The sequence below is a fragment of the Bacillus sp. FSL K6-2861 genome (assembly GCF_038630725.1).
Taxonomy (GTDB): Bacteria; Bacillota; Bacilli; order Bacillales; family Bacillaceae; genus Bacillus; species Bacillus velezensis.
Map to the genome: position 1 here is coordinate 737,843 of NZ_CP152037.1, position 115,343 is coordinate 853,185.

A 115,343-nucleotide genomic window follows, 5' to 3' on the forward strand; every position below is an offset into this window, starting at 1 on the left:
TAAGCTTATGATCAGGACGAAGCGCCAATTTCATCATGACATTCAGGCGATGTTTTCGTTAGTAGACAGTATTATCGCAGAGCGCCGGTCAGGCGGCCGGGATGAAAAGGATCTGCTGGCCAGAATGCTGAATGTGGAAGACCCGGAAACGGGCGAAAAACTTGATGATGAAAATATCAGGTTTCAAATCATCACGTTTTTAATTGCCGGCCACGAAACGACCAGCGGCCTGCTTTCCTTTGCCATCTATTTTCTGCTGAAACATCCCCGTGTTTTGGAAAAAGCCTATGAAGAAGCCGATCGGGTATTGACCGATCCCGTTCCTTCATATAAACAAGTACTGGAGCTTAGTTATATCCGAATGATTTTGCAGGAGTCATTGCGCTTATGGCCGACCGCCCCTGCGTTCAGCCTTTATGCGAAAGAGGATACGGTGATCGGCGGGAAATATCCGATCACGCCGAAAGACAGAATTTCCGTCTTAATTCCCCAGCTTCACCGTGATAAAGACGCGTGGGGAGACAATGCGGAGGAATTTTATCCGGAGCGGTTTGAACATCCTGATCAAGTGCCTCACCATGCGTATAAGCCGTTCGGAAACGGTCAGAGGGCGTGTATCGGTATGCAGTTCGCCCTGCATGAAGCAACTCTTGTTCTGGGGATGATTCTGCAGCATTTTACCTTTATCGATCACACCGATTATGAGCTCGATATTAAACAGACACTGACGATCAAGCCCGGCGACTTTCATATCCGGGTGCGGCCGAGAAATAAAGAAGCCGTTGCGGCTGCTCTCCCGGCGGCTGAAAAAGCGGCGGAAGACGTCGAAAAAGAAAAACGGGAAACAAAAGGCGCATCCATTATCGGGCTTGATAACCGACCGCTTCTGATTCTGTACGGATCAGATACGGGAACCGCAGAAGGCGTGGCGCGGGAGCTTGCCGATACTGCCGGGATGCACGGCGTCCGGACTGAAACGGCGCCTTTAAATGACCGGATCGGAAAACTGCCGAAAGAAGGAGCTCTCTTGATCATTACGTCCTCTTATAACGGAAAGCCTCCGAGCAACGCGGGACAATTCGTTCAATGGCTTGAAGAAGTCAAACCCGGGGAGCTGGAAGGCGTCCGGTATGCCGTCTTCGGCTGCGGTGATCATAACTGGGCGGCGACATATCAGGCTGTACCGAGGCTTATTGATGAGAAGCTTGCCGAAAAAGGGGCGGAACGCTTTTCCTCCCGAGGCGAGGGGGACGTCAGCGGCGATTTTGAAGGAAAGCTTGATGAATGGAAAAAAAGCATGTGGACGGACGCCATGAAGGCATTCGGTCTCAAGCTGAATGAAAATGCCGAAAAAGAGCGAAGTGCGCTGGGCCTTCAATTTGTCAGCGGGCTTGGCGGGTCTCCTTTGGCACAGACGTATGAAGCGGTTTACGCATCCGTTGCGGAAAACAGGGAACTTCAGGCGCCGGAAAGCGGCCGGAGCACAAGGCATATCGAAATTACTCTGCCGAAAGAGGCTGCCTATCATGAAGGGGATCATCTCGGCGTGCTGCCGGTAAACAGCAAAGAGCAGGTCAGCCGTGTTCTCCGCCGGTTCAATCTGAACGGGAATGATCAAGTGCTGCTGACGGCCAGCGGACAGAGCGCGGCTCATCTCCCGCTCGATCGGCCGGTCAGGCTGCATGATCTTCTGAGCAGCTGTGTCGAATTGCAGGAAGCGGCATCAAGGGCTCAAATCCGGGAAATGGCTGCTTATACGGTCTGCCCGCCGCACAAACGGGAATTGGAAGATTTTCTTGAGGAGGGGTTCTATCAGGAGCAAATCTTAACATCGCGCGTCTCGATGCTCGATCTCCTTGAAAAATATGAAGCGTGTGAACTTCCGTTTGAGCGATTTCTGGAGCTTTTGCGCCCGTTGAAGCCGCGGTATTATTCGATTTCAAGTTCGCCCCGGAAACATCCCGGGCAGGCTTCAATTACCGTCGGCGTCGTTCGCGGCCCCGCCCGGAGCGGTTTGGGGGAGTATCGCGGTGTCGCTTCGAATTATTTAGCGGACCGCGGCCCTGAGGATGGAATCGTGATGTTTGTCCGCACTCCGGAAACACGATTCCGGCTGCCGGAAGATCCGGAAAAACCGATTATTATGGTCGGTCCCGGCACAGGAGTCGCCCCGTTCCGCGGATTTCTGCAGGCCCGGGCGGCGTTAAAAAAAGAAGGAAAAGAGCTGGGGGAGGCTCATCTGTATTTCGGATGCAGAAACGATCATGATTTTATTTACCGTGACGAGCTTGAAGCTTATGAAAAAGACGGAATCGTGACGCTTCATACGGCTTTCTCCCGAAAAGAAGGCGTACCGAAAACGTATGTGCAGCACTTAATGGCGAAAGACGCCGGCGCTTTAATTTCCATCCTCGGCCGGGGAGGGCACCTCTACGTATGCGGTGACGGCAGCAAAATGGCGCCCGATGTAGAGGCAACGCTGCAAAAAGCGTATCAGTCGGTCCACGAAACAGACGAACGGCAAGCGCAAGAATGGCTTTTGAACCTCCAGACAAAAGGCATTTACGCAAAAGATGTTTGGGCGGGGATTTGACCGATTTGATGAAAAGGACTGGATGACTCCAGTCCTTTTTTTACATCAGCAAAAAAACCTTCAAGTTTTTCAGCCCCTTTGCATACAATAACTTCAGCCCGCCTGTTGGGCGGCTGTCTTTGATATTCATTTTTCGTTTTTAGAAGTTTGTGTTATTCTTATATTTGGTATCTCCTATTTTCAGACCGGGTCTGATACGGTACCTTTTAATGCCAGAAAAAAATGTGAAACGAAGAACGGATATCCTGCGTCTAATGGCTGGCGGGATAAGATGTTCAATGGGCATGACACGAATGATAAATATATCGTTTTTTTAAATGGTGTGTTTATGGGGCTGTGTGATGCTTTCGTTTTGCTCGGAAAGCAGGAATTGAAGCAAAAAGTAAGAATACAGATTTAAAGTGTTTAGGAAAGTAGAGGTTGCCATGAAGAAATTATTTTCTTACAGACTTAGTTTTTTTGTACTGGCTATTATTTTGTTTTGGGCCAAAACGTATTTAGCCTATCATGCTGAATTCAACCTTGGGGTGAAGGGTCCGACGCAGCAGTTTCTGCTTGTGATCAATCCGTTCTCAAGCGCCATTTTCTTTTTAGGACTGGCATTGTTTGCGAAAGGCCGCAAATCAGCGATTATCATGGTGATTATTGATTTCATCATGACGTTTATTTTGTATGCAAATATCCTATTCTATCGATTCTTCGATGATTTCTTGACATTCCCGAACTTAAAGCAATCCGGTAATGTGGGAAATATGGGAGACGGCATCTTCAGCATTATGTCCGGCCATGATATTTTATACTTTGTTGATATTATTATTTTAATCGCACTTCTGGTGTGGAGACGTGAGCTGAAGGAATTCAAGCTGAAAAAACGATATACGTCATTAATTATCGTGACGGGTATTGTTTTGTTCTTCGTGAACCTGGCGATTGCCGAAGAGGACCGCCCGGAGCTGCTGACAAGAACGTTTGACCGCAATTACATTGTAAAATACTTAGGCCTTTATAATTACACGATTTATGACGGCGTACAGACGGCGCAGACGGAATCCCAGCGGGCATATGCCAGCAGCGATGACCTGACGAGCGTTGAAAACTACACATCGTCGCATTATGCGAAGCCGAACGCCGAGTATTTCGGCAAGGCCAAAGGCAAAAACATTATTAAGATTCACTTGGAAAGTTTCCAATCGTTTTTGATCAACTACAAACTTGACGGAAAAGAAGTCACGCCGTTCCTGAATAAACTCGCCCGCGGCGGAGAGGACATGACGTACTTTGATAACTTTTTCCACCAAACGGGCCAAGGTAAAACATCTGACGCCGAGCTGATGATGGATAACAGCCTGTTCGGACTGCCTGAAGGGTCAGCCTTCGTGACAAAAGGGGAAAACACGTATCAATCGCTTCCTGCCATCCTTGACCAAAGTGAGGGCTATACAAGCGCCGTTTTACACGGTGACTACAAATCATTCTGGAACCGTGACCAGATTTACAAACATATCGGCTACGATAAATTCTTTGACGCCAGCACATACGATATGTCTGATGACAACCTTGTCAATATGGGACTGAAGGATAAACCATTCTTCAAAGAATCCATTCCGAAGCTTCAATCGCTGAAACAGCCGTTCTACGCGCATTTGCTCACGCTGACGAACCATTATCCGTTTACGCTTGATGAAAAAGACGCAACGATCGAAAAAGCGAAAACGGGCGACGCGACTGTGGATGACTATTTCCAGACGGCGCGTTATCTCGACGAGGCGCTTGAACAGTTCTTTAAAGATCTGAAGTCATCCGGTTTATATGACAACTCGGTGATTATGCTTTACGGAGACCACTACGGAATCTCTGAAAACCATAACCGCGCGATGAAAGAAATTCTCGGCAAAGAAATTACGCCTTATCAAAACGCGCAGAATCAGCGTGTGCCGCTTATGCTTCGCATCCCCGGCAAAAAAGGCGGGGTGAACCATACGTACGGCGGTGAAATGGACGTTGTGCCGACGATCCTTCACTTGGAAGGCATCGATTCTAAGAAATATATTAATTTCGGCACCGATCTCTTCTCGAAAGACCATGATGATACGGTGACGTTCCGTAACGGAGATTACGTCACGCCGAAATATACTTCCATTTCCAATGTCGTATACGATACGAAGACAGGAAAAGAACTGAAAGGCAATCAGGAAACGAAAAACCTGAAAGCCAGAGTCACAGAGCAGCTGAAGCTGTCTGACAGCGTGATGTACAAAGACTTGCTCAGATTCCACAAATTGAGCGACTTTACGCCGGTTGATCCGTCTAAATATCATTACGGCAAAGAAAAGCTGAATCAGGATAATAAATAATAGAAAGAGCCTTACGGAATTTCCGTGAGGCTCTTTTTTTGTGTGTATCTTCACCAATCTGAAAAAAGAGAGAGCTTTTGGTCACAAAGGGCGCCAATCTCTCATATCTTACAGTAGATTTTGAAACCGGTGATAGAGAATCGGACAAATTATCGGGATGGTTTCTCTTATACGGGCGGTTTCGAATCCAATATTCACAGAGAAGAGGGGTAGAGATGAAAGCAGTCATTCTCTGCGGCGGAAAAGGAACGAGAATGAGCGAAATCACCAATGAACGTCCCAAACCGCTCGCCATGATAGGCGGCAAACCGATTCTATGGCATATTATGAAACTCTATCAATACTATGGCGTGAACGAATTTATCCTGCTTCTTGGTTTCAAAGGAGAGATGATTAAGGAATATTTCTTAGATTATGACTGGAAGAATCACAGCATGACGCTGGACAGCTCTACCGGAGAAGTACGGATATTGGGAAAATCCGAGCCGTGGAAAATCACTTTTTTAGACACGGGGGAACACACGCAGACAGCGGGGCGGCTTTTACAGGCAAAGGACATCATCGGTGATGAAACCTTTCTTATGACGTACGGGGACGGACTGGCCAACATCAACCTGTTTCATCTGATCAGCTATCATCAATCAAAAGGGGCAGCGGTGACCGTCACCGGTATAGAAAAGTCCTCGCAATTCGGAACGTTGACGGTTGAAGACGGCATGGCGAAAAGCTTTTCTGAAAAAACCTCGAGTGACGGCATCATCAACGGCGGATTTTTCGTACTCAGCCCGAAGGTATTTGATTATCTGCCGAAAGACAGGGATGTCATGTTTGAAGAAGAACCGCTGAAAGAGCTGGCGAAAGACGGCGAATTGGCGGTATACCGGCATTACGGTTTCTGGACGGCGATCGATACGTATAAAAACCTGCTGGAAATCAACAAGATGTGGGACCGGGGACAACATGTATGGAAGGTATGGTGATCAAGTTTGAGTTTCTGGAAAAATAAAAATGTGTTTGTGACGGGATGTACAGGTCTTTTAGGAAGCTGCTTGGTGAAGGAACTGATCGATCAGGGGGCCAATGTGACGGGACTTGTCCGTGACACTGTGCCCAAGTCGAACCTGTATCAGGGAGAACAAGTGAAGCAAATGAATATCGTGCAGGGTGCGCTTGAAGATCTGGATGTGATTGAGCGGGCGCTGGGCGAATATGAAATTGACACGGTCTTTCATTTAGCCGCTCAGGCGATCGTCGGCGTCGCAAACCGCAATCCGATTTCCACATTTGAAGCCAATATTCTCGGCACATGGAACATCCTTGAAGCGTGCCGCAGGCATCCGCTCATCAAGCGGGTGATCGTCGCGTCCAGTGATAAAGCGTACGGCGACCAGCCGACACTGCCGTACGATGAAAACATGCCTCTTCAGGGCAAACATCCGTATGACGTATCAAAAAGCTGTGCCGATTTGTTAAGCCACACATATTTTAATACGTACGGACTTCCGGTCTGTATTACGCGCTGCGGCAACTTGTACGGCGGCGGAGATTTGAACTTTAACCGGATTATTCCGCAGACGATTCAGCTCGTGCTGAACGGTGAAGCGCCGGAAATCCGCAGCGACGGCACATTTATCCGTGATTATTTTTACATCGAGGATGCGGTCGAGGCATACCTTTTGCTGGCGGAAAAGATGGAGGAGCTCAATCTTGCGGGAGAAGCGTTCAACTTCAGCAATGAGATTCAGCTGACGGTGCTGGAGCTTGTAGAAAAAATTCTTAAGGCCATGGACAGTGACCTCAAGCCGAAAGTGCTCAACCAGGGAAGCCATGAAATCAAGCACCAATATTTATCGGCGGAAAAGGCGAGGAAGCTTCTGAATTGGACGCCCGCGCATACCATTGATGAAGGATTGGAAAAAACGATCGAATGGTATAAAGCCTTTTTTCAAAAGTAACAGAAACAGAGGTGAGAGAAAGACGTGACAAGCGCATATTGCACAGTTTTATCAAAAGGAAGGCTGTATCAGGCTATCGCTTTGTTCGGCTCATTGAAAGCGGTTCAGGCGGACGCCCCCATTTTTACTTTGTGTATGGACCAAGACACCTATGACGTGCTTCAGGCAATGCGGCAGGATAATGTCACCTTGATTCAGGTGTCCGCACTGGAAAATGAGGAGCTCCTTGAACTGAAGCGGACGAGGGATCAGAGCGAATACTGCTGGACGGTGAAGCCGGTATTTCTCGAATTCGTGCTGGACGGACATCCGGAATTAGAGCGTGTCACGTACATTGATGCCGATTTGTTTTTCTTCGCTGATCCGCGCGCGATTTTTGACAATCAGCCGGATTGTTCGGTGCTTCTGTCACGGGGCGATATCGTCATTCCCTCATTTGGAAAACAGGAAATCGACATGCTGCAGCGTCTTTTAGGCCGGTATAATTCCGGTTTTCTCAGCTTCAAAACCGACAGTGCCGGTACAGATTGTCTCAGATGGTGGAAAGAACGCTGCCTGGAAGAATGCAAAAATGCGCCGGGCGAAGGAAAATTCGGAGATCAAGGCTACTTGGATTACATGTCCGGCCTGTTCCCGAATGTGTGTGACATCACCACGCCCGGCGTGAATATCGGCCATTGGAATTACGGCCGCCACACGTTTTCATGGAAGGACGGGCGTCTTGTGCTCGAAGACGGAAGTCCGCTGATTTTCTATCATTTCAGCGGATACCGGATCGTTACAGCCGGCGACATTCGGCAGATTCATGAGACGGACCGGACCGACCTGCCGTTTGTCCATCAGCTTTATCAGGATATTCTGAAGCGGGTGATCGGGACGGTCAGCGCCGTCTGCCCGGAGTTCAGCGGCTTTGCATCTGAGGATGATAACAAATAAATGATCATATACAGGAAGTGAACGAAAAGTGAAGGCAAGCGTCATTGTTCCCGCATATAATTCCAAGGAGCGGCTTTATAACAGCCTGCTGTCCCTGAATGAACAGGAATGCACAGAGCCGTTCGAAGTGATTGTGGCTGACAACGGTTCGGAAGACGGAACCTTATCCATGCTTGAATCATTCAGCGCGAATTTTCCGCTGATTTTTGTGAGAATTAAAGAAAACAGAGGGATCGCTTACGGACGGAATCAGGCGGTCCGCAATGCCAGAGGCGATATTTTGATCTTCCATGACAGCGACATGCTTGCCGAAAAGGATTTGGTGGCGAAGCATATCAAGGCTCATGAGAACCGGGACGATTTAGTCGTATGCGGTATGTTCTGGAAGCGGATTTACAGCTTTTATTATGACCGTTTTGAAAAAGAGCATAAAGAGAAACTCGCCGAACTGTATGAAGAGCTGCCGGGCGATAAAGAGCCGCTCCTTGATGAAAGTGACATCAGAGACGGAAGTTTTCTTGACCAATGCTTTGATTTAGATACCGACTTTATCCGTGTGCTGAAAAGCATTTTGGAAAAATACGGAGATGATTTGAAAGGCTACCGTCTGCCGTGGCGTTTTTTCATTACGAACAATTCGTCAGTCAAGAGACAGCACGTGGCAGATCTCGGGCTGTTTGATGAAGGCATTGTCAGATACGGCTTTGAAGATTATGATCTCGGCATCAGGCTTCATCAGTCGGGAATGAGATTTCAGCTGCGGCGCGATATCATGAGCGTCCATCAGGAGCATCCGAGCAACTGCGCTTCCGTTGATGATATCAGGGCGAATATCGCGTACATGTGCGACAAGTACAATGACATTCGTTCGCTTGACGTGCACCTCGCGTTTAACGGCCCGTTTGACGCGGAGTTAACCAACAGCATGATGGCAGACATCGAAGTGCTGCTTGATTATGAGAAATATGAAAGCCTGCTGCACATTTTTCTCGAGCTGCTGCACGCGGTTAAAGACCGCAACCTCGACCCGGACTGGAAGACGAAAAGCCCGCGGATCACGGCGAACAGCTTCAATCTGCCGGAGGTCGGAAAGCTTTTGGCAAAAGCGGAAAAAAAGCTGGGCGTCACGCACTTTGCAAGGGCGTTCAAAGCGCTGGCTGCTGATTTACTGCATGTGGATCTTAAATAAATTGGATGTGATATGGTGAGTAAATATCATTTTTCAACCATTGTTTCCAGAACGCATATCTTTAAACTGATGCCGATGATTCATTCTCTCCATGAGCATTGCCGGGATTTTCATCTGTATGTGCTGTGTGTCGACCAGAAAGCGTACGAACTGCTTCAGCAGGTGCCGTGGGAACATGTCACGGCGGTTCAGCTCCATGAAATGGAGGACCCGGAGCTGCTTGAAGCAAAGGGCGGACGGACGTTTCATGAATATTGCTGGACGCTGAAACCGGCATTTCTGTTCCATGTGATGACGGAGTATGATGGAGCCGAATATTTTGCCCACTTGGACACCGATCTCTTTTTCTTCTCAGATGCGGGCGAGCTGTTTGCGGAAAAGCCGGATGCTTCCCTTTTTCTGACGGATCACCGCAATTCAGAACGGTTTGCGTCTTATTACAAGCTGACGGGGCAGTACAACACCGGGTTTGTCGGCGCGCGGAATACCGGGGAAGCGTATCGGGCGGTCTGGCAGTGGAGACAGGATTGCATCTCCTATTGTACGGTGGAGATGAATGAAGAAAAAAAGACATACGGTGACCAAAGGTATGTTGAAAAGTGGCCCGCGCAGTTTGAAGACGTTCATGTCACGGAGTCGATCGGCGCGAATGCGGCGCTGTGGAATATTGAGCAATATGATGTCAGCCTGCGCGGCGGGGCTGTATATGTCAATAACACCCCGCTGATTTTTTATCATTTTTCAGGCTTTACGCTCGTCACGGAGAACGAATTCAATCTGTGCTGGTACTATCACATTGATGACGAGGCGACAGTCAATATGATTTACGTGCCGTACATCAAAAACGTAAAAAAATGGATTGATGAAATTCAAAAAGCGTTTCCTGATTTCAGAGACGGGTTTATTCCGAAATACGCGGTTCCTGATACTCATTTTTATACGGTTGAAACATAAAATCCCTGCCTTTTCGGCAGGGATTGTTTTTATGAATGCCATTCTTTTAATGTTTTGTCGCTCGGCAGGACAAAGGCGAGCAGACCTAAAACGGGCAGAAAGGCGACGGCTGTCATGGTCGGCGTCAATCCCGCTGAATCAATAAGAGCTCCGAGCGCAACGGCTCCGATCGCGCCCATTCCGAAGGCGAGCCCGACCGTAAGCCCTGACATCGTTCCGATTTTGCCTGGAACAAGCTCCTGCGCGTAGACAACAGTCACGGAGAAGCTGGACATCAGAACAACACCGATCAGCGCCAGTACGCCATAGGCGATGACAGGTCCCGCAAACGGAAGGAAAATCGTCAATGGAGCCGATGCTATCATCGAAACGATGATGACGTTCCGCTTTCCGAAACGGTCTGCAAGCGGCCCGCCGAGAAACGTTCCGACAGCTCCGAAAAATAAAAAGACGAAGATGTAGCTCTGTGCCTGCTGAATGCTGACATGATAGGCATTCATCGCATAGAACGTATAAAAGTTGCCGATCGCGCTCACATACCAGGAGCGCGCGAAAATTAAGAAGATAATCATGATAAGGGCGAGAATAATCGGTTTTGTAATCACGGTCTGCACAGCGGAGGCCGGTGATTTTTTACTTACGGCCCGCAAATGAATAAGGCGGCCTTTATACCATTTGGCGATATAAATGAGAAACAGAACAGCGATTGCGGCGACTAGCGTAAACCAGACAGAGCCGAATTGACCGAGCGGAACGAGAATCAGCGCGGTAATCAAGGGCGCCATCGCCTGGCCGGTATTCCCTCCGACTTGGTAAATCGATTGCGCCAAGCCGCGCTTTTCGCCGGCGGCCATGTAGGCGACACGCGATCCTTCAGGATGAAAGACGGCGGAGCCAAGGCCGATAAAAAAGACACAGCATAAAATCGTCAGAAAAGACGGGGCGAACGCGAGACCTAAAATGCCGAGCATGCTTGCGGTGAGTCCGAGCGGCAAGGCATACGGCATCGGGCGTTTATCCGTATACCAGCCGATGACGGGCTGCATCACGGAAGACACCATATTCAGCGTAAAGGCGATAATTCCGAGCTGCGTAAATGTAAGATTCATGGAACGTTCCAATATCGGAAACATCGCCGGAATCACCGCTTGCAGTGAATCGTTCAGCAGATGACAGATCCCGATAATGAACAAAATAGAATACATGGTTGTCTCGGGACGATGGACAGGTTTTTCTTTAAGCGGGGCGGCAATTGCCAAAGTGATTCTCCTCCTTTTTATGTAAACGAAGCATACACCATATTATTCATATGGTGAATGAATTATCAAGTGCAAAAAAGGCTCTTCTTTCTCAAACAGAAAAAAGAGCCTCCCTTTTTATTTATTTAACAAACTGTGTTTTCTCGAATACATCATATAAACGACGATCCCGGCGGCGATCCAGATGACAAAGGCGAGCCATGTCACGCCCGGCAGGCTGCTTGCGAGATACAGGCATAAGCATGCGCTGATGATCGGCACAAAAGGCACGAAAGGAACACGGAAGGAAGATTTGATCTCCGGATGTTTCTTTCTTAAAACGATGACGGCGATCGCAATGACCGTAAAGGCCGCCAAGGTTCCCATGTTGACGAGATGCGCCAAGGTTCCCAGATCAATAAAACCCGCGATCCCGGCGGCAGCGATCCCCGTCACCCATGTGTTTTGAAACGGTGTTTTAAAACGCGGGTGAACCTTGGAAAACATGCGGGGCAAAAGGCCGTCTCTGCTCATCGCAAATGTAAGGCGCACCTGAGCGTAAAGCAGAGCGAGCATGACCGTTGTAATCCCGATAATCGCGCCGACGGAAATAATGCCTGCTATCTTGTTCTGGCCGACAAATTGGAGCGCGAAAGATACCGGATCCCCGACATTCAGCTTAGTGTACGAAAGCATTCCCGTCAGGACGAGCGATACCGTAATGTAAAGGACGGTGCAGATGGCGAGCGCGCCGATGATTCCGACCGGCATTGATTTCTGCGGGTTTTTCACTTCTTCCGACGCGTTTGACACGGCATCAAATCCGAGATACGCGAAGAAAACGGTCGCGGCGCTCGTGATGACGCCTTTCATTCCGAACGGCATAAACGGCGACCAGTTTTCCGGTTTCACGTAGCCGAAACCGACGATGATAAACAGCAGAATGATCGCAATTTTCATCAATACAATGACATTGTTAAAGCGGGTGCTTTCTTTCACGCCCCTTGAAACAATCGCGGTAATGACCAAAATAATGATAACGGCCGGCAGGTTGAACACGGCACCCGTTTTGCTGCCGGGTGCGGCGGTCAGCGCCTCCGGAAGATGCAGCCCGAAGCCCGCAAGAAGCGACTGGAAATAGGATGACCAGCCGGTTGCGACGGCGGCGAGCGCGATGACATATTCAAGCATTAAGTCCCATCCGATTAAAAACGCGAGACACTCCCCGAGAGTGACATATGAATACGTATATACGCTGCCTGAAATCGGAATGGATGAAGAAAATTCCGCATAACAAAACGCGGCGAGCGCGCAGGCAAGGCCCGCGAGCACAAACGACAGAATCAAAGCCGGTCCTGCGCCTGTCGCGGCCACAGTCCCGGTAATCACAAAAATCCCCGTGCCGACAACACAGCCGATTCCGAGCAAAACCAAGTCAAAAGCGCTTAACGAGCGGGACAGGCTGGTCTGTTTGCTCTGGGCCTTTAAGTCGGCCAGCGGCTTTTTCCGAAATAGTAAAGACATATGGGTCCTCCTGAAAATTCATAATATTCTTATCATTATATACACTGACGTTTGTATTATATTGTCGAAATTTCTCGCAGTCAATTAAAGAATTTTCCACTTTAAAAGGACAAAGCTAAAAAGCGTCGATGCACGGAAGGAACGGGAATTTTATTGTGAAATAGTTCAATTTTCTCACCTTAAGACCGATACAAAAGATGACTCATCAACTAATTTCAAGTTTCGGTGAAAGGGAGATGTTTTACATGTTTCAATATGAAGAACTAAATAAGCAGTTTATCGGCGGCCGATGGAGGGATGGGAGCAGCCGGAACGTATTGGAAAACAGAAATCCTTATACTCAAAAAGTCATCACCTCATTCCAAAAAGCGACGTCTGATGACGTGGATGCGGCATATCGCGCCGCGGCTCTTGCGAAACAAGAATGGGACAAAGTAAACCCTTTTAAAAAGCGGGCCATTTTGGAAAAAGCCGTTTCTTTCATTGAAGAGCACGAAGAAGCGATTATTTACTTAATCATGGAGGAGCTTGGCGGAACACGGCTGAAGGCTGAGTTTGAAATCGGACTTGTCAAAAATATGATAAAAGAAGCCGCAACATTTCCGGTGCGGATGGAAGGGAAAATTCTCCCGTCCACGATTGACGGAAAAGAAAACAGGCTGTACAGAATACCCGCAGGAGTCGTGGGGGTGATCAGCCCGTTTAATTTCCCGTTTTTCCTTTCGATGAAATCTGTTGCGCCGGCACTCGGCGCGGGGAACGGCGTCGTGCTGAAGCCTCATGAAGAAACACCGATCTGCGGCGGAACGCTTATCGCGAAAATTTTTGAAGCGGCCGGCGTACCGGACGGGCTGCTGAATGTTATCGTGACGGATATCGGGGAGATCGGCGACAGCTTTGTTGAGCATCCCGTCCCGCGGATAATCTCATTTACAGGCTCAACCGGAGTGGGCAGCTATATCGGACAGCTTGCGGTCAAACACTTTAAAAAACCGCTGTTGGAGCTTGGCGGAAACAGCGCGCTGATCGTGCTAGAGGATGCTGATCTTGAATACGCCGTCAATGCGGCCGTATTCAGCCGGTTTACGCATCAAGGCCAGATCTGTATGTCGGCGAACCGCGTGCTCGTTCACACATCTGTATATGACAAATTTACAGAGCTTTACGAAGCGAAAGTGTCATCGCTGAAAGTCGGCGATCCGATGGACCCTGATACGGTTATCGGCCCTTTAATCAATGAGAGACAGGCGGAAGGTCTGAGACGGTCTGTCGAAAAAGCGATAGAAGAGGGAGCGGTTCCGGTGCTGTCCGGCCGATTCAGCGGAACGGTCGCTGAGCCCGTCATTTTAAAAGATGTGAAGCCTGAGATGAGCATTGCGAAGGAGGAGCTGTTCGGACCGGCCGTCTGCATCATGCCGTTTGAAACGGAGGATGAAGCGGTAAGCATCGCAAACGCGACACCGTTCGGTTTAAGCGGAGCCGTGCATACGGCAAACGTTGAGCGCGGCGTTGAGTTTGCTAAGCGGATCGAAACCGGCATGATTCACGTCAACGATACGACCATTAATGATGAACCGAACGTCGCGTTCGGCGGCGAGAAGCAATCAGGTCTCGGCAGGCTGAACGGCGAATGGAGCCTAGAAGAATTCACCACGCTGAAATGGATTTCGGTTCAGCATGAAAAACGGCAATTCCCATATTAAGAAGGAGTGAAAGAAATGAGTATACAGACGGAGCAGCAAACGCACAGCCTGCTTGACGCATTTGTCAAAGTTGCGCCTTTTTTAAACAGCCTGATCCAAGATGACATCACCATCGGAATTTATGATACAGAAAAATTAATCGTGAATATTCCGGCTAAAACGTTTTCTCTTAACGTAAAGCCGGGAGACCCGCTGCAAAAAGGGGACATCATTACAGACGCGATCCGCATGAATCAGAAGAAGACAAGCATGGTGCCGAAAGAGCTCTTCGGATTTCCGCTGATCGCCAGAGCGATTCCGCTTCATGATGAAAACGGAAAAGTCATCGGCGGCGTCGGTCTCGGCACGAGCCTTGAAAAATCAGCCAAGCTTCATGATGTCGCTGAAAGCCTGTCCGCCGTCGTGGAACAGACCGCTTCGGCCATCGCGGATATCTCAGAATCCATCAGCGGTTTCTCAGCACAGATGACCGGAATTTCCGCTCAGGCGAAACAAGTCAGTGAAAGCGCGGGAGAAATCGCCGACATTTCCGTCACTGTCAAGGGCATCTCGGATCAAAGCAATCTGCTCGGTTTGAATGCGGCCATTGAAGCCGCGAGAGCAGGAGAATCCGGCAAGGGCTTTTCCGTGGTGGCGGATGAGATCCGCAAGCTTGCCACTCATTCAAAAGACAACGTCGGCCAAATTGACCAGATTACGAAAAAAATCCACAGCCTGCTGAAAGGGCTGGAGGACTCAATTGAATCCATCAACCAGAATACAAACGGCCAAGCGGCGGCGGTTGAACAAATTTCTGCCACGATGCAGGAAATTTCGGGAAGCGCCCAGCATTTAGCGAAAATGGCTGAAAACGTACTCGGAGAGTCATAAAAAAAGGGAGCTTACGGGCTCCTTTTTTGTTTTTCCTTTATCAATCTGAAACTGCACTTACACGTTTGATCCGTCATGCTAAAGGGGTACACATACGAATACATCACCAATGATAAAGGAGAGTCTTGTATGTCTGATGCAAATCTGCACAACCCGCTGACGAAATATGATCATGATGAATTTCCAAAACAATATCAAGAACCGCCCGGTTTGCAGAAAGAGATGAAGCCTGTGCCGGACTGCGGTGAAACGAGCTATAAAGGAGCCGGCAAGCTGAAGGGAAGAAAAGCCCTCGTCACCGGCGGCGATTCAGGTATCGGCCGGGCCGCCGCGATTGCTTATGCCCGGGAAGGGGCGGATGTGGCGATTAACTATCTGCCTGAGGAACAGCCGGATGCCGAAGAAGTGAAAGCGTTAATTGAAAAAGAGGGAAGAAAAGCCGTTCTGCTGCCGGGAGATTTAAGCGATGAAGCGTTTTGCGGAGAATTGGCGGAAAAAGCGTATCAAGAGCTTGGCGGTCTTGACACGCTCGCTCTTGTCGCCGGCAAACAGCAGGCAGTGGATGATATCAGCGATCTTGCCACAGAACAAATCTATCAAACATTTGAAGTCAACGTATTCTCGCTGTATTGGCTCGTCAAAGCCGCGCTTCTGTATCTGCCGGAAGGCGCGTCTATTATCACGACAACGTCCGTAGAAGGTTATAATCCAAGCCCGATGCTGTTGGATTATGCCGCGACGAAACATGCCATTATCGGTTTTACCGTCGGCTTAGGAAAACAGCTGGCGAATAAAGGAATCAGAGTCAACTCGGTAGCGCCGGGGCCGATCTGGACGCCTCTGCAGATTTCGGGAGGACAGCCCGGTGAAAACATTCCGAAATTCGGCAAGGAAACACCGGCCGTTCCATTAAAGCGCGCCGGACAGCCGGCGGAGCTAGCAGGGATTTATGTCTTTTTGGCCTCAGAAGAATCGAGCTATGTGACATCCCAGATTTACAGTGTAAGCGGAGGAATTCCGACAGCGTAATGAATAAGGAGCTGCCCTTCATACGGGGCAGCTCTTTTTTTCGATGTTATGTGCCGAGCACGTTTTGATTATACAGGACACTCGGATGTGACGGATGATAGGAGGCGGCTTTGTCGTTATGAATCTTCGCTTTTTCTCTGTCGCCGAGCTGCCAGTGGCAGACGCAGAGCTGCAGATGGGGATACCAGGTGGAATATTCGAGCTGGGTAAAGCCTGCATCACTGCTTTTGGCGGATAGGGCGAGCTCATACCAAAACACACCCTGCCGGTATTGCCGTTTCTCCGCAAAATAGTCGCCGAGCCTGCAGCAGAACTCCGGCCGCGGACAATCGATCAGAAATGATTTTAAGAGAGACGTCATGGCGGCCTCTTCATGGCCGACCGCCCTGTAGCAATCGGATAGATATTGGCACGTTCTGATCTCGTCTTCGATCCAGCACTGTTTTGTGGAAAGAAAATGGTGATAATACGTGATGGCGCGCTGATACTGGCCGTGATCCTTTAATTCATTCGCGAAGTAAAACAAATCGCGCGGTGTCATCGTTTCACTGTTTTCCGCCATTTTCTCATAAATCTTCAAGTTGCGGTCTGAGGGAGGCGAGTGCTTTTTCTCGGATTTCCGGTGTGTGACGGCAATATCGGTTTCTATGATGTTTCCGTATACTTCAAGATACTCATGCACGGCTCCGATCCAGCGGAACCCTTTTTCACGCTTGACGAGTCGGTTGCGGCGGTATCTGAAGCTGACCTCTCCCCGTGCATCAAAGCCGACGTGATAATACATGGATACCGCGTCCACCTCTTTTGAAAGCGACGCCTTCAGTTCAATCAGCTTTTCACGGTCCTTTTCCGTCAATATATCGTCGGCGTCCAGCCACAGAATATAATCCATTTCCGCTTTCGAAAACACAAAGTTACGGGCGGCCGCAAAGTGATCGATCCATTCAAAATCATAAATCTTATCCGTATAACGGGCCGCGATTTCTTTCGTCCGGTCGGTCGAGCCCGTATCAGCAATCACAATTTCATCCGCAATGTCTTTGACGGAATCAAGACAGCCCGCAAGCACTTCCTCTTCATTTTTCACGATAACGCACAAACTGACGCTGATCATGTCATCACCTCTTCACCTCCAGTGTATAAAAGGAGAGGCGGAAACATTCTTCGGACAAAATGATCTCTTCCAAGAAATTTGTCTGTCCTTTTACTAGTTTTATTCCAGCGCCTGATTTAAAATGAACACATGAACTTACGTGAGGATTGATAGGGACCATGAGCATCATAAAAGCGGAAAACCTTTATAAAACATACGGAGATAAGACATTATTCGACCATATCTCCTTTCATATTGAAGAGAATGAAAGAATCGGTTTAATCGGCCCGAACGGAACGGGGAAGTCTACGCTTCTGAAAACCATTGCCGGCCTTGAATCAACGGAGGAAGGCGAGATTACGGCCTCAGGAAACGTGCATATTGAGTTTTTGCATCAGGACCCTGATCTTCCGGCCGGACAAACCGTTCTTGAACATATTTATTCCGGCGGATCAGCCGTCATGAGAACGATGAGAGAATACGAAAAAGCGCTTCAGGCGCTGAATGAAGAACCGGAAAATGACCAGCGCCAGAAACAGCTGCTTGATGCGCAGGCCCGAATGGATGCGAATGATGCGTGGGAGGCGAATACGTTAGCCAAAACGGTTTTAACCAAACTTGGCGTCACCGATCTGATGAAGGATGTCAGCGAGCTGTCCGGCGGCCAGAGAAAGCGCGTCGCGATTGCGAAAAACGTCATCCAGCCGGCTGACCTGCTCATTTTGGATGAACCGACAAACCACTTGGACAATGAAACGATTGAATGGCTGGAAGGCTACTTATCGCAATATCCGGGCGCCGTTATGCTTGTCACGCACGACAGATATTTTCTGAACAGGGTGACGAACAGAATTTACGAGCTTGAGAGAGGCAGCCTTTATACGTATAAAGGAAACTATGAAGTATTCCTGGAAAAACGGGCCGAACGGGAAGCGCTGGCGGAGCAGAAAGAAACAAAACGTCAAAACCTCCTGCGCCGCGAATTGGCGTGGCTCAGAAGAGGGGCGAAAGCGCGCTCGACGAAACAAAAAGCGAGAGTGGACAGAGCGGAGGCGCTCAAAGAGCAAAAAGGGCCGGCAGTCTCCGGATCACTCGATTTCGCGATCGGTTCCCACCGTCTCGGAAAACAGGTGATCGAAGCCGATAACGTCGCCATTACCTATAACGGCCAAGCGCTGATCAGCCGGTTTAATGAGCTTGTCATCCCGGGGGAACGAATCGGCATCATCGGGCCGAACGGAATCGGGAAAACGACACTTTTAAACAGCCTCGCCGGCAGAATTCAGCCTGACAGCGGCAGTATCACCATCGGGCAGACGGTCCGGATCGGCTACTACACCCAGGACCACAGCGAAATGAACGGTGATATGAAAGTCATTGAATATATAAAAGAGACGGCTGAAATCGTCAAAACGGCGGAAGGCGATGTCATCACCGCGGAACAAATGCTTGAGCGTTTTCTGTTCCCGCGTCCGATGCAGCAGACATATATCAGAAAGCTGTCGGGCGGGGAAAAGCGCCGTCTGTACTTGCTGAATGTACTGATGCAGGAACCGAATGTGCTGTTTTTAGATGAGCCGACCAATGATCTGGACACAGAAACATTAAGCGTGCTCGAGGATTATATCGAACAGTTCCCAGGCGTCGTCATCACCGTATCCCATGACCGCTATTTCCTTGACCGCGTCATTGACCGCCTGATCGTATTTGAAGGACAAGGCGTCATTTCCCGTTTCCAAGGTTCGTACAGTGAATACATGGAATACGCAAAAGCGAAGAAGACGGCGGTAAAACAGCCGGCCGAAGAGAAAAAGGCGGAGGAAGAGCCGAAGAAAAAGCGCAAAAAGCTTTCATATAAGGATCAGATCGAATGGGACGGCATCGAAGACAAAATCGCCGGCCTTGAAGAAAAGCATCAGCGTCTGGAAGCGGAAATCGCTGAAGCGGGAAGTGATTTCGGAAAGATTCAAGAACTGATGGCCGAACAGGCAAAAACGGCTGAAGAGCTTGAAGCGGCGATGGAGCGCTGGACCGAATTGTCACTGATGATTGAAGAACTTGAGAATTAAGAAAAGCCGGTACGGCCCCCGAGAAAGATGGCGGGTCATTCCGGCTTTTTTTATCTTACACAGATGTCTCCCGGCGCTTTAAAGACAAACGTTTTGTCCAAGCAAAGTTTATCAGGCATAAAAAGTTAACGTTTACGTTAAGGTTCAAATGGTGTATAATAGAAACAGATACGACAAGAGGGGGATTCACCTTGGAATGGATGAAGATTGATCAAGTTGCCAAGCGAAGCGGATTGACAAAACGAACCATTCGTTTTTACGAGGAGATTGGTTTGATTCCTGCTCCTAAACGGACAGAAGGCGGCGTCCGGCTTTACTCTGAAGATGATATGGAGGAGCTCGAAAAAGTCACCAGCACAAAAGAAGTGCTCGGTTTTTCCCTTCAGGAGCTTCAGCAGTTTATGGAGATGAGCCGTCAGCTGGAATTAAACAAAGAGGGGTACTTGTTGTCACTGGATCTGAAGGAACGGAAAGAAAAGCTGGAAGAGATTCAGCACGCTTTGAACCACCAGCTTGAGATGATTGATGAGAAGATCAGCACATTTCAGCATTTTAAAACGCGCCTTAACGGAATGAAAGAAAAAGCTGACCGCGCCATTCAATCAATCGAATGATTTTGCTGTAAACGCTATGGATATAGCGTTTCTTTTAATGGATGAAACAGGAGGTCTGGTCAAATGGATACATCATCACAACAGAAAACAGGCTTATTCAGCCAGCCGAAAGCCGTTTGGGCGGTTGCGTTTGCCTGTGTTATTTCCTTTATGGGAATCGGTCTTGTCGATCCGATTCTTCCGGCGATCGCCGCACAATTACATGCTTCACCTAGTGAAGTATCTCTGTTATTTACAAGTTATTTGCTCGTTACCGGTTTTATGATGTTTTTCTCCGGCGCGATTTCCAGCCGGATCGGCGCAAAATGGACGCTGCTTCTCGGACTTATTTTTATCATCGTGTTTGCCGCTCTCGGCGGAAGCTCAAGTTCAATCGCTCAGCTTGTCGGCTATCGCGGCGGCTGGGGGCTTGGGAATGCTCTCTTTATTTCAACCGCGCTTGCCGTCATTGTCGGGGTATCAGTCGGCGGCAGCGCCAAAGCCATTATTCTGTATGAGGCTGCGCTCGGTTTGGGGATTTCCGTCGGGCCGCTTGCCGGCGGAGAGCTTGGCAGCATCTCATGGCGCGCTCCGTTCTTCGGAGTATCTGTCCTTATGTTCATAGCGCTTTGCGCGATTTCACTCATGCTGCCGAAGCTGCCGAAACCGGCGAAACGCGTCGGTGTGTTTGATGCGATGAAGGCGCTCAAATATAAAGGCCTTTTGACAATGGCAGTATCTGCATTCTTATACAACTTTGGATTTTTTATTTTGCTTGCTTATTCTCCGTTCGTGCTGGATTTAGATGAACACGGCCTTGGATATGTCTTCTTCGGCTGGGGGTTATTGCTGGCAATTACGTCAGTCTTTACGGCGCCGCTCGTGCACAAAGCGCTGAGAACAGTGGGTTCGCTCGTCGTTCTCTTTATCGCCTTTGCGGTCATTCTCATCGTCATGGGGATCTGGACTGACCATCAGACGTTGATCATTACATGTATCGTTGTCGCCGGTGCTGTTCTCGGTATGGTGAATACGATCATGACAACCGCTGTGATGGGTTCTGCGCCGGTTGAACGTTCAATCGCGTCTTCAGCCTACAGCTCAGTCCGTTTTATCGGCGGTGCGCTCGCTCCGTGGATTGCGGGGATGCTGTCAGAACACTTCACCGCAAGCACTCCATATACAGTAGGCGGGATCGTCGTTTTTGTCGGCATGCTTGTCCTTCTCATGGGACGCAAACATCTCGCCGGAATAAAAGCCGGACATTAAGAAAAAAAGGAACTTCCGCACAGGCGGGAGTTCCTTTTTGTGTTTACAGCACTTTCGTCGTCCAAGATTCACAATTCCATGTTTCCGTCGCGATATCCATGTAGAACTCGGGTTCGTGGGAAATCAGCAGAATGGAGCCTTTGTATTCTTTCAGCGCGCGTTTCAGCTCTTCTTTCGCATCGACATCCAGGTGGTTTGTCGGTTCGTCAAGCACGAGCAGGTTTGTTTCTGAATTGATCAGCTTGCACAGTCTGACCTTCGCTTTTTCTCCTCCGCTGAGAACGGAGACGCGGCTTTCAATGTGTTTGGTCGTCAGGCCGCATTTGGCGAGGGCGGCGCGGATTTCGTACTGGGTAAAGGAAGGAAATTCGCTCCACACTTCTTCGATGCACGTATTGTTATTGGTTTCTTTCACTTCCTGCTCGAAATAGCCCGTGTATTGATGCTCGCCCCGTTCCACCGTGCCTTCCAGCGGCTGGATTTCACCGAGCAGGCTCTTTAACAGCGTCGTCTTCCCGATGCCGTTTGCGCCGTACAGGGCGACTTTCTGTCCGCGCTCCATTCTGAGATTGAGCGGGCGTGACAGCGGAGTATCGTAGCCGATGACTAAGTCCTTCGTTTCAAAAATGAGCTTGCCTGACGTTCTCGCAGGCTTGAAATGGAATTCCGGTTTCGGTTTTTCGGCCGCCAGTTCAATCATATCCATCTTATCAAGCTTTTTCTGGCGGGACATCGCCATATTTCTCGTGCTGACCCGCGCTTTGTTGCGGGCGACGAAATCTTTCAGCTCAGCCACTTCCTGCTGCTGTTTTTTATAGGCGGCTTCGAGCTGCTGCTTTTTCACTTCGTAGACTTCCATAAACTGATGGTAGTCGCCGACATAACGAGTCAGCTCCTGATTTTCCACATGATAAATCAAATTGATCACGCTGTTTAAAAACGGAATGTCGTGAGAAATTAAGATGAACGCATTTTCATATTCCTGCAAATAGCGTTTCAGCCATTCAATATGCTGCTCATCAAGGTAGTTGGTCGGTTCGTCCAACAGAAGAATTTCCGGTTTTTCTAAAAGCAGTTTGGCGAGCAGCACTTTCGTCCGCTGTCCGCCGCTTAAATCAGTGACGTCGCGGTCAAGTCCGACATCCTGCAGGCCGAGGCCGCGGGCGATTTCTTCAACTTTGCTGTCAATCACATAGAAATCATTGTTTGTCAGGGCATCTTGAATGACACCGACATCTTCAAGCAGCTGCTCAAGCTCATCAGGGTCCGCTTCGCCCATTTTGTTGTAAATCTCATTCATTTCCTCTTCCATCGCAAATAAGTAATGGAACGCATCTTTCAGCACGTCGCGGATCGTTTTTCCTTTTTCAAGCACGGTATGCTGATCGAGGTAGCCGACACGCACGTTTTTCGCCCATTCAACCTTACCCTCATCAGGCTCAAGTTTTCCGGTAATAATATTCATAAACGTTGATTTACCTTCGCCGTTTGCTCCGATTAAGCCGACGTGCTCCCCTTTTAAAAGACGGAACGATACATTGTTAAAAAGCGCACGGTCACCAAAGCCGTGGCTTAAATCTTTTACGGATAAAATACTCATCATTACACCTCTATCGTTATCAGACACGCTTTATTTATCATGTGTCTTTCTCATTTATGATTATAAAGGAGGAGACCGTTTGTTAAAAGGCTTGGAAGGAAAAAGAAAATTGCGTTTGGCGCTTGCATTTGAGATACTATGGAGTAGATTTTAAGAATTGAGGAGAACGACATGACCCAAACATGGCCATTTTTACAGCAGACACAACCATTTATCGCCGAAAACTGGGAGGCGTCAGGTTTTCAGGAGCCGACCGTCATTCAGGAAAAAGCCGCTCAGGTGATTATGGAAGGGAAAGACGTCATCGCCGAATCCCCGACGGGAACGGGAAAAACATTGGCGTACACGCTTCCGGTTCTGGAGCGGATCAACCTGGAACAGAAACATCCGCAAGTGATCATTTTAGCGCCGTCCCGCGAGCTGGTGATGCAGATTTTCCAAGTGATTCAGGAATGGAAAAAAGGCTCTGATCTTCGCGCTTTGTCTTTGATCGGCGGAGCAAACGTGAAAAAGCAGGTGGAAAAGCTCAAAAATAAACCGCATATCATTGCGGGCACACCGGGCAGGGTGCTCGAATTGATTCAGGCGAAAAAGCTGAAAATGCATGAAGTCAAGACGATCGTTCTTGATGAAGCTGATCAGCTCGTGACAAAGGAACACCGCGAAACGATGAAAAAAATCATTAAAACGACGCTGAAAGACCGACAGCTTTTAAGCTTTTCCGCTACGCTGCAGCCGGAAACAGAACAGGTGCTGAATACCATCGCACACGAACCGGCCGTTTTGAAAGTGGAGCGGAATACGGCGGAAAAAGCACGGGTCACGCATCAATATCTCGTCTGTGATCAGCGGGATAAAGTGAAGCTATTGCAAAAGCTGTCACGGCTGAACGGCATGCAGGCGCTCGTGTTCGTCAGAGATATCGGAAATTTAAGCGTCTATGCGGAAAAACTCGCCTATCACCACGTGGATCTCGGCATCCTGCACGGAGAAGCGAAAAAAATGGAGCGGGCAAAGATATTATCAGCGTTTGAACGGGGAGAATTTCCGCTGCTTCTGGCGACTGACATTGCGGCGCGCGGACTCGATATCGATGATCTTCCGTACGTCATTCACGCGGACATCCCGAATGAAGACGGGTACATTCACAGATCAGGCCGGACGGGGCGGGCCGGTAAAGAAGGAACCGTACTCAGCCTTGTCACGCCGATGGAAGAATCCAAATTGAAAAAAATGGCCAAATCACTCGGAATTGCGCTGAAAGAGGCCGTTTATTCAGGCGGAAAATTATCTGAGAAATAAGAAACGGAGGGCGGGAAGCCCTTCGTTTTTTTTGTTGTAAAATAATAGAAAAGGTTCAGGCGGGGGCGGGAAGATGGTTTCAATAGACAGATTTCAAATATTGAAGGAACGTGAGCTGAAAATACTTGAACACTGGTTTAAGAACGATAATATCAGACGGAGAATGGATGCGATGCTGCCATTAGACGCGTGGTATGCACGATTGAATAAAGATGAAGACGATACTGTCATTATGGCATATGACGGGGAGTGTCCGGCAGGCATGGTCTCTATGGAGTTTGTGGAGGAGCGGGCGTATATCGGATTGATCGTCAATCCTTTGTACCAGCTTCAAGGGTACGGAAAACAGATCTTGCAAAAACTGCTGACTGACCCAGGGTTTACCAGCGTGCGGGAATGGGCGGCAAACATCGAAAAAGACAATCAAATCAGTTTAGCCTGCTTTCAAGCAGCGGGATTCACTTTGGAAGATACGGAGCCGGATGAAGACGGCTTTCTTACTTTGATTCTTCGCGGCTGATCCGAAAAAAAGAAAAGGAGGGGACAAAGCCCTCCTTTTTTTTATCATCATGTTAACTTAGATCACTGACTTTGATGATCTGTTTGCCTTTGTTTTCTCCTTTAAACAGGCCGAGGAACGCGTCAGGAATATGGCTGAATCCTTCCGTAATCGTTTCTTCATAATGAAGCTTTCCGTCCTTAAGCCATTCGGCCAATTGTTTCGCACCTTCGGAAAAGCGGTCAGCATAATCACTGACGATGAATCCCTGCATCAGCGCTTTTGTTTTGATCAGCTTCGGCTGGACGCGGGGGCCCATGTTTTCTTCTTCACTTTCGGTATTGTACGATGAGATCGCTCCGCATACCGGAATGCGGGCGAATTCATTCAGCAGGTTTATCACCGCATCTGAAATCGGTCCGCCGACATTGTCAAAATAGACATCGACGCCGTCAGGACATGCCTGTTCCAGCGCTTTTTGAATATCATCCGCCGTTTTGTAATTAATGGCTTCATCAAATTGAAGCTCCTCTTTCAAATACGCGATTTTTTCATCAGATCCGGCGATGCCGACAACCCGCGCGCCTTTGATTTTGGCAATCTGTCCGACTGTTGAGCCGACGGCGCCCGCCGCGCCTGAAACGACGACGGTTTCGCCTTTTTTCGGACGGCCGATATCGAGCAGCCCGAAGTAAGCGGTCAGTCCGGTCATCCCTAAAATGCCGAGATACGCCTGGGCGGGTGCGATATCCGTATCCAACTTGCGGAGGGCGGACTCATTGACGGCTGAATATTCCTGCCATGCGAGATTTCCGATCACAACATCTCCTTTTTTCAGCTTATCGCCGTCTGTCAGAACCTCGGCAATCACTCCGCCTGTTATGGCTTCATCTAAAGCGAACGGCTCTACATATGATTTTGTATCCTGCATCCGTCCGCGCATGTACGGATCAACGGACACATAACTTGTTTTCACAAGCACTTCGCCGTCTTTCGGTTCGGGCACGGCAATCGTTTCAAAGCGGAAATCGTCATGGGCGGGAACGCCTTTGGGGCGTCTTGCCAATTGAATTTGCTGCTGATGATTCGGCATACTGAATCCTCCTTCAAGATAAGTGGTTGTTCCAAATGTAACACGAACCATTTCCCGATTACAAAATCAAACCGTCAGCGGCCATAAAAAAAGAAGGGCCAGGGCCCTTCTTTCCTTATATGCATATTTAATAGAATAACCGGTACACATCGGTGTTTTTCTCATGTTCCAAATATTCATAGGCATTCGTTTTTGAAGAATGAAGCATGTCAGCGGTAATCACGGGCTGAAGCGCGGTCAGGTAAGAACCCAGCTTATTTTCAATTTCTGTCGGCAGAACGGATTCGATATCACCGATATTGATAATCATAGAGAAAACGAAATCGATATTAATATGAAAAGTATCTTCAGCAAAGGCCGTAAGCTCTTTTATTCCATCCGGGCAGCGGGTTTGCCGGCGGAATACCTGCTTCACTAAATCACTGACAACCCAAGCGTTAAATCGCTGTTCCGGTGAAAAGTAATGGATAGGAACCACCTCCCTGCTTGATCGGCTCATGAAGATTTTTATTTTTCTGATAGAAGTAGCTTTCCCTACTGTAACATGTCCCGCCAGAAAATATCCACCGACAATCTGCCCGATTTTTCACGGAACTCTCCTTCTTTTGTTTGATCCTTGATTGAGCGGGTAAACATCCAATATACAAAACAAAAGGGAGGACTTATCAATGAAACCGGTAGTAAGAGAATATACAAATGATCAAAAACTGATGCAGGACGTAAAAGAGCTTCAGCAGCTGGGTGTCGCAAAAGAAGATGTATATGTGCTTTCTCATGATGACGACAGAACGGACCGCCTGGCCGATAATACTGATGTCAATACCATCGGAGCGAAAGAAACGGGCATTAAACACGCAGTCGGCAATATGTTTAATAAAAAAGGCGACGAGCTCCGCAACAAAATTCACGAAATCGGCTTTTCAGAAGAGGAAGCATCACAATTTGAAAAGCGCTTAGATGAAGGAAAAGTTCTTCTGTTTGTCACGGATAACGAAAAAGTGAAATCATGGGCGTAAGCTGAACAGATCCCAAGGGGTTTTCGGTCCCTTGGGATTTTTTTGCGGTTTCCGCAATAAAACCGAAAGGCGCATTCTGTACATTTTCGGTGCTGTTTCTCAACTGATTTGATACAATTCAATTGTAATAAATTGGAACAAAGAATCAGGAGGAGCACAATTCATGGAAAAATTGTTATTTATGCTGGCGATTTGTTTGTGTATGATCCCTGCGGACGTCTATGCCGCTGATCTGGGACGGCAGACGTTAGGAACAAATGACGGCTGGGGAGCCGCTTCCGGCGGGACAACCGGCGGCGCGAAAGCCTCTTCATCGAATGTATACACCGTATCAAACAGACAGCAGCTCGTTTCTGCATTAGGGGGAAGCGCCAACAGCACGCCGAAGATTATTTACATACAAGGCACAATCAATATGAATACGGACGACCGCAATAAAACGCTCGGCTTTCATGATTATAAAGATCCGGCATATGATCTCAACGCCTATCTGAAGGCGTACGACCCGGACAAATGGGGAAAAAAAGCGCCGTCAGGCACCCAGGAAGACGCTAGACAGCGATCGCAAAAAAACCAGAAGGCACGGGTCGTGGTTGACATTCCTTCAAATACGACGATCATCGGCTCGGGTTCAAATGCCAAAGTGACAGGCGGAAGTTTTAATATAAAGAACGGCATCGACAATGTCATCATCCGCAACATTGAATTTCAAGACGCTTACGACTATTTTCCGCAATGGGACCCGACGGACGGCAGCAGCGGCAACTGGAACTCGGAATATGACAATATCACCATTAACGGCGCGACGCACATCTGGATCGATCATTGCACCTTTAATGACGGATCGAATCCCGACAGCGGTTTTCCCTACTATTACGGGAGAAAATATCAGCACCATGACGGCCAGACGGATATAGCCAACGGGGCGAATTATATTACATTGTCCTATAATAAATATCATGACCATGACAAAGGCTCCGTCATCGGAAACAGCGACAGCAAGACGTCGGATGAAGGAAAACTGAAGGTGACCATTCACCATAACTATTACCAGAACATCGTCCAGCGCGCACCGCGGGTCCGGTACGGGCAGGTTCATATTTATAATAATTTTTACGCAGGCTCTAAAAGCGCCGCATACCCGTTCAGCTATGCGTGGGGCGCAGGACATGCGTCAAAAATATATGCCCAGAATAATGTCTTTGAAGTGCCGGGGCTGGCTGCTGATAAAGTCATCAGCGTCTTCAGCGGCGGAAAAGCGCTTCATGAAGACGGCACTCTTTTAAACGGCGCCTCAATTAACGCGTCAGCCGCCAACGGATTAAGTCAGTCCGTCGGCTGGACACCGTCATTGCACGTTTCCATCGGCTCATCATCAAATGTAAAATCAGATGTTATATCTAAATCCGGGTCGGGCATATTAAAATAAGAAACAAGAAACACAAAGGAAAATATTCCTTTGTGTTTTTTAATTAACAAAAACGTTTATTAACTTAGTTAAGTAGTAAAATGGGATAGGGGATGGAAGACAACAAAATAGGAGGAGACCTGTAATGGCTTCAGAAAAAGACGCAAAAAAACAGCAGGCAGTAAAAATCATTCCTTTGCTTATTACTGTTGCTGTGGGATTAATCATTTGGTTTATTCCCGCGCCGTCCGGACTTGAACCTAAAGCATGGCATTTGTTCGCTATTTTTGTCGCAACAATTATCGGCTTTATCTCCAAGCCCTTGCCAATGGGCGCAATTGCAATTTTTGCATTGGCAGTCACCGCGTTAACGGGAACGCTATCTATTGAAAATACGTTAAGCGGATTTGGAAACAAGACAATCTGGCTGATTGTCATCGCCTTTTTTATTTCCCGGGGTTTCATCAAAACCGGGCTCGGCGCCAGGATTTCTTACGTATTCGTACAACGGTTCGGGAAGAAAACACTCGGCCTTTCTTATTCACTGCTTTTCAGTGATTTAATTTTATCACCTGCCATTCCGAGCAACACGGCACGGGCGGGCGGCATTATTTTTCCTATTATCAGATCATTATCCGAAACTTTCGGATCAACGCCGGCAGACGGAACAGAGCGGAAAATCGGCGCTTTCTTATTAAAAACCGGTTTTCAAGGAAACTTGATTACGTCTGCGATGTTTTTGACGGCAATGGCGGCGAACCCGCTGATCGCCAAGCTGGCCCACGATGTCGCAGGGGTGGACATCACATGGACAAGCTGGGCAATCGCAGCCATTGTACCGGGATTGGCGAGCTTAATCATTACGCCGCTCGTCATTTATAAGCTGTATCCGCCGGAAATTAAAGAAACACCGGATGCGGCTAAAATCGCAACGGAAAAATTGAAAGAAATGGGTCCGTTTAAAAAATCCGAACTCTCCATGGTCATTGTCTTTTTATTGGTGCTTGCGCTGTGGATTTTCGGAGGAAGCTTAAATATTGACGCAACGACGACGGCCCTGATCGGATTATCCGTTTTGCTTTTGTCACAGGTATTAACATGGGAGGACATCAAAAAGGAACAAGGTGCATGGGATACGCTGACTTGGTTCGCGGCGCTTGTGATGCTGGCGAATTTCCTGAATGAGCTCGGCATGGTGTCTTGGTTCAGCAATATGATGAAATCTTCTGTTTCCGGTTTTTCATGGATTGTGGCATTTATGATTCTGATTGTCGTGTATTATTACACGCATTACTTCTTTGCGAGCGCAACCGCGCATATCAGCGCCATGTATGCGGCATTTCTCGCCGTCATCGTGGCGGCAGGCGCTCCGCCGCTGTTGGCGGCGCTCAGCCTGGCGTTTTTCAGCAACCTTTTCGGTTCGACGACGCATTACGGCTCAGGAGCGGCTCCGGTCTTTTTCGGAGCGGGCTATATATCGCAAAGCAAATGGTGGTCCATCGGCTTTATCCTGTCAATCGTCCATATTGTGACATGGCTTGTGATCGGCGGATTATGGTGGAAAGTATTAGGGTTATGGTAGAAGAAAAAAGGCAGACTCAGGTCTGCCTTTTTTTTATTTCTGTAAGGAAGGGGAAGGGCCTGCACATGATGACTCCAGTGCGAATAGAATATGGCCGGGGTGATAATATGAGCAGCGGCCGTAATCAATACATGATATTGAAACAGAAACCTTACAAATATATGAGCAGACATATGAAACGCCGGTATGAACAATTACCATGTGAACATGAAAGACCGGAAACAGGGACGGAAAAACGGTTTCCGTCTTCAGATGAAAATCGATCTGCCTTGTGCGTACCCGGGCTGCGAGGTCCCGAAGGTAAAAGAGGACCCGCCGGCTCCCGCGGTCCGCAAGGGGAGGCGGGTCCGCCCGGTCCCCCGGGGCCTGAGGGGCCGCCGGGAGCGGTTCCTGCGGTAGCTTTTCAAAATACAGCAGACCAGATGATGATTCCGTTAGAAGGAACACCGATAAACGTGTTAAGCGCAGTGATAGCCGCGCCGACAGATCAATTGGTGAAAACGGATGCCGTCATACAAGTAAATGTGGAATTAGATCCGCTCGCGTCTCATTTCTCATTGGTCTTAGCTCTCGAGCTGCAAAGAAATGGCGTATCGATACAAACACAGAGACAAGAGCGGAACCTCTTTTCTTCAGGCGGGCAAATCATAGGAATTCCTTTTACGTACATCGACGAAATGAAGGCGGATGAAACAGCCGCGTATCAGCTCTATTTATCCGTCCTTTCTTCGAATTACGTAACACAAGTCGCAGCGGCAAACCGCTCCCTCATTGCGACGGGATTCCCCATTCAAGGATCGGATTAAGGTGATGAAAAGAAATCACCTTTTTTATTTAGATTGTCAAAACACAGCCCGTATTAATATGCTGTCTTAATAAGTAAGACGGTCAACAACGGGAAGGAGAGGGAAAAAGATTGAATGAATAATCCGATTATAAACGGAAGCTTTGAAACCGGCACATTAGCGGGGTGGAGTTCGGCAAATACCCAGATTAACAGTTTGTTTGCACATTCAGGGAGATATTCTGCGCAATTTATTGGAGCTCAGCCATATGCTTACCTCAGTCAAATCGTTCCAATTTCAGCCAAGTCAGTGACTCTATTCGTATCACTCGCAACGCTCGGAAATGAGCCAAGTCCCCAAGTCACTCTCCAGATCATCTATGTCAGCGCAGCAGGTGAACAAATCAGTTCCATTCAAGAAAATATTACACCCGGAAATTTGCCGAACGTTCTCTTTCACACATGGTCTGAAATCTATAAAACAAGTACTGTGCCTTCTGGCGCGGCCTTTGCCGTCATTGTAGTAAGTAAAGTTTCTTCCGGAACGGTTTTAATAGACGATGTTTCATTGGCGCAAACCGGGGGTGAACCTGGCGTAACGGGAATTACAGGTCCCACAGGAGTGACGGGCCCCACAGGAGTGACCGGAGCAAGAGGAGCGACAGGAGTAACTGGTGCAACGGGAGCAACCGGAACTACGGGCTCAACCGGAGTGACTGGAGCAAGAGGAGCGACTGGGTCGACTGGAATGACTGGATCAACCGGAGTAACAGGGGCAACTGGAGTAACAGGTCCCACAGGAGTAACCGGCTCAATCGGGTCGACAGGATCAACGGGTGTAACCGGCCCAACCGGAGTGACTGGTCCGACAGGAGTAACAGGGACGACGGGAGTAACTGGAGCTACCGGCTCGACTGGTGTAACTGGAGCAAGAGGAGCAACCGGAACCACTGGCTCAACCGGAGTAACTGGAGCAAGAGGAGCGACCGGAGTAACTGGTGCAACGGGAGCAACCGGAACTACGGGCTCAACCGGAGTAACTGGAGTAAGAGGAGCGACAGGAGTAACTGGTGCAACGGGCCCAACCGGCTTGACCGGTCCAACAGGAGCGACTGGTGTAACTGGTCCAAACGGAGTAAGCGGGTCAACAGGAATAACAGGCGCAACGGGATCAACAGGCCCCACCGGAGTAACGGGTCCAACTGGATCGACAGGAGCGACTGGGGTAACGGGTGTAACCGGGGGAACGGGAACAACCGGACCGACAGGCGCAACCGGCTCAACTGGTGCGACGGGATTAACTGGAGAAACAGGCGCAACCGGGGGAACAGGTCCAACGGGTGTAACAGGAGAAACCGGTGCGACGGGGATAACAGGAGCGACTGGGGTAACGGGTGTAACCGGATCAACCGGCCCAACGGGAGAGGCCGGTCCAACGGGATCAACAGGCTCAACCGGAATAACAGGAGCAACAGGATCGACAGGAGAAACCGGAGTAACGGGATCAACAGGTGCAACTGGAGTGACTGGGGCAACCGGAGTAACAGGCTCGACCGGGGATACCGGAGCTACTGGCTCAACCGGAGTGACTGGAGCAACAGGAGAAACCGGTGCGACGGGAGTAACCGGCCCAGCAGGAGTAACGGGATCGACAGGATCGACTGGGGTCACGGGTGTAACCGGGAGAACGGGAACAACAGGAGCGACCGGAATAACAGGCTCGACCGGTCCAACGGGGGAGACTGGACCAACGGGAGTGACAGGTACAACCGGAATAACAGGGGAAACTGGGGCGACAGGTATAACTGGAGAAACCGGCCCAACCGGCCCAACAGGTGTAACTGGGGAAACAGGTCCAACGGGATCAACTGGTATAACTGGAATAACCGGCTCAACAGGCGCAACAGGTGGAACCGGAGTAACCGGAACGACTGGTGCAACGGGCTCAACAGGATCAACGGGGGTAACTGGAGCAACCGGCTCAACAGGCGCAACTGGTGTAACCGGTTCAACCGGAGCGACTGGCGCAACGGGATCAACTGGAGTAACAGGAGTAACAGGCCCAACCGGTGCAACGGGTGTGACTGGAGCAACGGGAGTAACTGGGGCGACCGGAGAAACCGGAGCAACAGGAATAACAGGCCCAACCGGATCGACCGGAGCAACGGGAGCAAGAGGAGTAACCGGAGTAACGGGAGTAACTGGCCCAACAGGAGTAACTGGGGCAACGGGAGAAACCGGCCCAGCAGGAGTAACGGGATCCACAGGAGTAACAGGTTCAACCGGCGCGACTGGCTCAACTGGCTCAACGGGAGAAACCGGCTCAACCGGAGTAACGGGTCCAACTGGTGTAACGGGCTCAACAGGTGTAACCGGTGCAACGGGAGAAACTGGCCCAACCGGCGCAACAGGGCCAACAGGAGAAACCGGAACCACGGGATCAACAGGCCCAACAGGGGCAACGGGTGTAACTGGAGAAATCGGCCCGACGGGAGAGACCGGTCCAACCGGAGCAACAGGTTCAATCGGAGAAACCGGCCCAACAGGAGTAACGGGATCAACAGGCCCAACAGGCTCAACCGGTGCAACAGGATCGACAGGTCCAACCGGCGCAACAGGGCCAACAGGAGAAACCGGAACCACGGGCTCAACCGGAGCGACCGGCGCAACAGGCCCAACCGGATCGACCGGAGCAACGGGAACAACAGGAGCGACTGGGGTAACGGGTGTAACCGGATCAACCGGCCCAACGGGAGAGGCCGGTCCAACGGGATCAACAGGCTCAACCGGAATAACAGGAGCAACAGGATCGACAGGAGAAACCGGAGTAACGGGATCAACAGGTGCAACTGGAGCAACAGGTGCAACAGGCCCAACTGGCTCAACCGGTGCAACTGGAGCGACTGGCGCAACCGGTACAACCGGAATAACAGGCCCAACGGGATCGACAGGCACAACCGGTTCAACCGGCCCAACAGGAGTAACAGGGCCAACCGGTCCAACGGGTGTGACTGGAGCAACGGGTGTGACTGGGGCGACAGGAGAAACCGGAGCAACGGGATCGACAGGCTCAACCGGCACAACCGGCGTAACGGGAGAAACCGGCTCAACCGGAGCAACGGGTCCAACTGGTGTAACGGGGATAACTGGTGTAACGGGATCAACTGGAGTAACAGGTTCAACCGGAGTAACCGGCCCAACTGGTGTAACTGGATCGACAGGCCCAACCGGCCCAACCGGTGTAACGGGAGAAACCGGCGCAACCGGAGCAACGGGTCCAACTGGTGTAACGGGGATAACTGGTGTAACGGGATCAACTGGCCCAACCGGAGCAACTGGCACGATTGGCTCAACGGGCTCAACTGGAGTAACAGGGGCGACTGGAGTAACAGGTGCAACGGGATCACCTGGAGCAACAGGCCCAACTGGTTCAACAGGAGCAACAGGCTCAACCGGTGCAACTGGAGTGACTGGGTCAACGGGGATAACAGGAGCGACTGGCGCAACCGGAGCAACTGGGGTCACGGGCTCAACCGGGATAACAGGTGCAACTGGAGCGACAGGAGCAACAGGCTCAACCGGAGAAACTGGTGTGACTGGCCCGATTGGGGTCACGGGAGCAACAGGAGCAACCGGGGCGACGGGGATAACCGGCTCAACTGGAGTTACTGGCGCAACCGGAGAAACTGGCTCAACAGGAGTGACTGGGGTAACGGGTCCAACAGGATCAACAGGTTCAACGGGAGAGGCCGGTCCAACGGGATCAACAGGCTCAACCGGAATAACAGGAGCAACAGGATCGACAGGAGAAACCGGAGTAACGGGATCAACAGGTGCAACTGGAGAAACTGGCTCAACAGGAGAAACCGGCTCAACCGGAGCAACGGGAGAAACCGGAGCAACAGGAATAACAGGCCCAACCGGAATCACGGGTCCAACAGGATCAACCGGCCCAACCGGTGTAACAGGAGAAACCGGAGCAACTGGAGTGACTGGAGAAACGGGGATAACAGGAGCAACAGGCTCAACCGGTGCAACAGGAGCGACCGGAATAACGGGATCAACCGGAGCAACAGGCGCAACTGGTGTAACCGGGCTAACTGGAATAACAGGCGCGACGGGCCCAACAGGTGTGACTGGCCCAACAGGGGTTACTGGCTCAACAGGAGAAACCGGTGCAACTGGAGCGACTGGCGCAACCGGTACAACCGGAATAACAGGCCCAACGGGATCGACAGGCACAACCGGTTCAACCGGCCCAACAGGAGTAACAGGGCCAACCGGTCCAACGGGTGTGACTGGGGCGACAGGAGAAACCGGAGCAACAGGAATAACAGGCCCAACCGGAATAACAGGCCCAACCGGAATCACGGGAACAACCGGAATCACGGGAACAACCGGAGTAACCGGGGCGACAGGAGAAACCGGAGAAACGGGATCGACAGGCCCAACCGGCCCAACCGGTGTAACGGGAGAAACCGGCGCAACCGGAGCAACGGGTCCAACTGGTGTAACGGGGATAACTGGTGTAACGGGGATAACCGGTGTAACGGGGATAACTGGTGTAACGGGGATAACTGGTGTAACGGGGGTAACTGGTGTAACGGGATCAACTGGAGTAACAGGTTCAACCGGAGAAACCGGCCCAACTGGTGTAACTGGATCGACAGGCCCAACCGGCTCAACGGGCTCAACGGGAGCAACCGGATCAACAGGTGCAACTGGTGTGACTGGGTCAACGGGGATAACAGGTTCAACCGGAGCAACTGGCTCGACCGGGGATACCGGAGCTACTGGAGAAACCGGCGCAACCGGAGTAACGGGATCAACTGGCCCAACAGGGGCGACTGGAGTAACAGGTGCAACGGGATCACCTGGAGCAACTGGTTCAACAGGAGCAACAGGCTCAACCGGTGCAACTGGAGTGACTGGGTCAACGGGGATAACAGGAGCGACTGGCGCAACCGGAGCAACTGGGGTCACGGGCTCAACCGGTGCAACTGGAGTGACTGGGTCAACGGGGATAACAGGAGCGACTGGCGCAACCGGAGCAACTGGGGTCACGGGCTCAACCGGGCTAACAGGTGCAACTGGAGCGACAGGAGCAATTGGTTCAACCGGACCGACTGGCTCAACAGGAGAAACCGGCCCAACAGGAGTAACAGGTGCAACCGGTTCAACAGGAGCGACAGGGTCAACGGGGATAACCGGAGCGACTGGGGCGACGGGGATAACCGGCTCAACTGGAGTTACTGGCGCAACCGGAGAAACTGGCTCAACAGGAGTGACTGGGGTAACGGGTCCAACAGGATCAACAGGTTCAACGGGAGTGACTGGTTCAACCGGACCGACTGGTTTAACGGGAGAAACCGGCCCAACCGGAGTAACGGGAACAACCGGTGTAACAGGGTCAACAGGAGAAACCGGAGCGACTGGTGTAACAGGGTCAACAGGAATAACCGGTGCAATGGGAGAAACTGGCCCAACAGGTGTAACAGGTTCAACCGGAGCGACAGGCGCAACAGGGGTAACAGGTTCAACCGGAGCAACTGGTCCAACTGGAGTAACGGGAATAACTGGTGTAACAGGACCAACTGGAGCAACGGGAGCAACAGGTTCAACCGGAGAAACCGGCGCAACCGGCGCAACAGGATCAACCGGAGAAACCGGAACCACGGGCTCAACCGGCCCAACAGGTGTAACAGGAGAAACCGGAGCAACTGGAGCAACGGGTGTGACTGGAGCAACGGGGATAACAGGAGCAACAGGCGCAACTGGAGTAACAGGGCTAACTGGAATAACAGGCGCGACGGGCCCAACCGGTGTGACTGGAGCCACGGGAGTAACAGGAGCAACTGGAGTGACTGGAGCAACGGGTATAACAGGTGCAACCGGAGCGACCGGAATAACGGGCGCAACAGGCGCAACTGGAGTAACAGGGCTAACTGGAATAACAGGCGCGACAGGCCCAACCGGCTTAACAGGAGAAACCGGTTCAACGGGATCGACAGGCCCAACCGGTTCAACGGGTGTGACTGGAGCCACCGGAGTAACGGGAGTAACAGGAGCAACTGGAGTGACTGGGGCAACAGGGGTAACAGGTTCAACCGGAGCAACTGGTCCAACTGGTGTAACGGGAATAACTGGTGTAACAGGACTAACCGGAGCCACAGGAGTGACGGGATCAACAGGAGCAACTGGAGTGACTGGGGCAACGGGGATAACCGGAGCGACTGGCGCAACAGGTGTAACAGGTTCAACCGGAGCAACTGGTCCAACTGGAGTAACGGGAATAACTGGAGTAACAGGACTAACTGGAGCAACCGGGCTCACCGGAGCCACCGGAGCGACCGGTTCAACTGGAGCGACCGGACCAACCGGTGCAACAGGGCCAACAGGCTCAACCGGATCGACCGGAGTAACCGGAATAACGGGCCCAACCGGATCGACAGGCATAACCGGCTTGACTGGAGCCACGGGAGTAACAGGAGCCACGGGAGTAACTGGAGTAACGGGAGCAACCGGGCTCACCGGCGCCACAGGATCGACCGGGGCAACAGGGCCAACCGGAGCAACTGGCCCAACCGGAGTAACAGGAGCAACCGGGTCAACAGGAGCCACAGGAGCAACGGGCCCAACCGGACCAACCGGCGCCACAGGCAGTACACCAACCTTGCTCTTCACAAGAACCAACGGGCCGCTCACTGTTTATCCGCCGTTAAATACAGAAGTTCCCGTTGCTACGCTGGCAGTCCCAGTTAATGCTTTGCAGAATGTAAAGCTGGATTATGCACTCAGTGTCGCGTTAACAACTGCAGCCAATTCAAACTTTGTTTTTGAAGTGAGATTATATAGGGGAGCAGTGCAAATTCATACAAGAACTCTGTCGCGAACCAGTACTCTCGCAGCTACGGATAGTTTTTCGATTGCTGATACAACAGTGGATACTGCGCCGACCGCAGGAACGAACACTTACCAGCTCAGGGTTATTTTCACAACTGCTAATAATTTAACGACAGCAACTGCTCTCAATATCGATTTTAACAGCATAAGTTTCCCGACAACCTCATGAAAATAGCAGTCTGATATTTTAAAGATGAAAGACCTGACTTATGCACAGTTAGGTCTTTTTTCTGTAAATGCTGCATGATGCAACCTTAACGAACATTTGAAAATTTGCCCAATAGAAGTGGGATTTTGCCACACCTTTTTTTCTCGTGGAAATATTATGCAAATAGAGGTGGTGTAATGAGAAAAGGAGATACTTGGTATAACAGATACGACTCTTGGGATTACGACTGCCGGAATTGCAATGATTGTTGCTGTCATTTTCAACATAAAAGAAGAAATCAAAGGCGCAGTTATCAAAATCGGGCCCATTGCTGTGAAGAATTCTGTTGCAAAACTTCTTGCTGTCATGAAAGATGGTGTCCATGCTGTCATCCAAATCATTTTCATGTAAGAGGATTCACCGGAGCAACGGGGCTGACCGGAGCAACGGGGCTGACCGGAGCAACAGGGCTGACTGGAGCAACGGGGTTCACTGGAGCAACGGGGTTTACTGGAGCAACGGGATTCACTGGAGCAACGGGCTCGACCGGGAATACCGGAGCGACTGGGGTAACCGGCGTCACTGGAGATCCCGGCGCGACTGGAGCAACCGGCGCCACCGGAGCAACGGGAGTAACGGGCTCGACCGGAGCAACCGGTGCGACTGGAATAACCGGTGCCACCGGAGTAACGGGAGCAACGGGAGTAACCGGCGCAACCGGAGTAACAGGCTCGACTGGAATAACCGGCGCCACCGGGATAACGGGAGCCACTGGAGTAACGGGATCAACTGGGATAACGGGAGCCACCGGAGTAACCGGATCAACTGGGATAACGGGAGCCACTGGAGTAACCGGCGCAACTGGAATAACGGGAGCCATCGGAGTAACGGGAACAACCGGGGTAACGGGAGCCACCGGAGTAACAGGCTCGACCGGGGTAACGGGAGTAACCGGGGATACTGGAGCAACAGGAATAACCGGCGCCACCGGGGTAACGGGAGCCACTGGAGTAACGGGATCAACTGGGATAACGGGAGCCACCGGAGTAACCGGATCAACTGGGATAACGGGAGCAACGGGAGTAACCGGCGCAACTGGAATAACGGGAGCCATCGGAGTAACGGGAACAACCGGAGTAACAGGCTCGACCGGGGTAACGGGAGTAACCGGGGATACTGGAGCAACAGGAATAACCGGCGCCACCGGGGTAACGGGATCAACTGGAGTAACCGGAGCGACCGGAGTAACTGGGATAACGGGAGCCACTGGAGTAACGGGATCAACTGGGATAACGGGAGCCACCGGAGTAACAGGCTCGACCGGGGTAACGGGAGCCACTGGAGTAACGGGAGCGACCGGAGTAACAGGTGCAACTGGGGTAACGGGAGTAACCGGAGCAACAGGAGCTACTGGGATAACAGGCTCGACCGGGGCAACAGGAGTAACCGGAGCAGGCGCGATCATTCCCTATGCTTCAGGTCTTCCAACTGCCGTGACGACCATTGCCGGCGGATTAATCGGAACGGTGAGCCTTGTCGGCTTCGGCAATTCTGTGACGGGCGTCAATGTCGGAGGGGGAGGTGCAATTGATCTTACCGGGGCTGGAGGAACTCTGCTGAACTTTGCTTTTTCTGCTCCGAGAAGCGGAACCATTACATCAATTGCCGCCTATTTCAGTACAACCGCAGCATTGTCGCTTGTCGGCTCGACTGTTACGATAACCGCACAATTATACAGTTCCACAGTGCCGAACAATACGTTCACGCCGATCCCCGGAGCATCCGTCACTTTAGCTCCTCCCCTCACCGGCATATTGTCAATCGGCAGCATCAGCAACGGAATCACGACAGGGCTGAACATTGCGGTAACTCCTCAAACCCGGCTGTTAATGGTATTCTCCGCCACTGCGACAGGCCTTTCGCTTATTAATACAGTGGCGGGATATGCAAGCGCGGGAGTTACGATTTCTTAAGTGAAAACGGCCAGACTGGTGCGGATCATCTAAGCTTGGAGAAGATATCACTTTTTCTTCAAGCTTTTTTGTTTTTGCGTCTTTTTGGGTAAATAAAGGCTGACGGGAATTTCCCGACAGCCGGCAGAAGTATTTACATGCCTTTTGAAGTTAATCAGTATCTTAATGAAGACGTTTTTAGTGAGATCAAATCATCCGTTGGGCCGGGAGTGTGAATCATCATCGAAACAGCGGTGCCCTCATCCGGGGTGCTGGTGATCGTCAATTCGCTTCCGCAAAAATGCTTCAGCCGCCGATTGATATTTTTCAGGCCGACACTGCGATTAACATCAGAAGACAAAATATCTTTCTGTATGTCCGGCATGATGCCGGTTCCATTATCCTCCACTTTGATAAAATACGTGTTTTCGCCTTGTTTTTTCGCTGTCAGCTTTATCCGTCCGCCGCCTCTTTTCTTACTGATCCCGTGATGAACGGCGTTTTCCACCAATGGCTGTATCATTAAAGGCGGAAGGGGGAAGTCAATGTCCTGTTCAATATCAAAAAGGATATCAATCCGTTTGCCGAAGCGTGTTTTTTCTATAGAAAGATATGACGTAATGATAGAAAGTTCGTTTCTGAATGAGCTGATGTCCGAAGTGTTTTGAAAATCAAAACTCATCCTTAAATAGTTTGTAAATGCAGCAGTCGTTTCCCGTGCTTTTTCAATATCCAAATGGCTGAGCGCGATGATCGTATTTAATACATTGTATAGAAAATGAGGCTTAATCTGCGACTGAAGAAATGCCATTTCTAAATTTGTGGCTTGGTGAGCTGTATGCTTCATCAAAATTAAATTTTTAATACGCGCGGTGAATTCAGAGTAATGATAAGGCTTCTGTAAGATGTCGTTTGCTCCGGCATGAAACGCCTTGTATTTGTCATGGCTGATAATGGCTGCCGTAACGATAAGAACCGGCAGATCGACCATGCTGAATCTTTCGCGGATGATTGTGCAGACTTCAAAACCCGTCATGTCGGGCATCATCAAGTCTAATATGACCAAGTCAAGCTTCGAGGAAGAGACAGCTTGAAGCGCCTCTTTTCCGCTTTTTACTGCGATTACGTTATAAGGAACACCTTCCAGCATATCAGTTAAAATTTTCAAACTCTCGATGTTATCGTCGACGATCAGAATCGTCGGAGCATCGATTTTTTCTGAGTGATAAGGCGTGACCAGCGAAATATCCGACACTCTCTGCCCGGGATGTGATTTAGGAAGTTCGGTCTTTGCTTCCGGTAAAGAATCAATTTGAGCGGCGGGTAACGTAAAATGAAAGGCTGATCCTTGCGCCGCCGCTGACTCCGCCCAGATGTCCCCGTTTTGGAGCTTGACGAGCTGTTTCACAATACTTAAACCTAAACCCGTTCCATCTTCTTCCGTCCCTCCCGCTTGCTGAAAAGAATCAAAAATGGTTTCAAGATCAGCCTCAGGAATGCCGCTGCCGGTATCGGTCACCGTGATTTGAATCATTTTGTCATTCAGGCTTTCAGCAGAAAGAATAATGTTCCCCTCGGATGTGTACTTGATTGCGTTTTCAACAAGATTGGTTAAGATTTGCCGGAATCGGTTTTCATCTGCAAGCACCAAAGGGAGACCGTCCGGCACATGATTAAGAATGGCAAGTTTTTTATGTTTGGATAAAAGCCGGTAGAAGTTCATCTCACTGCATATGACGGCACGCACATCGACGGGAACCGGACGAATCTGCAGCATACCCTGCTTCATTTTTTCCAAGTCAAGAATATCATTTACGAGATCAGAAAGTCTGTAGCCCATACGGATGATCAGCTGCATATTTTCTTTCTCTTCCTCTATCGTCTTCTTTTTTCTGCCGGCTACAAGGGTTTGGCATATATTAATAATGCTGTTCAGCGGCGTCTTGAATTCGTGTGAAGTTTTGGCGATAAATTCATCTTTCAGTTGGTCGATTTTGACTAATTTCCGTGAGAGGACTTCATTGTCCCGGAAAGCTCCGGCGAATTGCTGCGCCATCAGAAGAACCACCGCCAATAAAGCGATGACTGTCGGCAATGAATAGATCGAATTAAAAGAAAAAGCCGTTTTGCCGCTGTAAGCTGAAATGGTCGTAAGAATCACAAAAGCGCTCATCGAGACGGATGCGAGTGTAAGGTACGTGCTTCCTTTTATTTTTCTTATGGCGGCAATCGTAAAAATATATGTAATATAAAACAGAGTCGTAACGGCAAGCACAGAATGTAAAATGTATGAGAGGTGGTCAATGAAACTTCCGGACATAAAATCAGTGATCAAGATGATCCCGGATAAAGCGGTTAAAATGGTGATCGTCGTTTTTGAAACAATTTCTCTGTATGCATAAAAGAGATAAAGAAAAACCGCCATGCTGACAAGCACGGTTGAGATGATACGCAAGGAATTCAGCAATGAAAATGAAATAGACGGAAAGAGGAGAAAGATAATTCTTTCTTTCCCGATCATAAGAATAATGGCTGAAAAAAGCAGACACATCACGGAAAAGAACAATAAATGTTTATCCTTTGTCCGTTGCAGAAAAAAGCCGAGAAAATATAAACCGGTAATGAAAAAAGCCGTAATCATAATGGAATCATTGAAAAAGGAAATTTGATTCTCGCGTATAATTTGTTCTTGAGTCCCAAACGTTATCGGTTTTGCGATCCCCCAGCCGGGAACTTTTCCGAAATTCGAAAAATGCAGGACAAGTTCATTGTCACCCTTGTGAAGCCTGAAAAAGCTGCTGTACGGTTTGTTCTGCGCCTTAAAATCAGCTTTTTCTGTAGGATTGCCGCTCTGTCCGATTAATTTCCCATTAAGATAAAGGCGGTTTGAACTGTAGATATAAGATGTGCTGATCCCCAAAACCTGATTGTCTTCATTTGATCGGATTGTCAGTTTGTACGTCCCGTAATCCACATCGGCCGTTTTTCCGAACAGCTTCACATTGACGGGGACATCAACGAGTACGGGGTTTTTTCCTTTTGCTGAATGAAGCGCCTGCGGTGACAGCATCTGATTTGGATATAGAATCCATTTCCCGTTCAGCTGGACATTTCCATCCTTTTGAAAATCCCACTTTTCCAGATTAATCACGCCCTGTTCCGCTTGAGGGAGGGATGATCCTGAAAAATGATTCAGGACCATAAAAATCATAAAGAAAGCAGCGTAGCCGCAAATAATCGAAATCGAAATAAATTTTTCTTTCACATCATTACTCCTTTATCCCATTCAGGGGCATTCTATTATCTTATGTAATGTATAAATATTGTAATCACAAACGTTATAATACAACAAGAGAAAGAAAAAGAATCCAACTATATAGGGCGTTGGACATGGTATAATTGAAATTATTTTCAGATATATCTATATTGACGGGTGGGATGCGGTTTGAAAGCGTTAATTGTGGATGATGAGGAACTGGCATTGCTTCATTTTAATCGTATGCTTGAGCGGACAAACGCCTTTCAATCTATTATAACGTTTCAAGATCCGGCAGAAGTTCTGGAGCATTCGGAGCTTTCAGCAGCTGATGCGGTGTTTCTTGACATTGAAATGCCCGGGATAAACGGTATTGAGCTTGCTGAATCGATTCAGGAGGTCAATGAACATATTCAAGTTATTTTTATCACCGCTTATAATGAATTCGCGATCAAAGCGTTTGAATTAAATGCTGTCGATTATCTTTTAAAACCGGTTGACAATGCCCGGCTGCTGACAACTGTTGAGCGGATCCGAATGAATAAAAAACTCAGGACGGCAGAAGAGAATACCGGGACGGATTATGTTATACAATGTTTTGGGAACCTGGACTTTTATCAATCGGTAAATGGTGTCAAAACATACATAACAGTCAAGTGGAGAACATCCAAAGCCCGTGAACTGTATGCATTTTTACTTCTTAATCAAGGGCGCACGGTCAGTAAAGACATGCTGATGGAGATGTTTTGGCCTGCTTATGATGTATCAAAAGCAAGCACCCAGCTCTACTCGACAATATATCAGATACGGAAATTAATCGGTCAGCTGCCTTTCAGCCAATCAATAGAAAATACTGATATAGGATACATTCTCCGGCTTTCCGGGGTAAAGGTTGATACAGTTGAATGGGAAAAAACATTAAAAGAGGCTCCCCCGCTCAGCGCAGCTGCACTAACCCGGCACATGGACATTGTCATGTCATATGAAAACCATTATCTCATGGAGAATGGCTATCTGTGGGCGGAGCCGGAAAAAGCGCGTCTGGCCCATCTGTGGCTCAGCAAAGCGTACGAACTGATTGGTTTTCTCATCCAAGAGAAGAACGATCATCAAGCGATGGACGTTTGCCTGCAGGTTGAGAAAATAGAGCCCGGTGACGATAAAATTATACAATACAAACTGCAGTTATTTAATAAACTGGGAAAGGTAGAAGAGGCGATAAAGGAATACGAACGCTATAAACAATTGAAGGATAAAATCAATTGACGATTGAATGACCGGACCGGCTGATGCCGGTCTTTTTTTGTGCGTTATTTCTGAAATAATCCCATGTACAGAATTTGTATAGGCCGATTTCATACAATGTAGTTTGGTTCGGATAAGGAGAATCCCATGCTTACCGGCTTGTTCGAACGTAAGTCTATATAAAAGGGGAGGAATAAGACATTGGGAGTGAGGAACTTTTCGTTCAGCCCGAAAAAAAGCAAAAGGCTGAGGGCGGCATTAATTTCATGCTTTACGCTGTTTTTCATCTTCAGCCAAGTTGTCAGCTTTACTCCGATCGCAGCCGCTTCCGGATCACAACAAAGCGAGAGCGGGTTCTTTGATTCAGTTGCAGTCAAAGACGGCAGACAGCAGACTGTTGACGGGTCAAAAGGGAGTGAGCCCGCTTTAGCACCGGGAGATAAAGTGACACTGACATACGAATGGTCGCTAAAAAACAAGGAAGATGCAAGTGACCGGAATATCACCTTAAAGATTCCGGAAAGTTTTACATTAGATAACGATGCCGAAGGTGAGCTGACATCAGCTGATCGGGTGATCGGTATATATAAAGCTGAAGCAGACAGCAGCACGCTGGAAGTGAAAGTGAACGATGCTGAAGCAGATGCCGGGGATGCCAAAGGCTCCATTACACTGTCGGCGAAGTTTACTCCCGACATAACAGATGAGACGAAAATGGCAAAAGCTCTTTTTCAACTGGATGCCGGCAAGACCCAGCAGGTGTTAATACCTGTGAAGAAAGACGGAACAACGGATTCCGAAACAGAAAAAAACACCTCTTCAACACCTGCTGAACCTCAGGAAAAGACAGAGAAAAAATCAGCATCTGCGGACGGCGGTGATAAAGCAGAACAGAAAACGAAATCAAAACCTTCTGCTAAACGCAGTCAATCAAAAATGGCGGTTTCAAGCAAATCTGCCGCTAAAAGCCTTCAATCAGGCGGAAGCCGGATTACGCAAAATATTTTAACTGATGTGAAATTGACGGATGAAAAAGGAAAACCATATGACAAAAACAACCCTGCGAATACGAACTCTCCGGCAAATATCACCATTCAATGGGCGATTCCGAATGAGCTGGGGAAAACAATAAACGACGGTGATCGATATGAATTTGATCTGCCTAAAGAATTTATCATGCATAATGACATTACGAACCAGCCATTGACCGACGGCGATAGTACGTACGGAACTTTTTCCATTAATACGAGCGGCCATGTCATCATGACGTTTAACGGCGAGGTAAAAGAAGATACTAACGTCAAGGGGTCATTGTATGTAAACACCCAATTCAATCAGAAAGAAATAAAAGGATCAACCACACAAAAGATTAAGTTTCCGGTTAACTCTGATACGCCGGACGTAACGGTTTATTTTAAACCGAATGTCAATAAAACCATTGAGAAATCAGGGTCATTGGATAAAGGTATTAATCCCGGAAAGGTAACGTGGACGGTTGATCTTAATAAAAAGGAAGAAGAAGTTAAAAATGCGAAATTGACTGAAAGCCTTCCGGACGAATTGACTTTCCGCTCTGTGAAAGTGTATGAACTTGATGTGAATATTGACGGCTCGGTGAGTCAGGGAAATGAGATAACTTCAGGTTATACCGTTGGCGAAAACGGTAATGTCACCTTCGCCGGGACGATCGATTCAGCCTACCGGCTCATATATGACACGGAAATTAAAGATGAGGCAAAGCCGGGTAAAGGCGGAAACATCACGCTGACAAACAAGGCGGCATTCAGCGGAGACAATGCGGAGCCAATTTCTGCGGAAGCTTCCGTAACAGCGGGTTACGGAAAAATGATAGAAAAATCTTCGACAGGTTATAAAGGAGAATCCCAAACGTTCAGCTGGGCTGTTATGTACAACTACGGTGAGAAAAAGATTGATCAATCCAAAGCCGGCATCAAGGATACGTTCGGATCAGACGATCTGCATCTTGTTCCCGGTTCATTGAAAGTCCTTCCGATTACATTCAGCCAGAACGGCAGCGAACAAGAGGGCGCCCCATTAAAAGAGGGTGAGGATTATACGCTGACTGATAACGGGAACGGCTTTGAAATAAAATTCAAGCAAACTGTCACAGGAGCATATAAGATCATTTATCAATCTCAAGTCAACGATGGGGTCATTATTGACAGTCCTGTCAAATACACCAATACAGCAATGACAGATACAGGGGAATCAAAGGAAACTCCGGGAACCGCCATTCAGCAGAATCTGATCAAAAATTATTCAAATGCAGACTATGAGAAGAAGACGGTTGATTGGACAATCACAGTTAATAAAAACGGTTACACAATGAAAGACTGGACGCTGGATGATCAATTCACCAGCGGAGGCCTGGCGCTCATTGACGATTCATTTCACATGCAAGACACGACTGATAACAAAACGCTGAAAGAAGGAACAGACTATATATTAACAAAAAAACCCGGAAATCAAGGCTTTACAATAGCATTGATCGGGGATTATGCAGAAACAAACAGTCAGTTTAAGATCACGTATAAGACAAAATTCAACGCTGACTTTTCAAACGAACCCATTAAGAATACGGCTGAGTCGACATGGACGGATAAAAACGGCGGCAAACGCACAAATAAGGAATCGAGCGGCTTCACACCGAACAATCAGACGTCCCATAACGGATTCAAAAACGGCTCATACAACGCCGTTTCAAAAGAAATCACATGGAAAGTCGGCATCAATTATAATGGCGAACCTTCAAAAAATCCTTATATAAAAGATACGATCACAGATGGTCAGCAATTTTTGCATGGATCGGTTGCTGTTAAAACGTATACCATCAGCAAAAACGGCTCCATCACTGAAGGAGAGGCGCTGGATCCTTCAAAATATGAAATAGAAGAGCCGTCAGACGGCAACAAAAATACGTTAATCGTACGTCTCAAAACAGATGACGCTTTACCATACCTGATTGAATTTAAAACGTCATTAAAAGGCCAGGTCATTAAACAGAGTCAATACACAAACAAAGCAGAGTACTTTAATAATGACCATGCAGACCGAACGCTGACGGGTTCAGTTTCCATCGCAAACGGAGGAAACCTGATTTCTAAAGGCGGCAAACAGAACGGAAACTATATCGATTGGAACATCAATGTCAATGCCAGCCAATCGACACTGGATGACGTAAAAGTCAAAGACACCCCGGATGAGAATCAAATAATAGATGAAGATTCTTTTAAAGTATATCAAGCAAAATATAATGAGAGCGGCGTTATGAAAGACAGCAGCGGAAATCTTATTCCGGGTGATGTGAAGCTTGAAAAAGATAAGGACTATAAATTAGATATAAAAACTGACAATGCCACCGGTGAACAATCATTTGTCCTCACCTTTACAGGCAGCTATAAACAAATCGACCGTGCGTATGTCATACAATATCGTTCTCTCATTAATATTTCCGGCAGCAGCGGTCAGGTCAGCAACAAAGTGTCGATATCAGGGACAAATGTTGAGGAGCAGACCCAAGAGAACAACAGCTCAGTGTTTGTCGCCATTTCAAGCGGCGGCGGCTCAGGATCAGGAGAGAAGGGAAGCCTGACGATATCTAAAACAGGATCAGACGGAACATCTCTTTCAGGAGCCGACTTTCAATTATGGTCTAAAGACGGCAAGCAGCTGCTTCGTACGGGCACAACAGACGATGCCGGTAAACTTGCGTTTGGGAATATCCGTTACGGAACCTATGTACTGAAAGAAATAAAAGCTCCGGACGGCTACACCATCAGCGACGCCTATGTAAACGGGGTCTCCGTTACGATTGACGGTAAATCCTCCGCAGCAGGAGCACTCTATAAAGTCATAAATCAAAAAAATAAGGTGACGCTTATCAAAAAAGACGAAAACAATAATCCTTTGGCCGGTGCTGTATTTAAGCTTGAGAAAAAATCAAGCGACGGTACCTATACTCTGATAAAAAATAATATTGAAAGCGATAAAAATGGGAAAGTTGAGATAAACGGTTTGCCCGCCGGATACTATCGGCTGATGGAGACGAAAGCCCCATCAGGGTTTATCGTAAACACAAAAGCTATTCACTTCTCAATCGCAAAGAACGAAAAGAATCAAGTACCTGATGTTGAATTGGGATCAATGGTGAATTATAAAGGAAAAGCCGCTTTAACGAAGAAAGATGCAGACGGCGGGAATCTTGAAGGCGCAGTTTTCAAAATCGTCGACCAGGATGGTAAAACGGTTCAGAAAGATCTGGTTTCAGATAAGGACGGAAAAATAGAAACATCCGGCCTTGCACCCGGTCACTACGCCTTCATCGAAACGAAAGCGCCCGACGGTTATGTGTTAAATACGGAGAAAGTGGAGTTTACCATCTCAGAAACAGCGGAAGGAAAACCGGAGTCAACTGACGCGGGAACGGCCGTCAACTATAAAGGCTCTGTCCGGCTGACGAAGGAAGGTGCGGAAGGCCGAAACCTTGAAGGTGCAGTTTTCAAAATCATCGACAGTGATGGTAAAACGGTTAAAGAAGATCTGGTTTCAGATAAGGACGGAAAAGTAAAAACATCCGGCCTTGCACCCGGTCATTACGCCTTCATCGAAACGAAAGCGCCCAACGGTTATGTGTTAAATACGGAGAAAGTGGAGTTTACCATCTCAGAATCGGCGGAAGGAAAGCCGGAGTCAACTGACGCAGGAACGGCCGTCAACTATAAAGGCTCTGTCCGGCTGACGAAGGAAGATGCGGAAGGCAAGAAGCTTGAAGGTGCAGTCTTCAAAATCGTCGACCGTGATGGAAAAACGGTTAAAGAAGATCTGGTTTCAGATAAGGACGGAAAAGTAGAAACATCCGGTCTTGCACCGGGTCATTACGCCTTCATTGAAACGAAAGCACCCGACGGTTATGTGTTAAATACGGAGAAAAAAGAGTTTACCATCTCAGAAACAGCGGAAGGAAAGCCGGAGTCAACTGACGCAGGAACGGCAGTCAACTATAAAGGCTCTGTCCAGCTGATCAAGAAGGATCAAGACGGAAACGTTTTAGACGGTGCAGAATTTAAAATCATTGACAGTGATGGAAAAACCGTAAGAGACGATCTGATGACAAAAGAAGGCGGCAAAATTGACGCCGGCGGTTTGGCGCCCGGAAACTATCAATTTGTTGAAACAAAAGCGCCGGATGGTTATCTGCTGTCAACAACCCCTGTGCCGTTTACGATTAAGACTGAGAACAGCGGAAAACCGGATCAGGCTTCCCTGACTGCAGTTAACATCAAGAACAGTGTTGTTCTCACAAAATCGGATCAAGGTGACAAACGGAAAGTCCTGCAAGGTGCGAAGTTTAATCTGACAGATGCAAACGGCAAAGTACTGACAGAGGGTCTGACGACAGATGAGCACGGACAAATTAATGTACGGGGACTCAAAGCAGGCGAATATCAATTTATCGAAACAAAAGCGCCTGAACTTTACAGTTTGGATCAAACGCCAATATCATTCAAGATCACAAATACCGACATAAAACCAGTCGAAATCAGTGCGGAGAATACACTGACGCCTGGTGATGTCACACTGACAAAAGTGGATCATGACGATAAAAATAAGGTGCTGGAAGGTGCTGAATTCAAGATCACGGATTCTGCCGGACGTCCGGTAAACACCGGCGGCAGCAAAGAACGGCCGGCGGTATGGAAGACGGATCAAAAGGGCCGGTTTACGGTGAAAGGATTAGCGCCCGGGCAGTATCGATTTATCGAAACAAAAGCGCCTGACGGCTATCAGCTGAACGAAAAACCAATTGAATTCACAATTGAAAAAGGACAGTCAAAAGCCGTTGAGGTCGTCGTTTCTAATAAGAAATTAAAAAATCCCGCACCTGGGAAAGACACACCGAATCATCAAACGAATCAAGGCGGGCATCACCCTGATACCAATGGTAAAACCAATCACTCGGATACAGGCAAAAACCTGCCGAAAACCGGTGATACGGACGGTATGATGCCGGTCACGGCCGGTATTCTGCTGCTATTAGCCGGCGGAGCCGCGGCTGTTGTATCAAGAAAGAAGAAAGCAAGGAATAGATAGACGTTATCGCACCTGATCATGTAAGAATCGATCAGGTGCTTTTTTAAAAAGAGAATCATTTCTCACCAAATACTCACCGCATGACGTACAAGAAAGGAATTTTCTTCATGGTTAAAAAAATGATCATTGCCGTTCTTATTTTGTCCGGGCTGCTTCTCATTTCCTCACCTCTCATGAAAGGCTGTTTGATCGCGTACCTCAGTAAAAGCCAAATTGAATCGGAATTAACCGCAGAACAAGCGCGGAAAAATAACATGAAAAAAGCGGACTATGATTTTGAATCCATTCATCCGCCCGGTTTCAGGGAAACAGTTCAGTCAAGTTTTAATCGCAAACCAAAACCGATAATCGGACGGATAACCATCAGCAGCATCGATTTAGACCTTCCGATTTTAAAAGGCACAACCAATGAAAACCTGCTGATCGGCGCGGCAACTATGCGTCCGGATCAGAAAATGGGCGAGGGAAACTACCCGTTGGCAGGCCACCATCTGAAGCAGGAGAACCTATTGTTCGGCCCTCTTTTACACATAAAAAAAGGCGCGCAAATCGTGATGACCGACTTTAGAAAAGACTATATTTATTCTGTAACATCAAAAACCATGATTTCAGAAATAGAAGCAAACGCAATTCAGGAGACAAAAGATAAAGAGATTACATTAATCACATGCGACAAGGCGGTAAGAACCGAAGGACGCCTGGCCGTCAAAGGAAAATTGATTGATATTTCAGGTCATTCAAATGTATCTCGGCCATCATAGAGAAACACTTTGTCAACTGAATATACGTCCGTTGTGAAACATCCCGAGACTGGCTTCTGTCAGTCTTTTTTTGCGCAGCGATTATAAAAAGTTATCCTTCTTATCTCTCTTGAGGGAAATTATACCAGACTGCACTTTTTAAAAGAAATGACAAGAGAAAAAGATCACGAAAATTCTCAAAAATGAGAAATAAAGATTTAAAAAATGGTATGATTTTAGGAGGAAAGGACGGCTGGTGCTGTGTTGGAAGCGAAGCGGTTTTATGTCTCTCTGCAAATGAAAATCGCCGGATTAATTGCGGCTTTATTAATACTTGTCATCGGAACGCTCACAGTTATATTTGCCTTTCAGCAATTAAAGGAAGGCCAGAAGCAGGCTGAACAGCTGGCGGTGCAAATGGCAAAAACCATTTCATATATGCCTCCCGTAAAAGAGGCGTTCCGGCTTGCGGATCAAGAGGCTTTTACAAAGTTAGACGTCATTGAACAAATGAAAGAACAGGCAGGCGCGCACGCCGTCTACATCACTGATCAAAAAGGGCATGTTGCATTTCATTCGGCCCGAAGCAGTATTCCGAAAGAAAATCAAAATTTGCAAAATAAAACCGTCATGTTCGGCGGGTCACCGGTTTCCGACGGAATGAAGGCTGTCCGGGGGAGCGCCCCGGTTATTTTGGAGGAAAAAAATCATAACGAAGTCGTCGGAACGGTGACAGTCGAGTTTTTACAAGATGAGATAGAAAAAGATATGAAAGCGCATCTGCGGCATTTAGGCTATTTTGCATGTTTGGTGTTTCTTATCGGCATCGGGGGAGCGGCGGCGCTCGCAAAAAGCATCCGTAAAGATACACTCGGCCTTGAACCGCATGAAATTGCAGCACTGTACAGGGAGCGCAATGCGATGCTCCTTGCGATTAAAGAAGGGATTATCGCCGTAAACAAAGAAGGCGCGGTAACCATGATGAATTTATCTGCGGCTGATATGCTGAATCTTCCGGAACCGATGATCGGAAGGCATATAAAAGAAATCATGCCGGGCGCAAATCTCATGCCGGTGTTGGCAGGGGGAGAATTACCGCCGAACGTGGAGGTGCGTGCCGGAGATAAAGTATTTATCTTAAACGTGAAAGAAATGAAGCAGACCGGACAAGTATACGGAGCGGTGATCAGCTTCCGGGAGAAAACAGAGCTCAAGAAACTGATTAACAAGCTGACTGAAATGAAAAAATACTCAGAGGATCTTCGGGCGCAAACGCATGAATTCTCGAATAAGCTTTACGCGATCCTCGGTCTGTTAGAGCTGGGAGAATATAATGAAGCCATTGAACTGATAAAAGAAGAGTACGCCATCCAGAATGAACAGCATGAAATCCTCTTTCAAAACATTCATTCACAGCGGGTTCAGGCCATACTATTAGGAAAAATGGGAAAGGCGTCTGAGAAGAAAGTGAAGCTTTCAATAGATGAAAACAGCTTTTTAGAATCGCTGCCGGAGCATGTGGGCTCATCCCAGCTCATTACAATCATCGGAAATCTTATTGATAACGCTTTCGAAGCCGTCGCCGAAAAAGAGAAAAAAGAGGTCGTCTTTTTTATGACCGATATCGGCAGGGATATCGTCATCGAAGTGGCGGATTCAGGAGACGGCGTGCCTCAGGAAAAAACAGAAACCATATTTGAAAAGGGCTACTCTTCAAAGGGGACGAGGAGAGGATACGGCTTAGCCAATCTAAAAGAAGCCGTCAGTGAATTGCAGGGATCGATAGAGATTTCGCAGCAAAAGAGCGGCGGTGCCGTATTTACGGTGTTTATACCGAAAGAAACGCCAAAGGGGGAATCGGTGTGATTAACATCGCGATTGCAGAGGACGACTTTCGAATAGCGCAAATTCACGAAAAATTTATCGAACATCTTGATGGATTCAATGTCATCGGTAAAGCAATCAATGCCAAAGACACCATATCGCTGCTTGAGAAACGGCAGCCTGATCTGCTGCTTTTGGATATTTATATGCCGGATGAGCTGGGGACAGATCTGCTTCCCCTCATCCGTGGCCGTTTTCCTTCCGTTGATATCATCATTATTACAGCTTCTGCCGAAACAAGACTGCTGCAGGAAGCGCTCAGATCAGGCGTTTCCCACTATGTCATAAAGCCGGTGTCGGCACATAAATTTACAGAAGTGCTTTTGCAGTACCGTGAAAAAAGAGAATGGCTGCACTCACAGCCGGAGCTGAGCCAGTCCGTTATCGACATGTTTTTCGGAAGCGGTCAGAAAGAACAAAAACAGCTCAATGATCTGCCGACCGGGATTAATTCGATTACACTTCAAAAAATCAAAAACGCGCTCAGGGCAGCCCAAAAAGGGATGACGGCCGAAGAACTGGGCGAAAAAATGGGCGCCTCCAGAACAACGGCGCGGCGCTACGCCGAGTTTCTCGTTTCTCAGGAAGAAGCGCTCGCTGAATTAGAGTACGGCATTATCGGCAGGCCGGAACGGAAATATTATTTAGCACATGAATAAGGGATGGGAGAAATGAAGCGGTTGGGAGTGCTTCTTGTCATGCTGGCGGCGCTGGTTTCTTTTGACGGACGGCAGATGGCGGGCATCCGTTCAGCCGAAGGGCCGGTTGAAATTGTCGTCCCGGCAGCGCCTCAAGGGGGCTGGGACGTAACGGCAAAAGCTTTGCAATCGGTAATAGAGCGGAAGCAAATATTAGGCCGGCCCGTAAAGATCGTCTATAAACCCGGCGGAGGCGGAGACAGCGGCTGGAAATATGTAAACGAACGAAAAACGGATGTCATCAGTATGAATTCAAGCCTGCTGTTAAGCAATGAAATTTTGGGACAAAGCCGGCTGAAGGCAGCTGATTTTACGCCTTTGGCCATTATCGCAAAAGAGTGGCAGACCGTCGCTCTTCCGAAGGATTCAAAGATAAAAAGCGGAAAGCGGCTGCTCGGCGATATTAAAGCACATCCGGGCGGCATAAAAATCGGATTTGCGCCCGGCCTCGGAAATGATGACCAGCTCTCCTTTGCGAGAGCGGCGGAAATGGCCGGAATTTCTCCGTTTGATATCCGCTTTTTTCAATACGGGAGCAGCAATGAAGTCATTGAAGCTCTTATCAGCCACGAGATAGACGCCGCCTCAATGACCATTTCAGAAGCGAGAGACGCCTATTGGAAAGGGAAAATCACATTGGCGGCCGTTACGTCGGACAAAAGGCTCTCCGGCTTCAGCGATGTGCCGACATGGAAAGAGCAGGGGGTGCCGTTTGTCTTTGCGCACTGGAGAGGCATCATGGGGCCGAAAGACATGACCGAAGGCGAGATCGCCTATTGGGATCAGGCTTTGAAACAGATTACCTCATCCGCGGAGTGGAAGCAAATGTTGAAAAAACGGGATTGGGAGAGCTTTTATAAAAACAGCAGCGGCGCAAAACGCTTTTTAGAAGAGCAGACCGAGTTTTATGAAGAGATGATGAGCAGCGAAAAATAAGCCTTCCGCATATTTGCGGGAGGCTTTTTATTTATAAATGAACAAAATGAACGAAAAGGTTATAAAAAATTAAAAATCTTTAAAATCCAAAATATTTACTTCAATATCCAATTCTCATAAGATAGCAAAAAGGCGGATAAAGGGGATCGGGCCTTTAAAATGTAAGCGTATTCATAATAAGGGGGACATACTGTGTTAGCAATCTTAGGCTTTCTTATGATGCTTGTTTTTATGGTGCTGATTATGACAAAACGGCTTTCAGTGTTAACGGCGCTCGTATTAACGCCGATCGTGTTTGCGCTGTTTGCCGGGTTTTCTTTTAACCGGGTCGGCGAGATGATGATTTCCGGGATTGAACAGGTGGCGCCGATTGCAGTCATGATTATGTTCGCGATTCTTTATTTCGGCATTATGATTGATACCGGTTTATTTGATCCGATGGTGTCGCGTATTTTAAAGCTGGTTAAAGGCGACCCGCTCAAAATTGTAGTCGGAACAGCCGTTTTGACCATGCTTGTCGCACTGGACGGAGACGGCTCGACGACGTATATGATTACGACAAGCGCAATGCTGCCTTTGTATATCATGCTCGGAATCCGTCCGATTATTTTAGCGGGAATCGCCGGTGTCGGCATGGGTATCATGAACACGATACCATGGGGCGGCGCGACGCCGCGTGCGGCGAGTGCGCTCGGCGTTGACCCGGCAGAGCTGACGGGGCCGATGCTGCCTGTCATTGCCAGCGGAATGGTGTGTATGATTGTGGTCGCTTATGTACTCGGAAGGATGGAAAGGAAACGGCTCGGGGTGATCGAATTAAAGCAGCCGTCCCATACAAATGAAACGGCTGCGGCTGCGGAAGATGAATGGAGGCGGCCGAAACTGTGGTGGTTCAATTTACTGTTAACGCTTTCTTTAGTGGGATTTTTAGTGTCAGGAAAAGTGAATTTAACCGTGCTGTTCATCATTGCGTTTTGTATCGCGCTGATTGTCAACTATCCGAAGCTTAACGATCAAAGGGAGCGTATTTCAGCCCATTCGAGCAATGTGCTTGCGATCGGTTCGATGATTTTTGCCGCAGGCGTGTTTACCGGAATTTTAACGGGGACGAAGATGGTTGATGAGATGGCCATTTCCCTCGTATCGCTTATTCCGGAACAGATGGGGGGATTTATTCCGGCGATTGTTGCCTTAACGAGCGGTATCTTTACGTTTCTGATGCCCAATGACGCCTATTTTTACGGCGTGCTGCCCATTTTGTCCGAGACCGCCGTGGCGTACGGTGTAGATAAGGTGGAAATCGCCCGCGCTTCGATCATCGGCCAGCCGATTCATATGTTAAGCCCGCTCGTGCCGTCGACGCATTTATTAGTCGGGCTTGCCGGGGTCACCATTGATGAACACCAGAAGTTTGCGATGAAATGGGCGGTTCTTGCCGTTATCGTCATGACGGCCTTTGCGCTCATCATCGGCGCAATCACGATTTTTTAACATAAAACACCCGGTTCGTCGCACACTAAAGGCATCAGAGGAGGTGCCATGATGAGTGATCCGTTTATGCCGCTTTTTTCAGTGAGAAGCGGCGCCGGTTTTAAAGCGGCGGACGGCGTTTACGGACTGACCGTGCAGATTGCGAATGTTTACTTTATCGAAAATCCCTCAGCTCCGCGGGAAATCATTCTGGTTGACGCGGGAATGCCGCAATCGGCAGAGATGATAACAGAAGAAATGAAACGCCGATTCAAAGAGGGGTATCAGCTGAAGGCGGTCATTTTGACACACGGTCATTTTGATCATGTCGGTGCGATTGAAGAGCTGCTTGAGCTTTGGGATGTGCCGGTTTACATTCATGAAAAGGAGCTCCCGTACGTCACAGGGAAAGCGGATTATCCGCCTGCCAGGCCCGATGCGAAAAAAGGGCTTGTCGCAAAGCTGTCACCGCTGTTTCCGCGCCATTCGATCCGCATTCCGTCCGTTCAGGCACTGCCTTCAGACGGTACCGTTCCGTTTCTTGAAGAATGGAAATGGGTGCATACGCCCGGTCACACACCCGGCCATATTTCATTATTCCGGGATAAAGACCGCGTTCTGCTTGCCGGTGATGCCGTGATCACTGTTGAACAGGAATCGCTTGCGGACGTTGTCATTCAAAAGCAAGAGCTTCACGGGCCGCCCGCTTATTTTACAGCGGATACGCAGACGGCGGCCGCATCCGTTCAGAAACTGGCCGAACTGGAGCCGGAAGCGCTTTTGACGGGTCACGGAATTCCGATGACGGGAAAAAACTACCGTGAGGATTTGCTTACACTGGCTGAAAAACTGCATTCCGTTTTGTAAAACACCTGCGAACATCACAGGTGTTTTTTCTTTGCAGTTTCCAGTATGATACAAAAAAACCATTGTGTTCACTCCTAAAAACGATACAATGGGAAACAGATGTAAATTGAAGGAGAGAGTTTTTTGAAACATACGGAAATACTTTGGGATGAGGCGAAGGATTTTATTGATGTCTGCTATCAGGAACTCGGAATGGAATCGCAAATCAACGCGCGTCTACACGCGATAAAAGATGAGATAGATCGGACAGGAAGTTACGTTCATACGGCGGAAGAGCTTGAACACGGGGCGAAAATGGCGTGGCGCAACAGCAACCGCTGTATCGGGCGTCTGTTCTGGCAATCGCTGAACGTCATTGACCGGCGCGGTGTGAACACGAAAGAAGAGGTGCGCGACGCATTATTTGAACATATCAAAATCGCCACGAACGGCGGAAAAATTAAACCGACGATTACGATTTTCCCTCCTGAGAAGAATGGGGAAAAACAAGTGGAGATCTGGAATCACCAGCTCATCCGCTATGCGGGATATGAGACTGAAAAAGGAAGAGTCGGTGATCCGGCATCATATGAGCTGACGGCTGTCTGCGAAAAACTCGGCTGGCGCGGGAAGCGGACCGATTTTGATATTCTGCCGCTGCTTTTCCGGATGAAAGGGGACGGGCAGCCGGTCTGGTATGACCTGCCTCAGACGCTCGTGAAAGAAGTGCCGATCACCCATCCGGATATTGAAGAGTTTGCCGATTTAAATCTCAGATGGTACGGGGTTCCGATTATCGCCGATATGAGGCTTGAAATCGGCGGGCTGTCGTACAACGCGGCGCCTTTTAACGGATGGTATATGGGAACCGAAATCGGCGCAAGGAACCTTGCTGACGAAAAACGGTATGATATGCTCAAAAAAGCCGCTGCGGTCATGGGGATTTCCGCCAGCCTGAATACCGACCTGTGGAAAGATCAGGTGCTGGTGGAACTGAATAAAGCAGTGCTCTATTCATACAAAAAACACGGTGTCAGCATTGTCGATCACCATACGGCGGCGAATCAATTTAAACGCTTTGAAGAACAGGAACAAGACGCGGGCAGAAAGCTGACGGGCGACTGGACCTGGCTGATTCCGCCGATCTCGCCGGCTTCCACCCACATTTTCCATAAATCATATGACAATACGATTGTGAAGCCGAATTATTATTATCAGGACAAGCCTTATCAGTAACTGATGGTAAAAGTGCGGTACCCTTTCAGACGGTGTGATTCTTCGATGGTTACGCCTGTGACATTTGAGAAGGGGCTGCCTTTTCTGACTGCTTCGGCAAATTGTTTTAACGACTCTTCAGGACCTTCGGCAAGGATTTCCACCCGGCCGTCATCACGGTTTTTTACCCAGCCGGCTACCTTATGTCTGTCGGCTTCCATCTGGACGAAGTAGCGAAAACCTACGCCCTGAACCCGGCCGTCTGCAATCATATGATATTGAAGCATGGAAAAACCACCTTTTTCTTACTATGATAAAGGAAAGATATGAGATTTCGCAAAGGATGTGAACGAGGTGACGCAAGACTATTCTGTCTTATCTATCAATCTCGGAAAGCCCGCAATTCATGAATTTGCCGGCAGACAAATCAATTCCGGCATCATAAAGCGGCCCGCAGATTCTCCCGTCATGCTGTATAAAACCCATTTTGACGGGGACGGGCAGGCTGATCTGAAGCATCACGGAGGTCCCGATAAAGCGGTGTGCGTGTATCCCGCCGAGCATTATTCATATTGGGAAACAACGCTCGCAAGAAAACTTCCCGCCGCCGCGTTCGGGGAGAATGTAACGGTCAAAGGACTGGCCGAACAAGACGTGTGGATCGGAGACGTCTTTCAGCTGGGGGAAGCCGTCGTTCAAGTAAGCCAGCCGCGCCAGCCCTGCGTCAAACTCGCGCTCAAATATGGCATCAAAGATATGGTGCTCCGTGTACAGCAGACGGGATTTACCGGCTTTTATTTCAGGGTGCTTGAAGAAGGATATGTCGATCCGCGTCCCGTCCTCAAGCGTCTGTCGAGAGGAAAAGAAAGCATTTCCGTCTGGTATGCGAATGAAGTGAAATATCGTGATTCCGGCAATCTGTCAGCGATTGAAGAAATACTGCGGGAAGAAGCGCTGTCAGAAAGCTGGAGGGAGTCCTTCCTTAAAAAAAGAGACAGGCTCACTAATGTATAGAAAAAAAGCCGTGCTGCACTGACAGCACGGCTGATTTACGTTATGCTTGTTTTTTTGTTTCCAGCAGATTGGCAAGGAAGTACTTTTTGAAGCTTTGAAGCTTTCTTCCTTCATAGTGGGTAATTCCTTTTTTCTTTAACTCTTCTACATACCAGCCTTTACTGCCATAATGCATGTCAGAAAACTCCTTTCTCCGTTCTCCCGCTGGGGAGGTTTCTTCAGCTTTTGCCAAACTTTTGGCATTGTAACATCTATAAAAAGACGCTGAAAAGGGATAATGCAAAAACTGAGACTTTCGATTCAGAGATGTAAAGCTTTCTTACATATATATGTAAAGGGCGGTCTTTTCATGCTTAATGGCCGGTTAATTTTAACAGCACCGTTCCGAGTGTCATGATTCCGAAAACGACGCCGAAATAAATCAGCATCCCCTTCTTTTTCTTCACTCCGTAAACGGTGAGAATGATGCTTTCAATAAAGAAAATAAACCCGAAGATAATAAACCACATGTTGAAAAATGGCTCCTTTCACAGACATATGTCCAGTGTAGCACAACTCTTATAACGGAGCATAAAAAAGCCGGGCACTGTATCAGTGTCCGGCAAGTTTGACGAGAAGCTGGGCCAAATGCTGTTTTTCATTGTCATCCGCAATGTCCCACAGTTCTTGTAAGAGTTTTTCTTCCGCATTGCGGGGCTCCTCGTGTTTGGCGAGATAGTCCCCGAGGATGGCGGCGCTTTTGATGATTTTGCTGTCATCCAGACCCAGTTTTTTTCCGGCGGAAATTTTCTGATGAAGGTACGCCTTAAATTCCTCGAAATCCTCTAAAATCTGCTGTTTCGTTACGCCGTGCATGGCGTGTATTTCGTTTTCGATTTTGATTTTTTCTTTATCTTTTTTCATGCGTCTCCCTCCTTCGGGTTAGTTGTTGTATACCTGTTTGGAAGGGAGATGAAACATTACAATGCAGTTAAAATAATCGGTTTGTCTTTTGTGATCACGATGGTGTGTTCCACTTGGGCGACAAGGCTTTTATCCGGCGTTTTAAACGTCCAGCCGTCTCCCGCTTCAACAATCGTTTCCGCTTTCGTGGAAATAAACGGCTCAAGCGCGATCACGGTTCCGTTTTTAAACAGCGCGTTATCAAACGGATCGTAGTAATTCATGATGTGGTTCGGCGCTTCATGGAGGTTTCTGCCGATTCCGTGGCCCGTCAGCGTTTTAATAACGGTAAATCCGTTGGAGCGGGCTTCATGGTAGACGGCTCTGCCGATCTGGTTTTGGCGTTTGCCGGCTTTTGCCTGATCCAATCCTTTCTGAAATGCGGATGCTGCGCAGTTACAAAGCTTTTGCAGACGTTCATCGCCTTCTCCGAGCACAAATGAAATTCCCGTATCGGAATAAAAACCGCCGAACTCCGCCGAAATATCGATATTTACAAGATCCCCGGCTTTTAAGATTTTAGAGGCGCTCGGAATGCCGTGAGCGACTTCGTCATTTACGCTGATGCATGTCACGCCCGGGAAATCGTATTCCTTCTCCGGAGCGGAAGCGGCTCCGTGCTCGTCAAGCACAGCCTTTCCGATCAGGTCAAGATCTTTCGTGCTCATGCCGGGCTCGGCTTTTTTCTTCATTTCTTCACGCGCCAGCGCGACGATTCTGCCGATTTTTTTAAGGCCTTCTAATTCTTGATCGTTCGTTACAATCATTGTCATTCCCGCTTTCTATTTTTAATCATCTGATTCAAGCTTACCACAACTGGTTTATAAATAGAAAACCAACAAGCCTTATGTGAATAAATGAAGGAAAATTGGTATAGATCACTAGATAACTTATGTGGTATATTTAAGAAAAAAGAAGGGGGATGGGTAAAATGCTTCAATTTTTGCAAAAACTCGGAAAATCATTTATGCTTCCGATTGCCGTTCTGCCCGCCGTTGGTATTATTTTGGCCATCGGCAGAGAGGACTTATTAAATATTCCGTTCATTTACGCGGCGGGGACCGCGGTATTTGATCATCTGCCGCTGATTTTCGCGATCGGAATCGCGATCGGGATTTCGAAAGACAGCAACGGGGCCGCCGCTCTGTCGGGAGCAATTTCTTATATCATGCTGGACGCGGCTGTAAAATCAATCAATTCGACAAATAATATGGCCGTTTTCGGAGGGATTATCGCCGGGTTAATTGCGGGATACACGTATAATCGCTTTAAGGATACGAAGCTGCCCGAATATCTCGGGTTTTTCAGCGGGCGCAGGCTCGTTCCGATTGTAACGGCGCTGATTACCATTATTTTGGCGGGGATCTTCGGATTTGTGTGGCCGCCGATTCAGTCGGTGATTACGTCTTTCGGGGAATGGATGATCGGGCTTGGCGGAATCGGCGCCGGGATTTACGGGATTTTTAACAGGCTTTTGATTCCATTCGGTCTTCATCATGTGCTGAATAATATTTTTTGGTTCCAGTTTGGCGATTTTCACGGAAAAACGGGAGATCTGGCCCGCTTCTTTGCGAAGGATCCGACGGCGGGAACTTATATGACGGGATTCTTCCCGATTATGATGTTCGGGCTTCCGGCCGCATGTCTGGCAATGATTGCCACGGCTAAGCCAAGTAAGCGCAAAGCGACGGCCGGAATGATGATCGGTCTCGCGCTGACGGCATTTATTACCGGAATTACAGAGCCGATTGAATTTGCATTTATGTTTTTATCACCGCTTTTGTACGGGGTTCATGCTATATTAACCGGGTTCTCTTTATTTATCGTGAATGTTCTCGGAATCAGGTCAGGTTTTTCATTCTCGGCGGGGGCGATCGATTATCTCCTCAGCTACGGCATTGCCGAAAAACCGCTATTGCTGCTCGTTGTCGGGCTTTGTTATGCGGTGATCTATTTTGTCGTCTTCTATATGCTCATCAAAACGTTAAACTTGAAAACGCCGGGACGGGAAGATGATGAGGAAGAGGAAGAAGTGCTTAGTGAAGATACGGCCGGTTCCGTCGAAGAACATGCCATGCTCAAGGGGCTCGGCGGCAGGCAAAACCTCGAAACGATTGATCACTGTGCGACCCGCCTCAGGCTGACCGTGCAGGATACGTCTCTCATTAATGAGGCGGCGCTTAAAAAAGCGGGAGCAAAAGGGGTTATCAAAACGGGGAATAAAACGGCGCAGGTCATTATCGGGCCGAACGTCGAATTTGTCGCGGAAGAGCTGAGAGAAGCCGTCCGCCGTGACGACCAGAAGCAGACTTGAAAAATCCGGATCACCTAGGTGATCCGGATTTTTTTTGAACATATATCAAGTTTCACATAATGTACAAAAAACAACGTTTTCTTCTATGTTAAGATTCATGTAGAACAAGTATGGAGATGATGTAAGGTGACATGGATTGCAGTTGTTTCAATTGTTGTCATAAGCCTGATTAAGATTGTGCTGACATGCCTTCCTACCGGAGCGGTGGAATGGATCCTCCGCAAGTTTGAAACCCATTCAAAGCTCAGTGACGCGTCCGCTGCCGTTTCCCTCGGCGGAAAACGTCTGGAAGGCGAAGACAAACGCGGGGTGATTGATGATTTTAACGAAGCCGTGTTTATCGAACGGCATTATATATACCCAGGGGATGAAGAGCGTTATCTTCATCCGCAAAACGGAGCCGATCCGCTTGTCATTAAGACGAGAAAAGGAAAAAAAGATGTGACGGTGTTTGTATACAGCTACGGAGATCATGTAGATGTCGTCAAACAGCAGAAAAAGAAAGTCGTCGCTTATTCAGTTCTTTCCGACAGCCTGCAAAAGCGCTCTATGGCCGCCGCCGGGAGCTGAACATAAAAAGCCAGATCATTGATATGATCTGGCTTTTGTTTATTCTTTTTGATCGTCTGCTGAGGAATCTTCACGCTTCGTATAATCGAATTGTGAAGGGTCCACTTTCTTAAAGCCTTTCGGCTGATAGAAACGAAGCAGATCGCCGTTGATGATCTTATCAGACATTTCAAGCTCAGTCTTGACGAGAGAGTCTTCTTTTTTGTCGACTTCTGAATCATCTAAAAGTCTTCCGGTTTTTGTATCGTAATACTTGCCGGACACTTTCGTATAGTTCGGCGAGATGAAGTCTCCGTTACGGAACGGAATGACTTCTCTGTGTTCTTTCGATAAGATATCTGAACCTGACATGAGATAATCTTTCGTATCGACGCCGAGCAGATGAAGAACGGTCGGCGCGACATCGACTTCACCGGCAAATTTGTGATTGCGGCCGCCTTTCACGCCGGGAGCGTGGATAAAGAGCGGCACCCGCTGAAGCTGGGCATTGTCGTATTCAGTGATCTCATCTTTGCCGAGCACTTTCGCCATCGCTTTATTATGGTTTTCGGAGATGCCGTAGTGGTCTCCGTACATCACGATAATCGACTTATCGTACAGGCCGTCTTTTTTCAGGTCATGAAAGAACTGTTCAATTGATTCATCCAGATAGTTCGCGGACTGGAAGTAGTTATTGACGACTGAATCGCCAAAGTCTCCCGCCGGGAAGTCCGTGTCTTCTTTATCCATTCCGAACGGGAAGTGGTTGGACAGCGTAATGAACTTCGTATAGAACGGCTGCGGCAGGCTCTTTAAGAGCGGCATGGATTCTTTGAAATACGGTTTGTCTTTCATGCCGTAGTTTTTCGTGTTTTCTTCGCTCATGTCATAATAAGCGGAATCGAAAAACTTATCGATGCCTTCCGCTTTGTACATTTCGTTACGGTTCCAGAAAGTCTGCGTATTTCCGTGGAAAGCGGCAGACGTGTACTTTTTGCCTTTTAAGATCGCAGGAACGGACTGCAGCGTGTTTTGCGCTTTATTGACGAAAACCGAACCTTGCGAAAGCGGGTACAGAGAGTTCTCCATCATAAATTCCGCATCAGATGTTTTACCTTGTCCCGTTTGGTGGAAAAAGTTATCAAAGTAGAATGTTTGATTATCGTGCGCCAGTTTGTTTAAAAACGGCGTCACTTCCTTGCCGTTAATTTTGTAATCAATGATAAAGGACTGCAGAGACTCTAATGAGACATAGATGACGTTTTTTCCTTCGGCTTTTCCGAAGTAGACGTTATTCGGCACGTCATAGTTGGCCTTCATATAGTTTTCCACATCCGTTACATCGCTTGAATCGGCAAGCGCGCGCTGGCTGTTTGATTTCACATTCTGCACGGCATCGTAAATCGTAAAGTTGTACGTGCCCAAGTATTTCACCAGATAGTTACGGTCAAATGAGCGTGTCAAAAGCTCGGGACGGTCGGATTCCGCGACGGCGAGGTTGATCAGGAACATAAGCACGGCGGAAGCCAAAACGATTCTGAATGATTTCTTCGCCGGTTTTTCAGCCGGTTTTCTCATCTTAAGGGCCAAAATAATCAAAATGACGGTATCCAGGAAGTAGAAGGCGTCTGTCCATCTCATTAACGAGAACGCGCTGTCTCCGAGCTGGCCGCCGTTTGTCTTTGCCTGCATCATGACCGGGATGGTAATGAAATCATTAAAGAATCTATAATAGACGATGTTTGCAAAAAGCAAAAAAGACAATAAAAAATGAATCACAATAATGGCTGTCTGCTGTAATTTTTTCTTGAAAAGAAGCCCAAGTCCAAGAAAGAACAAGCTGGAGCTCAGCGGATTCACAAAAAGCAATATTTTCTGGATCGTGTTGTCTATGCCGAGGTTAAAGTTTAAAATATAAGCGACATATGTTTTCACCCACAATAACACGACCGCTATCAAGAAGAAGGCAAGTCCTCTTTCTTTTATAAATGTTTTCATTGTTACACTCCTTTTTTCCGATCACGGTTTACACGGAACGATAGAAAAAACGAACGTAATCAATATACCATGAAACCAGCAAATAGAAAAGGTGGAAAAGGCTCATCGGAAAAAGGGCGAAAAACGCTGTCGCAACGGGGGTTGATCTGTTGAATGACAGCTTTAAAACATATAAATGGCACAAACTGGGCTTTGTGTTTCCCTTTAATCATACCCGGTTCTATTGAAAAAAGGAGGTGAACAGTGATGGATATCGCCCATATCGTGGCTGAATATAAAATCAAGCGCGCCATTAAGGATGGAGAGTTCGCCGGCATCAACGGAATGGGAAAGCCCCTGCCGAAAGACGATGCCGCACATCTTCCGGAGTCGCTCAGAATGGGCTACCGCATATTAAAAAACGCCGGGATCGCCGAGGATGAGGGCGCGCTGAAGAAAGAGCTGATGACGCTCGATTATTTGATCGCCAAGTGCCGCAATGAACAGGAGCGGGATCACTTGCGGAACAAACGGACGGAAAAACAAGTCAGACTCGACAAACTGACGGAGGAGAAAGCCATGTTCTCAAAACCCGCATCTTCTCATTATAAGGAGAAAGTGTACAGACGGCTGGGCCGCCCGTAAGCCGGCTCTTTAGATTTTTTTCTGAAAAGGAATGTGCTCCATAAGGCGCGGGTAGGAAATGTGGAGCAGGCCGTTTACGCACTGCGCCTGTAACAGGTGGGGCTCAGCCGGTTCAGGAAGCTCAATCGTCTCATCGATTTCCCCGTAATACCGGTTTTGGCAGACGCCCATGTTCTTTGGAAAAAGGGGTGTGATGTTTCCTCTTATATGCAGCCGTGTTCTTGACAGCAGCCTCAATGTCAATTCTTCTTCGTAAACGCCGGGCATTTCCACAATGACAAATGTGTGCTGTTCATCCTGATAAATATCATAAGTCAGGGTGTTTTTTTGTAAGGAGAAAAAATCTTCGGGAGATTTCCGTTTCAGGACATTGGTCCAAAAGTCGCTGGGCTTGTGCTCGTTCGTAATCTCAAGCCACTTTCTCATTTTTTCGATATCCACTTCGGCAGAACCTCCCTATATTTGATTTGCGATCGGCATTGACGGGTTGGCGATCTGATCCTGATCGCTCACGTCAGGGTCAAGATGGCCCGAATTCAAACATCCGGCGGCCGGCGAAAAATCCCCTAAAGAAAAGTTCGCGCCGACAAATTTGCTGTTGGCGGTGTGGCTGTTTTGCACGGTCTGACCGATATCGACGTTTCCGTTTTGCGTTGCTCCGTTTACTTTTATATTGACGACGTTAATTTGGTAAGGCATTCATAAAAACCCCTTTAATCTATAGTCGGCGGTACCGGCATAACATTTGCGGTATCTGCGGTTCCTATTTCTGTCTGGTCGTTGACATCAGGATCATTTAACAAGTTCTCCATCATCGATTCTATAGGTGACGTATCGCCGAATGAAGAGTTCAGTCCTTGTGATTTGTTATTTGTGGTGGGACTGTTGTATGCCGCTTCCCCAATCGTAATAGATCCGTTGCCAGAAATACTGTTAATCTTCAAATAGTACAGGTTGATAACAGTGGATGGCATCTCTTCACACCTCTTTAACTTAGTTGTACAGTACTGTATGCTTTTTGTGCTCCTGTTGTGAATTCCGCCCGGACATGTTCCCGATAAAACAAGAAGTCAAGGCCCGGTTCCGGCGGGGCCTTTTTTGTTTCAGGGTCTTTCGCAGTATATTTGTGATGAAAGCGCTATAAAAATAGATTGACGACATGTATATACATCATTACAATAGAGTCATAAACATGTATATACAAGTTTGTAAGACAAAATGAAAACGATTACGGAGGGGTTGGCATGGGTGAGTTTAACCGGGCTGCGCGGCAGATCGCTGAAGCTGTCGGCGGAATCGAAAATATTGAGGCGGCGACTCATTGTGTGACGCGTTTGCGGTTTGCATTAATAGATGAAACCAAAGTAAACCAAAAAATGCTTGATGCAATAGACATTGTCAAAGGATCTTTTGCGGTAAACGGGCAGTTTCAAGTCGTGATCGGGCAGGGGACGGTCAACAAAGTATATGCGGAATTAGTGAAGGAAACGGGGATTGGCGAAGCGTCCAAGGATGACGTGAAGAAGGCGGCGGCGCAAAACATGAATCCTTTACAGCGTGCTGTGAAAACGCTTGCGGACATCTTTATTCCGCTCTTGCCGGCGATCGTCACGGCCGGGCTGTTAATGGGTCTGAACAACATCTTAACGGCGGAAGGTATTTTCTACAGCACGAAATCGATTGTCCAAGTGTATCCGCAATGGGCGGATCTCGCCAATATGATTAATCTGATCGCGGGGACGGCCTTCGCTTTTCTGCCGGCTTTAATCGGCTGGTCGGCAGTGAAGCGGTTCGGAGGAAGCCCGCTCTTGGGCATCGTGCTCGGGCTGATGCTGGTGCATCCTGATCTGTTAAACGCATGGGGCTACGGGGCCGCCGAGCAGAGCGGCGATATTCCGGTGTGGAACCTGTTCGGCCTTGAGGTGCAGAAAGTCGGATATCAAGGTCAGGTGCTCCCGATTCTGCTGGCGTCTTATTTACTTGCCAGGCTTGAGCTCTTTTTGACGAAACGGACGCCGGAGGGCATTCAGCTGTTGGTCGTCGCGCCGGTGACGCTTTTGGTCATCGGTTTTCTATCCTTTGTCATCATCGGTCCGATTACCTTTGCGATCGGTAACGCGCTGACGGCGGGATTGATTGCCGTTTTCGGCCAATTCTCCGCCATCGGAGGCCTGCTGTACGGAGGGCTGTATTCGGCGCTTGTAATCACGGGGATGCATCATACGTTTCTGGCGGTCGATCTTCAATTAATCGGATCAAAGCTCGGCGGCACATTTTTATGGCCGATGCTCGCATTGTCAAATATCGCTCAAGGATCGGCGGCTTTGGCCATGATGCTGATTACAAAAGATAAAAAACAGCGGGGGCTTTCACTGACGGCCGGCATTTCCGCATATTTGGGCATTACCGAGCCGGCGATTTTCGGAGTGAATCTGCGTTACAAATTTCCGTTTGTGATCGCCATGATCAGTTCGGGAATCGCGGGGATGTTCATCTCCGTCAAAGGCGTTCTCGCAAGCTCGGTCGGAGTCGGCGGCGTGCCGGGGATCTTCTCCATTATGAGCCGGTACTGGGGTCCGTTTGCGATCGGAATGCTGATCGTGCTGATTCTCCCGTTTGCGGGAACATACGGGTATGCGCGGCTGAAACGGCAAAAATAATAAACCTGCGGGGCGCCTTCTATCAGGCTGTCCCTTTTCCCTTTCAATTCAAAACATTACAGGCGGTGAAGAAAAATGAAAACAGACAGCACACCATGGTGGAAAAAGGCAGCGGTATATCAAATTTATCCGAAGAGCTTTAATGATACGACGGGAAACGGGATCGGTGATCTGAACGGTATTATCGAGAAGCTTGATTATTTGCAGAAGCTTTTGATTGATGTCATTTGGCTTACGCCGATTTACGATTCGCCGCAGAATGACAACGGTTATGACATTCGCGATTACTGCACCGTTTATGAAGAATACGGAACGATGGAGGATTTTGAACGCCTTCTCGATGAAGCGCACAAAAGAGGAATCAAGGTCGTTATGGATCTTGTCGTCAACCATACATCAGTCGAGCATCGGTGGTTCAAAGAAGCGGTCTCGTCACCCGACAGTCCGTATCGGGATTTTTACATTTGGAAAGGTGGAAAGGAAGACGGCCGGGCGCCGAACAACTGGGAATCAAAATTCGGCGGTTCCGCTTGGGAGCTCGACCCGGCGTCAGGCCAGCACTATCTGCATTTATTTGATGTGTCGCAGGCCGATTTGAACTGGGAAAATGAAGAGATGAGAAAACAGGTTTACGACATGATGCATTTTTGGTTCCGAAAAGGAATCGACGGTTTCCGGCTGGATGTGATCAACCTCATTTCTAAAGACCAATCGTTTCCTGATGCCGAGGATGGGCGTGACGGGCGCCCTTATTATACGGACGGGCCGCGCGTGCACGAATTTCTCCATGAGATGAACCGGGAAGTGTTTTCGAAATATGACAGTATGACGGTCGGTGAAATGTCCTCGACAACGGCTGACCACTGCATCCGGTACACAAACCCTGAGAATAAAGAACTCGATATGACTTTTAACTTTCACCATTTAAAAGTGGATTATCCGAATGGTGAAAAATGGGCGCTCGCTCCGTTTGATTTTCTGAAGCTGAAACGGATTTTAGCGTTTTGGCAGACGGAGATACAAAAAGGCGGAGGCTGGAACGCATTATTCTGGTGCAACCATGACCAGCCGCGGGCCGTATCCAGATACGGAGACGACGGCGTATACCGGACGAAATCAGCCAAAATGCTGGCGGCGGCCATTCATATGATGCAGGGCACGCCTTACATTTATCAAGGTGAAGAGATCGGCATGGGCAATCCGAAATTCGATGACATCGGCTCATACCGCGATGTCGAATCATTGAATATTTACAAAAAGATGAAGGAAGAAGGCGTGCCCGAAAAAGACATTATCGCCATTTTAAAAGAGAAATCAAGAGACAATGCAAGAACCCCCATTCAGTGGAACAGCGGGCCGCACGGCGGTTTCACGACAGGCACGCCTTGGATTCCGGCGGCGGATGATTATCGGGACGTTAACGCGGAAGCGGCTTTGCGGGACCCGGATTCAATTTTCTATCATTATCAGAAGCTCATCATGCTCAGAAAGGAATATGACATCGTGACTGAAGGAACGTTTGAGCTGCTTGCTGAAGACGATCCGGCGGTTCTGGCGTACGTCAGACACGGCAAGGATGAAAAACTGCTGTGCATCAACAACTTCTACGGGAAAGAAGCGGACTTTACGGTTCCGCTTAAAGACACGGACGGCTGGCGGTTTACGGTGCTGCTGACGAATGATGAACCGAGGGAAGGGCGGCCGGAACGATTGACGCTCCGTCCGTATGAATCGATCGTTTATCATCTGACAAAAGCGTGATACACTAATCTGGGTGGTCAAATGAAAGTGAATAAATACATCACAATCTATAAAGATATGGTGCGGCAGATCGAAAGCGGCCAGCGGAAGGCTGAAGACGTTCTTCCGTCTGAAAATGATTTGTGCGATCAATACGGCACATCACGAGAAACCGTCCGCAAAGCGCTCAATATGCTGGCGCAAAACGGCTACATCCAGAAAATCAAAGGCAAAGGCTCCGTCATATTAGACAGAGAAAAAATGCGTTTTCCCGTCTCAGGCCTGATCAGCTTCAAAGAGCTTTCGGAAACGCTCGGAAAAGAGACGAGAACGACGGTTCACCGTCTCGGGCTGATCCTGCCTCCCTCAGAAGCCGCAAAAGAGCTTGGTACAGAAGCGGATGAAAAGGTGTGGGAAGTCGTCAGATCAAGACGGATTGACGGAGAACAAATTATTTTGGACAAGGATTACTTTGTAAAAAAACATGTGCCTCTATTGACGAAGGCGATTTGTGAAGATTCGATCTATGAGTATCTCGAAGGAGAGCTCGGCCTGTCCATCAGCTACGCGCAAAAGGAAATTGTCGTGGAGCCGGCGGGGGAAGAGGACCGGAAGTATTTGGATCTCGGCGGATTCAGCCATATGGCGGTCGTGAAAAACCGCGTCTTTTTGGACGATACCAGCCTCTTTCAGTACACGGAAAGCCGGCACAGGCTCGATAAATTCCGTTTCGTCGACTTTGCGAGAAGAGAAAAATAAAAACGGACTGCCGCGGCAGCCCGTTTTTTTGTCAGTATCAAAATGAATACTATCCAACAAAAATGTGCGTACTGGTACTTTCAAAAATAATGGCTACAATAGTACATAACGATTGAAAAGGAGAGATCATGAATGTCAGATAAAAAACAGCAGATCATCGAAGCGTATCAATTCAGACACGCCACAAAGGAATTTGATCCTGAGAAAAAAATTTCAGAAAGCGATTTTGAATTCATTTTAGAAACGGGAAGATTATCCCCAAGCTCACTCGGTTTGGAGCCTTGGAAATTTGTCGTCGTTCAAAATCCGGAGCTTCGTGAAAAACTCCGCGAGTTCACATGGGGCGCGCAAAAGCAGCTGCCGACCGCAAGCCATTTCGTACTTCTGCTTGCCCGGACGGCAAAGGATATCCGTTTTGACGCCGACTATGTCAAAAACCACTTGCGGGAAGTCAAAAAAATGCCGGAAGATATGTATGAAGGCTATATCAGCAAAACGGAAGACTTTCAGAAAAATGATTTCAATCTGCTTGAATCAGATCGCGCGCTGTTTGACTGGGCATCCAAACAGACATACATCGCTCTCGGCAATATGATGACAGCCGCTGCGCAGATCGGAATCGACTCCTGCCCTGTAGAAGGCTTCAACTACAAAGAAATTCACCGGATTCTTGAAGAAGAAGGGCTTCTGGAAAACGGAAGTTTCGACATCTCTGTTATGGCCGCATTCGGCTACCGTGTCAGAGAACCGCGCCCGAAAACAAGATCTGCCTCAAAAGACGTTGTAAAGTGGGTATAAGATAAAAAAGGCTGCCGGGCGTGTCTCGGCAGCTTTTAACGTTTATTTGGTTTTGCTAAAAAACAGGCGGTAATCCAGGACGTAACGGGAATGATGATGCCGATCCCGATTCCGGCACAAAGAATGGTGACGGCTTCCGCACTGAATACTTTTGAGTTCACTATTTTTTCAGCTGAGTATGATAAGTCTTTAAACCAGATAATTAAAGCCAAATAGCTGCCGAAAAAAGCAAAGAATAACGTATTCGTATTCGTTCCTAAAATATCTCTCCCGATGCTTAAACCGAATGTGTACAGATCTTTTCTGCTCATGGACGGATTATGACTGTAAATTTCCCGCATGGGTGAAGTAATGGAAATCGCGACATCGGTAATCGCCCCTATCGTGCCCATGATGATCATGGCTGCGGTAACCTTCACAAAATCCACCCCGACAAACAGTGTGAATATGCCGATATCACCCAATTCTTCTTCACCGAATCCCTGAATCGAAGTATGTTTTGTTACAGACATAATAAAAAACAGCAGCAGTACAATCGTCAGCATTGCAGAAATAAAGGCGGTTACGGTTTTGACGTTTCCTCCATTAATATAAAAAAGAGTAATGCTGCAAATCACGGCGGAAGAGAGCAATGTTAAAACAATCGGATTGATATGCGGGTCTGTCATGAAAATGATGGTGAGAAAGAGAACACCGAAATTTAAGAATAACGCAATAAAAGACCTCGCTCCTTTTTTTCCGCCGATGATGACCATCAATAGAAATAAAATCGCCGCGAGAATTACGATGACATTCATGAGCTTGCCTTCTTTCGTTTAATAAAAAAGATAGAAGCATACAGACTGGCGGGTATGGCTAATACGATTCCGATCCCTCCGGCCAATGCTCTGGCTATTTCCAAGGAAATGTTCATAGAAAGAGTGAATCCTATCGGGGAATCATTTTTCAAATACAACAGCATCATCGGAATAGAGCCGCTTATATAAGCAAAAAACAGAATGTTGGTCATCGCCCCCATGATGTCTTTTCCGATCTCCATCCCGGAACGTCTGAGAGCTTGTAATGAGATACCCTTGTTTTCTTCATATAATCCGAAGACAGATGACGTCATGGTAATGGCTACATCCATGACCGCTCCCAGTGATCCGATAAATACCCCGGCCATGAACACCGTGTGATAAGGGCGGGTTAAATACTGCATTTCCTCATATCTGAGACCTTTCTCTCCGGTTGCCAGCATCACCAGATACGTAATCAGCAGGGAAACGAAAGTGCCTGCGAGCGTCGCGGCAATGGCAGCGTATGTTTTCGCGTGAAAACCGCTGACAAGCAGCAATGAGATGACAGTAAAGATGAGAATACAGATACCGCAGATGAAAATTAACCCTATATTAGGATGCTTCCTGTACAAATCTAATGCAAACGACAGTAAAACGGCGTTAAATATCAGGCTGACGATCGAAAAGAAGCCTTGTTTTTTGCCGACGATAAGCAAGGTGAAGATGAAAACCCAAGCGATCAGCAAAAGCTGCTTATCCCGTTTTTTATCTATAATGCTTCCCGATATATCCTTGTTTGATGGTTTCCCTTTATCAATAGAAACGAATACTTCATCGCCAATCGAATATTTCTGATCATTCGCTCCGGATGATGAATACTGATTGGACAAATGAATGAGCTGTCCTTTCTGACTGCCGTTTTCAAGTCTGGCTGTGATCGTCTGATTGAAAATCTTATCTTTGTTTTTATGCATGTCCTGTACGTCAGACTGATGTTCCAATGTTGTTTTCGTCACTTTGGCAATCGGCCGCTCATAAAAAGAAGCGTTGTGAGTGACGAAAATGAGCGAGCTGATAAAACAGAGCGCTGTTATCACGTAAAACAGCTTTTTCTTGTAAGACATGCGGTTTCGTTTGTGTCCTGTTATCTTCAAAAAAAGTCCTCCAAACAGGCGGCGCCGTATGAAAGAGAGGCCCTGCCGTGAAGTGTTAAACGATGCGGATGCAGTCTTTCGCGAATAACGGTCATATTTTATCACTCGGCCGTACGGCTGTCGACTCAGAGGGGGACCGAGAGAAAAAGCTCCCCTGAAATCAGATCAGGAGAGCTCTTGGGATGAACCGCCCGATAAAAGCGGTCTTTTTATGCTTCGTTCACTTTTTTTGCTTTTCTTCTTTGATACAGATACAGTGCGGTTCCGAGCGCGCTGATGAGAAACCCGGCAAGAAGGATGGAATACATCGTTGTGGCCGTATCAGGAAGCAGGCCGCCCGGCGATACTCCGTCCTGTGCAGGGCCGGATGACGGTTTTTGTCCGTTTGGCTGCTTTCCGGAGCCGTGGTCTCCGCTTGTCGGCGGCGCGCTCTTCGTGTTTGCGTTTAATATGGTGTATTCACTGAAATGATTTGTATAGCCCGTGACGAGATCGTGTGAAACCGAACCGTTGTCTGTTTTTGTATAGACGTTCTTTTTCCGGTCTACATGGTAAATGCCCGGCTGTTTCGCCTTTTTCGTATTCTCAATGCGCAGGGTGAGCTTTACCGGCGCTTTGAATGTTTTGATGTCTTTGTTTTTCTGCTTCATTGTAAAGTCGTATACATTTGAAAGCGCCCCGCTTACTTTTCCTTTCGGCGTCACGCCGAATCGTGTATCAGCTGAAGCAGCGTTTGCCATCGGCATTTTCATGCTGAACTTGTCATGCAGGATCGTAAGGGAAGAATCCGATGTTCTGTCCTTTAACAGGCCGATTTGTTTTTTGGTCACGCTGAGATCAATCGGCTTTTTGGCGCCGTCATTCTTATCGTAATACACGATCGGCGTGTTGGCGTTTTTGGCATAAACGGCAAATGCGCTGTCATCTTCAAGCGTCCACGAACCGTTTTTTTGTTTCGTCGGCAGATACACTTCCTGCGCGCGGCCGTCAACTTTCGGTTCCACCGCTTTTCCCGCTTTTTCAAGCTGCTCGGTGAAGACCTCATAGTCGACAAAGCCAAGGTCTTCTTTATGGGACGCTTCGTTAAAGACGGAATATCCGTCTCCGCCTTCACCGACAAAGTTACTGGTGGCGACTCTGTATGTCTTCTTATCAGAAATCGGCTTTACGCTGCCGTCATCCTGTACGGCCGCAGCTTGAAGAACGCGGTGTCCCGGCTTTTTATTCAGTGTAAACGTGTATGTTAAACCGGCAACTTGAGGGAAGGCGCCGCCTTGAGCCTCAATTCCGCTTAACCCTTGTTCCAAGGCTTGTTTGATCTGTTTTCCGGTTAAATCCGCGACGTAAAGCGTGTTGCCGAACGGCATCACATTCAGCACATCGCCGAGTGTGATGTCTCCTTTATCAATGCCCGCGCGGATGCCGCCCCCGTTTGTGATCGCGATTTGGGCGCCGGCCGCTTCCTTCGCTTTTTGCAGCATGCCGTCTGCGATGAAGTTTCCGAGATTGGTTTCTTTGGAGCGGACATGCTCGCGCTGGCCGTCAAGTGCGACCTTTGTTGAGCCGACTTTTTCATTTTTGACTGAGACGAGCTCTTTTTTAAACGGATCAAGCTCTTTTTTCAGATCCGGGTCTTCTTTCGTCTGCTCGTTCACCGGCAGCGCCTGAAGAGAGGATTGTTCCGGCAGGACGATGCCGTTTTTGTCAAATGCGACATCGACACGGCCTAAATATTCGCCATATTCTTTTGCCTGGGCGACGATGGTCGGCTCTTCGTTTTTGACAACTTCCATTTTATCTACAAGCGTATGCGTATGTCCGCCGACGATCAAGTCGATGCCTTTTACCTTTTTGGCAAGATCGAGATCACGCTGATGCCCGATATGGGTCAGGGCAATAATTTTATTGACATGTTCCTTGTTCTGTATTTCTTTTACCGTATCTTGTGCGGATTGGAAGGCATCATGAAAGACAATGCTTTTTCCCGGGCTTGATGTGACGGACGTATCTTCTGTCGTTAAGCCGAATACGGCGACTTTTTCTCCGTTTACATCAAGCAGAATGTATGGATAGATGCCTGCTTTTTTCTTTTTCCCTGCCGTAAATGTGTCTGCTTTTTTCATGAATGGTCTGAGTTTTGACTCTTTGGACACATCGACATTTGAGCTGACGAGCGGAAAGTCAGGCGCTTGAAAATTGTATTTTCCGGACGGGTCAGCCGCGCTTCCGTTCCCGCTCAGGAAGCTGGCGAGAGCACCCGGGCCTTTATCAAACTCATGATTTCCGAAAGTCATTGCGTCGTAACCCATGCTGTTCATCAATTTTAAATCAGCCAGCCCCTGCCACTTTGTGAAATAGAGATCGCCTGAGAAAACGTCTCCCGCATCCAGCAAAATGCTGCGGTCGGTTTCGCTTCTGATTTCTTTGATTTTCGTCATCCGCCTCGCCGCGTTATCAAGGTGGGCGTGCGTGTCGTTTGTATGCATAACGGTGAGTTTCCATGCGTCATCTTTCGGCGGATCTGTGCCCGGTTCATCATCTTTGAATTGGAGCTTGTACTGTCCGTAGCCCGCGTTTTGTGATTCACCGATATAGGCGACGTCATCTGCGCGGTCGGCAAACGGCTTTGCGGCCAAGGAAGATTCAAATGTCAGGTTTGTCCCTTTGACCGGAAGGATGGACCAGTTATGATCAGCCTGCGGATTAATCGTTTTCTGCTGGATGATGTAATCCATTAAGACCTGCCTGTTCTCATCGGCAGAAGAGTATACGATTTTATCATTGCTTAAGTGAGGGAATCCTCCGCCGCCTGAAGCGCGGTAATTATTTGTGACGATCAGAAATTCCTGCTTGGCGCTGACGGGCTTTCCTTGATAAGAAAGGTTGACGATCCGGCTTGCATCGGGATGAATGACTGTTCCGTTTTCGTTGTATTTCGCCGGTTTTGTGACATCGACCTGATAGGTGACACCGTCAATGACATCAAAATTGTATGAGCGGTAGGCGTCATTTAAAAGCGCTTGGCTGCCGCCTTTTGCCTGATCGATCTGATTAAATTGCCCCGCGGACATTTCGAGCCAGTCCTTCACTTCGCTTCCGTTCAGCTTGACGATCTGAACCGTGTTGTCATACAGGTACAAATCGCCGATATTTTTGATGGCGAGGTCGCCAGCGGAAATGTTTGTATAGTAGTTTGAGCCGTTCCGCCCGCCGGCTTTAAACGGGGCGCCCGCCGAGAGGATAGGCAGATCTTTGTATTCCGTATCCTTCATCTTATTTTCGGCGTACCATTTTTGCGCATCCGTTACGATTTGAATGGACGGATCATCTTTGACTTGGGCGAAGAAACTGTTGATATCGGCTTTTGTCTGGCCGACGGGTTCTCTGATGTATTTCAATGTGCCTTCGTGCGCTTTTTTGACGGTATTGACGACGGTTTCGTTTTCCGACGTCACATTGCCGGCAATCGGCTCGATGCTGCCTTTTGCATCTTCCACATGCCACGCGCTGTCTGTTTTTTCAAGCCGGAGGTCGATGACGCCCGCATATTTGCCCCAGCTGCTTGACATGACAACGGGGATGCCGTTAATCGTGCCTTTATCGACGTCAAATTGATCAGCGCCTTTGTATTCGGCATCAGGGAAAAGCCCGTGCTGATGGCCGGATACGATCGCATCAATTCCGCTGACTTTCGTTGCCAGGTCAAAAACGGCGTTTTCCGCTCCGGAAGACTGCGCTTTTTTTTCGATGCCGCTGTGGGCGAGGGCGATGACGATATCGGCTCCTTCAGCTTTCATTTTCGGAACGGTTTTCTTTGCGGATTCCACAATGTCTTCGACCTGAAGGCGGCCTTCGAGATTTTTCTTATCCCACGTCATGATCTGGGGAGGAACAAATCCGATGTAGCCGACTTTTATCTGATGCTTGCCGCCGTTTTCATCCGTGACGGTTTTGTCTTTTATGACATAAGGCGTATAACGGTTTTCGCCGCTTAATGTTTTCACATTGGCGTTAACGATCGGATAATCAGCGCCTTTGATTGTCCCGTCCAGAAATTCAAGCCCGTAATTAAATTCATGATTGCCGAGTGTTCCTGCGTCATAATGCAGACTGTTCATCACTTCAATGATCGGATGGGTCTTTGCGCCTGAAATAATATCATTTTTCTCATATTTTACGGCGTATTCTCCGAGGGGATTCCCCTGAATCAGGTCTCCGTTATCGACAAGCAGCGTATTCGGGTTTTCGCGCCTGTGCTTCTCAATAAGCTGAGCCGTTCGGGCCAGCCCGAATTCCGTTGTCGGTTTGTCGCTGTAGTAATCGTAGTCCATCATGTTAGCGTGAACGTCAGTTGTGGCTAAAATGCTGAGATTCACACTGGAGGATTTGTTTTCTTCTGCTTTAATGGGTGATGTTGGGAGGATTAGACTAAGTATCATAACTAGGGGCAGCAGAATACGGAGTGTCATATTGACGCTGCATCGTCTTTTCTGTATTCTCACCTGTTCTCCACCTTTCAACAAATTTTGTCATGCAGTACCATTGTAAGAATATTTTGTGAAAGTTCATATAGATTTCATGATGATTCTTGTAAAAAGATGAAAAATGAGGATAATGACCTATGTGAAACGGATGAGCGGCAAACGCGTTACCTATGTTTGATGTTAGTGTGGCTGGGGTACATGGATTTATGTAGACTTCATCAAGCAGGAGGTAGTAACTATGGGTAAAAAAATTGCAGTTGTATTAACCGATTATTTTGAGGATGTCGAGTATACTGAACCTGCGAAAGCTTTTAAAGATGCGGGTCATGAATTAACCGTAATTGAACAGGAAAAAGGAAAAACAGTCAAAGGCAAACAAGGGGAAGCGGAAGTGAAAGTAGACGCGTCCATCGATGATGTAAATCCGAAAGACTTTGACGCATTGCTGATCCCGGGCGGATTCTCTCCTGACATGCTGCGTGCGGATGACCGTTTCGTCCAATTTGCCAAAGCGTTTATGGATGATAAAAAACCGGTGTTCGCCATCTGCCACGGACCTCAGCTTCTCATCAACGCGAAAGCATTGGACGGGCGCAAAGCGACAGGGTTTACATCAATCCGAATCGACATGGAAAACGCGGGCGCGAATGTTGTGGATGAAGAAGTCGTCGTCTGCCAGAACCAGCTGGTCACAAGCCGCACACCGGATGACATACCGGCATTCAACCGCGAATCATTAAAACTGCTTGCGTAATATAAAAGCGGAGCGCCGTATCAGGCGTTCCGCTTTTTTTGTGAAGATTCCCGGATAACCAGCTCAGGCGCCAGAATAATGCGTTGTTTTTTGTGCTGGGAACTGGTGATTTTATGATGCAGCAATTGAGCCGCTTCTTTTCCCGACTGCCGCGGAAAGGAAGAAACGGTTGTAAGCGGGGGATAAGAAATTTCAGCTTCCGGCACGTTATCAAAGCCGACAATGTCAATATCTTCGCCCGGAATGAGCCCGGCTTTTCTGATCCCTTGCATGACGCCGAACGCGACCAAATCACTGAAGCAGAAAATCGCGGTCGGGCGCTCAGACCGGCGGAGGAGCTCCGTCACGGCTTCACAGCCTGCTTCGCGGGTCGGCGCGCTGTCAATGACATATTCATTTTTCACTTCCAGATCCGCTTCACGGAGCGCTTTTTTAAACCCTTTCATGCGCTTCGTCCATGTTGACGAGTGCTTCACGCCGCCCAGAAACGCAATCTCCTGATGGCCTTTCTCAATGAAATGACGCACTGCCTTATAGGTGCCTTCCTCATAATCGGCTCCGACAAAATCACAGTCGGCATCGGCAATCTCCCTGACGGCGAGCACGACCGGAATGTCAAGCTGCTCAAGGCGGGAAAGGGTTTCCTCAGCCGTACCTGAAACCGGACATAAAATCAATCCGCCGACCCTGTGCTCCAGCATGGTCGAGATCAGCTGCTCCTGCTTCGCGACGGAATCAAATGTCGTGCCTAACAGCACCGTTAATCCGACTTCCTCAAGCGTATTCTGAACGCCGATCAGAAACTCTGAGAAAAACGTATTGGAAATGTCAGTAATAATCAATCCTACCGTTGTGGACGTCTGTGATCGCAAATTCGCGGCGACCCGATCATATACGTACCCCAGCTCCCGCATGGATTGCAGCACTTTCTCACGGGTCGCTTCGGAAATTCGCGGGTTATTGCGGACGATTAATGAAGCGGTGGATGTTGAGACGCCGGCATGTTCAGCGACCTGCTGCAATGTCACCCGGCGTTTTTTTTGCTGTTTCATACGTCGCATTCCTCACTTGGTTTTATTCGTTACATCCATTATAAGCGTTTTGGCGGCTGAGAAGAAAGAGAGAGGGGAGAAAATGATAAAGCGCCGGAAGACGGATTGTCCTTCGGCGCTTCTGTCACAATAGGTTATTCAAACATTTGCTCTTTAATATACTGAACCGGCATTTCACGGCCTGTCCAATATTCAAACGCCATGGCGCCCTGCCAAAGCATCATGCCGAGGCCGTTAATGGTGTTGCAGCCGGCCGCTTGAGCTTGTTCAAGCAATTTCGACGTAACGGGGTTGTAAACGACGTCTGTCACAATCAAATCAGGACGGAGCATGGATGTATCTTCAATGACGCTCAAGCCTTCAAGCGGTTTCATGCCGACACCCGTTCCGTTTGTGAAAATATCGCTTGAAGCGATTTCAGCACGCAGCGCATCTTGATCTTCGAGCGGGAAGACTTTCGCTTTGCACGAAGATCCCTTCATTTCTTCATTGATGATGCGGACGTTTTCTTCCGCTTTTTCGAAAAACGCGTCATTGCGGGCGAAAATAGAGATTTCTCCGAGGCCTTCCAATGCGGATTGAATCGCTATCGGAGTGGCAGCCCCGCCGGAACCGATCAGCGTCATTTTTTTGCCCGTGATATCGATGCCGTGTTCTTTTAAGTTGCGGACGTATCCCATACCGTCAGTGGAGTGTCCGATCAGTCTGCCGTTTTCATTAACGACTGTATTCACCGCGCCGGTGAATTTCGCTGAATCCGCGAGTTCATCGAGGTAAGGGAGAATGTTCATCTTGTTCGGCATCGAGACATTGAAGCCTCTGACGTTTAAGGCGCGCATTCCCGTTACCACATCTTCCAGCTGTTCATTGCCGACTTCAAACGCGAGGTACGCGTAGTTCAATCCTAATTTTTTAAACGCCAGGTTGTGCATCGCCGGAGATAAAGAGTGTCCGATCGGTGTTGCGAATAATCCGATAAGCTGAGTTTTTCCGTTAATCCGTCCTAAATCTTTCTTCATGATGTATTCCTCCGTTAGTCCATTCATTTGTTTTTCAACCCGCTTTGAGGGCAGAAAAACGCTGATTACATATGTTTATTTAAAATGCTGAGTACGCTGCGCAATTCTTCAACGGGAATCTGTCCGGGCGCTGATGCTTCTTTGCCCGCTCCGAACGTGCACGCTGAACCGAAGACTTCGCCGGCCAGGCGGCTGATCAGACCTGTTCCCGCCATTGACATCGTGATGATCGGCCGGTCTGCGTATTGTGTTTTCATCGTGTGAGTGGCATCCAATAATACGAAAACATCTTCAGTGCTTTGCGGCATCACCGCGATTTTCGGAATGTGCGCGCCGTACGCCTGCATGTTCCGCAGCCGAGAAATGATTTCTTCTTTTTTCGGTGTCTGATGAAAATCATGATTGGACATGACGACATATACGCCGTTGTCTTCAGCGGTTTTCACAATTGATTTGACTTCCGCTTCTCCCGTAAACAACTCAACGTCTGCAAGGTCAATGTGTTTTGTTTCGATGGCGGTTTTAAGCAATTCAATGTAAAAGCGGTCATCAATAACTTTATTTCCGCCTTCTTTATGAGTTCTGAATGTGAAAAGCAGCGGTGTTGCGCCTGCGGCTTTCCGCAGCTTTTCAAGCATGCCTTTTACGGCGTCCAGGCTGTCAACGTGCTCGTACACATCCGCCCGCCACTCAATGATATCCGGGCGAAGCCTGTTGACGGCTTCAATTTCTTCGAGCAGTTCTTTCTCTCCGGCCGCCATCAGCGGCACAATGATCTTCGGAAGCCCTTCGCCGATGACCGTGTTTCTGATCGTGATAGATTGCATGATAAATCCTCTCCCTTAAAAAATAGTCAGGCTTTCATCACTTGCTTAAAGCGGATTCCGATAAACAATGCGAGAAGGGCGCTGACGGCCGCAATTCCGATATCAAGCAGAAAAACAGGCGTCAGGCCGGCCGCTTTGGAGATCGCTCCCGTTACAAGCGGAATGACAATAAAAGATAAGCTTGATGCTATATTAACAAAAGATGTGATCGTACCTTTATTTTTAGGGAATAAAACAGCCATAACCGTCATCGCCAATTGCAGAATGCCCGCAGTTGAAAGTCCGATGACAAAGGAGCTGATGACTGATACGGCCGGCTGATGAATGAAAATCAGAGCAAGCAGCGCGATTGCCGCGATCACAGGGTACAGCACCATTACCGTAATCGGCTGAATCACTCTGTTTAACAGCACGGCCAGCAATAATACGGACACAAGCGCACCGATGCTGTAATAGCTCAGCAATTTGACAGCCTGCACCTCAGGCATGCCCAAAACGGTTTGCCCGAACTTAGGAAGCCATACTTGAACGAGCATAAACAGCGCCGTAGATGAAAAGCCTAACAGAATGATCGCAAGACCTTCGCGCCATATCGACGGCTGTGATGTGAACGCGTCATCAGACGGAGAGGCTTCCGTCCGGCCGCCGTCTTCTTTTTGCTTATGATTCGGAAACGGAACTTTTAACAGGAAAAAGCCGTTCAGGAAGAAAATAATGCCCGGTACGAAAAACGTCCAGCCGTAAAACAAATGCCTGTCCGCAATAAACGCGATGAAAAACGGAAGCACCGTCGCGCCGATGGATACAAACGCTTTGATTAACACGGTTGCAGAGCTTGCGTTTTTCGGAAATCCTTCAATAAGCGCCGGATATGTCCCGGAATCCAAGAAGGAATTGGCGATCCCTGCGAAAATGGCGAAGATAAACGCGGCCGTATAGTTTGTCGAAAGCGGAATTCCGATTAGGAAAATCAGATACAGAAAGGCGCCCGACACGATAAACGGCCGTCTCCCGAATGTATCCGAAAGCTTCCCGGCAAACAGAAGCGAAATCAGCTTCCCGATCCCGATGGCGGAGACCAAATAGCTGACCCCGGCTGCGGATGTATGAAGCTGTTTTGATAATGCCTCCATATTGGATGCGATAATAATATTGATCATGCCCAGCAGGAAATAATTAATATAAAGACCCGCTGCCATTTTGGTGTATATGTTTTTCATGATGACATCCCCTAATGCGGTTAATAAAGAATTAAATTAATTTTTAAATTAACAAAAGCACAGAACCATTCCCCTTTATTGAACCACTGCCTTTCTTTGAAAACTGGTTTGATAAAACGGTTGCAGATACAAAACTTGAATAACGCTGATATCACAACGAGTATATCGTTCTACTAAATAAAAAAAGATAAGCGGCCCGCTCATTTAGTATATCGTTCTACCAAGTTCACAGTTACTATACTCCTTCTTTTTATATGTGTCAAACCGATGAACTTTTATTTTTTACTTTTTTAAATCAAAAAAAGACCCGCCGTTTTTCGGCAGGTCTGACACGGGTTTATTTTCTGAGAGAGGCGAGCTCCTCGGCAATGGCCTGCATTTCACTCGGGCTGAATGATGCTTTTTTCATGACCATTTGATGAAGGTATGTAAGATCTTCTATTTTTTCATCACTGAAATCTTCCGCTCTGATGACGCCGACATTGAGCATGTTGAGCTTTTGCGAAATGTCTTCAATCATTTTGTTTAACGTTTCTGTTTGTTGGCTCGGCAAATTCATGCATCCTTTCATGACCGTTTTCGTACCCTTTATTCTAACAGAATTCATTTAGAATAAAAGCTTATTTCCACAGCAGCAGAAAAGTTGCTAAGATGATGATAAGGTTTTTGATCCTCAAAATGCGGGGAAAGAATAGGGAGGTTATCGATATGATACATGTGCTGTTTGTCTGTCTGGGAAATATTTGCCGGTCGCCTATGGCAGAGGCGGTATTTTCTGATATGGTGAAGAAAAACGGGCTGAACGGGCAGATTAACATTGATTCAGCGGGAATCGGCGCCTGGCATGCGGGAAATCCGCCGCATGAAGGGACAAAGGAGATCCTAAAGAAGAAAGGGATCAGCTCAAGCGGCATCACGGCGAGGCAGGTGCGTGAGTCTGATCTGACCGATTTTGATTACGTCATTGCGATGGATGCAGAAAATATCGGACATCTGCGCAGCATGGCCGGTTATAAAAAAGCGGCGCCGCGTATTGCAAGGCTGCTTGATTATGTACCGGAGTCGGACCTTGCGGACGTGCCCGATCCGTATTATACCGGGAATTTCAGCGAGGTGTACGCTTTGGTCGAGTCCGGGTGCCGTCATTTGCTGGAGACAATAAAGAAAGACCATCATTTATAAGGGGGATTGACCGATGAAGCAGACACGCATCATGGCAAAAGCGATTCTGATCGGCGCTGCCGCCGGCGGAGCACTGTCCTTATTACATAAGCCGACAAGAGAGGCATGTTTCCGGAACATGGACGCGTGCAGGCAGCGTGCGGCATTCTACCGAAAACATCCTGAAGTGCTGAAACAGCAGGCATCTGCAAAACTTGATCAAGTGAAGACCATCGCCAATACCGTATCGGATGATCTGAGTTTTTTAAACGGCCAGATCACTAAGCTGAAGCAGACGACACCGCAGGTCATTGACCTGTTAAAAGAAACGAAGGAGCATTTTTCGAAAAACGATCATTGAGGTGGGATGTCATGAGTTTTATAAAGGAGCTGTTTGCAAGGTTTTCTCTCCATGAAGGACAAAGTAAATCGGCGGAGCTGGCGTATTTTTTCCTGCTGTCATTGTTTCCGTTAATGATTTTCATGCTGACGCTCACCGCCTATCTTCCCATATCGGCAGAAGACGTGCTCGGGGCGGTCGATCAATACGCGCCCGACAGCGCCATGTCTATGGTGAAATCCATAACGGAGCAAACGCTGAACAAGCGCAGCGGCGGGCTTTTGTCATTCGGGATTATCGCCGTCATCTGGTCGGCTTCGAATGGTATGAACGCGATTGTCAGAGCATTTAACCATGCCTACGAAGTCGAGGAAAACCGCTCATTTATCATCATTCGCCTGACCTCAATTTTTTTAACCATCGCGATGGTGGTTACGATTTTAATCGCATTGCTTCTGCCGGTGTTCGGCAGAGAAATCGGAATGCTGGCCGCAGATTTCATCGGCGCCTCCGGCCTGTTTTTGCAGGTGTGGTCGGTTGTCCGCTGGGGTATCAGTCCGCTTATCCTTTTAATCGTGTTTACCGCGCTTTACATTTTCGCGCCGAATAAAAGGCTTTCCCTCCGTTTTGTACTGCCGGGAGCCGTATTTGCGGCAGCCGGCTGGATTATCGTCAGTATGCTGTTCTCATTTTACGTTGGCACCTTTGCCAACTACAGCGCCACATACGGGAGCATCGGGGGAATTATCGTCCTTATGATCTGGTTTTACCTTACGGGAACACTGCTGATTTTAGGAGGAGAAATCAACGCGCTTTTACATAAACGTAAAAAGCTTCCTGATGAAAATCCGTACCGCGGGAGCAAGCTATAGAGGAACGGATGACGTTCAAGCTGAATAACGGAGGGGAATCGATTATGACCAAGCATACGAAAAAAGGCGGAAGCCATAATAAACAAAACTCCAAAAACGGCCCGAAGAATAAAACAAGCGGAAGCGCTAACGGGCAGAACGGATACCACTAGAAAGAAGCCGCCTGACTTAGATCAGGCGGCTTTTTTATGAGGCCGGAAAAGAATGGGATTCGGATGCGGGATTGTGCTTTGTTTTCCCGAAGACGAGCGCAAGCCAAATACAGACCAGAATCACCGTAATAAAGTAAAACAGATTGGCGTTTTCAAACCGCTGCATATACCAGCCGCCCGCCACCGGGCCGATCATGCTGCCGAGGCTGAAGGAAATGCCGCAGAGCAGATTGCCCGCCGGCAGCAGATGGGACGGCAGCAGGTCGCTCATATAGCTGATGCCGAGGGAAAACATACTGCCGACCGCCATTCCCGCCGTAAAAAAGCAGCAGCCGATGACAGAAGGCGAGGGAAACAGTCCGGCCGTCAAAAAGCAAAGGGCACCCGTTAATAAGATGACGAGCAGGACACGTTTTCTCCCGAATCGATCGCTTAATAAACCGAGAGGGAACTGGAATACAATACTCCCGATGGCAAAAGCGGGCAATATCAGCGCGACGGCATCGACGGATATGCCTAAGCGCAGGGCGTACACGGGAAAGCTTCCGTTCAGCGCCGTTTCTAAAAAACCGTACCCGAAAGCCGGGAGAAAAGCGACCCAGCCGAAAAGAAGGGCGCGGTAAAACCGTTTTGCGCTGTTATCCCCGGATGTTTCATCCGGACCTTGCGCCGGGTACTCGTTACGTAAGACAAATACAAACAGCCAGGCGGCAAGACTGATACAGCCGGATACGATAAACGGAAGGGACGGACTTGTTTTCACAAGAGGGACCATGAACGGGCCGACAGCGAATCCGAGCCCGAAGGACAGTCCGTACAGCGAAATGTTTCTTCCTCTGTTTCGGGGCGTTGACTTTGACGTCACCCACGTTTGGGTTGAAAAATGCAGCATATGATCCCCGATTCCGATAAGCAGCCGAAGAAAAAACCATAACCATATGGATTGAAGCCAAATAAAACTGAATAAGCTGATGATAACAAGAAATCCGCCCATGACCATCAGAGGTTTGAATCCGAGCTTGCGCAGCGGGGCCTCCATAAACGGCGACGCCAGAAGCACGCCGATATAAAGGCCGGTTGCGTGAAGTCCGTTTATAGCGGCTGATTCCCCGTTCGTTTCAAAAATGACGGAGATCACCGGCAGAAGCATGCCTTGGGAAAATCCGGAGATGGAAACAAGCAGAACCAAAATAAAGAAGTACAGTCGTGACATCGCGTATTTTCTCCTTCGTCAGTATCTTTCTTGATCGTACACGGATTTGTCGCGTCCGGCAACCTGAAAATGCCAATTCGGGCTGCCGCGGAAGTGTAATTGAGGGAGTTTTTGAGAAGGATATAAAAAGACTCATTCGAAAAAAGGAGCCAGGCAGATATGAATCGGATTTTTTTCTTTACAGCTGCGGCGGGAGTGCCGCTTTCAGTCATCGGCGGCCTGATGCACTGGCCGTCAGCGGTTTTGTTTATTATTTATTGCTTGACGATTATTGCGCTTGCAAGTTATATGGGGAGAGCGACTGAATCTCTTGCCATTATCGCGGGACCGCGGATCGGCGGTCTGCTGAATGCCACGTTCGGCAATGCGGTAGAGCTGATTATATCGCTTTTTGCCCTAAAAGAAGGGCTGACGGGCATCGTGCTTGCTTCACTGACCGGTTCGGTGCTCGGCAATCTTTTGCTCGTCGCGGGACTGTCGTTTTTTATCGGCGGTTTGAAATACAAGCGGCAGGAATTCAATATTCATGATGCACGGCATAATTCAGGCCTGCTGATTTTTGCCATTATCGTTGCTTTTGTCATTCCCGAAGTGTTTTCCATGGATATGGGGGAAAAAAACAAGCTTGATTTGAGTGTCGGCATCAGCATCATCATGATCCTTTTGTACGTGGCAGCTCTTTATTTCAAGCTCGTCACCCACCGCGGTGTTTATCAGCCGAATCAGCCGGAGGCAAAGGAAGAAGAGGAGCAGCCTGAGTGGTCGGGGAAAAGAGCGACAGCCGTCTTATTTATTTCAACCATTATCGTCGCCTACATATCTGAAAACCTTGTCCATACGTTTCATGCGGTGGCTGAACAGTTCGGCTGGAGCGAGCTGTTTATCGGAGTGATTATCGTCGCAATCGTCGGAAATGCCGCAGAGCATGCGTCGGCGATTATTATGGCGTACAAAGACAAGATGGATGTCGCCGTTGAAATCGCGGTAGGCTCGACTTTGCAGATCGCCATGTTTGTGGCTCCGGTTCTTGTGATCTGTTCCATCTTTTTTCCGGTCAATATGCCGCTTGTATTCACATTGCCCGAGCTTGTCGCGATGATCTCATCCGTCCTTTTGATGACAATGATTTCAAATGACGGTGATTCGAACTGGTTTGAAGGGGCTACGCTCCTTGCCGCTTATGTCATTATGGCGATCGGTTTTTTCCTGCTTTAACCTGTAAAAAATGCGGATAACAACGATTGCGGAGGAAAAGACTAAAGGAAAATGCTATAGAAAGAGTGATATGATGAGAAAGCTGTTTCATGCCACACTGATTCTGCTGTTATCCTTTAGTTTTTTCGCAACGCCGTCTGCCGGTGCAAAAAAACCGTTTAAAGTTCCCAACTCTGTCGTAAGCATTTCAAAGGAAAATACGTATCCGAATGCTTCACAGGACCAGCCGATGCTTCAGCCGAGCAAACTGGCGAAGGAATTGTTAGATACATCAGAGATCAACATCGAAAATCCGCATCTGATAAAGATGCTGAATGAATCCTCGGTTTCCGGTTCACCGCTTGCCATCGGATACCGGGCGACAATATTTCTCGGGAAATGGGCGCTCGGCTATCAGTCGAACGAAACGGTCGCCAACTGGGAATATAAAAAAATCAATACGAACAGAGCGGATAACCGGGGCGGGCAGCAAACCGCGGTTATCTCATACGCCCAAGAACAGCAATACAAAATCAAAGGCGGGCTCACAGCGAAGGTGCCGAACGCAGAAGACGTAAAAAGCATGATGATGCAAAAAGCGATGAAGAAAACAAAACTGCCGCTCGCGTTTGAAACGGTTATCGGCGCAGGCACAAAACGCGATCAAACCTACAAAATTTCTCCGCAGCGGCTCGGCTACCTGCATGCCTACGCTCCGGCCGTTAATGAAAAAGGAAAAGTAACATACGGTGAAGTGTATTTGGTGCTGAAAGGCAGCAAGCGGAAACTTGTCGTCAAAAATGTGACTTCGCAAGGAATCGGGGCTTGGATTCCGGTACAGGATCACGTCACATTCGGTTTTCAAATGACAGCGCAGCCGAGATAAATAAAAAAAGCTGATTCCGGTTCGGGAATCAGCTTTTTTGTGTGTGATACATTTCCTCGAGCAATTGCACATTGTTGTTGTACAGCTCCCGGGCAAGAACGCGTCTCACCGCAAGGCTCGCCGAGAAGTATTCTGTGTCTTGAACCATGCCTTTGACGGTAAATTCTATGCCTCTTGTCAATTTGTTCAGGCTCATGATTCCATGCACTTGAAACGGCTCCGTCGCATTGAGAAATTCATCCCGCTTCAGTGAATCGCGAAGCTCATCATTGAGCATATCGCAGGCTTTTTCTAAGACGGCATATACCCGCTCGGGATCTTCCTTGTAACTGATCACGACGGACTCGGTAATCCGCATAAAATCAATGTTATAGTTTTGAAGCTGTCTGACCTCACCGTTAGATATGGTAAGCAGCTTGCCGGTCCACTCACGGATCTGGAGGGAACGGAGTCCGATTTCTTCGACTGTGCCGTTGAACAGATTGTTAATCGTCACGTAATCGCCTTTATGAAGCTGGCGTTCGTATATTAAAAAGACACCGGCCAATATGTCCTTGATTAACGACTGGGCGCCGAAACCGATGACGATACCGGCAACACCCGCCCCGGCTAAAATTCGGCCGAAATCATGAACGAATAAAGAAATGACGTAAAAGATAAAACCGATCGTCGCCGTATACTGGGTGATGGATCGGACGAGGCTTTCAATCGTCTTCCCTTTCCGTTCCTCCAAGAAATCCGTGCGTTTAAATAACACCTGGACAAAGCGGTTGATCAGAAAAACACCGGCGTAAAGCACGAGAGCGACGATGATGATCTCAACCACTTTGCTTTTCAAAATGTCCGTAAATGTCGTTTCCATCTTTTGTTAACCTCTGGCTTTTCGTAATGAAAAATCTGTGTCCTGATAATAACTGTTTTTGACAAGGACGTTCGGGCCGAGGCACCGGACGTTTGTGCAGCGGCAGTTCAGCTCTTTGCTCAGCTTCGTCTGTCTCCACTTGTCATATGCTTCGGGAAGGCTGTCTGTTTTAATATTGCCGAGCGGCGGTGTATCGCCGAAATCCGTGACAATGATATTTCCGTCAAAAATGTTGACATTCAGGCGGGAGCGGCCGTCAGGGTCGTTTCGCACCGTAACGTTTTTCGCTTCCCGCAGGCGGAGGAGGAGCTTCTGATCTTCTTCATCAGGGCTGCATGCGTAAAACGGGAGCGTACCGAACAGCATCCATGTCTCTTCATCGCGAATGTCGAGCAGATGATGAATGGCCTGTCTCATGTCCTTCAGGCTGAGTGATTCAAGCGCGCTGGCGAAATCACTCGGATACATCGGATGGACTTCGTGCCGCTGGCATTTCATTTCTTCCGTAATCTGCCGGTGAATATGTTCAATATGCGGCAGTGTCCGTTTGTTCAGCATCGTTTCCGCTGAAACCATTACGCCTGCTTCGACCAGCGTGCGGCTGTTTTCAATCATTTTGTCAAAATAGCGCGCCCGCTGTTCAAATGTCGGTTTCTTCTCCATCATCGCAAATCCGATGTCGGCAAAGTCCTCGACTGTTCCCCAGTTGTGAGAAATGTGAAGAACGTCCAAATAAGGAATAATCCGTTCGTAGCGCCCGATATCAAGCGTCAGGTTTGAATTGATCTGTGTGCGCACGCCGCGTTCATGCGCATATTTCAAAAGCGGGACGACGTATTCCTTTACCGATTTCAGCGAAAGCATCGGTTCGCCGCCCGTAATGCTGATAGAGCGTAACAGAGGAATTTCATCAAGCCGCTTTAAGAAAAGGTCGATCGGCAGCGCATTCGGGTCTTTCGGCTGGAGCGTGTACCCGACGGCGCAGTGCTCGCATCTCATATTGCACAAAGTCGTCGTTGTGAATTCAACGTTCGTCAGTTTCATATCTCCATACTGGTCGACATCCATGTACGCTTCCCAAGGATCGTACTCCGGTGTGATCGGACGCAGTGTTGTGTTTTGTGTCATGACTATCTAACTCCTTTATAAATGGGGCATACTAACGTCTGCCAACTGTTAATTTTAGACCTGATCTGCCAAGATCGCAAGTAGCGGAACCATTGAAAAACGGCAAAAAATACGCTACCATTATAAAAAATGAATGGAGTGGAAGTATGGGGAATGCAGTAAACAGCAAAGATCAGCAGCTCGATTACCTGAAGAACAGACTCGATATGTTTATGAATGTCATTGATTCATTAGACCCTGAATCAACGGACGTTGAAGATATAGACCGGCTCATCGGCATGCTTGATGATCTGGAAGCAAAATACGAACGCTTTAAAAAGGATTGGGAATAAACCCCGGCGGATGCCGGGGTTTTTCTTTTTCCATAATGCGGCTGTATAAAAGGGCAGGGCCTACTGCAAAATAAGGAAAAATGCAGAAGGAGTGCTGGTCATGAAATGGTTTTGTTCAATTTGCTGCATGGCCGTTTTACTTGCGGGAGGCATCAACAGCGCAGAAGCCGTGCCGAATGAACGGATAAACTGGGGCTTTAAACGCAGCGTCAATCATCAGCCGCCGGATGCCGGCAGACAGCTGGACAATCTGGTCAAAAAATATGATGCCTTTTATTTGGGCAATACGAAAGAAAAGACCATCTATTTAACGTTTGATAACGGATATGAAAATGGGTACACCCCGAAAGTGCTTGATGTGTTAAAAAAACATCACGTCACGGGCACTTTTTTTGTCACGGGTCATTTTGTGAAAGAGCAGCCTGATTTGATTAAACGGATGTCAAAGGAAGGCCATATCATCGGCAATCATTCTTTTCATCATCCTGATCTGACGACAAAAACGGGCGATCAGATTCAAGACGAACTCGATTCTGTCACGGAAGCTGTGTACAACATTACTGGAAAGCGGGACAACCTGTATCTCCGTCCGCCGCGCGGCGTATTCAGCGAATATGTCCTCAAAGAAACGAAGCGCCTCGGCTACCAAACCGTTTTCTGGTCCGTCGCATTTGTCGACTGGAAGGTTAACGAGCAAAAAGGGAAACAATACGCCTATGATCACATGATAAAGCAGGCTCATCCCGGCGCGATCTACCTTCTCCACACCGTTTCAAAGGACAATTCAGAAGCTCTGGACGATGCCATTACCGATTTGAAAAAAGAAGGCTACACGTTTAAAAGCATTGATGACCTGATGTTTGAGAAAGAAATGAAGCTGCCGCGCCTGTAGAAAACACCTCTCCTGGTAATGGAGAGGTGTTTTGTTATTTCAGGCATTTAATCAAAGCGGCCCAATCCAGATCCCCGAAGCCTTGTGCGATCCCGCTTTCAAAATGGCTCTTGGCCAGTTCGGCAAGAGGGAGTTTTGCGGAAACCTGTTCTGCGGCGGCGAGCGCCAGATTGGTATCCTTCAGCCCTAAAGACATTTTGAAACCGGCCGGCTCAAATTTCTCCTCAGCCATGATCGTGCCGTAATTTTGATAGACGGGAGAGCCAAAGAGCGCGCCGGCGATTTCTAAAAATTGTTTTTGTTCTAACCCGTACTTCTCCATCATTAAGAACGATTCAGATAACGCCTCAAGCATGGACACGAGCAAGAAATTGATGCTGATTTTCGCGGCATTGGCCGTTTTTGTTTCTTCACCAGTATCAAATACTTGCTGACTCAGGATGTTAAGCAGCGGTTCGGCCTTTTTCTTCGCTTCCGCCGGTCCGGCTGTGATGATGCGAAGCTCGGCCTTCTCGGCGGCATCGGGGCGGCCGAGGACGGGAGCGGCAATAAAGGACTGTCCTCTGCCCGAATGTGCGGCGGAAAGCTGTTCTGACAGCGCCGTACTGATCGTGCTCATTGAAATATGAATGCCGTTTTCAGATAACCCGGCAATAATGCCGCAAGCTCCGAACGTTACGTCTATTACGGCGTCATCGTCTGACAGCATGGACAGCACGATGTCCGCATGTTCAGCTGCCTGTCGGGGCGTTTCGGCATATTCTGCCCCTTTATCCAGCAGGTCAGCCGCTTTTTCTTTCGTCCGGTTATATACAGTCAGACTGTATCCGGCTTTCATAATATTTTCGGCGATGGGGCGGCCCATATTGCCGAGTCCGACGATGGCGATCTTCATTTGACAGTCCCTCCAATGAAAAGTTTTCCACCATTATACATGCAAAATGGTTAATCTGCTGTGTACAGGATTGCCACTTTCAGTTCAGGTTCTGAAGACCATCCGGAGTCTGAGGCGGCTTTCCCCTTATAAAATCCGGTAAATCGGGTTTTGATGATTGTTTTTGAACGGGGTTTTACAGTGAACGTTTTTGATTTGAATGTGACGTCCTTTATGTTTTCTGATAAATCCGGGGTGACAGAAATGGTTTGTTCCCCTTTTCCGTAATGATTGATATAAAGCGTGCAGCTCATGCCCGCTCTTTTTCGCTCAACCAGATGACTGCATTCGCTGCGGTGCTTCAAATACTCGACAGCCTCTTTTTCGGGCGCGAACTGTTTTAAGGAAAAAACGGCATATTCGGTGGCAGGACTGATACCGGAAGCGGCCCCCATACTGAGAAAGATCAGAAACAGCCCCGCCGCGGGAAGCGTCCGCCTGAACGCGGCGGCACACCAGATTAACGCCGCAAAGTAAAGCACGACCCCGGGAATGACGGAGATATGGGCTCCATCTTCCGGCCAAGAGGAAAAGCCGAGTAACTCAAAGATGTAATCAGACACCGTACGGCCGTTATACAGCGGGGCAATGGACATGACACTGAAAGCCAGGAGGACAGAAGAAATGATTTTGTGAGAAAGGATGGTAACGGCGCACACCTCTTTACGTTTTTTTCCAGACTATCATGTTTTCTCAAAAAAAAGAACAGCCGGCAGCCGTTCTTACTTGAAAATATTAAACCAGCCTTTGCGGGCGAACCAAAACAGCATGGCGGCCACAAGAACGGCCATTACGCCCAAAACGATAAAATACCCGTATTTCCAATGAAGCTCAGGCATGTTATCGAAATTCATGCCGTAAACCCCTGCGATGAACGTCAGCGGGATAAAAATGGTCGAGACGATGGTTAATGTCATCATAATGGCGTTCATCCGGTTTGAATTCAGCGTCACATAGCTGTCCCGCAAATCTGACGTCATATCACGGTTTGACTCGATCAGCTCAGCCAGTTTTAACAGGTGGTCATAAATATCGCTGAAATACGCTTTCGTTTCACGGCTTTCTTTTACATGGTCAAGGCTCAAAATCCGGTACATTAAATCGCGCATCGGAATGATCGTCCGCCTCAGGTTCAAAAGATCAGTCCGCAATTCAAACACTTCATTCATTAAAGTGCCGTAAGATTTATGGGTTCTGCTGTCTTCAATTTCATTCAGCCGGTCTTCAATTTTGTACAGCACGGGGAAATATTCATCGACAAGCTGATCCATAATCATATAAGTGATGTGCCCGGGCCCTTTTTTGGCTAATCCCGGAGAAGCGAAAAACCGTTCTCTCACCTTTGAGACGCCGGGCGATTCGTGCAAATGGAAGCTGACGATGAAACGGTCGGACTGAAAAATGTCCACCTCTTCCATTTCCAGTGTGTCCGGGTTCAAGGCTTGGAGCACATAAAAACGGTAGCCGTCATAATGGTCGATTTTCGGCCGCTGCATATGCTGAAAGCAATCCTCGATCGCAAGCGGATGAAAGTGAAAATAATCACGCAGCAGCTCGGTTTCATGCATCTCAGCGCCGAAAAAATCAATCCAGTACCATGCGATGTCCGGTTGTTCTGTACGTGATAGGGGGATATTATCTAATATCTCATTATGTGTTGTGATTGCGGTTATATGTATCATAAACAACCCTCCGCCTGCCATTATATCATGCGGCGTTATGAAGAAAAGTATACGAATTGCCGCCCGGCTGCTTCATGATATACTTGGACAAAAAGGGGTGGAGCATATGTGGGAGGAAACGGTTTCGGTCACACCGCCGTATCATTTTGATAAAGTCCTTGAAAGGCTGTCGCTCGATCCGCTGAATGCGGTCGATCTTCATGCAAGATCAATCAAAGTGCCGCTCAGAACACGGGACGGCAAACTGTCCGTCATCACGGTTCAAGCGGAAGGCACCGTCGCAGACCCGGTCTTTCTCGTCAGCGGAGAAACGGACCGCGAGGAGATGATTGAACGGATCAAACACATTTTTCAGTGGGAGCAGCCGCTTCAGCCTGTGCTTGATCATTTCTCAAAAACAAATCTGTCGGCGCTTTTTGAGGAGCATGCGGGAACCCCGCTCGTCTTGGAATATGACGTCTACAACTGTCTCATGAAATGCATCATCCACCAGCAGCTCAACCTGTCCTTCGCTTTTACTTTAACGGAACGGTTCGTCCATGCCTTCGGTGAACAAAAAGACGGCGTCTGGTGCTATCCCGAGCCGAAAACGATCGCGGGGCTTGAGTATCAGGACTTGCGGGAGCTCCAGTTCAGCATGAGAAAAGCGGAATATGCGATTGACATTTCACGGATGATTGCAGAAGGAGCGCTCAATCTGGCGGAACTTACCCATTTGTCGGATGAAGACATTATGAAAAAGCTGATCACCATCAGAGGCATCGGCCCGTGGACCGTCCAAAACGTCCTCATGTTCGGCCTCGGCCGCCCGAATCTGTTTCCTTTGGCGGACATCGGCCTGCAAAACGCCGTCAAACGCCGCTTCGCCCTTGAGGATAAACCGTCAAAAGACGTGATGCTCCAGGTAAGCAGCGAATGGGCGCCGTATTTAAGCTATGCGTCCTTGTACTTGTGGAGAAGTATTGAATGATGAGGATTTTTGGAAACTTCCAGTGAAAAACATGAAGGAACCGCCGGCTGCATGTTATACTGAAAAGATGTGATATTTCAAATCAGCCGTTTTCCCAGGAGGAAGGCTTTATATAGAAACGGAGAGAAAAAAACGTGAATCAACATCAAAAAAAGGCGCCTGCCGAATTGAAAATCGGACAGACATTTCCGCTGACCATCAAACGTCTCGGCATTAACGGAGAGGGCGTCGGCTATTTTAAGAAAAAAGTTGTCTTCGTTCCCGGCGCTCTGCCCGGTGAAGAAGTCGTTGCCGAAGCGACAAATGTGCAGCCGAAATTTTCAGAAGCACGTGTCAAAAAAATCCGCAAGCCGTCTGAACACCGCGTCACGCCGCCATGCCCGGTCTATGACCAGTGCGGCGGCTGTCAGCTTCAGCATCTGGCATACACCCAGCAGCTTCGCGAAAAACGCGACATCGTCATTCAGTCTCTGGAACGTCATACGAGATTCAATGTCGAAGAAATGAACATTAAAGATACGATCGGAATGGACAACCCTTGGAATTACCGGAACAAAAGCCAGTTCCAAGTCGGACGCTCGCAAAGCGGCAGCATCATTGCCGGCTTATACGGACTGGATTCCCATAAAATTGTTCCGATTAAGGAATGCATTGTCCAGCATCCGGCGACAAACAAAACAACGGGTATCGTCCGCCGTATTTTGGAAAAACACAACGTATCCGTTTATAACGAACGGACCAAAAAAGGCGATGTCCGCACCATCGTGACGAGAGTCGGTTTTGAAACAGGCGAAGTGCAGGTCGTGCTTGTCACCGCGAAAGAGACACTGCCGAATAAAGACGAGATCGTCAAAGCCATTCAAAACCGTCTGCCGGAAGTGAAATCGATTATTCAAAACGTCAACGGCGCGCGCACATCCGTCATTTTCGGTGACAAAACAAAAGCGCTGGCCGGAAGCCATGCCATTCAAGAAGTGCTCGGTGACGTGTCATTTGAACTGAGCGCCCGCGCCTTCTTCCAGCTCAACCCTGAGCAGACGGTCAAGCTGTATGATGAAGTGAAACAAGCGGCTCAGCTGACAGGAAAAGAAAAAGTCGTAGACGCGTATTGCGGCGTCGGTACGATCGGCATGTGGGTTTCAAACGGCGCAAAAGAGATCCGCGGCATGGACGTCATTAAAGAATCAATTGATGATGCGAAGAAAAACGCCAAAAAACACGGCATCAAAAACGCGGCATATGTCACAGGAACAGCCGAACACTGGCTCCCGAAATGGACGAAAGAAGGCTTCCGCCCTGACGTGGTCATCGTCGACCCGCCGAGAACCGGCTGTGACAGAACATTTTTAGATACCATCAAAAAAGTAAAACCGAAACGCTTCGTCTACGTATCCTGCAATCCTTCCACACTGGCGAAAGACTTGCAGACGCTGTCGAAGGACTATCGCGTCGAATATATTCAGCCTGTTGATATGTTTCCGCAGACGGCTCATGTGGAAGCCGTGGCGAAGCTTGTATTAAAATCGTCTAACTAAAATAAACAATTCGTAATCAGACCTGGATTTCGGTAAATTAAACATTTCCGATTTCCGGGTTTTTTTATGTTTTGTGCCCTTGTCCTATCTGTCTTTTGTCTTTATTTAACTGATAAAAAGAGTTGAAAAAAACGTATGGAAAAGCAAGTGAAAAACAGCCAAGTAGGCTGCTTCACTTTCTTTTTTTCGTTTGGAAACGGCATTACAGACAAAATATGAAGATCTTGTTGTGAACCAGAAGCAATAACAAGTCGTTCATGTTCCGTGAATACTTGTAATCTCAGTTAATATTTTGTAAACTTCTTTCTTAAAGAATAAAGTCCCCGACACTCATCGGCACTTCTACTATTGGCGATAGTTGTAATAAATGATAAAAAGGAGGTGAAACCGAATGAGAGATATTGGAACCTCAACCACTGAACGAAGGTTCTGAAGCAGAAGGTGTAAAAGGCAAGGTTGCTTACTTACACTAATCACAACGGCAGTTGGAACATCTACTATTAGCAACAACTGTGGATAAAAGATCAAACACACTAAAAAAGCATGTTTGGTCGTTATACATGATATGAAAGCCTAAACAGGAAAAAAGGACCCCGATTATTTTCCTTATTCCCAAAGAAGAAATAAATCCGAGGCGGAAACGCAAGTGATAACAACTATTACAGTAATACCTGCAATGGTTATATCCTTAATAAGCAATTATTGCGACAATCATGCTTCATAATATAAAGATTATAGATTGACACTTGGCTAAAAAGTATTGCAGAAAAGGAAACGGATAATGAAATGGATAAAGTAAACAAAAAACGACCGTTATTTAAAAGAAGTTGGTTTCAAACGTTGTTGGCATTTTTAGTTTCACAGCTTTATTTTAATTTTGCAGAATTAACGGGATGGGGTCCTAATTATAGAGAAATGAATGGATTCCCAGCAAACATAGTTGAGCTGGATTTCTTTCAAACATATCTTTCATTCTATGATAATCCATGGTTTAATATTGTCACTGTTTTCTTGGGGGTTTTCACTGTTATACAAATCATCACAGGTATAACAAAGGATATTCGAAATGAAAGCAATAACTTCTGATGCCTTATTTAATGATGAAAGAAAATGAACACTTTTTTATTAATCTTATGAATGAGACTGCGGCACTTAGTCAGCAGTCTATTTTATTGGTTTTGGATCAGGATTACCGAATCGTAACCTTATACAAACATTTATAGATGATTACTGTGGCACCTTATAAATGTAATTATTTATTTTTTTTATGCAGATATTTTGTTTATAAGTAATAACTTTAAAACTAAAACGTTATAAAGATATTGACATATGGACAATTATTTTGCATTGGTAATAGGGAGAACTCATATGATATTCTATTTAGGTTGGAATCCTTTTATCCAAAAAGAGCAAAAGTAAGGCCGCTAAGAAAGACGAAGGTCAGCGCTACTATTAATAAACCACAATATAAATAAAAAAATAGGTGTAGATAATCATCACACTTTTTTCTCTCTCAAACCCTTTTAAAGGTTAAGGAGTTGGCTGAGTTGATCAGAAATGAACGATATGGGGTTAACTATAGCGATAGTCTATTACGTTAACTCAATTAAGGCGTTCTGCTTCAGTTTGCTTTTTCACTTTTTTACGTGTAAAAAGTGAAATGTTCAAAATTTACTATCGTTTGATAAGAAGTGCTGACACATGCTATAAGTGTAAAAGAAGCATGGTCAGTTTTTAATTTTGGGATAAAGGTTTGGCTGTATCCCATCATGAAAGGATTTGGATTTGTTATGACAGATAATTTCTGGCGTGAATTACCACGGCCATTTTTTGTACTGGCACCAATGGAAGATGTGACGGATGTCGTTTTTCGCCATGTTGTGAGTGAAGCAGGCAGACCTGATGTGTTTTTCACAGAGTTTACAAACTCAGAAAGCTATTGTCACCCGGATGGGAAGGATAGTGTGCGCGGCCGTTTGACTTTCACGGAGGATGAACAGCCGATGGTTGCCCACATATGGGGAGATAAGCCTGAAAACTTTCGCCAAATGAGTATTGGGATGGCGGAATTAGGGTTTAAGGGCCTGGATATCAATATGGGCTGTCCTGTACCTAATGTGGCGGGGAATGGAAAGGGAAGCGGCCTGATTTGCCGTCCTGAAGTTGCAGCCGAATTAATACAGGCGGCGAAAGCAGGAGGTCTGCCGGTAAGTGTGAAGACCAGACTTGGCTACACGGATATAGACGAATGGCGCGGCTGGCTGACACACATACTGAAACAAGACATTGCGAATCTTTCCATTCATCTGCGTACAAGAGCGGAAATGAGTAAAGTAGATGCGCATTGGGAGCTCATCCCGGAAATCAAGAAACTTCGTGATGAGATAGCGCCGGATACCCTATTAACGATCAATGGGGATATTCCTGACCGTGAAACCGGCTTGAAACTCGCTGAACAATACGGTGTTGACGGGATTATGATTGGACGAGGCATTTTTACTAATCCATTCGCCTTTGAAAAGGAGCCGAGAGAGCATAGCAGTAAGGAATTGCTTGATCTTTTGAGATTGCACCTGGATCTTCATGATGAATATTCAAAAGCAGAAGCTCGAGCATATAAACCGCTCCCCCGCTTTTTCAAGATATATCTCCGCGGATTCCGTGGAGCAAGTGAATTAAGAAATCAATGCATGAATACAAAGTCAACAGATGAAGTGCGTGCATTGCTCGATGACTTTGAGAGAAAGTATCTTGATGGGATGGAGCAAGAGTGACATAAATAACTCTTCATCCGGCCCGGATTTCGGTTTGAATTCCGGGTCTTTTTGTGTGCAGTTTTTACCCAGACAGATCCATGGCCAGTTTCGTCATGCAGAAATAAACGAATCATGGTACATTGATAGGACATACATCATAAAGGGGAGAGAAAAATGAAACGACTGTGCATCATCCCCTGCGGCAAGAAAAAAATTTGGGATGTCCATTCAGATACAGGTCCGGTAAGGGCGGAAGACGCTTATCTCAGCCCGTTTCATCAGGCGTGCGAGCGATATGCGAAAGCATTTTTCGATGAGTGGGTAATTTTGTCGGCAAAGCACGGATTCCTTCGTCCGGATGATATGGTTCCCGGAAATTACGATGTCACTTTTGGAACCGGTCATCCGGAGATCATGGCAGCGGACGAGCTGCGCCGTCAATTTCATGAAAAAGGCTTTTCCGACATCGAAGAGTTTATCATGCTTGGCGGGAAAAAATACCGAAGCGTCCTAAACGCCGTCATCGGAGAGCATCAGCATATCACCTGGCCTTTGTCATCGTATAAAGGCATTGGCTACATGCTTCAAGCGCTGAATCGGGCTGTTGAAGAAAAGCATGAACTGCAGCACGCGGATATGAAAAAAAAGAGTGTAACCACTCAAACGCCGCGATAGACTGTATGCAAAAGAATGAAGCAGTTAAAAGATTTCCGAGGAAATAAATACGTCGATCATTGTCAAAGACAGGGTGATGCCCGGTCTTTTTTGTATACCATAAAACGAGACAAAGGGAACAGATCGAGACAAAATGAGACACCTGTCTCAAACTGTCTCCATTGTAAAAATAAAAACATTCATTTTACGGGCTTCAAAGGCTGGCATGCTTCTTGCATTTATAAGTGTGAACCCTAAATAGAAGGAGGCGCACAAAATGGAATTGTTAAAACGAGAAGGCTTGTCATTAACTGAGGAGAAAGCGCTGTGGATGTACCAAAAGATGCTGGAAATCAGGGGCTTTGAAGACAAAGTGCATGAACTGTTCGCGCAAGGAGTGCTTCCCGGATTCGTCCATTTGTATGCCGGTGAAGAAGCGGTAGCTGCGGGGGTGTGCGCTCATTTAGATGATGGCGACAGCATTACAAGCACACACAGGGGACATGGCCATTGTATCGCCAAAGGTTGTGATCTGGACGGCATGATGGCGGAAATATTCGGAAAAGCGACCGGACTGTGTAAAGGCAAAGGCGGTTCTATGCACATTGCGGATCTTGATAAAGGCATGTTAGGCGCAAATGGAATCGTCGGGGGCGGATTCACGCTCGCATGCGGATCAGCGCTCACGGCTAAATATAAACAAACTAAAAATGTAAGCGTTTGCTTTTTTGGGGACGGAGCCAATAACCAAGGGACCTTCCATGAAGGGCTGAACTTAGCGGCAGTATGGAATCTTCCTGTCGTGTTCATCGCCGAAAACAACGGTTACGGCGAAGCCACGACATTTGAGTACGCATCAGCCTGTGATTCAATCGCCGATCGGGCGGCTGCCTACAACATGCCGGGGGTCACGGTGGACGGAAAAGATATTTTAGCAGTTTATCAGGCAGCCGGGGAAGCGATAGAAAGAGCAAGAAACGGCGGAGGCCCGTCTTTGATTGAATGTATGACTTACAGAAACTACGGACATTTCGAAGGGGATGCCCAAACTTATAAAACAAAGGATGAAAAGACTGAGCATCTTGAAGAAAAGGATGCCATCCAAGGCTTTAAAAACTATCTTCTAAAAGAAACAGATGCAAATAAACTGTCAGACATCGAACAGCGTGTCAGCGAATCGATTGAAAAAGCCGTCTCGTTCAGCGAAAAGAGTCCATATCCGAAAGAGTCAGAGCTGTTGACAGACGTCTACGTGTCATATGAAAAAGGGGGAATGTGAGATGGCGAGAGTCATAAGCATGTCGGACGCGCTCAATGAAGCAATGAAGCTTGCGATGAGAAAAGACGAAAATGTGCTTGTAATCGGTGAAGATGTCGCCGGGGGAGCGGCGGTCGATCACTTGCAAGATGATGAAGCATGGGGCGGTGTACTGGGGGTCACAAAGGGGCTCGTACAGGAATTCGGCAGAAGCAGGGTGCTGGACACACCAATTTCTGAGGCGGGCTACATGGGTGCGGCCATGGCTGCGGCATCCACGGGGCTGAGACCGATTGCGGAACTGATGTTTAACGATTTTATCGGAACGTGCTTTGACCAAGTGATCAACCAAGGGGCGAAATTCCGCTATATGTTCGGCGGTAAAGCGCAAGTGCCGATCACCGTCCGCACCACATACGGAGCCGGGTTCCGGGCAGCCGCTCAGCATTCGCAGGCGCTGTATGGCCTGTTCACGAGCATCCCTGGACTGAAGACAGTTGTTCCATCCAATCCGTATGACGCCAAAGGTTTGCTGCTTTCGGCAATAGAAGACAATGATCCGGTATTCTTTTTTGAAGATAAAACGTCCTACAACATGAAGGGCGAGGTGCCGGAAGATTATTATACAATTCCGCTCGGAAAAGCGGATATCAAACGCGAAGGCAGCGACATCACACTGTTTGCGGTCGGCAAGCAGGTCAATACTGCGCTTGAAGCGGCTGCGCAGCTTTCTGAGAAAGGCATCGACGCCGAGGTGCTTGATCCCCGGAGTCTGTCTCCTTTAGATGAGGAAGCGATTTTCACATCGTTAGAAAAAACAAACCGGCTGATCATCATTGACGAAGCCAATCCGCGCTGCAGCATCGCCACGGATATTGCTGCGATTGTCGCCGATAAGGGCTTTGATTTGCTTGATGCGCCGATTAAGCGGATTACAGCGCCGCATACACCAGTGCCGTTTTCGCCGGTGCTTGAAGATCAATATTTGCCGACACCAGACCAAATTGTCAGCGTCACGCTTGAATTGCTTGGCGAGCCGGCAATGAATTAAAGGAGGGATATAGAATGGCTGTAAAAGTAGTAATGCCGAAGCTGGGAATGGCGATGAAGAAAGGTGAAGTATCCGTCTGGAATAAAAAAGTCGGCGACCCGGTTGAAAAGGGAGAAAGCATCGCCAGCATCAACTCGGAAAAAATAGAAATGGAAATAGAAGCGCCTGAAAGCGGCACGCTTCTCCATATTAAAGTCAAAGAGGGAGAAGGAGTCCCGCCGGGAACGCCCATCTGTTATATCGGGGAAAACGGCGAAGAAGTGCGGGAGAAGGAGACGCCGGCTCCTGAAAATGCAGGGAAACCGCAATCTGAACCTGAACATATTCCCGCTCCCAAAGCCGGGCAAAAGCGTAAACACCGCGTGAAAATATCTCCCGTTGCCCGAAAAATGGCGGAGAAAGCCGGGTTGAAAGTTGAAACGCTGAACGGGACGGGGCCCGGAGGCAGAATCGTAAAAGCTGACGTCATCAAGGCCATGAAGACGGAAGCTGAACCGCAGTCTTCGGTTCAGACGGCACAGCCGGAGGGAAAACCGGCTTCAGCGATGAGAAAAGTAATTGCAGACCGAATGCACAAAAGCCTGCAAAACAGCGCCCAGCTGACGCTGACTATGAAAGCGGACATTACGGAGCTTGTAAAATGGCAGCAGCAGCTCGCCGACAGCGCGAAAAAGCGGAGCGGTGTTAAACTGACGGTCACACATTTCGTATCCCGGGCCGCGGTGCTTGCGCTGAAACAGCATCCTGAGCTGAACAGCTCTTATCAAGAGGAGCGGATCATCACCTATCCATATGTCCACCTCGGGATGGCGGTTTCTCTTGAAAACGGTCTCGTTGTGCCGGTGATTCGGGATGCGGAAAAGCTTTCATTCCTTGAGCTTGCGGATCACATCAGCACATCGGCACGCCGGGCGCGGGAAGGCAATGCTTCCGGAGATGACCTGCACGGATCGACATTTTCTATTACAAATCTCGGGGGTTATGGAATTGAGCATTTCACCCCGATTCTTAATCCGCCTGAAGCCGGTATTCTCGGAGTAGGCGCAAGCTATGAAACGCCTGCGTTTAAAGGAGATGAACTTGTCAAAAGCACCATGCTGCCGCTGAGCCTTACCTTTGATCACAGAGTATGTGACGGCGCACCGGCTGCGGACTTCCTGAAAACGGTCAAAGCGCTGCTTGAAGAGCCGGCCGGATTGATTTTATAGAGAGGGTGAAGAGATTGACACTAGCCATTATCGGCGGCGGGCCTGCCGGATATGCAGCTGCCGTGACTGCCGCGCGGAGGGGAGAAGAAGTCGTTCTGATTGACAAAGGGCCGCTCGGAGGCACTTGTCTCAATGAGGGGTGCATTCCGACAAAGTCGCTTTTGGAAAGCGCGAATGTGCTCGATAAAATCAGGCACGCAGATACATTCGGCATCGAACTGCCGCAAAACATTACACTCAATTGGGCCCGCATGCAGGGGCGCAAACGGCAAATCGTCAGCCAGCTCGTGCAGGGAATTCAATACTTAATGAAAGCAAATCAGATTAAAGTCATCAGCGGGACAGCTTCATTTCTCACAGAGCAGACATTGCTTGTTGAAGGAGAAGGAGGCGCAAAAGACATTCTGGAAGCGGATCGGATATTGATTGCATCCGGATCTGAACCGGCGGAGCTGCCGTTTGCCCCATTTGACGGCGATTGGGTGATCGACAGCAAAGACGCGCTTTCTTTACAGCAAATTCCTTCTTCTCTGCTTATTGTCGGGGGAGGTGTGATCGGCTGTGAATTTGCCTCTTTATTCAGCCGGTTTAAAACGAAAGTGACGGTGATTGAATCGGCTGACCGGCTGCTCCCGGCAGAAGACGGAGAAATTGCCGCCGTTTTCGAAGACTCTTTAAGAGACAGCGGGGCTGATATTCAGACGAAAGCCGCCCTTCAGCGGATTGACAAAGAAAGGAAAACCGCCGTGTGGACAAAAGACGGCAAAGAAATTGAGGCTCAGGCTGATCACGTTTTGGTTGCAATCGGGAGAAAACCGCGTTTGCAAGGCCTGAATCTGGAGCAGGCCGGCATCCGGTATTCTCCGCGCGGTATTGAAGTCAATGACCATATGCAGACCAATGTGCCTCATATATACGCGTGCGGCGATGCGGCCGGAGGAATGCAGCTCGCGCATGCCGCCATTCATGAAGGAATCACAGCCGCCGCGCATGCCTCGGGAAAGGACAGCAAAGTCAATATGCGGGCGGTGCCCCGCTGTATTTATACATCGCCGGAAATGGCCGCTGTCGGACTGACGGAAACACAGGCGAGAGAGACATACGGAGATGTGAAAATCGGAGAATGCTCATTTTCTGCTAACGGAAAAGCGTTAATAAAGCATCAGCATGGCGGCAAAATGAAAATCATTGCCGAACCGGAATTCGGAGAAATCGTCGGCGTGTCAATGATCGGGCCGGACGTGACAGAATTGATCGGTCAGGCGGTCATGATGATGAACGGTGAAATGACGGCGGATATGTCGGAGCACTTTATCGCGGCGCATCCGACTCTGTCAGAAACGCTTCAGGAAGCCCTGCTGAATGTCACCGGACTTGCGGTGCATTCCGTATAACCGGAATACCCTTTCTCAGATGAGAAGGGGTATTTTTCGTTGAAAGCGCTTTATTTTTACCCTACAATATATGAAAAGATGGTCTGAACAGGGGGGAGCGAATACAATGAATGTCATTCGGAATGATTTTAAAACCTGGAAGCGTTTTGTGAAAGAAGGCGTGCTCGATGAATCCCGTATTCAGAAGCGGGTGGCCGCCTCATGGCACCGCTGCAAAAAAGCCGACGTCAACCCTTATCTCGAAAAGGGGCCGAATGTGATGCCGGCAGATCATTTAGAAAGACAGGCCGAAAAGCATGCGTTATTTTTAGCGGCCTCAACGCCGTATGCAGAAAGAATGAAAACGGCGATGCGGGAAATGGAAATGATGGTTCTCCTGATTGATTCAGACGGCGTTGTCCATTCAGTTGACGGCCACCCGCGCACCATTCATGAAGCGAACCGCATCAATTTCTTAAAAGGCGCCCGCTGGACGGAAACGGCCGTCGGCACGAATGCGATCGGGACGGCTCTTTATACAAATGAGCCGGTCATGATACACGGTTCCGAACATTATTCGCTCGCTTCTCATCAATGGAGCTGTTCCGCCGCGCCGATCCGTTATGAAGACGGGCGGCTGGCGGGTGTCATTGATATTTCCTGCCCCGCCGCCCGCGCTCAGCCGTTTATGCTCGGAATTGCCTCCTCCATCGCTTATACGGCGGAACGGGAGCTTGCCCTAAAGATCAAAATGACAGAACTTGACATGATCAGCAAGTTCGCCGGGCTTACCCGGTCTCACGATCCGATCGTGCTTTGCAATGAAATGAGCCGGGTTATCGCCGCAAGCCGTCCCGTTCAGCATTTTACCGGACATACGCTGCGCGGGCTTGAGGAACATGGCTATCACATCAAGCAGGCGAAGCGGGAGGAGAACGGCTACACATGCGTTTATTTATCCAAACGAGAAGAAAAGCCGTCTTTTATATTCCATGGTGCGGCAGGCAAAAGCCCGTCATCCCGACATATGCTTCAGCAGCTGGAGCTTGTCGCCCGAACGGACGCAACCGTTTGTCTTACGGGAGAAACCGGGACGGGAAAGGAGGTTGCCGCCCGGGCGATTCATAACAACAGCTCCAGGAAAAACGGCCCGTTTATCGCCGTCAATTGCGGAGCGGTCCCCGAAAAGCTGATTGAAAGCGAACTGTTCGGCTACTCGGAAGGCGCCTTCACCGGGGCCAAACGGAAAGGACATAACGGTGCTTTGCAAAAAGCCGATAAAGGCACGCTTTTCCTCGATGAAATCGGAGAAATATCACACTCCATGCAGGTCGCTCTGTTACGGGTGCTGCAGGAACGGAAAGTCACCCCGGTCGGCGGGACAAAAGAGATTCCCGTTGACATCAGAATCATCACTGCCACCCACACTGATCTGAGACAGCTTGTCGAATGCAAAAAGCTGAGAGAAGATTTATTTTACCGGCTTCACGTCTGTCCGATCCACCTCCCTCCATTAAGAGAACGCACCGAAGACATTCCCGGCCTCTTCCTTGAATTTCAGCGAAATCGCGGCTGGCGGGGGGAGCTTCCTGATGACTTTTTAGACCTATTAAAGAGCCGGAAATGGCCGGGGAATATCAGGGAATTGTTTAATGTATTTGAACGTCTTTCCGTCATGTTCCCGGACGGACGGCTGTCAGAACGCCCCATCGCAGCCCTGCTTGAAGCGTCAGGTCTTAAAGAGGCGGCCGAGTCTTATGAACAGGAAGAAGCGTCCCCTGTCTCCATCCGGGAGCACATTCAGAAAAACATCATCGTAAACGCCCTTGAATCAGCGAAGGGGAATGTCACGCTGGCCGCCAAAATGGCCGGAATCCCGCGGAGCACGTTTTACAAACGCCTCAAAAAATTCAAACTCACCACCGGACAATTGTAAGAAACAAGCATACTTCTCTTGGCTGCCGGACACGTTATGTGTGAGGCCTAAAGGAGGTTTGAGACGTGAATACACAGCGTGCGAAAGACATTTCGGAATCCGCCGCCATGGCGTATGTGACGTACGAAGGAGTTCCGATTTATATTCAGCATGTCAACGAAGACAAGGAAACAGCCAGAATTTTTCCGATCGGAAATCCGCAATTTGAGCAGGAAGTGCTGCTTTCTGATTTACAAGAGCATTTTTGAGAATGGGTCTGCTGATGACAGCAGGCCTTTTTCGTACCTGTGGGAACTTTCCCGCTTTTTGAGAAAAATAACTAAAATTGATTAAATGATCTAACTCCTCCAAACCCGGTACAGATCGGACCTTCTCATGATATAAATAAAATGTAAACGTTATCAGAGGAGGGCTTCACATGACAGACAAATCATTCTCAATCGTTATTGCAGGCGGCGGCAGCACATTTACCCCCGGAATTGTATTAATGCTTTTGAATCACCTGGAAGAGTTTCCGATCAGAAAGCTGAAACTTTATGACAATGATAAAGAAAGGCAGGAGCGGATTGCGGGTGCGTGTGAGGTATTTATAAAAGAAAAAGCGCCGGACATTGAATTTCTGGCGACTGATGACCCAGAGACGGCTTTTACGGATGTTGACTTCGTCATGGCGCATATCCGCGTCGGAAAATATGCGATGCGCGCGCTCGATGAACAAATCCCGCTGAAGTACGGCGTGGTCGGCCAGGAAACATGCGGGCCGGGCGGAATCGCATACGGCATGCGCTCTATCGGCGGTGTTCTGGAGATTCTTGATTATATGGAAACGTACTCGCCCGACGCATGGATGCTGAATTACTCCAATCCGGCGGCGATTGTGGCCGAAGCTACACGGCGCCTCAGACCGAACTCAAAAATATTGAACATCTGCGACATGCCGGTCGGAATTGAGGATCGCATGGCGAACATCCTCGGATTATCTTCACGAAAAGAAATGAACGTCCGTTACTACGGCTTGAACCACTTTGGCTGGTGGACGTCCATCACAGACCGGCATGGCAATGATTTAATGCCGAAGCTGAAAGAGCATGTCCGTGAATACGGCTACGTTCCGAAGACGGAGGCCGAACAGACTGAAGCAAGCTGGAATGACACATTCAAAAAAGCGCGCGACGTACAGGCGGCTGATCCGGATACGCTTCCGAACACATATCTGCAATATTACTTATTCCCGGATGATATGGTGAAAAAATCAAATCCGAACCATACGAGAGCCAACGAAGTCATGGAAGGGCGGGAAGCTTTCATTTTCAGCCAATGCGATATGATTACGCGCGAACAATCGTCGGAGAACAGTGAAATTAAAATTGATGATCATGCTTCCTATATCGTCGACCTTGCCCGGGCCATCGCTTACAACACAGGGGAGAGGATGCTGTTAATCGTTGAAAATAACGGCGCGATCGCAAACTTTGATCCGTCAGCCATGGTTGAGATTCCTTGTCTCGTAGGCTCAAACGGACCGGAACCGCTCTCAGTCGGGAACATACCGCAATTTCAAAAAGGCCTGATGGAACAGCAGGTGTCTGTCGAAAAACTGACGGCTGAAGCGTGGGAAGAGCGGTCATTTCAAAAGCTGTGGCAGGCGCTGATCCTGTCAAAAACAGTGCCGAACGCCCGTGTGGCAAGACTGATTCTTGAAGATCTGATGGAGGCTAACAAGGACTACTGGCCTGAGCTTGATGTAAGTCCGTCTCCTATTTCCTGATGACAATCTTCCCCGTTTTCTTTATCTGTTATTCTATATAATAGAAAGAAAACGGGGGGATTTTTGGGATGAGTCTTGAAGAACTGGTTAATCAGCATTACGCGAAATTAAATGACAACGATTTTTATATTTTAAAATATATATTGAATCATAAACATACGTGCTACCATCTCGGTATCAATGACATGGCGAAAGCCTGCAATGTCTCTCGGTCTTCCATCCTGCGGCTCGCCCAAAAACTGGGCTTCAGCGGCTACAGTGAATTCCGTGTTTTTCTGAAATGGGAGGATCAGCCTGAAGAGGGCGAGAATATGACGTTTGAAAAGCTGCTGGATGATATTGAAGCCAATGTAAAATACGTGAAGTCAAAAGATATGACGGAGATGTGCCGGCTGATAGATGAAGCAAAACGGATTTTCGTTTACGGATCGGGGACGGCTCAGAGGGTGTGCGCCCGTGAGCTGCAGCGGATGTTTGTATCCCGGCGGAAGTATCTGATTTTAATTCAGGACATCACAGAGTTTGATATCATGTGTGATGATTTTAAGGTTGATGACGTATTCATCATTATTTCTTTATCAGGCGAAACACCCGAATTAATTCCGCAGGTAAGGACCCTGTCCGCAAAGGGAGTTCCGTTTATTTCAATCACCAATCTGAAAAACAACGTACTGGCGCAAACGACGCCGTATAATCTTTATGCGACCAGCAAGCCGGTGACGTTAAGCGATAAAACGGAAATCGTCGCATTTGCCCCGTTTTTTCTGGTGGGCGAAGCGTTATTCCGCGCATATGTTGATTATAAAGAGCTCGAAAATTTTGATAAATAGCGGGAGGTCACGTGAAATGATGCAAAAAGTCCAGCGCTTCGGCAGCGCGATGTTTGTGCCTGTTTTATTATTTGCATTTTCCGGTATTATTGTCGGTCTGAGTACGCTGTTTAAAAATAAAACGCTGATGGGGCCGCTGGCTGATCCTGACGGGCTTTGGTATCAATGCTGGTACGTCATTGAACAGGGCGGCTGGACCGTCTTTAATCAAATGCCGCTCCTGTTTGCGATCGGCATACCTGTCGCCTTAGCGAAAAAAGCGCAGGCGCGGGCCTGTTTGGAAGCGCTTACAGTTTATCTGACATTCAATTACTTTATCAATGCGATTCTGACGGTTTGGGGCGGGGCTTTTCACGTCGATATGAATCAGGAAGCCGGCGGAACGAGCGGGCTGACGATGATCGCCGGCATCAAAACGCTTGATACGAATATTATCGGCGCCATCTTTATTTCATCTATTGTCGTGTATTTGCACAATCGTTATTTTGATAAAAAACTGCCGGATTTCCTGGGGATTTTTCAAGGATCTTCCTACATCGTTATCATTTCTTTCTTCATTATGATACCGATTTCACTTGCGGTGGCATACGTGTGGCCGATGGTTCAGTCCGGAATCGGCTCGCTGCAAAGTTTTCTCGTTTCTTCCGGGGCGATCGGCGTGTGGATTTACACGTTCCTGGAGCGGATTTTAATTCCGACCGGCCTGCATCATTTTATTTACTCGCCGTTTATTTACGGTCCGGCTGTGGCTGAAGGCGGTATCGTCACCTATTGGGCGCAGCATCTCGGGGAATACTCTCAAAGCGTCAAACCGCTGAAAGAATTGTTCCCGCAGGGGGGCTTCGCGCTTCACGGCAACTCGAAAATCTTCGGCATTCCGGGAATCGCGCTCGCTTTTTACGCCACGGCTTCAAAGGAAAAGAAAAAAATCGTCGCCGGTCTATTGATCCCGGTCACCTTGACGTCCATTGTCGCGGGAATTACAGAGCCGATTGAATTTACATTCCTTTTTATCTCTCCGTTTTTATTTGCGGTTCATGCTTTGCTTGCCGCTTCCATGGCAACCGTCATGTATATGGCCGGCGTCGTCGGAAATATGGGGGGCGGTTTGATCGAAGCTGCGACCTTGAACTGGATCCCGCTGGCGTCAAGCCACGGCTTGACGTATGTATACCAGATCATCATCGGGTTGTGTTTTACCGCTGTTTACTTTTTCGTCTTCCGTTTCCTCATTCTCAAATTCAACATCGTCACACCGGGCAGAGAAAAAGAGGAAGGGCAGGAAACAAAGCTCTATTCGAAAAAGGAGTACAGAGAACGGAAGCAGGCTTCAAAAGAAACAGCGGCGGCAGACGAAACACAGCGGGATACAGCCGCTTTGTATATTGAAGCGCTGGGCGGAAAGGACAATATTACGGAGGTCACCAACTGCGCCACCCGTCTCCGCGTCACTGTCGCTGATGAATCAAAGGTCAAAAGTGACGCCGATTTCAGAGAGCTGGGAGCCCACGGGGTCGTCAGAAAAGGCAGGGCGCTTCAGGTCATTGTCGGATTAGGCGTTCCGCAAATGCGGGAGCGCATTGAACAGCAATTGGATCAATAAGGTCAAAACCTTCCCTTCCCGGGAAGGTTTTATCTTTTTCGCAGATTATTGAAAAAACGGCACACCAAATTTCTTTATTCATTTGCCGGAAAGGCATAAAATAATAATATTGAACAAAGGATTTGGAGGCTTACACATGTCAAAGGCTTTATCATATGTAAAACCGTATTCTCTTTTGGCGGGAATCGCTCTGTTTTTCATGCTCATCGAGCTTGCGGTAGAGCTGATACAGCCCCTGCTGATCGGGAAAATCATTGACGAAGGAATTTTAAAGCAGGATCTCGGTACGGTTTGGCTGTGGGGCGGCGTGATGATCGGACTGACCGCTGTTTCATTCGCATCGGGCATTTTAAATTCATTCTACTCCGCCCACATCAGCCAGAGCTATGCGTATGATACGCGAAAAGGGCTTTTTCAAAAAATTCAATCCTTCTCTTATTCGACGTTTGCGCAATTCTCATCCACATCGTTTATCACCCGGCTGACAAACGATGTGACACAGGTCCAAAATATGCTTTTCATGAGTCTCCGGTTTATGCTTCGTGCGCCGTTAATGATCGCGGGCGGCATTATTCTCTCGCTGACCGTCAATGCGAAACTCGGGTTTTTTCTGCTGATCACGGTGCCGATTTTGCTTTTGTTTTTGCTGTGGGTGCTGAAAAGAGGCGGCGCGCTGTTTCAGTCTGTGCAAAAGCGGCTTGATCAGGTCAACACGATCATGCAGGAAAACCTGACGGCGATCAAACTGATTAAAGCGCTCCTCCGTGCAAACCACGAAGTGAAACGTTTTTTGAAATCGAATACGAAGCTGATGGAAAAAACGGTCTCCGCTTTTCGTCTCGTGGAAGCGGCGATGCCGATTTTAATGCTGCTGATGAACATTTGCATTTTGTTTATCTTATGGTTCGGCGCCAAAAGCATTGCTCAGGGCGGAGCGCAGGTCGGAGATGTCGTTTCCGTCATTAACTATGCGACGCGGATTACAGGCGCGCTGTCCGTCCTTCCATTTCTCATTATGGTATTTTCCCGGGCGAAGGCTTCCGGGGAAAGAATCGGCGAGGTGCTGGAAACAGAAGGCGGCGAGGGAACGGGGCAGGACCCGGCACGGGCGCTTGCAGGCGGGATTGAGTTTCGCGAAGTGTCCTTCCGCTATCCGGGCATGGAAAAAGACGCGCTGCATCACGTGTCCTTTTCTGCCAGCCCGAAAGAAACGGTTGCCATTATGGGCGCGACAGGCTCAGGAAAATCAACGCTTTTTCAGCTGATTCCGCGCCTGTACACGGCTGATTCGGGCAGTATTTTCATAGACGGCAAACCGATCGGTGAATTCTCCGCTTGCGGGCTGCGCAGGGAAATCGGCTATGTTCCGCAGGAAGTGCTTCTGTTTTCGGGCACAATCCGTGAAAATATCGCCTGGGGGCGGGAGGATGCTTCACTAGATGAAGTAATGGAAGCGGCCAAAGACGCGCAAATCCATGAAACGATTATGAAGCTGTCAAACGGGTATGACACGGTGCTGGGACAGCGGGGTGTCAATTTGTCAGGCGGGCAGAAGCAGCGGATGTCCATCGCACGCGCTTTTATCAGAAAGCCGTCCCTCCTGCTGTTAGATGACAGTACGAGCGCGCTGGATCTTCAGACGGAAGCGAAGCTTTTACAAGCGATCAGATCCTATGAATGCACGACACTTATTATTACGCAGAAAATAACGACTGCAATGAAGGCTGACACCATCTTATTGCTTGAAGACGGCGAACTGCTGGCCAAAGGCACGCACAAAGAGCTGATGGCACAGTCTCATCTGTACCGGCAGATTTATGAATCACAATTCGGAAAGGAGGGAGCTGACAATGCAAAAAGACATTCGTAAACCTTTCCGATATCCGAAAATACCGCTCAAACCAAATGAAGGCGGCAGAAAACGTGCGAAAGCAAAAGATACAAAAGGCACGCTGCGCAGAATCTGGTCTTATGTAGCCGAGAAAAAAGGGCTTTTAACCCTTGTGATCATCATGGTAGTCATAAGCGCCATATTCGGCCTGCTCGGACCGTTCGTCATCGGGAAAGCGATTGATCATTTTATCGTCGGACAGACGACAGACGGATTGGCGGGGGTGCTGTTCATCCTGTTTGGGATTTACCTCGTGCAATCATTGTCCTTATGGTTTCAAAACTATTGGATGATCAATATCTCGCAAAGCACCGTGTTTAAAATGCGGAGCGAGCTGTTTACCCATCTGCATGAGCTGCCGATTCCGTTTTTTGATAAACAGCGGCTCGGGGACTTAATGAGCCGGGTCACCAATGATATCGAAAATGTCAGCTCCACTTTAAATACATCCGTCATTCAAGTGCTGTCGAGCGTCATTACATTCGTCGGCACAATCTCCGTCATGCTGTACATGAGTCCGCTTTTAACATTGATCACGCTTTTGATTATTCCGATCATGCTTTTGAGCATTAAATGGATCACCAACCGGACGGGATTGCTGTTTAAGCAGCAGCAGAAAAACCTCGGCGAGCTGAACGGTTTTATTGAAGAGTCGATATCAGGGGCGAAGGTCATTAAAGCCTATTCGAGGGAAGACCGCGTCATGGAACAATTTTTAGAAAAAAACGCGGCGTTACAATCATCGGGGTTTTGGGCGCAGACAATTTCGGGATTCATTCCGAAAGTCATGAACTCTTTAAACAATTTAAGCTTTACGATTATAGCGGCGGTCGGCGGGCTGTTTGCGCTGAAGGGGTGGATTTCAATCGGTTCCATCGTCGTATTCGCCGAATATTCGCGGCAGTTCACGCGCCCTTTAAATGATTTAGCCAATCAGTTCAATACGATGTTATCGGCCATCGCCGGGGCTGAACGGGTGTTTGACGTGCTGGATGAAAAAGAGGAGCGGGAAGATGAAGAGCATGCGCTGTACCAGCCGATCAAAACGGGAGAGATTGAATTCCGAGATGTCTCCTTCGGCTATCAGGAAGACAGCCCGATCTTAAAACACCTGTCCTTCAGCGTTCCGAAAGGACAGTCAATCGCCTTCGTCGGACCGACCGGAGCGGGTAAAACAACCATTACGAGCCTGATCGCCCGTTTTTACGAGCCGAATAACGGAAAAATCCTCATTGACGGAACGGACATCAAAAAACTGACGAGAACCAGTCTGAGAAAAAACATGGGGTTTGTCCTGCAGGATTCATTTCTCTTCCAGGGCACCATCAGGGAGAATATCCGCTACGGCCGGCTGGATGCTTCTGACAAAGAGGTGGAGGCAGCCGCAAAAGCCGCCAATGCCCACGGATTCATCGAACGGCTCCCGAAAGGCTACGATACCGTCCTTACCCAAAACGGCGCGGGCATCAGCCAAGGACAAAAACAGCTCATTTCCATCGCGAGAGCTGTGCTGGCGGACCCGGTGCTGCTCATTTTGGATGAAGCGACGAGCAACATTGATACAGTGACCGAAGTGAAAATACAAGAAGCGCTCGGCCGTTTAATGACGGGCAGAACAAGCGTCATCATCGCTCACAGGCTGAACACAATTCAAAAAGCCGATCAGATTCTTGTGCTGAAAGACGGCGAAATGGCTGAAAAAGGAACCCATGCCGAACTTCTAAGCCAGAACGGGTTTTACCGGGAATTATATGAAAGCCAGTTCCGGGAATCATAGATAGGGAAAAAGACCTCCGACAGAGTGCGGAGGTCTTTTTTTAGCGAAGGCAAATAGTACTTTTAAGTTATTTTCGTTAAATGTAACAAAATTACTTGACGTAAATAAGTTATGTATATATACTAGCTTACATAAAGTAAGTGATAATAATTTTCAAGGAGGATTTTATGAATAAATCATTCGAAACAGGAACACTGCTTTTAAGGGTTGTAACAGGTATTATCTTTTTTGTTCACGGTTTATCCAAGTTTCAAGGGTTGGAAGGAACTGCGCAATTTTTCCAGAGCATCGGGCTTCCGGCCTTTATGGTCTATGTCATCGCGACGATTGAGCTTGTCGGC

The 115,343-nt window shown here is 48.2% G+C and carries 93 protein-coding genes and 2 pseudogenes (2 of these 95 running past the window's edge); 63 read left to right on the forward strand and 32 right to left on the reverse strand.

Annotated features, from left to right (window positions below; all coding sequences use genetic code 11):
* The 7 genes from NYE62_RS03675 to NYE62_RS03705 all read left to right on the forward strand — a co-directional run.
* Window positions 1-2,593, forward strand: partial view of a bifunctional cytochrome P450/NADPH--P450 reductase gene (locus NYE62_RS03675; RefSeq protein WP_342497250.1) — the 3' portion only. 590 nt of this gene lie to the left of the window's left edge; only the last 2,593 of its 3,183 coding nucleotides appear in the window; the start codon falls outside the window, past its left edge; its stop codon occupies window positions 2,591-2,593.
* Between the two features lie 425 nt (window positions 2,594-3,018).
* The gene (locus NYE62_RS03680; RefSeq protein WP_003155677.1) at window positions 3,019-4,947 is read left to right on the forward strand and encodes an LTA synthase family protein; all 1,929 of its coding nucleotides are present in this window, start codon (window positions 3,019-3,021) and stop codon (window positions 4,945-4,947) included.
* A gap of 215 nt (window positions 4,948-5,162) precedes the next feature.
* Window positions 5,163-5,927 (forward strand): glucose-1-phosphate cytidylyltransferase, encoded by a 765-nt coding sequence (locus tag NYE62_RS03685; protein WP_015417001.1) that lies wholly within the window; start codon window positions 5,163-5,165, stop codon window positions 5,925-5,927.
* Window positions 5,928-5,933: 6 nt separating this feature from the next.
* Entirely contained in the window at window positions 5,934-6,902 is a 969-nt protein-coding gene (locus tag NYE62_RS03690) for a GDP-mannose 4,6-dehydratase (protein WP_012117042.1), read from the forward strand.
* A 24-nt stretch (window positions 6,903-6,926) separates the two neighbouring features.
* Window positions 6,927-7,838 carry a putative nucleotide-diphospho-sugar transferase gene (locus NYE62_RS03695; protein WP_007408949.1) on the forward strand — a complete coding sequence of 304 codons (912 nt, stop codon included), beginning with the start codon at window positions 6,927-6,929 and terminating at the stop codon, window positions 7,836-7,838.
* Between the two features lie 28 nt (window positions 7,839-7,866).
* Complete coding sequence (locus NYE62_RS03700) at window positions 7,867-9,027, forward strand: glycosyltransferase (protein ID WP_020955479.1); 1,161 nt, start codon at window positions 7,867-7,869, stop codon at window positions 9,025-9,027.
* 15 nt (window positions 9,028-9,042) lie between these two features.
* Window positions 9,043-9,981, forward strand: coding sequence for a putative nucleotide-diphospho-sugar transferase (locus tag NYE62_RS03705; RefSeq protein ID WP_095352327.1), 939 nt, complete (start codon window positions 9,043-9,045; stop codon window positions 9,979-9,981).
* Window positions 9,982-10,010: 29 nt separating this feature from the next.
* Here the strand turns inward: NYE62_RS03705 and NYE62_RS03710 are convergent, their stop codons facing one another.
* Together NYE62_RS03710 and NYE62_RS03715 are read right to left on the reverse strand one after the other, a co-directional pair.
* Window positions 10,011-11,240: an MFS transporter gene (locus NYE62_RS03710; RefSeq protein ID WP_007408952.1), complete on the reverse strand. Its 1,230-nt coding sequence runs from the start codon at window positions 11,238-11,240 to the stop codon at window positions 10,011-10,013.
* A gap of 117 nt (window positions 11,241-11,357) precedes the next feature.
* Window positions 11,358-12,743 carry an amino acid permease gene (locus NYE62_RS03715; RefSeq protein WP_031379282.1) on the reverse strand — a complete coding sequence of 462 codons (1,386 nt, stop codon included), beginning with the start codon at window positions 12,741-12,743 and terminating at the stop codon, window positions 11,358-11,360.
* Window positions 12,744-12,988: 245 nt separating this feature from the next.
* Here NYE62_RS03715 and NYE62_RS03720 point away from each other — a divergent pair, with 245 nt between their 5' ends.
* The 3 genes from NYE62_RS03720 (at window position 12,989) to NYE62_RS03730 (ending at window position 16,345) form a co-directional block, all read left to right on the forward strand.
* A complete protein-coding gene (locus NYE62_RS03720) occupies window positions 12,989-14,446 on the forward strand; it encodes an aldehyde dehydrogenase family protein (protein ID WP_007408954.1) in 1,458 nt (485 codons plus the stop codon).
* A gap of 15 nt (window positions 14,447-14,461) precedes the next feature.
* A complete protein-coding gene (locus tag NYE62_RS03725) occupies window positions 14,462-15,316 on the forward strand; it encodes a methyl-accepting chemotaxis protein (protein ID WP_007408955.1) in 855 nt (284 codons plus the stop codon).
* A 129-nt stretch (window positions 15,317-15,445) separates the two neighbouring features.
* Window positions 15,446-16,345, forward strand: coding sequence for an SDR family oxidoreductase (locus NYE62_RS03730; RefSeq protein WP_095352318.1), 900 nt, complete (start codon window positions 15,446-15,448; stop codon window positions 16,343-16,345).
* Between the two features lie 46 nt (window positions 16,346-16,391).
* Here the strand turns inward: NYE62_RS03730 and NYE62_RS03735 are convergent, their stop codons facing one another.
* Window positions 16,392-17,459 carry a glycosyltransferase family 2 protein gene (locus tag NYE62_RS03735; RefSeq protein ID WP_007609987.1) on the reverse strand — a complete coding sequence of 356 codons (1,068 nt, stop codon included), beginning with the start codon at window positions 17,457-17,459 and terminating at the stop codon, window positions 16,392-16,394.
* A 158-nt stretch (window positions 17,460-17,617) separates the two neighbouring features.
* Between NYE62_RS03735 and NYE62_RS03740 the strand changes: the two genes are divergently transcribed.
* The 3 genes from NYE62_RS03740 (at window position 17,618) to NYE62_RS03750 (ending at window position 21,369) form a co-directional block, all read left to right on the forward strand.
* Window positions 17,618-19,507 carry an ABC-F family ATP-binding cassette domain-containing protein gene (locus tag NYE62_RS03740; protein WP_039252364.1) on the forward strand — a complete coding sequence of 630 codons (1,890 nt, stop codon included), beginning with the start codon at window positions 17,618-17,620 and terminating at the stop codon, window positions 19,505-19,507.
* Between the two features lie 191 nt (window positions 19,508-19,698).
* Complete coding sequence (locus tag NYE62_RS03745; RefSeq protein ID WP_039252362.1) at window positions 19,699-20,121, forward strand: MerR family transcriptional regulator; 423 nt, start codon at window positions 19,699-19,701, stop codon at window positions 20,119-20,121.
* A gap of 63 nt (window positions 20,122-20,184) precedes the next feature.
* Window positions 20,185-21,369: an MFS transporter gene (locus tag NYE62_RS03750; protein ID WP_144464601.1), complete on the forward strand. Its 1,185-nt coding sequence runs from the start codon at window positions 20,185-20,187 to the stop codon at window positions 21,367-21,369.
* 43 nt (window positions 21,370-21,412) lie between these two features.
* Here NYE62_RS03750 and NYE62_RS03755 read toward each other — a convergent pair whose 3' ends face one another.
* Window positions 21,413-22,969: an ABC-F family ATP-binding cassette domain-containing protein gene (locus NYE62_RS03755; protein ID WP_012117051.1), complete on the reverse strand. Its 1,557-nt coding sequence runs from the start codon at window positions 22,967-22,969 to the stop codon at window positions 21,413-21,415.
* 171 nt (window positions 22,970-23,140) lie between these two features.
* Here NYE62_RS03755 and NYE62_RS03760 point away from each other — a divergent pair, with 171 nt between their 5' ends.
* Entirely contained in the window at window positions 23,141-24,271 is a 1,131-nt protein-coding gene (locus tag NYE62_RS03760) for a DEAD/DEAH box helicase (RefSeq protein WP_342497251.1), read from the forward strand.
* A 73-nt stretch (window positions 24,272-24,344) separates the two neighbouring features.
* Window positions 24,345-24,791, forward strand: a complete 447-nt coding sequence (locus NYE62_RS03765) for a GNAT family N-acetyltransferase (protein WP_241458050.1) — start codon at window positions 24,345-24,347, stop codon at window positions 24,789-24,791.
* Between the two features lie 52 nt (window positions 24,792-24,843).
* Here NYE62_RS03765 and NYE62_RS03770 read toward each other — a convergent pair whose 3' ends face one another.
* Window positions 24,844-25,863, reverse strand: coding sequence for an NADP-dependent oxidoreductase (locus tag NYE62_RS03770; RefSeq protein WP_144464597.1), 1,020 nt, complete (start codon window positions 25,861-25,863; stop codon window positions 24,844-24,846).
* A gap of 127 nt (window positions 25,864-25,990) precedes the next feature.
* The gene (locus tag NYE62_RS03775) at window positions 25,991-26,341 is read right to left on the reverse strand and encodes a DUF3212 family protein (protein WP_094032623.1); all 351 of its coding nucleotides are present in this window, start codon (window positions 26,339-26,341) and stop codon (window positions 25,991-25,993) included.
* Window positions 26,342-26,531: 190 nt separating this feature from the next.
* On the opposite strand from NYE62_RS03775, the gene NYE62_RS03780 reads away from it, so the two are divergent.
* From NYE62_RS03780 to NYE62_RS03800, 5 genes and pseudogenes are all read left to right on the forward strand, one after another.
* A complete protein-coding gene (locus NYE62_RS03780) occupies window positions 26,532-26,879 on the forward strand; it encodes a general stress protein (RefSeq protein WP_003155650.1) in 348 nt (115 codons plus the stop codon).
* Window positions 26,880-27,042: 163 nt separating this feature from the next.
* On the forward strand, window positions 27,043-28,308 hold the full coding sequence (locus tag NYE62_RS03785; RefSeq protein WP_095352316.1) for a pectate lyase: 1,266 nt from the start codon (window positions 27,043-27,045) through the stop codon (window positions 28,306-28,308).
* A 124-nt stretch (window positions 28,309-28,432) separates the two neighbouring features.
* On the forward strand, window positions 28,433-29,869 hold the full coding sequence (locus tag NYE62_RS03790; RefSeq protein WP_007408966.1) for an anion permease: 1,437 nt from the start codon (window positions 28,433-28,435) through the stop codon (window positions 29,867-29,869).
* A gap of 107 nt (window positions 29,870-29,976) precedes the next feature.
* On the forward strand, window positions 29,977-30,675 hold the full coding sequence (locus NYE62_RS03795; RefSeq protein WP_095352315.1) for a hypothetical protein: 699 nt from the start codon (window positions 29,977-29,979) through the stop codon (window positions 30,673-30,675).
* A gap of 114 nt (window positions 30,676-30,789) precedes the next feature.
* A pseudogene (locus NYE62_RS03800) lies at window positions 30,790-31,170 on the forward strand (NTTRR-F1 domain); the annotation flags it as partial.
* Here NYE62_RS03800 and NYE62_RS03805 read toward each other — a convergent pair.
* Entirely contained in the window at window positions 31,128-37,109 is a 5,982-nt protein-coding gene (locus NYE62_RS03805) for a DUF4573 domain-containing protein (RefSeq protein WP_342497477.1), read from the reverse strand. The pseudogene NYE62_RS03800 and the gene NYE62_RS03805 sit on opposite strands and share 43 nt — an antisense overlap.
* A gap of 792 nt (window positions 37,110-37,901) precedes the next feature.
* Between NYE62_RS03805 and NYE62_RS03810 the strand changes: the two genes are divergently transcribed.
* Window positions 37,902-39,677 carry an exosporium glycoprotein BclB-related protein gene (locus NYE62_RS03810; RefSeq protein WP_342497252.1) on the forward strand — a complete coding sequence of 592 codons (1,776 nt, stop codon included), beginning with the start codon at window positions 37,902-37,904 and terminating at the stop codon, window positions 39,675-39,677.
* 154 nt (window positions 39,678-39,831) lie between these two features.
* Here the strand turns inward: NYE62_RS03810 and NYE62_RS03815 are convergent, their stop codons facing one another.
* Window positions 39,832-40,911 carry a response regulator gene (locus NYE62_RS03815; RefSeq protein WP_260854894.1) on the reverse strand — a complete coding sequence of 360 codons (1,080 nt, stop codon included), beginning with the start codon at window positions 40,909-40,911 and terminating at the stop codon, window positions 39,832-39,834.
* Between the two features lie 72 nt (window positions 40,912-40,983).
* Window positions 40,984-42,867 (reverse strand): annotated as a pseudogene (locus tag NYE62_RS03820) (sensor histidine kinase); the annotation flags it as partial.
* A 234-nt stretch (window positions 42,868-43,101) separates the two neighbouring features.
* Here NYE62_RS03820 and NYE62_RS03825 point away from each other — a divergent pair.
* The 9 genes from NYE62_RS03825 (at window position 43,102) to nosA (ending at window position 58,078) form a co-directional block, all read left to right on the forward strand.
* Window positions 43,102-44,178, forward strand: a complete 1,077-nt coding sequence (locus NYE62_RS03825; RefSeq protein WP_144464589.1) for a response regulator — start codon at window positions 43,102-43,104, stop codon at window positions 44,176-44,178.
* A gap of 180 nt (window positions 44,179-44,358) precedes the next feature.
* The gene (locus NYE62_RS03830; RefSeq protein WP_342497253.1) at window positions 44,359-50,268 is read left to right on the forward strand and encodes a SpaA isopeptide-forming pilin-related protein; all 5,910 of its coding nucleotides are present in this window, start codon (window positions 44,359-44,361) and stop codon (window positions 50,266-50,268) included.
* A gap of 107 nt (window positions 50,269-50,375) precedes the next feature.
* Window positions 50,376-51,029, forward strand: a complete 654-nt coding sequence (locus tag NYE62_RS03835; protein ID WP_025284410.1) for a class A sortase — start codon at window positions 50,376-50,378, stop codon at window positions 51,027-51,029.
* Window positions 51,030-51,269: 240 nt separating this feature from the next.
* Entirely contained in the window at window positions 51,270-52,874 is a 1,605-nt protein-coding gene (locus NYE62_RS03840) for a sensor histidine kinase (protein ID WP_342497254.1), read from the forward strand.
* Complete coding sequence (locus tag NYE62_RS03845) at window positions 52,871-53,551, forward strand: response regulator (RefSeq protein ID WP_007408483.1); 681 nt, start codon at window positions 52,871-52,873, stop codon at window positions 53,549-53,551. Before NYE62_RS03840 ends, NYE62_RS03845 begins: the two co-directional genes overlap by 4 nt.
* 12 nt (window positions 53,552-53,563) lie before the next feature.
* Entirely contained in the window at window positions 53,564-54,526 is a 963-nt protein-coding gene (locus NYE62_RS03850; protein ID WP_095352306.1) for a tripartite tricarboxylate transporter substrate-binding protein, read from the forward strand.
* A 192-nt stretch (window positions 54,527-54,718) separates the two neighbouring features.
* On the forward strand, window positions 54,719-56,017 hold the full coding sequence (locus tag NYE62_RS03855; RefSeq protein WP_007408485.1) for a citrate:proton symporter: 1,299 nt from the start codon (window positions 54,719-54,721) through the stop codon (window positions 56,015-56,017).
* 51 nt (window positions 56,018-56,068) lie between these two features.
* Window positions 56,069-56,863, forward strand: a complete 795-nt coding sequence (locus tag NYE62_RS03860) for an MBL fold metallo-hydrolase (RefSeq protein ID WP_039062768.1) — start codon at window positions 56,069-56,071, stop codon at window positions 56,861-56,863.
* A gap of 123 nt (window positions 56,864-56,986) precedes the next feature.
* Window positions 56,987-58,078 carry a nitric oxide synthase gene (gene nosA, locus NYE62_RS03865; protein WP_007408487.1) on the forward strand — a complete coding sequence of 364 codons (1,092 nt, stop codon included), beginning with the start codon at window positions 56,987-56,989 and terminating at the stop codon, window positions 58,076-58,078.
* On the opposite strand, the gene NYE62_RS03870 is transcribed toward nosA, so the two are convergent.
* A complete protein-coding gene (locus NYE62_RS03870; protein WP_015239384.1) occupies window positions 58,072-58,344 on the reverse strand; it encodes an acylphosphatase in 273 nt (90 codons plus the stop codon). The genes nosA and NYE62_RS03870 overlap by 7 nt on opposite strands.
* A 67-nt stretch (window positions 58,345-58,411) precedes the next feature.
* Here NYE62_RS03870 and NYE62_RS03875 point away from each other — a divergent pair, with 67 nt between their 5' ends.
* Complete coding sequence (locus NYE62_RS03875; RefSeq protein ID WP_015239385.1) at window positions 58,412-59,071, forward strand: MOSC domain-containing protein; 660 nt, start codon at window positions 58,412-58,414, stop codon at window positions 59,069-59,071.
* A 40-nt stretch (window positions 59,072-59,111) separates the two neighbouring features.
* Here the strand turns inward: NYE62_RS03875 and NYE62_RS03880 are convergent, their stop codons facing one another.
* From NYE62_RS03880 to map, 4 genes are all read right to left on the reverse strand, one after another.
* Window positions 59,112-59,246 carry a YflJ family protein gene (locus tag NYE62_RS03880; protein WP_003155609.1) on the reverse strand — a complete coding sequence of 45 codons (135 nt, stop codon included), beginning with the start codon at window positions 59,244-59,246 and terminating at the stop codon, window positions 59,112-59,114.
* Between the two features lie 178 nt (window positions 59,247-59,424).
* Window positions 59,425-59,580 carry a hypothetical protein gene (locus NYE62_RS03885; RefSeq protein ID WP_003155608.1) on the reverse strand — a complete coding sequence of 52 codons (156 nt, stop codon included), beginning with the start codon at window positions 59,578-59,580 and terminating at the stop codon, window positions 59,425-59,427.
* An 82-nt stretch (window positions 59,581-59,662) separates the two neighbouring features.
* Window positions 59,663-59,974 (reverse strand): DUF3243 domain-containing protein, encoded by a 312-nt coding sequence (locus tag NYE62_RS03890; protein WP_003155607.1) that lies wholly within the window; start codon window positions 59,972-59,974, stop codon window positions 59,663-59,665.
* A gap of 56 nt (window positions 59,975-60,030) precedes the next feature.
* Window positions 60,031-60,780 (reverse strand): type I methionyl aminopeptidase, encoded by a 750-nt coding sequence (gene map / locus NYE62_RS03895; protein ID WP_007408490.1) that lies wholly within the window; start codon window positions 60,778-60,780, stop codon window positions 60,031-60,033.
* A gap of 164 nt (window positions 60,781-60,944) precedes the next feature.
* Between map and nagE the strand changes: the two genes are divergently transcribed.
* Window positions 60,945-62,327 (forward strand): N-acetylglucosamine-specific PTS transporter subunit IIBC, encoded by a 1,383-nt coding sequence (nagE, locus tag NYE62_RS03900; RefSeq protein ID WP_062623277.1) that lies wholly within the window; start codon window positions 60,945-60,947, stop codon window positions 62,325-62,327.
* Between the two features lie 126 nt (window positions 62,328-62,453).
* Window positions 62,454-62,897 (forward strand): YfmQ family protein, encoded by a 444-nt coding sequence (locus NYE62_RS03905; protein ID WP_342497255.1) that lies wholly within the window; start codon window positions 62,454-62,456, stop codon window positions 62,895-62,897.
* Window positions 62,898-62,936: 39 nt separating this feature from the next.
* On the opposite strand, the gene NYE62_RS03910 is transcribed toward NYE62_RS03905, so the two are convergent.
* Window positions 62,937-64,874, reverse strand: a complete 1,938-nt coding sequence (locus tag NYE62_RS03910) for an LTA synthase family protein (RefSeq protein WP_062623279.1) — start codon at window positions 64,872-64,874, stop codon at window positions 62,937-62,939.
* A 246-nt stretch (window positions 64,875-65,120) separates the two neighbouring features.
* On the opposite strand from NYE62_RS03910, the gene NYE62_RS03915 reads away from it, so the two are divergent.
* A complete protein-coding gene (locus tag NYE62_RS03915; protein ID WP_335390462.1) occupies window positions 65,121-65,498 on the forward strand; it encodes a DUF1992 domain-containing protein in 378 nt (125 codons plus the stop codon).
* A 9-nt stretch (window positions 65,499-65,507) separates the two neighbouring features.
* Here the strand turns inward: NYE62_RS03915 and NYE62_RS03920 are convergent, their stop codons facing one another.
* The 3 genes from NYE62_RS03920 to NYE62_RS03930 are packed head-to-tail and all read right to left on the reverse strand — an operon-like array spanning window position 65,508 to window position 66,472.
* On the reverse strand, window positions 65,508-65,939 hold the full coding sequence (locus tag NYE62_RS03920) for an Hsp20/alpha crystallin family protein (RefSeq protein WP_003155596.1): 432 nt from the start codon (window positions 65,937-65,939) through the stop codon (window positions 65,508-65,510).
* 15 nt (window positions 65,940-65,954) lie between these two features.
* Window positions 65,955-66,197, reverse strand: coding sequence for a spore germination protein (locus NYE62_RS03925; protein WP_003155595.1), 243 nt, complete (start codon window positions 66,195-66,197; stop codon window positions 65,955-65,957).
* A 14-nt stretch (window positions 66,198-66,211) separates the two neighbouring features.
* Complete coding sequence (locus tag NYE62_RS03930) at window positions 66,212-66,472, reverse strand: spore germination protein (RefSeq protein WP_014417185.1); 261 nt, start codon at window positions 66,470-66,472, stop codon at window positions 66,212-66,214.
* A 270-nt stretch (window positions 66,473-66,742) separates the two neighbouring features.
* Here NYE62_RS03930 and treP point away from each other — a divergent pair, with 270 nt between their 5' ends.
* The 4 genes from treP (at window position 66,743) to NYE62_RS03950 (ending at window position 71,455) form a co-directional block, all read left to right on the forward strand.
* Window positions 66,743-68,158, forward strand: coding sequence for a PTS system trehalose-specific EIIBC component (gene treP, locus NYE62_RS03935; RefSeq protein ID WP_199022418.1), 1,416 nt, complete (start codon window positions 66,743-66,745; stop codon window positions 68,156-68,158).
* A 75-nt stretch (window positions 68,159-68,233) separates the two neighbouring features.
* Entirely contained in the window at window positions 68,234-69,919 is a 1,686-nt protein-coding gene (gene treC, locus NYE62_RS03940) for an alpha,alpha-phosphotrehalase (protein ID WP_199022419.1), read from the forward strand.
* A gap of 21 nt (window positions 69,920-69,940) precedes the next feature.
* Window positions 69,941-70,657, forward strand: a complete 717-nt coding sequence (treR, locus tag NYE62_RS03945) for a trehalose operon repressor (RefSeq protein ID WP_053573584.1) — start codon at window positions 69,941-69,943, stop codon at window positions 70,655-70,657.
* Between the two features lie 132 nt (window positions 70,658-70,789).
* Entirely contained in the window at window positions 70,790-71,455 is a 666-nt protein-coding gene (locus NYE62_RS03950; protein WP_003155588.1) for an NAD(P)H-dependent oxidoreductase, read from the forward strand.
* A gap of 35 nt (window positions 71,456-71,490) precedes the next feature.
* On the opposite strand, the gene NYE62_RS03955 is transcribed toward NYE62_RS03950, so the two are convergent.
* From NYE62_RS03955 to NYE62_RS03965, 3 genes are all read right to left on the reverse strand, one after another.
* Window positions 71,491-72,252 (reverse strand): YibE/F family protein, encoded by a 762-nt coding sequence (locus tag NYE62_RS03955; protein ID WP_007408500.1) that lies wholly within the window; start codon window positions 72,250-72,252, stop codon window positions 71,491-71,493.
* Window positions 72,249-73,388 (reverse strand): YibE/F family protein, encoded by a 1,140-nt coding sequence (locus tag NYE62_RS03960; RefSeq protein ID WP_020955502.1) that lies wholly within the window; start codon window positions 73,386-73,388, stop codon window positions 72,249-72,251. The genes NYE62_RS03955 and NYE62_RS03960 overlap by 4 nt, the downstream gene beginning before the upstream one ends.
* Window positions 73,389-73,597: 209 nt before the next feature.
* Window positions 73,598-77,890, reverse strand: coding sequence for a multifunctional 2',3'-cyclic-nucleotide 2'-phosphodiesterase/3'-nucleotidase/5'-nucleotidase (locus NYE62_RS03965; RefSeq protein ID WP_342497256.1), 4,293 nt, complete (start codon window positions 77,888-77,890; stop codon window positions 73,598-73,600).
* A gap of 220 nt (window positions 77,891-78,110) precedes the next feature.
* Here NYE62_RS03965 and NYE62_RS03970 point away from each other — a divergent pair, with 220 nt between their 5' ends.
* Window positions 78,111-78,626: a type 1 glutamine amidotransferase domain-containing protein gene (locus NYE62_RS03970; RefSeq protein ID WP_003155578.1), complete on the forward strand. Its 516-nt coding sequence runs from the start codon at window positions 78,111-78,113 to the stop codon at window positions 78,624-78,626.
* Window positions 78,627-78,646: 20 nt separating this feature from the next.
* On the opposite strand, the gene NYE62_RS03975 is transcribed toward NYE62_RS03970, so the two are convergent.
* From NYE62_RS03975 to NYE62_RS03995, 5 genes are all read right to left on the reverse strand, one after another.
* Window positions 78,647-79,678, reverse strand: coding sequence for a LacI family DNA-binding transcriptional regulator (locus NYE62_RS03975; protein WP_063637089.1), 1,032 nt, complete (start codon window positions 79,676-79,678; stop codon window positions 78,647-78,649).
* Between the two features lie 134 nt (window positions 79,679-79,812).
* Window positions 79,813-80,697 carry a shikimate dehydrogenase gene (locus tag NYE62_RS03980; protein WP_108725097.1) on the reverse strand — a complete coding sequence of 295 codons (885 nt, stop codon included), beginning with the start codon at window positions 80,695-80,697 and terminating at the stop codon, window positions 79,813-79,815.
* Between the two features lie 65 nt (window positions 80,698-80,762).
* Window positions 80,763-81,524, reverse strand: coding sequence for a type I 3-dehydroquinate dehydratase (gene aroD / locus NYE62_RS03985; RefSeq protein WP_024085013.1), 762 nt, complete (start codon window positions 81,522-81,524; stop codon window positions 80,763-80,765).
* Between the two features lie 26 nt (window positions 81,525-81,550).
* Window positions 81,551-82,744 carry an MFS transporter gene (locus NYE62_RS03990; protein WP_007408506.1) on the reverse strand — a complete coding sequence of 398 codons (1,194 nt, stop codon included), beginning with the start codon at window positions 82,742-82,744 and terminating at the stop codon, window positions 81,551-81,553.
* A gap of 337 nt (window positions 82,745-83,081) precedes the next feature.
* The gene (locus NYE62_RS03995) at window positions 83,082-83,297 is read right to left on the reverse strand and encodes a DUF1128 domain-containing protein (RefSeq protein ID WP_003155571.1); all 216 of its coding nucleotides are present in this window, start codon (window positions 83,295-83,297) and stop codon (window positions 83,082-83,084) included.
* Window positions 83,298-83,452: 155 nt separating this feature from the next.
* On the opposite strand from NYE62_RS03995, the gene NYE62_RS04000 reads away from it, so the two are divergent.
* The 3 genes from NYE62_RS04000 to NYE62_RS04010 are packed head-to-tail and all read left to right on the forward strand — an operon-like array spanning window position 83,453 to window position 85,117.
* On the forward strand, window positions 83,453-83,926 hold the full coding sequence (locus tag NYE62_RS04000) for a low molecular weight protein-tyrosine-phosphatase (RefSeq protein WP_044802008.1): 474 nt from the start codon (window positions 83,453-83,455) through the stop codon (window positions 83,924-83,926).
* Window positions 83,927-83,939: 13 nt separating this feature from the next.
* Window positions 83,940-84,266, forward strand: a complete 327-nt coding sequence (locus NYE62_RS04005; RefSeq protein ID WP_015239397.1) for a hypothetical protein — start codon at window positions 83,940-83,942, stop codon at window positions 84,264-84,266.
* Window positions 84,267-84,277: 11 nt separating this feature from the next.
* Window positions 84,278-85,117, forward strand: a complete 840-nt coding sequence (locus tag NYE62_RS04010) for a YihY family inner membrane protein (RefSeq protein ID WP_007408509.1) — start codon at window positions 84,278-84,280, stop codon at window positions 85,115-85,117.
* Window positions 85,118-85,303: 186 nt separating this feature from the next.
* Here NYE62_RS04010 and NYE62_RS04015 read toward each other — a convergent pair whose 3' ends face one another.
* Complete coding sequence (locus NYE62_RS04015; RefSeq protein WP_015239398.1) at window positions 85,304-86,482, reverse strand: MFS transporter; 1,179 nt, start codon at window positions 86,480-86,482, stop codon at window positions 85,304-85,306.
* A gap of 159 nt (window positions 86,483-86,641) precedes the next feature.
* Between NYE62_RS04015 and cax the strand changes: the two genes are divergently transcribed.
* Complete coding sequence (gene cax / locus NYE62_RS04020; RefSeq protein ID WP_007408511.1) at window positions 86,642-87,697, forward strand: calcium/proton exchanger; 1,056 nt, start codon at window positions 86,642-86,644, stop codon at window positions 87,695-87,697.
* Between the two features lie 70 nt (window positions 87,698-87,767).
* Window positions 87,768-88,562 (forward strand): YfkD famly protein, encoded by a 795-nt coding sequence (locus NYE62_RS04025; protein ID WP_094031586.1) that lies wholly within the window; start codon window positions 87,768-87,770, stop codon window positions 88,560-88,562.
* Between the two features lie 28 nt (window positions 88,563-88,590).
* On the opposite strand, the gene NYE62_RS04030 is transcribed toward NYE62_RS04025, so the two are convergent.
* A complete protein-coding gene (locus NYE62_RS04030; protein WP_108725094.1) occupies window positions 88,591-89,424 on the reverse strand; it encodes a mechanosensitive ion channel family protein in 834 nt (277 codons plus the stop codon).
* Between the two features lie 6 nt (window positions 89,425-89,430).
* Entirely contained in the window at window positions 89,431-90,552 is a 1,122-nt protein-coding gene (yfkAB, locus tag NYE62_RS04035; protein ID WP_342497257.1) for a radical SAM/CxCxxxxC motif protein YfkAB, read from the reverse strand.
* 146 nt (window positions 90,553-90,698) lie between these two features.
* Between yfkAB and NYE62_RS04040 the strand changes: the two genes are divergently transcribed.
* Both NYE62_RS04040 and pdaA read left to right on the forward strand, forming a co-directional pair.
* On the forward strand, window positions 90,699-90,884 hold the full coding sequence (locus NYE62_RS04040) for an SE1561 family protein (protein WP_003155558.1): 186 nt from the start codon (window positions 90,699-90,701) through the stop codon (window positions 90,882-90,884).
* 100 nt (window positions 90,885-90,984) lie between these two features.
* Complete coding sequence (pdaA, locus tag NYE62_RS04045; RefSeq protein WP_003155556.1) at window positions 90,985-91,776, forward strand: delta-lactam-biosynthetic de-N-acetylase; 792 nt, start codon at window positions 90,985-90,987, stop codon at window positions 91,774-91,776.
* 34 nt (window positions 91,777-91,810) lie between these two features.
* Here the strand turns inward: pdaA and NYE62_RS04050 are convergent, their stop codons facing one another.
* The 3 genes from NYE62_RS04050 to corA form a co-directional block, all read right to left on the reverse strand.
* On the reverse strand, window positions 91,811-92,671 hold the full coding sequence (locus tag NYE62_RS04050) for an NAD(P)-binding domain-containing protein (protein ID WP_020955507.1): 861 nt from the start codon (window positions 92,669-92,671) through the stop codon (window positions 91,811-91,813).
* 50 nt (window positions 92,672-92,721) lie between these two features.
* A complete protein-coding gene (locus NYE62_RS04055) occupies window positions 92,722-93,369 on the reverse strand; it encodes a hypothetical protein (RefSeq protein WP_015239402.1) in 648 nt (215 codons plus the stop codon).
* Window positions 93,370-93,432: 63 nt separating this feature from the next.
* Window positions 93,433-94,392 (reverse strand): magnesium/cobalt transporter CorA, encoded by a 960-nt coding sequence (gene corA, locus NYE62_RS04060; RefSeq protein ID WP_342497258.1) that lies wholly within the window; start codon window positions 94,390-94,392, stop codon window positions 93,433-93,435.
* Between the two features lie 106 nt (window positions 94,393-94,498).
* On the opposite strand from corA, the gene NYE62_RS04065 reads away from it, so the two are divergent.
* The 17 genes from NYE62_RS04065 to NYE62_RS04145 all read left to right on the forward strand — a co-directional run.
* On the forward strand, window positions 94,499-95,362 hold the full coding sequence (locus NYE62_RS04065) for a DNA-3-methyladenine glycosylase (protein WP_342497478.1): 864 nt from the start codon (window positions 94,499-94,501) through the stop codon (window positions 95,360-95,362).
* A 134-nt stretch (window positions 95,363-95,496) separates the two neighbouring features.
* Window positions 95,497-96,897, forward strand: a complete 1,401-nt coding sequence (rlmD, locus tag NYE62_RS04070) for a 23S rRNA (uracil(1939)-C(5))-methyltransferase RlmD (protein WP_021493862.1) — start codon at window positions 95,497-95,499, stop codon at window positions 96,895-96,897.
* Between the two features lie 786 nt (window positions 96,898-97,683).
* On the forward strand, window positions 97,684-97,983 hold the full coding sequence (locus NYE62_RS04075) for a YfzA family protein (RefSeq protein WP_039252317.1): 300 nt from the start codon (window positions 97,684-97,686) through the stop codon (window positions 97,981-97,983).
* A 704-nt stretch (window positions 97,984-98,687) separates the two neighbouring features.
* Complete coding sequence (locus tag NYE62_RS04080) at window positions 98,688-99,671, forward strand: tRNA-dihydrouridine synthase (protein ID WP_007408522.1); 984 nt, start codon at window positions 98,688-98,690, stop codon at window positions 99,669-99,671.
* A 156-nt stretch (window positions 99,672-99,827) separates the two neighbouring features.
* Window positions 99,828-100,328: a DUF6884 domain-containing protein gene (locus tag NYE62_RS04085; protein WP_039252315.1), complete on the forward strand. Its 501-nt coding sequence runs from the start codon at window positions 99,828-99,830 to the stop codon at window positions 100,326-100,328.
* 256 nt (window positions 100,329-100,584) lie between these two features.
* A complete protein-coding gene (acoA, locus tag NYE62_RS04090; RefSeq protein ID WP_003155540.1) occupies window positions 100,585-101,586 on the forward strand; it encodes an acetoin:2,6-dichlorophenolindophenol oxidoreductase subunit alpha in 1,002 nt (333 codons plus the stop codon).
* 1 nt (window position 101,587) lies between these two features.
* Window positions 101,588-102,616, forward strand: a complete 1,029-nt coding sequence (acoB, locus tag NYE62_RS04095; protein ID WP_039252314.1) for an acetoin:2,6-dichlorophenolindophenol oxidoreductase subunit beta — start codon at window positions 101,588-101,590, stop codon at window positions 102,614-102,616.
* A gap of 14 nt (window positions 102,617-102,630) precedes the next feature.
* Entirely contained in the window at window positions 102,631-103,824 is a 1,194-nt protein-coding gene (locus tag NYE62_RS04100) for a dihydrolipoamide acetyltransferase family protein (protein ID WP_039252311.1), read from the forward strand.
* Window positions 103,825-103,838: 14 nt separating this feature from the next.
* Window positions 103,839-105,218 (forward strand): dihydrolipoyl dehydrogenase, encoded by a 1,380-nt coding sequence (gene lpdA, locus NYE62_RS04105; RefSeq protein ID WP_015239408.1) that lies wholly within the window; start codon window positions 103,839-103,841, stop codon window positions 105,216-105,218.
* A gap of 106 nt (window positions 105,219-105,324) precedes the next feature.
* Window positions 105,325-107,133, forward strand: a complete 1,809-nt coding sequence (locus NYE62_RS04110) for a sigma-54-dependent Fis family transcriptional regulator (RefSeq protein ID WP_039252310.1) — start codon at window positions 105,325-105,327, stop codon at window positions 107,131-107,133.
* A 65-nt stretch (window positions 107,134-107,198) separates the two neighbouring features.
* Window positions 107,199-107,381, forward strand: a complete 183-nt coding sequence (locus NYE62_RS04115) for an H-type small acid-soluble spore protein (protein WP_003155535.1) — start codon at window positions 107,199-107,201, stop codon at window positions 107,379-107,381.
* 170 nt (window positions 107,382-107,551) lie between these two features.
* Entirely contained in the window at window positions 107,552-108,901 is a 1,350-nt protein-coding gene (gene glvA, locus NYE62_RS04120; protein WP_007610111.1) for a maltose-6'-phosphate glucosidase, read from the forward strand.
* Between the two features lie 68 nt (window positions 108,902-108,969).
* Entirely contained in the window at window positions 108,970-109,731 is a 762-nt protein-coding gene (locus tag NYE62_RS04125) for a MurR/RpiR family transcriptional regulator (RefSeq protein ID WP_007408530.1), read from the forward strand.
* A 16-nt stretch (window positions 109,732-109,747) separates the two neighbouring features.
* Complete coding sequence (locus NYE62_RS04130; RefSeq protein ID WP_144664943.1) at window positions 109,748-111,334, forward strand: alpha-glucoside-specific PTS transporter subunit IIBC; 1,587 nt, start codon at window positions 109,748-109,750, stop codon at window positions 111,332-111,334.
* 136 nt (window positions 111,335-111,470) lie between these two features.
* Window positions 111,471-113,204: an ABC transporter ATP-binding protein gene (locus NYE62_RS04135; protein ID WP_144664944.1), complete on the forward strand. Its 1,734-nt coding sequence runs from the start codon at window positions 111,471-111,473 to the stop codon at window positions 113,202-113,204.
* Window positions 113,185-115,002, forward strand: coding sequence for an ABC transporter ATP-binding protein (locus tag NYE62_RS04140; RefSeq protein WP_342497259.1), 1,818 nt, complete (start codon window positions 113,185-113,187; stop codon window positions 115,000-115,002). The genes NYE62_RS04135 and NYE62_RS04140 overlap by 20 nt, the downstream gene beginning before the upstream one ends.
* A 167-nt stretch (window positions 115,003-115,169) precedes the next feature.
* On the forward strand, window positions 115,170-115,343 hold the 5' portion of the coding sequence (locus NYE62_RS04145; RefSeq protein ID WP_032870707.1) for a DoxX family protein. It continues 231 nt past the right edge of the window; only the first 174 of its 405 coding nucleotides appear in the window; the start codon lies at window positions 115,170-115,172; the stop codon falls past the right edge of the window.

Excerpts from the sequence above, each read along its gene's own strand:
- NYE62_RS03680 (WP_003155677.1), top strand. The coding sequence starts at position 3,019 with ATGAAGAAATTATTTTCTTACAGACTTAGTTTTTTTGTACTGGCTATT.
- NYE62_RS03685 (WP_015417001.1), top strand. The coding sequence starts at position 5,163 with ATGAAAGCAGTCATTCTCTGCGGCGGAAAAGGAACGAGAATGAGCGAA.
- NYE62_RS03715 (WP_031379282.1), bottom strand. The coding sequence starts at position 12,743 with ATGTCTTTACTATTTCGGAAAAAGCCGCTGGCCGACTTAAAGGCCCAG.
- NYE62_RS03720 (WP_007408954.1), top strand. The coding sequence starts at position 12,989 with ATGTTTCAATATGAAGAACTAAATAAGCAGTTTATCGGCGGCCGATGG.
- NYE62_RS03725 (WP_007408955.1), top strand. The coding sequence starts at position 14,462 with ATGAGTATACAGACGGAGCAGCAAACGCACAGCCTGCTTGACGCATTT.
- NYE62_RS03730 (WP_095352318.1), top strand. The coding sequence starts at position 15,446 with ATGTCTGATGCAAATCTGCACAACCCGCTGACGAAATATGATCATGAT.
- NYE62_RS03735 (WP_007609987.1), bottom strand. The coding sequence starts at position 17,459 with ATGATCAGCGTCAGTTTGTGCGTTATCGTGAAAAATGAAGAGGAAGTG.
- NYE62_RS03740 (WP_039252364.1), top strand. The coding sequence starts at position 17,618 with ATGAGCATCATAAAAGCGGAAAACCTTTATAAAACATACGGAGATAAG.
- NYE62_RS03750 (WP_144464601.1), top strand. The coding sequence starts at position 20,185 with ATGGATACATCATCACAACAGAAAACAGGCTTATTCAGCCAGCCGAAA.
- NYE62_RS03755 (WP_012117051.1), bottom strand. The coding sequence starts at position 22,969 with ATGAGTATTTTATCCGTAAAAGATTTAAGCCACGGCTTTGGTGACCGT.
- NYE62_RS03760 (WP_342497251.1), top strand. The coding sequence starts at position 23,141 with ATGACCCAAACATGGCCATTTTTACAGCAGACACAACCATTTATCGCC.
- NYE62_RS03765 (WP_241458050.1), top strand. The coding sequence starts at position 24,345 with ATGGTTTCAATAGACAGATTTCAAATATTGAAGGAACGTGAGCTGAAA.
- NYE62_RS03770 (WP_144464597.1), bottom strand. The coding sequence starts at position 25,863 with ATGCCGAATCATCAGCAGCAAATTCAATTGGCAAGACGCCCCAAAGGC.
- NYE62_RS03780 (WP_003155650.1), top strand. The coding sequence starts at position 26,532 with ATGAAACCGGTAGTAAGAGAATATACAAATGATCAAAAACTGATGCAG.
- NYE62_RS03785 (WP_095352316.1), top strand. The coding sequence starts at position 27,043 with ATGGAAAAATTGTTATTTATGCTGGCGATTTGTTTGTGTATGATCCCT.
- NYE62_RS03790 (WP_007408966.1), top strand. The coding sequence starts at position 28,433 with ATGGCTTCAGAAAAAGACGCAAAAAAACAGCAGGCAGTAAAAATCATT.
- NYE62_RS03795 (WP_095352315.1), top strand. The coding sequence starts at position 29,977 with ATGAGCAGCGGCCGTAATCAATACATGATATTGAAACAGAAACCTTAC.
- NYE62_RS03805 (WP_342497477.1), bottom strand. The coding sequence starts at position 37,109 with ATGCCTGTCGATCCGGTTGGGCCCGTTATTCCGGTTACTCCGGTCGAT.
- NYE62_RS03810 (WP_342497252.1), top strand. The coding sequence starts at position 37,902 with ATGAGAAAAGGAGATACTTGGTATAACAGATACGACTCTTGGGATTAC.
- NYE62_RS03835 (WP_025284410.1), top strand. The coding sequence starts at position 50,376 with ATGGTTAAAAAAATGATCATTGCCGTTCTTATTTTGTCCGGGCTGCTT.
- NYE62_RS03850 (WP_095352306.1), top strand. The coding sequence starts at position 53,564 with ATGAAGCGGTTGGGAGTGCTTCTTGTCATGCTGGCGGCGCTGGTTTCT.
- NYE62_RS03860 (WP_039062768.1), top strand. The coding sequence starts at position 56,069 with ATGAGTGATCCGTTTATGCCGCTTTTTTCAGTGAGAAGCGGCGCCGGT.
- NYE62_RS03870 (WP_015239384.1), bottom strand. The coding sequence starts at position 58,344 with ATGCTTCAATATCATATGATTGCAGACGGCCGGGTTCAGGGCGTAGGT.
- NYE62_RS03880 (WP_003155609.1), bottom strand. The coding sequence starts at position 59,246 with ATGCATTATGGCAGTAAAGGCTGGTATGTAGAAGAGTTAAAGAAAAAA.
- NYE62_RS03885 (WP_003155608.1), bottom strand. The coding sequence starts at position 59,580 with ATGTGGTTTATTATCTTCGGGTTTATTTTCTTTATTGAAAGCATCATT.
- NYE62_RS03890 (WP_003155607.1), bottom strand. The coding sequence starts at position 59,974 with ATGAAAAAAGATAAAGAAAAAATCAAAATCGAAAACGAAATACACGCC.
- map (WP_007408490.1), bottom strand. The coding sequence starts at position 60,780 with ATGATTGTAACGAACGATCAAGAATTAGAAGGCCTTAAAAAAATCGGC.
- nagE (WP_062623277.1), top strand. The coding sequence starts at position 60,945 with ATGCTTCAATTTTTGCAAAAACTCGGAAAATCATTTATGCTTCCGATT.
- NYE62_RS03910 (WP_062623279.1), bottom strand. The coding sequence starts at position 64,874 with ATGAAAACATTTATAAAAGAAAGAGGACTTGCCTTCTTCTTGATAGCG.
- NYE62_RS03915 (WP_335390462.1), top strand. The coding sequence starts at position 65,121 with ATGGATATCGCCCATATCGTGGCTGAATATAAAATCAAGCGCGCCATT.
- NYE62_RS03925 (WP_003155595.1), bottom strand. The coding sequence starts at position 66,197 with ATGCCTTACCAAATTAACGTCGTCAATATAAAAGTAAACGGAGCAACG.
- NYE62_RS03930 (WP_014417185.1), bottom strand. The coding sequence starts at position 66,472 with ATGCCATCCACTGTTATCAACCTGTACTATTTGAAGATTAACAGTATT.
- treP (WP_199022418.1), top strand. The coding sequence starts at position 66,743 with ATGGGTGAGTTTAACCGGGCTGCGCGGCAGATCGCTGAAGCTGTCGGC.
- treC (WP_199022419.1), top strand. The coding sequence starts at position 68,234 with ATGAAAACAGACAGCACACCATGGTGGAAAAAGGCAGCGGTATATCAA.
- treR (WP_053573584.1), top strand. The coding sequence starts at position 69,941 with ATGAAAGTGAATAAATACATCACAATCTATAAAGATATGGTGCGGCAG.
- NYE62_RS03950 (WP_003155588.1), top strand. The coding sequence starts at position 70,790 with ATGTCAGATAAAAAACAGCAGATCATCGAAGCGTATCAATTCAGACAC.
- NYE62_RS03955 (WP_007408500.1), bottom strand. The coding sequence starts at position 72,252 with ATGAATGTCATCGTAATTCTCGCGGCGATTTTATTTCTATTGATGGTC.
- NYE62_RS03970 (WP_003155578.1), top strand. The coding sequence starts at position 78,111 with ATGGGTAAAAAAATTGCAGTTGTATTAACCGATTATTTTGAGGATGTC.
- NYE62_RS03975 (WP_063637089.1), bottom strand. The coding sequence starts at position 79,678 with ATGAAACAGCAAAAAAAACGCCGGGTGACATTGCAGCAGGTCGCTGAA.
- NYE62_RS03980 (WP_108725097.1), bottom strand. The coding sequence starts at position 80,697 with ATGAAGAAAGATTTAGGACGGATTAACGGAAAAACTCAGCTTATCGGA.
- aroD (WP_024085013.1), bottom strand. The coding sequence starts at position 81,524 with ATGCAATCTATCACGATCAGAAACACGGTCATCGGCGAAGGGCTTCCG.
- NYE62_RS03990 (WP_007408506.1), bottom strand. The coding sequence starts at position 82,744 with ATGAAAAACATATACACCAAAATGGCAGCGGGTCTTTATATTAATTAT.
- NYE62_RS04000 (WP_044802008.1), top strand. The coding sequence starts at position 83,453 with ATGATACATGTGCTGTTTGTCTGTCTGGGAAATATTTGCCGGTCGCCT.
- NYE62_RS04005 (WP_015239397.1), top strand. The coding sequence starts at position 83,940 with ATGAAGCAGACACGCATCATGGCAAAAGCGATTCTGATCGGCGCTGCC.
- NYE62_RS04010 (WP_007408509.1), top strand. The coding sequence starts at position 84,278 with ATGAGTTTTATAAAGGAGCTGTTTGCAAGGTTTTCTCTCCATGAAGGA.
- NYE62_RS04015 (WP_015239398.1), bottom strand. The coding sequence starts at position 86,482 with ATGTCACGACTGTACTTCTTTATTTTGGTTCTGCTTGTTTCCATCTCC.
- cax (WP_007408511.1), top strand. The coding sequence starts at position 86,642 with ATGAATCGGATTTTTTTCTTTACAGCTGCGGCGGGAGTGCCGCTTTCA.
- NYE62_RS04025 (WP_094031586.1), top strand. The coding sequence starts at position 87,768 with ATGATGAGAAAGCTGTTTCATGCCACACTGATTCTGCTGTTATCCTTT.
- NYE62_RS04030 (WP_108725094.1), bottom strand. The coding sequence starts at position 89,424 with ATGGAAACGACATTTACGGACATTTTGAAAAGCAAAGTGGTTGAGATC.
- yfkAB (WP_342497257.1), bottom strand. The coding sequence starts at position 90,552 with ATGACACAAAACACAACACTGCGTCCGATCACACCGGAGTACGATCCT.
- NYE62_RS04040 (WP_003155558.1), top strand. The coding sequence starts at position 90,699 with ATGGGGAATGCAGTAAACAGCAAAGATCAGCAGCTCGATTACCTGAAG.
- pdaA (WP_003155556.1), top strand. The coding sequence starts at position 90,985 with ATGAAATGGTTTTGTTCAATTTGCTGCATGGCCGTTTTACTTGCGGGA.
- NYE62_RS04050 (WP_020955507.1), bottom strand. The coding sequence starts at position 92,671 with ATGAAGATCGCCATCGTCGGACTCGGCAATATGGGCCGCCCCATCGCC.
- corA (WP_342497258.1), bottom strand. The coding sequence starts at position 94,392 with ATGATACATATAACCGCAATCACAACACATAATGAGATATTAGATAAT.
- NYE62_RS04065 (WP_342497478.1), top strand. The coding sequence starts at position 94,499 with ATGTGGGAGGAAACGGTTTCGGTCACACCGCCGTATCATTTTGATAAA.
- NYE62_RS04075 (WP_039252317.1), top strand. The coding sequence starts at position 97,684 with ATGGATAAAGTAAACAAAAAACGACCGTTATTTAAAAGAAGTTGGTTT.
- NYE62_RS04080 (WP_007408522.1), top strand. The coding sequence starts at position 98,688 with ATGACAGATAATTTCTGGCGTGAATTACCACGGCCATTTTTTGTACTG.
- NYE62_RS04085 (WP_039252315.1), top strand. The coding sequence starts at position 99,828 with ATGAAACGACTGTGCATCATCCCCTGCGGCAAGAAAAAAATTTGGGAT.
- acoA (WP_003155540.1), top strand. The coding sequence starts at position 100,585 with ATGGAATTGTTAAAACGAGAAGGCTTGTCATTAACTGAGGAGAAAGCG.
- acoB (WP_039252314.1), top strand. The coding sequence starts at position 101,588 with ATGGCGAGAGTCATAAGCATGTCGGACGCGCTCAATGAAGCAATGAAG.
- NYE62_RS04100 (WP_039252311.1), top strand. The coding sequence starts at position 102,631 with ATGGCTGTAAAAGTAGTAATGCCGAAGCTGGGAATGGCGATGAAGAAA.
- NYE62_RS04110 (WP_039252310.1), top strand. The coding sequence starts at position 105,325 with ATGAATGTCATTCGGAATGATTTTAAAACCTGGAAGCGTTTTGTGAAA.
- glvA (WP_007610111.1), top strand. The coding sequence starts at position 107,552 with ATGACAGACAAATCATTCTCAATCGTTATTGCAGGCGGCGGCAGCACA.
- NYE62_RS04125 (WP_007408530.1), top strand. The coding sequence starts at position 108,970 with ATGAGTCTTGAAGAACTGGTTAATCAGCATTACGCGAAATTAAATGAC.
- NYE62_RS04130 (WP_144664943.1), top strand. The coding sequence starts at position 109,748 with ATGATGCAAAAAGTCCAGCGCTTCGGCAGCGCGATGTTTGTGCCTGTT.
- NYE62_RS04135 (WP_144664944.1), top strand. The coding sequence starts at position 111,471 with ATGTCAAAGGCTTTATCATATGTAAAACCGTATTCTCTTTTGGCGGGA.
- NYE62_RS04140 (WP_342497259.1), top strand. The coding sequence starts at position 113,185 with ATGCAAAAAGACATTCGTAAACCTTTCCGATATCCGAAAATACCGCTC.